This is a genomic window from Lentzea sp. NPDC042327 (assembly GCF_040647275.1).
Classification (GTDB): Bacteria; Actinomycetota; Actinomycetes; order Mycobacteriales; family Pseudonocardiaceae; genus Lentzea.
The window spans coordinates 170728-283805 of sequence record NZ_JBEZBX010000005.1 but is presented as its reverse complement, the minus strand read 5'-3'; the positions used below and the strand labels follow the sequence as shown (position 1 = coordinate 283805).

The window sequence follows — 113078 nt, the reverse complement described above, 5'->3', positions numbered from 1 at the left end:
CACGGCCGGCCTGGCCAGGAACCGCACCGGCAGCGACCGCAGCCCCCGGCTGCCCAGCGACACCCGCCAGCCCAGCGGTCGTGCGGTGTCCAGGGCGAGCCCCGTGCAGCGGCCCAGCAGCGCGCGGAACGCCACGTCGCCCTCCAGCCGGGCCATCGGCGCACCGAGGCAGAAGTGCATGCCGTGCCCGAACGCCAGGTGCTGCCGGTCCGCCCGCTCGATGTTGAGCTGGTCGGCCCGCGGGTAGCGCGTGGTGTCGCGGTCGGCGGAGGCCAGCGACAGCAGCACCACGTCACCGGCGGGGATTCGCACGCCGCCGATCGTCAGGTCCCCGCTCGCGAACCGCAGCAGGTGCGAGGCAGGGCCGTCGAACCGCAGGAACTCCTCGATCGCGCCCGGCAGCAGCGACGACGAGCGTTGCAGCAGCTCCAGCTGTTCCGGGTGGCGCAGCAACGCCAGCGCGCCGTTGCCGACGAGGTCGACCGCGGTCGTGTACCCCGCTACGAGCAGCAGGAACGCCAGCGAGGCGAGCTCGCGGTCGGACAGCGCGGCCTCGCCGCTCGCACGGGCCAGCCCGCCGATCAGGTCGTCGTCGCCGGAGGTCCGCTTGTGCGCCACCAGGTCGAGCAGGTAGCCCGAGGCCTCCTCGCGGGCGGAGGCGGCGTCACCGTCGGCGAGCCCGGTGACCACGTCCGCCCAGTACCGGAAGTTCTCCTGGTCCACCGCGGGCACGCCGAGCAGTTCCATCAGCAGCGTGATCGGCAGCGGCGCCGCGAAGTCCGCGACCAGGTCGCAGCGCCCGGCGTCGAGGAACCCCTCGACCAGCGTCGTCGCGAGCTGCTCGGCATGCGGGCGCAGCGCGGCGATGCGGCGCGGGGTCAGCTCGCTCGACACCGCGCGGCGCAGGCGGGTGTGGTCGGGGGCGTCGCTGTTCATCATGTGGTCCGACAGGTCGCCGAACCACCACGACGCGAAGTGCGGGTGCCCGCGCAGGGGCTCGGCGAGCGCGGAGCCGTGCGAGGACAGCAGCGGGTGGTCCAGTGCGGCCCGCACGTCGGGGTAGCGGGTCACGAGCCACATCGGCGCGCCGAAGTTCTCGACCCGGTGCACGGGACCCGCTTCGCGCAGGCTCGTCAGCACCGGGTACGGGTCGTCGGTGAAGCCCGGGCGCAGCGCATCCAGATTTACCGCCATGTCGAAGGACACGGCCGGACGAGCCCTTCGGTTCAACCGGACTGGCATTTTGGGCAGAAGTAGACGAACCTGCCGTCGAACTCGCCCGACCGGACCCTGGTGCGGCACCGCAGGCACGGTCTGCCGGTGCGTTCGAAGACGTAGTGCTGCACGCGCAGGTCGCCCGTCGTGGACTGCTCCGGCCGCCACTGGTTGGCCTGCAACAGCTTCCGCGACAGCGCGACCGCTCGGGCCGGGTCCACCGCGGACACCGGCGCCGTCGGGAGGATGCGCAGCAGGAAGCAGACCTCCGCGCGGTAGAGGTTGCCGACACCGGCCATCACGCGCTGGTCCAGCAACGCGATGCCGATGGCCCGGTCGGGGTCCGCGGTCAACCGCCGCACCGCCTCGGCGGCGTCGAAGCCGGGGGAGAGCAGATCGGGCCCGAGGTGGGAGATGAGCTCGTCCTCGCGTGCCGTCGGCAGGAGCTCCATGTCGTGCAACGCGAACCCGATGGCCTGCCGGTCGTCGACCTCCAGCACCGCCCGCGCCTGGTGCCCCGGCCGCTTCCAGCGCTCGCCCGGCCGGTACAGGTGCCACGCGCCGTCCATGCGGAAGTGGCTGCGCAGGCTGTTGCCGTCGGAGAACCGGGTGAACATGTGCTTGCCGTACGTGCGCACACCGAGCACGTCGAGCCCGGCCAGGTCCACCGCGGCCAGCCTCGGGTGCCGCAGCTCGCCGCGCACCAGCGTCTTCCCGGCGAGCGCATCGTTCATCCGATGGCCGGCCAGGAAGACGGTGTCGCCTTCAGGCATCCACTGCCTCTTGGATCTCGTCGTCGTCGAAGTCGTGGTGCACCGCGCGGCGGCGGCTGCGGGAGATGCGCTGAATCCGGGCCAGCAGCAGGTTGAACGCCAGCGCCACCTCACGTGCGCCCGGAGTACCCCACTCGTGGATCGGCATGCACGCGCCCTGCGCCTGCTGCACCGCGAGCCGGTCCGGCAGCGCCACCGGCATCACCAGCGGGCCGAAGATGTCGCGCAGCTCGTCGATGCGGAACTGGTGCTCGTGCGAGCGCGGCCGCACCCGGTTCACCACCACGCCCAGCGGCTGCAGGTCGGTGTTGTTCTTCTCACGTTCGTTCTGCACCGCCTCGAACGCGCGCTGCACGCCCGCCACGGCGAACATGGTGGGCTCGGTCACCAGCAGTGCGCGATCGGCCGCGACCAGCGCGGAACGGGTCAGCTGGCCCAGTGAGGGCGGGCAGTCGAGCAGCACGAGCTGGTAGGGGAACTCGTCGTACATGTCGCGCAACGTGCGCAGCGCGGTCTTGAGCCGGTGCAGGCGCGACTCGTTGGGGTCGGGGTGGTTGAGCAGCTCGGCGTCCTCCGACCCGGACAGGACGTCGATGCCGTCACCCCACCTGCTGGGGCGGATCGCCTGTTCCAGGTTCTCCTCCGACGGGTCCTTCAGGACGTCGTAGATGCTGGCCTTCGGATCCTCGGGCTCCAGCGTCGACGTGGCGTTGCACTGCGGATCGAGGTCGATCACCAGAGTGCGGACACCACGGCGGAGGGCGGCAGAGGCCAGGCCGAGCACCACCGTCGTCTTGCCGACGCCTCCCTTGAGGCTGAGCACGGACACCGTATGCACAGACCTACTCTAGGGTCTCCTACGCTGTGTGCCATGCGACCGGACGCCGTACACAGGGTGCTCGACGCCGAACTGACCGCCGCACGGGAGCGCAGGGGCGGCGAACCGCCCCGCGTCCTCGACGTCGGCGGCGGCAGCGGCGTGTGGGCCGTGCCCCTCGCCGCCGCGGGCTGTGCCGTCACGGTCGTGGAGCCCTCGCCGAACGCACTGGCCACCCTGCACACCCGTGCGCGTGAGGCCGGCGTGAAGATCAACGCGGTGCAGGGCGACACCGACGCGCTGGGCGTTCCCGCCGGTGAGGCTGACGTGGTGCTCGCGCACGGGGTGCTGGAGGTCGTGGACGACGCGTCCGCCGCGCTCACGGCGCTGGCCGCCGCGGTGACGCCGGGCGGCGCGGTGTCGGTGCTGGTGGCGAACCGGTTCGCGGCGATCCTGCACCGCGCGATCGCCGGGCGGATCGTCGACGCGCGCCGGTTGCTGGACGACGACGCCGGTCAGCTGGCGGGCACGCGCGACCCGCTGCAGCGCCGGTTCGACGTGGCGGGCCTCGAGAAGCTCGTCCTCGAAGCCGGGTTGTCGGTCGAGTTGCTGCAGGGCCACGGCGTGGTGTCCGACCTGGTGCCCGGCGTCGTGCTGGATGCGAATCCGGGTGCGGCCGACGCACTGGCGGAGCTCGAGCTGGCCGCCGCGCGGCGGTCTCCCCTGCGAGACGTGGCGGCCCGGCTGCACGTGCTCGCCCGCCGCACGCACTGAGCCTTTGCTTTCGGGACGAATGCAGTCCCGGGGAGTGGCCCCAAACGACTCTGCGGCGAAAGATGTAGTCTTCGCCAGTCGACGTAGGGACCCGCGCCATGGAGAGTTCCGACCTGCTGGCCTCGTTGGTCAACGAGGCCGTCGCGGGTGACCGGCCTGCCGTCGAGCGGCTGCTGGCCTCCGTCCGCCCGCTCGTGACCCGGTACTGCCGGGCGCGCGTCGGGCACGGCGAACGGGCGCAGACGTCGGCCGACGACGTGGCCCAGGAGGTCTGCCTGGCCGTGCTGACGGCGCTGCCGACCTACCGCGAGCAGGGCCGGCCGTTCCTGGCGTTCGTCTACGGCATCGCCGCCCACAAGGTCGCGGACGCCCACCGCGCCGCTGCCCGCAACCGCGCGGAGCCGGTCGCCGAGGTCCCGGACGGGCCGTCCACCGTGCCCGGCCCTGAGCAGCACGCGCTGCTCGGGTCGCTGTCGGTGCGGCTGGGCCAGCTGCTGGCGGCGCTGCCGGACAAGCAGCGCGAGATCCTGGTGCTGCGCGTGGTCGTGGGCCTGTCGGCCGAGGAGACGGCGGAGGCGGTCGGGTCGACGCCGGGTGCGGTGCGGGTGGCGCAGCACCGCGCGCTCGCGAAGCTGCGGTCGTCGGTGGGGGTCGAGGAGCTCATCTGACCGGGCGCTGCTCCTCTGCTGATCGCGGGGACGTGCTCATCGCGTTACGCGAGAGCCGTGGCGGACCGTCGTGGGCAAGGCACGGCATCGGGTGATTGCTCGTGACGAACTCACTGGAACGGCGGAACCGGAAGGTTCCGGTTGCCTTCAGTCGTTCCTCTCCGCGTTCCACGAGTCGTTGTTCATTGCTCCAAACGAGTGACGTTCAGAAGTTGCCCCTACTTTCCGCATAAGGAGTGACGATCCGCACGTCTCCTCTGCGGGACGAGGACGAGGGGACGCTCGGATGGAAAGTTCGGCATTACCCGCTGAGGTGGTCAGTGCAGCGGTGAACGGGGATCGCAGGGCCACTGACCTGCTGCTTCGCTACTTGCGACCGCTGGTGGTCAAGTACTGCCGCGCGCGCGTGGGCCGCTCGGCCACGACGGCGGACGACGTCGCGCAGGACGTGTGCCTGGCCGTGCTGACAGCGCTGCCGAACTACCGTGACCAAGGTCGCCCCTTCCTGGCCTTCGTCTACGGCATCGCGGCGCACAAGGTGGCCGACGCCCACCGCGCGCTCGCCCGCAACCGGGCGGAGCCCACGGCGGAGGTGCCGGACCAGGTCTCGCGCGGCGCCGGTCCCGAGGACTTCGCCCTCCAGGGCGAGCTGAACGGCGCGCTGGCGAAGCTGCTGCGCGTGCTGCCCGAGAAGCAACGCGAGATCCTCCTGCTGCGCGTGGTCGTGGGTCTGTCGGCCGAGGAGACGGCCGACGCGGTCGGGTCGACCCCCGGCGCCGTGCGCGTGGCGCAGCACCGTGCCCTGGGCCGGCTGCGCAGGGAGGTCGCCGAGGCCAGCGTCCTGATCTGATGGGGAGGCAGGAGACAGCCGACGAGCACGTCGCCGGCGCACTGGCCGGCGACCGCGGCGCCGTGGCGAAGCTGCTGGAGGCGATCCGCCCGATGATCGTCCGCTACTGCCGGTCCCGCGTCCGGGGCACCACGTCGGCCGACGACGTCGCCCAGGAGGTGTGCCTGGCCGTCCTGACCTCGCTGCCCTCGTACCGCGACCAGGGCCGCCCGTTCCTGGCGTTCGTCTACGGCATCGCCTCCCACAAGGTGGCCGACGCCCACCGCGCCGCCGCGCGCAACCGTTCCGAACCGACCTCCGACCTGCCCGAGTCGGCCGACCGGGCGGCGGGACCGGAGCAGCGTGCGGTGGACGGCGACCTGTCCCGGCGGATGGCGCGGCTGCTGGAGGTGCTGCCGGACAAGCAGCGCGAGATCGTGCGGCTGCGCGTCGTCGTGGGCTTGTCGGCCGAGGAGACGGCGGAGGCGGTCGGCTCGACGCCCGGTGCCGTGCGGGTGGCGCAGCACCGCGCCCTGGTCCGGCTGCGCAAGGAGGTCGACTCGCTCGGCGAGTGACCGGTATTTGCTTTCGGAACTAGTTGGGCCGATCGCGGGGGGTGCGTGCGGCCGAACGACATCTCCATTGGCAAAGGCACCAACCCGCCGCCGACGTAGGGACCCGAGTGCATGGGGCGAACCCCGGATGCAGCCGATGAGCGCGGACCGGGCAGACCGCTGCTCTCCGTGGCGGACGTCGTGCACCACTTCAGCTCCGCCGAGGCCGACCAGCTGCACATGGACCGCGTGTTCGTCCAGCACTTCCGCGAGACCGGGTGCGCCGACCCGCTGTGGTCGGCCTTCCTCGGCAAGGTCGTCGGGTACGGCTTCGAGATCGTCAGGAACCTCGTGAAGTCCGGGGCCATGTTCGCGCGGGTCGACCGGCGCAGGTGGTCCGTGGCGCGCCAGGAGGTGTTCTTCCACGAGGCGGAGGAGCTCGCCAGCGAGGCCGTGTGGGCCGGGTTCAACCTGTTCCGCGAGGAGGGCGTGCTCGGCGGCAAGTGGTCGGAGGAGCACGGACCGCTGAAGGAGTACTTCGTGAACGCGTGCGTGCTGGCCTTCCCCAACGTCTACCGCAGGTGGCGGACCAGCAACAACGCCTGGCACGAACGGCACCTGCTGGACGCGTGGGCGCGCCTGGAGCACGTCGCGGCCGGCGGGGACCTCGAAGACGCGGTCGTGACCCGCGAGGCGGTGGACGACGTGTTCGCCGAGCTCAGCGAGGACCGGCGCACGCTGCTGTTCCTGAAGGACCAGAACTACTCGCACGCCGAGATCGCCGAGTTCATGCGGATCACCCCGCGGGCGGTCGAGGGGAAGCTGCGGCGCGCGAAAGAGGCCGCCCGCGAGGCGTCGAAGGGAAATCGGTGACCGCCATGGAGTTCTCCACCGGCCTGCACCGGACGGTTCCAGAAGCCGCCGTGGCGAACACCTCGGTCGGCGACGCCACGTCCGGACAGCTGGCGAACCGGGCGCACGGCCCGCGGTTCGACGCGCTGCTCGAACGCGCGAAGGCGGTCGGGCCGGCCGAACCGGTCGAGGCGCCCTCGGCCTCCTACCTGGCCCGGAGGCCGGACACCGCGGACACCTACGTGACCAGGGCCGCCGCCGGTGACCGGGGAGCGGCGGAGAGGCTGCTCGCCACGCTGCGGCCGTTGATCGTGCGGTACTGCCGTGCGCGGGTCGGCGGGCAGGACCGGTCGTCCACCTCGGCGGACGACGTCGCGCAGGAGGTCTGCCTGGCCGTGCTCACCGCGCTGCCGGCCTACCGGGACCAGGGGCGGCCGTTCCTCGCGTTCGTCTACGGCATCGCGGCGCACAAGGTCGCCGACGCCCACCGCGCGGCGGCGCGGCTGCGGTCGGAACCCGTGGCCGAGCTGCCGGAGGCGACCGACCTCGGCGCCGGGCCCGAGCAACAGGCCCTGCAGGGCGAGCTGTCCGAACGCATGGGCGCACTCCTGCGGTTGCTGCCGGGCAAGCAGCGGGAGATCCTCGTGCTGCGCGTGGTGGTGGGGTTGTCGGCGGAGGAGACGGCGGAGGCGGTCGACTCGACGCCGGGTGCGGTGCGCGTCGCGCAGCACCGCGCCCTGAGCCGGTTGCGCAGGGAGATCGCGGCCCAGGAGGCGCTGCGCTCGGCCGCCCGTCAGTGACGCCAGCGCGTTTCGTGGCCGCGGTGCGGTCGGCGCTCGCCTCCACGACCGCCGTCGGGGTGAAGTCCGTTGCGGCGTACCGGATCGGGCTCGGGCTGTCGGCACAACGACCAGCGGACGCCGATGTCGTGCGGGGGTGCTCGGGGCGGTTGGCCGACCCGGTTGGTGATCGTGTTTCTGGTGTGGGAGGCGTTGGACGCGGGGCTGCCGTTGCAGTCCCACGTCAGACACGGCGATTCGGACGCGGATCTGTCCAAGGGCGACCGTTGTTGTTGACGCCGTTCCTGCGCGCAACGGCGTCACTTGGCGTGCCCGTGCTGTTGTTGCACAACTACCCGTAGCTCATCGCGTCGGAGAACGCTGCCCGCGTGTACCGGTTGTAGGATGTCGAACAAGGGTTCGAGAGGGGTTGTCATGGGTCGCAGTGCGAACCTGCCGCGCGGCCTGCGTGACCGCTTCCGTGCGCGCGACGGCGTGTGGCCTGATGACACGGGCTGCCGGATGTTGCACGTGGACATGGACGCCTTCTACGCGTCCGTCGAGATCCGCGAACGCCCCGAGCTCGCTTCCGTGCCCGTCGTCGTCGGTGGCGTCGGTGGGCGCGGTGTCGTGTGCTCGGCCAACTACCTCGCACGCGAGTTCGGCGTGCGGTCCGCGATGCCCACCGCGCACGCCCGCCGGCTCGCGCCGCACGCGGTGTACCTGCCGCCGCAGTTCGACCTCTACCAGGAGGTGTCGCGCGGGGTCATGGCGATCTTCCGCGACATCACGCCGCTGGTGGAGCCGCTGTCGTTGGACGAGGCGTTCCTCGACGTCGGCGGGGCGCTGCGGCGGATGGGCACCACGCCCGGCGGGATCGGCGAGCTGGTCCGGTCGCGGGTGTTCGAGGCGTACGGCGTGACGTGCTCGGTCGGGGTGGCGCCGACGAAGTTCCTGGCGAAGCTGTCGTCCGGCATGTGCAAGCCGGACGGGATGATGGTGATCCCGGCGGACTCGGTCCTGGAGTTCCTGCACCCGCTGCCGGTCGGCGCGCTGTGGGGCGTGGGGGAGAAGACCGCCGCGCGCCTGTCGCAACTCGGCCTGGAAACCGTCGGCGACGTCGCCGCGATACCGCTGGCGACGTTGCGGCGCAAGATCGGCGTGGCGCTGGCGGAGCACCTCTTCGCGTTGTCGCGGGGCGTGGACGACCGTGCCGTGGTGCCGGAGTCGCGGGAGAAGTCGATCGGCGCGGAGGAGACCTTCGAGGTCGACCACCTCGACCGCGGCGTGCTCCGCCGCGAGCTGCTGCGCCTGTCCGAGCGGACGGCGAGCTCGTTGCGCGCCAAGGGTTTGCACGGCCGGACAGTGTCCATCAAGGTCAGGTTCTCGGACTTCACGACGATCACCCGCTCGCGCACGCTGCCCACGTCGACGGACGTGACGCAGGAGATCTACCGCACCGCCGTGGAGCTGCTCACCACCCAGGTGCCGCCGGGCGCGGTCCGCCTCATCGGTGTCCGGATCGAGGGACTTGACAACTCCGACTCCGCCCACCAGCTGATCTTCGACGCCCCCGAGAACGGCTGGCGCGAAGCTGACCAGGCCGCTGACCAGGCCCGTTCCCGCTTCGGCTCACTCGCCGTCCGCCCGGCCTCCCTCCTCGGCAAGGGTCCACAGAGGACCGCCGAGTTCGGCCCGAAGCCCGAGTGATCGCGACCTGTCCACAACCCGCGAGTAACCCACAGCCCCCCGTTTCCCCGTGGCACACCCCCGGTCCCCCGGTGCAACCTGGACCCCATGCGCCACCCCGTAGACCTGGAATCGCTGCACATCCTGTTCCGCCACCGCATCGCGCCGGTGGCCGCCCTGGTCCACATCGGACTGACAGGCGCCGTCATCGACCAGCGGTGCCGGCACGGCACCCCCTGGCAGCGCCTCCTGCCCGGCGTCCTGTTGCTGGGCGCCGCGAAACCCACCCGTGAGCAGTGGCTGCAGGCCGCCCTGCTCTACGTCGGCGACCGCGGCATGGTCACCGGCTTCGACGCCCTGCACCTGCACGGCCTGAAGTCCGCCCCGGTCCCGTCCTCGGTCCACCTGCTGACCCCGCGCTGCTCCCGCGCAGTCAGCTTCGGCCCGCTGAACCTGATGCGCACCGACCACATCCCCACACCGGTGCTCCGCCGCGGCTTCCACACCGCCCCACTGCCCCGCGCCACGATCGACGCGGTCCGCTGCACCAAGTCCATCGCCGACACCCGAGCCATCCTCGACGAGGCCACCCACCTGGTGGGCCTGCACGCCCTGCGCACCGAACTCGCCTTCGCCCCGCGCAAGGGCACCGCCCTGGCCCGCAAACTCCTCGGCGACTCCCCGATCCGCCAACTCGAACACGCAGTCCTGTCCCGCCCCTCACCCACAGCCCCTCGCCGCCGCCCCCTCACCCCCGCTGTTCCACCCCCGGCAGCGCTGCCCGCCGCGCCCCGCTGCCCCGACCCGGCACCCTGGCCCCGCTCGGCTCCGTCCCGCGCACCGGCCACGATCCGCCGAATCCCTTGCCACACAGCCGAAGAACCACCCCGCCAGCTGACCTGACCACCGCTCCCGCGCACCGCCCACCCGCGACGCCACTCACCCACGCGCGTCGTCGCCCACCCGTGCACGTGTCGCCTACCTGCGCCGCCGTCGCACGCGCGCCGCCTACCCGCGCCGCCGCCCACCCACGCGCGCCGTCGCTCACCCGCAGCCGCCACCCGTGCGCGCGCCGCCCATCCACACCGCCGCCACCCGTGCGCGCCACCCGCCCGCTGAAAGGAGCCTGCGACGTCACCCTCGAACCGCGCGCCGCCGCACCCGGCATCCCGCGCATCGCCCACCGCCGCGCCCCGGACATCCGCGTGCCGCTGCCCCCGACATCCGCGCACGCCCCGGTTACTCGCACAGCCCGCTGCCAACCCGGCCTGCTGTCGCCGTGGTCGCAACGCCGACCCACCGCCGCAGCCCGCCACCACACAGCGGCTCGCTCCCGCCACCGCCGACCGCCACCGCCGACCGCCACCACGCCCACCTAGCCAGGCCCCATCCCCGCCCGGCCTCAACGCGCGGCGCGGTCCGAGACCACCTCCCGGCCACACCGCCTGAACGGCCCTACCGCCGCCCAGCTCTACCCTCGCCCAGCCCTACTCCCGCCCAGCCCTACTCCCGCCCGCCCTACCGTCCGTCCACCCCGCCTGAACGGCCCTACCGCCCACTCCGCCCAACCCGAGCCGCCCGCGAGGCCCCTTTCATGGCATCCCCGCGCAAACTCAGAAAGGAGAGCACCGGCATCTCGAAGTAGTTCCACGGCGCAGCATCCGCGTACCCGCCCAAAACCCGGAACTGCGCCACGGCCTCGTCGAACCGCCGCAGCCGCAACAGCGCGAGGATCGCGTACCCCCGGTCGTCCCGCACCGCGACCGTGTCGGCACCTTCGTCCGCCAGCCGCTCCAGCAGGACCTCCAGCGCCCGGCCGACCTCGGGCGTCTTCCACAGGGAGGGGTCGGTGTCCTCGGCCTCCAGCGCCGCCTGCAGCGGCAGTGCGGCGAAGCGCGGCGAGGTGTCCGCGGCGTCCAGGGCGAAGCCGAGGGCCATTTCGTTGGAGCCGCGCCACTTCGCGCACCAGTACTGCAGGGCCTGCTGGTGCCCGTCGTGGTGCAGGGGGTCGCGGGCGACGAGTTCGGACCACAGGGTGCGGAAGTCGTCGTGGCTCGCGCCGAGGCCGCGGGCCGTGGTGATGAGGGTGCTCCACGGGGTCGGGTCGTCGGGGAGGACGGCGGCTGCGGCGCGGGCGGCGTCGCGGGCCTCGGCGAGGGTGCGGTGGAAGCCCTCGAACTGGGCGTGGGTGGTGTCGGTGGCCCTGGCGCTGCCGCGGATGTCCCAGGCGAGGGACACCAGGGACAGGGCGTGGACGACGGACCGGTGGGGGTCGTTCGGGCGGGCGGTGTGCCAGGTGGTGAGCCAGGCGTCGTCCTTGGCGGCGAGGTCGGCGAGGGCCCAGGCGATGCGTTGGCGGCGGTCCCACGTGCCGTAGGAGGCGGCGGTGAGGTCGGCGGCGTTCTCCCAGTGGCCGGCGCGGACGTCGGCGCGCACGGCCTCCAGTGCGGGGTCCTCGACCGGTGGGTCGGCGGTGACGTCCGCGTCGGGGACGAGGCCGAAGCGTTCCGGGCGGGTCTTGGGCAGCAGGAAGGCGGCGACGAGCTCGGTGGGCAGTTCCTCCACCTCGACGCCGCGGCGTTTCGCCTCGCGCATCAGGCGGATGACGGAGAGGGCTTGCTTGGGCTTGAACAGCAGTGAGAACACCACGGGAGGGAGGGCTCCAGTCAGCGGGTGGGGCGGTAGTCGAGGGCGATGCCGGCGGAGGCGAGGGCGTGGCGCAGGGGCTGGGTGTCGGCCTGGTCGGCGACGGCCTCGTCGAGGTGGTCGGCCAGGTCGAAGTCGTCCGCCGCGGTGACGAAGGTGGTGCGGCCGAGCCAGTCGACCTGCCAGTGGGCCAGGCCCGCGTCGGAGAAGGCTAGGGCGAGCAGGGCGGAGAGCTCCGCGTGCACCTCGGTGCGGGCCATCGCGCGGCGGGCGCGGGGGCCGGCGGTGGGGCTGCCGGGGACCGACGAGTCGGGGCCGATCTCGGCGAGCAGACCGGCGTCCAGCGCGTCGAGGACGGTGGTGAGCGACGGGGGTCCGCCGGTGGCGGTGGCGGCCGCGGTCAGGAGGCGTTCGGTGCCGCGGACGACGCGGGCGCGGGCACCGATGTGGCCGAGGGTGGCCCAGTCGACGCGTTCCTTGGTGCCGGCGTCGTCGACCAGGGCGTCGAGGACGGAGGCGTCCAGCAGCGGCATCGGGTCGTCGAGCAGCTCCAGTGCCGGGCGGTCGCCCCAGGACTCGGGTTCTGCGTGCAGGGCGTCGATGGCGGCGATGCGGTCCGGCAGCGGCGGGTACGGGTCGTGCGGGCCGCGGTCGGGGTCGGTCGGGTGCTGGCGGAGCTCCTCCAGCTCGGCGTGCAGCTCGGGGGAGGTGCGCAGGTGGGCGAAGCCCTCGAAGAACGTCGTGGGCAGGTAGCCGTTGTCCCACGCGACGGTGAGGTGGCGGTTGGTGAAAAGGTCCCAGGCGGCGTCGATCACCGGCAGCTCGCGCAGTGCGCTGGACGCGGCGGAGGAACCGGCCAGGCGGGCGGCGTGGGCGTCGGCGGCGCGCTGGCGGGCGCGGGCGACGGGCTGGGAGAAGCGGAGGAACAGCGTGGCGTAGCCGCGGAACAGCTTGGTGGCCAGGCGCTTGAACCACCTGTCGGTGGCGAGCGCGGAACCGGCGCGCAGCACGGCGCCGCGGGCGGAGATGACGACTGCGGCCAGGCGGCTGTACTTCTGGGCGTAGTAGCCGAGCTCGGTGGCGAGCACGGCGAGGAGCTGCTTCTCGGTCAGCGTGGTGAGCAGCGGGGCACCGATGAAGAGCCGGCGGTGCCGCACGCTCAGGCCGAGGAAGCGGGTGTCCTCGGAGATGCCGGAGTTCACCACGGCGACGACGCGGAGCTCGTCGGGCGGGCGGGTGCCGAGGTCGGCGGACAGGCGCTGGACGAGCTCCCACAGCGCGGGTTGCTCGGCCGCGGTGACGGGGACGCCGGGCACCTCGTCGTGGCCGCGCCGTTCCAGTGAGACGAGGAGGTGCACCAGGGCGTAGGCGACGGGCAGTGCGAGGAACGCGAGCTGGACCGCGGCGACCGGGCGGTTGATCAACGCGTAGACCTCGACGAAGAGGATCGCGCAGACCAGCCCGATGGTCAGCACGTAGTAGTTGACGAGCAATGCGACTGCGCCGGCAGCACGCAACGAAGCACGCATGAGTAGAGCGACCTTCCCCCAGGAGCTGCCTGCGCGGGCAGCAGGAGTGAAGTGTGCAGCACGGGCGGGAGCGAACTCAACGCCGTATCACGGGGAGAGCGTGACCACGTGGTCACGCCGTCGCCGGTGACCGGGTGCCGGTGATCGTGCGGCCGGCGGCAGGCGCGCTGTCGGGGCGGGACAGCGCTTTCCGCGTTGGGCGAAGACGGCCTCGCTGCGCGCCAAGACAATGGACGCGGCGAGCGGCACGGGAGGTGACGATCATCCAGGCCTACCGCCCGGACGCGCTCCCTCCGGTCAGGGCCTGCGGTACTGCGCCGGTGATCCGGCCGTCGCCGGGTCCTCGTAGCTGCCCGCCATCCCGCGGTCGACGTGGAACGTCGTCAGCGTCGACACGGGTGACGCGGCGTCGCGGCGGTCGGCGATGACGCGCATGTGCGTGCTGAACCGCCGCGGGGTCACCTCGTACACGTCGTAGCCGTACCTGTTGCCCTCGAAGTACTTCAGGTGCGGGTTGGCCGCTCCCATCACCGGCCCGTTCACGGCGTTCCACTCCGGCGAGTACGCCCCGGAGGTCACCGAGTGCGCGGTGAACTCGGTGCCGATCACCGGCGAGGTCACGTCGTCGAAGTCGGGGCGGATGTCGTCGACGAACGCCGAGTGCCAGTCGCCGGTGAGCACCACCAGGTCCTCCATGCCGGTGGCCGCGACGTGGCCGAGGACCTCGCGCCGCTCCGCGCGGAAGCCGTCCCACTGGTCGGTGAAGTAGTAGCCGCCGCCGGTGCGCGCGAGCTGCGAGAGCATGATCGAGTTGATCCACACCTGCCACGCCTCGCGGGCGCCGGAGATGCCGTCGAGCAGCCACTGCTTCTGCTCGGCGCCCAGGATCGTGCCCGCGGGGAGGTTCTGCGCGGACCGGTACTGGCGCAGGTCGAGCACCGTCAGGTCGAGCAGGTCGCCCCACTGGCGGCGCCGGTGGATACGCGGCTCCAGTGCGCTGCCCGCGCGGATCGGCAGGTGTTCGTACCAGGCCTGGTAGGCGGCGGCACGGCGCTTCACGAACGGGGCCGCGCCCTCGGAGCCGCTGTAGTCGTTCGCAACTTCATGATCATCCCAGGTCAGGTAGAAGGGATGTGCGGCGTGGGCGTCGCGCAGGGACGGGTCGCCCTTGTAGAGCGCGTGGCGGCGGCGGTAGTCGGCCAGCGAGAGGACGGCGGGGCCCTCGTGGTCGCGGACGTGCTGACCGCCGACCTGGCCGTGCTCGTAGATGTAGTCGCCGAGGTGCACGACGAAGTCGACGTCCTCGCGGGCGATGCTGCGGTGGGCGGCGTAGAAGCCGTCGTGGAACGCCTGGCAGTTCGCGGTGGCGAAGCGGACGCGGGAGACGGGCCCGACCGGCGCGGTGCGGGTGCGGCCGACGCGGCTGCTCCTGCCGAGAGCGCGGAACCGGTAGTAGTGGGTCTGGCCGGGGCGGAGACCGTGCACGGGCACGTGCACGCTGTGCCCCAACAGGTTCGAGGCCGCCACGGTGCCGCTCGCGACGCGCCGGCGCAGCGCTGGGTCGGTGGCCACGGTCCACTCGACCTCGACGACCTCGGGCAGCGGCTGCTCGAACGCGAGCGGTTCGGGGGCGAGCCGCGTCCACAGGAGCACGCTGTCGGGCAACGGGTCGCCGGACCCGACGCCCAGGGTGAACGGGGCCGCGTCCCAGGAGGCGCCGAGCTGTTCGGCGGCCGCGCGGGCCTGGGCGGAGGAGAGGCCCTGCGCCAGCGGCCACGCCGTGCCGAGGGCGCCGGCGGCCGCGGCGGCGCGCAGGAGGTCACGCCTGTTCAACATCAGCGGGCTCCGATCGTGAACGAGATGTTGTCGGCGTAGCCGTCGTTGGACGTCCCGCCGCCGGAGCGGGTCAGCTGCAGCGTCACCACGGCGGTGCGGCTGCCGGGCGGGACGGTGCCGCTCGCGGTGCGCTCGAACAGACCGGTGCGGCCACCGCGTTCCTCCGCCGTGAGCGGGCCGAGCACCACGAGACCGCGCGGGGTGCCCGCGCCGTCGAGGAACTCCACCGACAGGCGGGCGCCGTCCTGCTGCGATGCGTAGCCGCCGAGCCACGCGGAGATCGAGAACTCCGACGGGCGGCCTGGCAGCGTCACCCTCTGTCGCAACGCGGACAACGGTGTCCCGCCGCCGCCGAAGAACGCCGCACCGCGCTGCGCGGGCCCGGGATCACCGGGTCCCGGATACCCCTGCCCGGTGTCGTAGCGCAGCACCACCGGCGTGCCCGCGAGGGTGTGCCAGCCGCTCAGGCCCTGCTCGGCGCCACCGTTGACGATGAGTTCGGTCATGGTTCCGATCCGACCAACCGGTCGTGGCGCCCGCGGAGCGCGTGGCCGAACGGGGTGTGAACGGCAGGCCACAAGGCCTCCTCCTGGCTCCGCGGCAAGCCTCACGAAGGCCTCACCACTGCCCCAGGAGGATGATGGTGACAGAACCGACCGTATGAGAGGGCCGACTGGGTAGTCGCCGGGGCGCGCGGATCGTATCCTGGAGGGTGACGTCCCCAGGGTGGGCCGTCCGCCGGGATCGGCGGCAACCGCGAACACCCGGCGCCCGCGACCGCTGTGCCGGAGGAGGAACGATGCCACTCTCCGAGCACGAGCAGCGACTGCTCGACCAGATCGAGCGCGCGCTCTACGCCGAAGACCCGAAGTTCGCATCCACCGTACGAGGCGCCAAGTTGCGGCGGCCGTCCAAGCGGCGTCGTGTACAGGGCATCGTGCTGTTCGTGGCCGGTGTTGCGGCCCTCATCGCCGGGGTGATTTTCTCGCAGCTCGCAGTCGCGGGCATTCCGGTCGTGAGCGTTTTCGGTTTCCTGCTCATGTTCTTCGGCGTGCTCATCACCCTGACGACGTTGCGTCGCGGTGACCAGGTCGCCGAAGGTGCGCAGGAAGAGGGCAAGCCGACGCGCAGCCGCAGCTCGTTCTCCGAACGGATGGAGGAGCGCTTCCGTCGTCGCTTCGACGAGGAGCAGTAAGCGCACACCCTTCAGACACCACTCGGGCCCGCCCCCACCAGGGGGACGGGCCCGATCCGTTGTGCGGGGGACTACGCCGGCACCGGCTCCTGGTCCGGGACGTCGGCCAGCGGCGCGGGCGAGGGCCGCAGCACCGACCGCGGGAACAGCTTCGCCCGCAGCGACAACGGCGCGTTCTGCCGCAACGACTGCCGCACGGCCGTGAGCGCCGCGGGCAGCGCCGGGTCCGCCGCCGGGTTCGGGCTGTACCAGGCCCGCTCGATCGCGCCGATCATCGTCCGCAGCCCGTCGCGGCCTGCCTCGTCCAGGTTGTGCTCCCGCGCGAGCCGGCGGGCCGCCGTCCTGACCGTCTCCGCCGACGGCACCGGGGCGCCTCGGTCGACCGACTCCGCCATCAGCTCGGCCCACGCCGCCGTCGCCGCGTCCGGCCCGAGGCGGCCGACCACCCGCAGCCGCGACCGCTGCCGCAGGTACCGCAGGGCGGCCGGTGTGCCCGCGGCCAGCAGCACGAGCACGACGGCGGCCAGCACGTACGACAGCCATGCCGCCGCGAACAGCAGTGTGACCGACCACAGCACCGCGGCCGCCACCGCCGCCCAGCGCCGCAGCCGGCGCCGGCGTTCACGGTGCTGCGGCATGACCGCGGCACCGTCGTCCTTCAGCAGCACGTTGCGCACCATCGAGACCGCGGTCGCCAGCACGAGGGCGGTGAACACCGCCCACGGCACCCAGTCCTTCGAGGTGTCCTGCTGCGTGGCGTCACCGGTGACACCGGCCTCCTCCTCGCCGTCGGCGGCGGTGGACGGGGCGGCCGAGCCCTGGCTGGGCTGCGCGGTCGTCGACGTCTGCGTGTTCGCCGTCGGCTCCTCCTCCGCACCCGGCGACTGTTCGCGCAGGTACGGGGGCACGACCGCGCGGCCGTCGGTCATCGGCGTCGGGTCGAACGTCATCCAGCCGTGGTTCGGGAAGAAGATCTCCACCCAGGCGTGGGCGTCGTCGGTGCTGATCGTGCGGTAGGCGTTGTCCGGCGACGGGACACCGGCGGTGAAGCCGATGGCCACGCGCGAGGCCAGGCCGACCGTGCGGGCCATGACGGCCATCGCGGAGGCGTACTGCTCGCAGTAGCCGCGCTTGCCCCGGAGCACGAAGTCGGTCAGCGCGTCCTTGGTGACGTCGCCCTGGGTCTTCAGGTCGTAGGTGAAACCGCTGGTCGGGCCGTTGAAGAACTCGGTGAGCGCGGCGGCCCTGTCGAAGTCGTTGGTCGCGTTCCCCGTGATCTGCTTCGCGAGGTCGATGATCTCCTGCTCGACCCCGTCGAACTTGTAGTACTCCGGGTCGACCAGGTTGCGCTGGCCGGACGCGATGCGCAGCTGGTTCTTCGTCGGCGTCGCGAGCACGGTCTCGAGCTCGTAGGGTTCCGGCTCCCGCTCGCGCTGGGTGAAGATCACGCCCTTGGCGGGGTCGAAGCGGTAGTCGTCGTCCGGGGTGTCGATCCGGCGGACCGCGCCGTAGGTCGGCAGCCAGAAGCTCGTCCAGCCTCGCGGTTCGATCCCGATCTTGGCCACCTTGCCGTCGCCGCGGTCGCCCGGCTGCAGCGGCAGCTCACCGCGCGCGGGCTGACCGCCGGGGTCGCTGCCGCGTTCCCAGCCCTTGTTCGGCACGTACCTGGCGAGCGTGGAGGCCCGCATGTACGTGCTCTCCGGCAGGCCGCGCACCTGGAACACCTCGGTGGTCTTGCCGCGGTTCAGCATGCCGCGCAGCGACGTCATCTCGTTCAGGCCGATGCCGCCGCGCCCGCCGGCACCGCTGCCGCTCAACGGCAGCCGCCCGACCGTGCCGACGATCGTCACGCCCGCGCCGACCACCAGCGCGATCACCATCGCGATGCTCGCCACCGTGGTCGCCGAACCGCCGGTGCCACCGGCCGACCCGGACCCGAGCCGCCCGCGCCACGCCTCGTGCCGGTGCTGGCCGTCCACCGCGAGCAGCATCGCGAACGCCGCCGCACCCAGCACGAACGTCCAGAACGGCAGCATCTCGTCGGCCAGCGACGCCGGCACCGCGAACACGCACAGCAGCACCAGGCCGGACGCCGCCGGGGCCGCCGCGGCGACCGCGAGCGTGTCCACCAGCACCGCGACCAGGCCGATCGCCAGCACCACGAGCGCCTGGATCGCCGGTGACGCGTGCACCGGCGGCACCCCGGTCTGCACCTGCGACACCGACTCCGCGAGGACGCCACCGAGCTCGCTCAGCGCGTCGGGACCCGGCAGGAACAGCAGCACGCCCGACCGCGTGTGCAGGGCCGTGAGCAGGCACAGCAGCACGAACACCTGGGCCAGCGCCACCAGCGGCGGGGGCAGCCGGGTGGCCCGCAGGAACGCACCGGTCACCGTGATCGCCAGGATCACCACGGCGATGCGGACCAGCCACAGGTCGCCCTCGATCACCCCGGACAACGCCGTCGACGCGCACAGCACCGCCAGCGCCGCGATCCACGGCGTCGCGGAGCTGAACCACTCCGCGGTCTCGCCGCGGGAAGACGTCGTCGTCGCCATAGCTCAGCCCACCTCCGAACGCACGGCCGGTCCGCGGTTGCTCGCGCTCGCGCACAGCTCCTGCCACACCTGCTGCATCGACGACGAGGGCCGCGCTATCGCCACGCCCCAGCCGGCTCCGGTCAGCAGCCGCCGGGCGTCCTCGGGGTCGGGTGCGGTCGCGTCCGACCCGCCCGCCCACGCGGTGACGTCCAGCAGCACCGCGAGGCTGCGCGTGCCCCGCGGCCGGTACCTGATCAGCTCCTCGACCGAGGACGGCGACACCCCGCCGAGCACGGCGATGACCTCCTGGCCGGCACCGGGGTCGATGCCGGCGGAGAGCTCCTTGCGGTGCGAGGCCTGCAACGCCGCCAGCGCGTCGAGCACCACGTGGTCGCTGTGCCCGCCGTCGGACGCTCCGCCCGCGAGCACCCGGCCGTCCTCGGAGACCAGGCGCACCTGGTGGCCGAAGTGGTGCAGGTGCAGGCAGATCGACGCCGCGAACGAGATCGACCACTCCAGCGACGCCGTCGGGCCGCTGCCGCGGTGCGCGTGGACGCGGTGGTCCAGCAGCACGGTCGTGCCGCCGCGCCACGGGCGTTCCTCGACCCGCACCATCAGCTCGTCGCGCCGGGCGGTCGAGCGCCAGTGCACCTTCCGCAGGTCGTCGCCCTGCCGGTAGGGCCGCACCACCGCGTCGTCCTCACCCTGGCCCGCGCGCAACCGCACCGAGCCGTCGTCGCCCGCGCCCATGCCGGACCCGCCGGGCAACCCGGCCAGGCGCACCACGCGCGGCACGACGACCAGGCGGGAGCGGCCGGCCAGCTCGCGGTCGAACTCGGCCAGCCCGAACGGGTCGGTGATCCGCGCCATCAGCGGGCCGACCTGCTGGATGCCGCGCATGACCGGCTTGAGCGGGTAGCGCAGCGACGTGGGCGTGTTGCGCGGCAGCCGCTCCACCAGGAACCGCGGCCGCGCGCCCAGCGCGTAGGGGACGGTGTCCTCCAGCATCAGCCCGCCGGTGGGCAGGCGGCCGGTGCTGTGCAGGTCGAGCTTGACCTCGGACGCGGCCCCGACCGGCACCCGGCTGGGCGCGAGGAACCGAGCCGCGTGCAGGCCGACCCGGGCCCGCGTGGCGAGCCAGGCGGCCAGCAGCGGCAGCGCGATCACGAACGCCGCGACGCGCAGCAGATCGCGTTCGTTGAGCACCACGGCGCACGCTCCGGCGGCGAACCCCGCGGCCAGCAAGCATCTTCCGCGGGTGGTCAGACCGGACAGTGCGGTGCGCATCGTTACCGTGGCGTCCCTGCGTTGTTGTTGATGCTGCGGACGAAGGCGGCGTTCGGGTCGAGTGCTGCGGTCGGCACCGGCACCCGCTGCAGCAGTGCCCTGACCAGCTCGGCCGGTGACCGGCGGGCGGCCTGGGCCTCCGCCGTCAGCACCAGCCGGTGCGCCAGCACGGGGATCGCCACGGCGTGGATGTCGTCGGGCACCACGAAGTCCCTGCCCGCGAGGGCCGCCTGCGACCGGGCCGCCCGCACCAGGTGCAGCGTGGCCCGCGGGGACGCGCCGAGCCGCAGCTCCGGCAGCCGGCGGGTGGCCGACACCAGGTCCACGGCGTAGCGCCGCACCTCGGGGGAGAGGTGCACCCGGCGCACGGCCTCGATCAGCCGCAGGATCTGCGCCGCGTCCGAGACGGGCCGCAGGTCGTCGAGCGGGTTGTGGCCCGCGTGCTCGTCGACCATGGCGAGCTCGGCCTGGGGATCGGGGTAGCCGACCGACACGCGCGCGGTGAACCGGTCGCGCTGCGCCTCCGGGAGGGCGTAGGTGCCCTCCATCTCGATCGGGTTCTGCGTCGCGATCACCATGAACGGCGACCCCAGCGGGTAGGTGTTCGCGTCGACCGTGACCTGGTGCTCCTCCATGCACTCCAGCAGCGCGGACTGCGTCTTGGGGGAGGCGCGGTTGATCTCGTCGCCGACGACGATGTTCGCGAAGATCGGTCCCGGCCGGAACTCGAAGTCGTTCTCCTGCCGGTTGTAGATCGACGAGCCGGTGATGTCGCTCGGCAGCAGGTCGGGCGTGAACTGCACGCGGCTCACGGTGCAGTCGATGGAACGGGCAAGCGCTTTCGCCAGCGAGGTCTTGCCGACCCCCGGCACGTCCTCGACCAGCAGGTGCCCCTCGGCGAGCAGCGTCACGAGGGCGAGCCGCACGACGTCGGGCTTGCCGACGAGCACCCGTTCGACGTTGGCGGCGATCCGCTGGACGGCGGCGTGCAGCTCACCCAGAACCTGTTCGACCGGCGCGTGACTGTTCGCGCTTGGGCTTCCCGGCGTCACTAAACCTCCAGCAGCCGTGTCCGGAACACGGACGTGTGAGCGTTTCACGCAGTGTGTCAAACCACGGCTAAGTGCCCCACACCTGCGGGCCGCTTCGGGTTCGCTCCACCAGTTTCCACCTTCCCCCACCACCGCGCCCCAACCCCGTGTTCCGGCCCGGATTTCTAGTCCGTTCGAGTGGCAAATCGGGGCTTGAACCTCACCCGCGCAGGTGGAGCCTGCGGAGATCCCCCACCATCCCCCCGCGTCTCCCCACCTCGTCTACCTGCGGAAACAGGTTGCTCGGTGGTGCGTGAGCACCTGTTTCAGCGTTGACTGTGGTGAAAAGTGGGGTACTGTGGCGGCCGGTGGGGCAGACGGGGGCTCCACCGCCGGTCCGTCGCCCGGCGAGGGAGGTGGCTGCCGATGTTCCTCGGCACTCACTACCCGCGCCTGGACGACAAGGGTCGGCTGACATTGCCTGCGAAGTTCCGGGACGAACTGGCGGGAGGTCTCATGGTCACCAAGGGCCAGGACCACTGCCTGTACGTGTTCCCCCGGGCGGAGTTCGAGCAGATGGCGAGGAAGGTCGCCGAGGCGCCGTTCACCAACGACGCCGTACGCGCCTACCAGCGTTATCTGTTCGCAGGTACGGACGAGCAGCGTCCGGACGGTCAGGGTCGGGTCCTGATCGCACCGGAACTGCGCCGGTACGCCGGGCTGACCAAGGAGTGCGTGGTCGTCGGCGCGTTCACCAGGTTGGAGATCTGGGACGCGGCGGCCTGGCAGACCTATCTCGACGAGCACGAGGACGGCTACGCCACGGCTCGCGAGGAGGTCATACCGGGCGTCTTCTGATGGCGGTCAGCCGAGCAACAGGCCGGATGTTCAACCGCGATTCGGGTGCCGTGAGGCCTCGGTCCGCTCGACAACCGACCCTGGCGCACCTTCCCCGGCGCCAGGTTCGACGGGCGGGCGGGGACCTGACGTCACCCGAACGCATTTCGGGGAGTAGAGGGACGATGGATCAGCCGCGGCACGTTCCGGTGCTGCTGGACCGCGTCCTGGAGCTGCTCGCTCCCGCGCTGAGCGGCAAGCCCGCCGTCCTGGTCGACACGACCCTCGGCATGGGCGGCCACTCGGACGCGCTGCTGAGCGCGCACCCCGGGCTCACCCTCATCGGTCTCGACCGCGACCCGCAGGCCATCGAGCTGGCCTCGGCCCGGCTCGCGCGCCACGGCGACCGCGTCCACCTCGTCAACGTCACCTACGACCACATCGACGAGGCCGTGCACGACCTGGGCTTCAAGCGGGTCGACGGCGTGCTGATGGACCTCGGCGTGTCCTCGTTGCAGCTCGACGAGTCCGAACGCGGGTTCGCCTACTCCAAGGACGCGCCGCTGGACATGCGGATGTCCAAGGGCACCGGCATGACGGCCGCGGACGTGCTCAACACGTACTCGCACGGCGACCTCGCGCGGATCCTCTCGACCTACGGCGAGGAGCGGTTCGCGGGCAAGATCGCCTCGGCGGTCCTGCGCGAGCGCGAGCGGGAGCCGTTCACGAACTCGGGCCGGCTGGTCGAGCTGCTCTACAACGTCGTCCCCGCCGCGTCCCGGCGCACCGGCGGCCACCCGGCGAAGCGCACGTTCCAGGCGCTGCGGATCGAGGTCAACGGCGAGCTGGAGTCGTTGCGGCTGGCCCTGCCCGCGGCGCTGGGCGTGCTCGCGGTGGGCGGGCGGATCGTCGTGGAGTCCTACCAGTCCCTCGAGGACCGGATGGTGAAGCACGCGTTCGCGGAGCTCGCGAGGTCGAAGACGCCGCCGGGGCTGCCGGTCGAGCTGCCCGGTCACGGGCCGGAGCTGAAACTGGTCACGAAGGGCGCGGAGGTCGCGTCCGAGCAGGAGATCGAGGACAACCCCCGTGCCGCACCCGTGCGGCTGCGGGCAGCGGAACGGATCGGAGAGGTGAGATGACGGCACCGGCACGGGTCGGTGGGCCGTCCCCACGCGACCGCTCCAAGGACAAGAAGACCGACACCGACAAGGCCCGGCGCCGGTCCGCCGCCGCCGACCGCGCCTACGCCCGCCGGGCGCAGCGCGCGCAGAACCTGCGCGGCGGGTCGTCGGCACCGCAGCAGAACGCGCGGCAGGTGTCGAAGGCCCCGTTCGTCGTGCTCGTGATGCTCGTGCTGGTCGCGGGCATCGCCGGGATCATGTACTTCTCCACGCAGGCCGCCGCCGACTCCTACCGGTTGCAGGAGGCACGCGCCGAGCAGGAGAAGCTGACGCTGCGGGTCGAGCAGCTGCGCCGCGAGGTGGCGTTGCTGGAGTCGCCGACCGACCTCGCGCGCCGCGCCACCGAGATGGGCCTGGTGGAGCCGTCGAACCCCGCGCGGCTGCGGCAGCTGGCGGACGGCACGGTCGAGGAGTTCGGCAAGCCGAGCGCGCCGACCAAGTCGACTTCGCCGCCCCCTCCCACGACCACCACGCCGCCTCCCGCCGGTGAGCAGCCGCCGCCAGCCGGCACCACGCCGCCCGCGGGTGACGGGGCCGCGAACCCCCCGACGCCACCGGCGGGTGGCTGATGCCGGGACCGCAGCAGAGGGGCCCGCGCCGGCCGTTGTCCGTGCGCGGTCCCGCTCCGAAGGCCCGCACCGGCGGCAACAGCAAGGTGCGCATCGCCGTCGGCCGCATCCTGCTGGTCGGCGCACTGGTCATCGCGGGCCTGAAGCTCGTGCAGGTGCAGGGGTTGCAGGCCGACGAGCTGTCGACGCAGGCCCGGTTGCAGCGCACGACGTACCTGAACATCCCCGCCGAACGCGGCGCGATCCTCGACCGCAACGGCAACCAGCTCGCGTTCTCCGTCGAGGTGCGCGCGCTCTACATCCTTCCCCAGCGCGCCAGGAAGAACTGGGACGCCGAGCGCGAGAAGGAGAAGGACAAGCAGAAGAAGCAGTTCGCGCAGACCTACGACGAGCACGCGCGTGACGTCGCGAAGTTCATCTCCTCGACGCTGGGCCCCGAGGTCAACGGCGAGAAGACCGACGAGGAGACGATCTACGAGCAGCTCGTGGCCGACATCAGCTACGAGGTGCTGGTCAGCGAGGCCGAGCCGACCAAGGCCGCGGCGATCGTCGCGAAGTACCCGGCCGAGATCGGCTCCGAGTACCGCGCCAAGCGGATCTACCCGAACGGCCAGGTCGCCTCCAACATCATCGGCGCGGCGAACTGGCGCCAGGACGAGAAGCCGCCGACCACCCAGGGCATCCTGGGCTTGGAGAACGCGGCCGACAACGTGCTGGCCGGCCGGATGGGCCGCAGGGTCGTCGACACGATGTCCGGTGACGACACCCTCGTCATCCCGAACACCGAGCGCGAGCTGACCAAGCCGCAGCCGGGCAAGTCGCTCGAGCTCACCATCGACGTCGACACGCAGTACGCGGTGCAGCGGATGGTCACCGACTACACGAAGAAGTCGGGCGCCCGCAGCGGTTCCGCCGTCGTGCTGGACTCCCGCAGCGGCGAGATCATCGCCATGGCCAACGACCAGACCTACGACCCGACGGACTTCGGCAAGGCCAGCGACGCGCAGAAGCGCAACCGCGCCGTGGCCGACACGTTCGAGCCCGGCTCGGTGAACAAGATCATCACTGCCGCGGCCGCCGTCGAGTACGGCCTGTTCAAGCCGGACGACGTGCTCCAGGTGCCGGGCTACCTCAAGGTCGCCGACCGCACGATCAGGGACGCGTGGAACCACGGCACCGTGCCGATGTCGTTCACCGGCGTCTTCGCGAAGTCCTCGAACGTCGGCACCCTGCTGGCCGCGCAGGAGGTCGGCCAGGAGCGCTACGCCGAGATGCTGGAGAAGTTCGGCCTCGGCAAGCGCACCCAGTCCGGTGTGCCCGGCGAGGAGTCCGGCATCGTGCCGCCGCTCAACCAGTGGTCCGGCTCGACGTTCGGCAACCTGCCGATCGGCCAGGGCCTGTCGATGAACCTGCTGCAGATGACCGCGATGTACCAGACCATCGCGAACGACGGCCTGCGCGTGCCGCCGCGGCTGGTCCGCGCCGAGATCTCCGGCGACGGCTCGCGTTCGGAGAAGCAGCGCCCGGAGGGCGTGCGCGTGGTGTCGCCGGAGACCGCCAAGACCGTGCGGAGCATGTTCCGCTCCGTCACGCAGTCGGACCCGCGCGACGCGAACCAGAACGGCACCGGCGCGAAGGCGGCGCTGCCCGGCTACCAGGTCGCGGGCAAGACCGGCACGGCCCAGCAGATCGACCCGAAGTGCAAGTGCTACTCGGACTCGCAGTACTGGATCACCTTCGCCGGCATCCTGCCCGCCGACAACCCGCGCTACGTCGTCGGCATCATGCTCGACGCGCCCACCGGCACCCCGTTCAGCTCCTCGGCCGCACCGCTGTTCCACGACATCGGCGCGTTCCTGACGCAGCGGTTCCAGGTGCCGCTGTCGAACGAGCAGACGCCGTACGTGCAGCTGCAGCTCTAACAGGGCTTGCGCAGCACGGTTCCGGTCGTCCCCGGCAACGCCGCGAAGCTGACCGACGCGTTCTTCTCGTCGATGTGCTTTTCCTTCAGCCGGACGGTGATCGGTGCACTGCCGGTCTTGTTCGCGTTGACGAGCACGGTGCCGCACGTGAAGTCGCGCTGGAACACGTTGGTGCTCACCGCGAAGTGGGCGCCGAGCGGCTTGCCCAGGTCCCAGTCGTACTCGGCGCGCCACGGCGAGGCGTTGTCGTAGCGGTCGGTCTCCGCGATCTCGGAGATCGCCGTGTGCCCGCCCTCGGCCAGCAGGTAGCTCGCGAAGGCGTAGCGGAACGGCTGCTCGGCACCGCTGTGGTGCGGCTGCACCCAGGTGATCTTGCCCTTGGCCTCGTTGGCGGTGATCTCGGCGAGCTGCCGGCTGAACCCCTGCGGGTACTCCGACAGCAGGTCCCCGTCCCCGAACGTCAGCCACCACTCGTCGAACCCGCCGTCGAGGTGCTCGACGTAGCTGTCCCACGCGCCGTCGTGCAGGCGGGCGTTGGACAGGTTGGCCACCGTCTTCAAGCCGGCGTCGACGAACTGCTGCCGGGTGTTGGCGAGCATCGAGCGGTAGGCCTCGCGCATGGCCTCGTCGGTGCGGTACTTCGCCGGGCACACACGCGCGTGGTAGGTGTCGCAGGCGAACAGCGCGTTGTCCATGAACACGCCGTCGAAGACGTTGCGCGACGCGCTGATCACGTTGTCGGCCCACGCCTTCTGGTAAGCGGTGTTACCGACGTCCATCTGCCAATGGCCGCCATATCCGTCGTACTCGAACCGCTGACCGTTCGGGTCCACGAGGAACCACGAGGGATCGGCCGCGCAGTAGCCGACACCGGTGGGCAGATCGGCGTCGTCCACCCCGTTCTCGCAGGCATGGCTGCGGGTCGAGGAGAGGTCCTTGTAGACGAACGTCTTGATCTCGGGGTTGGCTGCTTTGAGCTGCCTGGCGAGATCGCCCTCCCAGGCGTTCAGCACCACGTACGACCTGCGCTGCGCCTCGGTCCTGATCATTTCCGGCGTGGTCGGCGAACTGTTCATGTGCAGCCAGTACGACTCGGTCGTGCGGGTCGGTTCATCGGCCTGAGCTGCGGGGACGAGTGACAGCGCCACTGCGGAAACCATGATCGATATTTGTGGGAATCGCACGCTGAACTCCACCTCGCCTTGCTCTCCGGATTTGGAGTATTAGACGTGATGAAACGCGTCTTATTAAGGGGGTGTGAGCTCGGAGTTTTCACTGTGAAACAATGAATTTGGTCATTGTCGCGCCTGGGTGTGTTCTCGCTCACTTGCACAATCGAAGTGCGCCACCAAGAATGCGCGGCCCGCTCGATCGCCGAACGGACCGGCGGTCCCGTCCAGGTGGGGTTCGGGGTCAAACCACACGGGACGGTCCACACTGGACAGAGCTGTGCGCGGAAGGGAAACCCGTGGTCCCGAGCGCGGTGGAACGGCGACGTCAGCCGATTGCCAACGCGCCGACCGGCCACTCTCCGCACGCCGGTAGCCTCTTGCGCGTGCCTGCCAAGCTCGAGGGCAAGGTCGCGACCGCCCCGCCCCGCCCGAACCACATCCGACCTGCGTCCGCGGCTGCCCTGGCCGCGGTCGCCGACGTGCACCTGACGCGTCCCGCGCACGCCGACGTCCAGATCACCGGGGTGACTCTGCGTGCACAGCACGTGGTCCCCGGCGACCTCTACGCCGCGCTGCCCGGCGCCCACGCGCACGGTGCCGACTTCGCGGAGACCGCTCTCGCGAACGGTGCGGTCGCGGTGCTCACGGACGAGGCCGGTGCCGCTCGCGAGTCCCTCAAGGACGTGCCCGTGCTCATCCACCCGCGCCCGCGCGAGGTGGTCGGGCTGCTCGCCGCCCACGTCTACGGGCGGCCGTCGGCGAAGGTGCGGCTATGGGGGGTCACCGGCACGTCCGGCAAGACCACCACCACGTACATGATCGAGTCGGTGCTCAAGGCCGCGGGCCGCACCACCGGGCTGATCGGCACGGTCGGCACCCGCATCGGCGACGAGCAGCTCGGCAGCTCGCACACCACGCCGGAGGCGCCGGACCTGCAGGCGCTGTTCGCGGTGATGGCCGAGCGCGGTGTCACCGACGTGGCGATGGAGGTCTCCAGCCACGCGCTGCACATGGGCCGCGTCGCCGCCACCGAGTTCGAGGTCGGCGCGTTCACGAACCTCAGCCAGGACCACCTCGACTACCACGCCGACATGGAGGAGTACTTCCAGGTCAAGGCGCAGCTGTTCGACGGTCGCGCGCGCCGCGAGGTCGTCTGCGTCGACGGCGACTGGGGCCCCAGGCTGGTCAAGCCGGGCACCGTCACCGTCGCGACGACGAAGCCCGCCGACTGGACCGCGAGCGGTGTCGAGGTGAGCGCCACCGGCGAGCAAACCTTCACCGCGCACGGCCCGGACGGCGACGTCGAGGTCCACCTCCCGCTCGCGGGCAGCTTCAACGTCGCGAACGCCCTGCTGGCCATCGCCTGCCTGCACGCGGAGGGCGTCCCGGCCGAGGCGATCCGTGCCGGTCTCGCGGCCGTGCAGGTGCCCGGCCGCATGCAGCGGGTGGACGAGGGCCAGGACTTCACCGCCGTCGTCGACTACTCGCACAAGCCCGCCGCCGTCGCGCTCGCGCTGGACGCGGTGAGGGCCAAGACCGACGGCCGGGTGATCGTCGTGCTCGGCTGCGGCGGTGACCGCGACCGGGCCAAGCGGCCCCTCATGGGGGAGGCCGCGGCGGAACGCGCCGACGTGGTGATCATCACCGATGACAACCCCAGGAGCGAAGACGCGTCCTCCATTCGGGCCGCCGTGCTCGAAGGCGCCCTCGCCACCGCGAACCGGGGCGAGGTGCTGGAGATCGGCGACCGGGGGCTCGCGATCGGGAAGGCCGTCGAGCTGGCACTTCCCGGCGATGTCGTCGTCGTGGCGGGCAAAGGACATGAGACGGGACAAGAGATCGCCGGCGTGATCCACCCGTTCTCGGACGTGGAGACCCTGACCGCCGCGATCAGGAAGGCGCACCGTTGATCGCACTCACGCTCGCCGAGATCGCAGAGGTCGTCGGTGGACGGTTGCACGCAACCGATGGCAGCCCGGTCGTCACCGGCACCATCGAGTTCGACACCCGCAAGGTCACCGACGGCGGTCTGTTCCTGGCCCTGCCGGGAGAACGCGTGGACGGCCACGACTTCGCGGCGCAGGCCGTCGCGGCGGGCGCGGCCGGTGTGCTGGCCGGCCGCGAGGTCGACGCCCCCGCGGTCATCGCGCCGCCGGTGCCGACCAGGCACGCCAACGCCTACGTGCTCGCCGGCGACCAGAACGGCGAGGGCGCCGCGGTGCTGGAGGCGCTCGCGAAGCTCGCGCGCCACGTCACCGACCGGCTGGCGGACCTCACGATCATCGGCATCACCGGGTCGGCGGGCAAGACGTCCACGAAGGACCTCATCGCCCAGGTGCTGCGCCCCACCGGTGAGGTCATCGCGCCGCCGGAGTCGTTCAACAACGAGCTCGGCCACCCGTGGACCGCGCTGCGGGCGGGCGAGGACACGAAGTTCCTGGTGCTGGAGCTGTCCGCGCGCGGGGTCGGGCACATCGCGAACCTCTGCGGGGTCGCGCCGCCGAAGTTCGGTGCCGTGCTCAACGTCGGCACCGCGCACCTGTCCGAGTTCGGTTCCCGCGAGGGCATCGCGCAGGGCAAGGGCGAGCTGGTCGAGGCGCTGCCGGAGGACGGCGTCGCCATCCTCAACGCCGACGACCCGCTGGTCGCGGGCATGGCGAGCCGCACCAGGGCCAAGGTCGTCCTCGTCGGTGAGAGCCCCAACGCGGACGTGCGCGCGGTGGGCATCGAGCTCGACGAGCAGGCCCGTGCGAGCTTCACGCTGCGGACCGCGCGGGGCGAGGCGCACGTCAAGCTCGGCGTCAGCGGCGCGCACCAGGTCGGCAACGCGCTGGTCGCCGCCGCCATCGCGCTGGAGCTGGGCGCCACGCCCGCCGAGGTGGCCGAACGACTCGGTGCCGCGGAACGGGTGTCCGCGCACCGCATGGTGATCACCGAACGGGCCGACGGCGTGACCGTGGTCGACGACGCCTACAACGCGAACCCGGACTCGGTGCGGGCGGCGTTGAAGGCGCTCGCGACGATCGCCCGGTCCGCCACGCCCGCCCGCCGCAGCTGGGCCGTGCTCGGCCCGATGGCCGAGCTGGGCGACGACGCCGTGCGCGAGCACGACGAGATCGGCCGGCTCGTGGTGCGCCTGGACATCAGCAAGCTCGTCGTGATCGGCGACGCGGCCCGCGCGATGCACCAGGGCGCGCACCTGGAAGGATCTTGGGGAGAGGAATCCGTCCTGGTGCCGGACGCGGACGCGGCGATCGAGCTGCTGCGCGCGGAACTCCGGCCCGGTGACGTCGTGCTGGTCAAGGCATCCAACGCCTACCGCCTGTGGCGCATCGCCGAGGCCCTGCTGGAGGCAGGAACCAAGTGAAGAGCATCCTGATCGCGGCTGCGATCGCACTCGCGGTGTCGATCCTGCTGACGCCGTACCTGATCAAGATCTTCTCGCGCCAGGGCTTCGGCCAGGAGATCCGCGAGGACGGCCCGCAGCACCACAAGACCAAGCGCGGCACGCCGACCATGGGTGGTCTCGCCATCCTGGTCGCGATGTGGGCCGGGTACCTCGGCACGCACCTGGTGAACTCGATGTCGGCCTCGGCGTCCGGGCAGACCCCGACGGCGTCCGGCCTGCTCGTGCTGATGCTGACGACGTCGCTGGGGCTCGTCGGCTTCCTCGACGACTTCATCAAGATCCGCAAGGCCCGCAACCTGGGCCTGAACAAGACGGCGAAGCTGGTCGGCCAGTTCATCGCGACGATCACGTTCGCGATCCTCGTGCTGCAGTTCCCGAACAAGGAGGGCCTGACCCCCGCGTCGGTCAACCTGTCGTTCGTCCGCGACATCACCGTCGTCTCGTTCGGCACGATCGGGTTCATCGTCTTCTGCTACGGCATGGTCGCCGCCTGGTCGAACGCCGTGAACCTGACCGACGGCCTCGACGGCCTCGCCGGCGGCTCGTCGGCGATGGTGTTCGGCACGTACGTCGTGATCTCGTTCTGGCAGTTCCGCTACAACTGCACCAGCTACGCGGTGGTCGGCTGCTACGACGTGCGCGACCCGCTGGACCTCGCGGTGATCGCCGCGGCCGCGATGGCCGGCTGCATCGGCTTCCTGTGGTGGAACGCCGCCCCCGCCAAGATCTTCATGGGTGACACCGGCTCGCTCGCGCTCGGCGGCCTGGTCGCCGGTCTCGCGATCGCGACCCGCACCGAGCTGCTGATGATCGTCATCGGTGGTCTGTTCGTGGTCGAGGCGCTGTCGGTGGCGATGCAGGTCGCCGTCTTCCGCACGTCACGACGGCGGCTGTTCCGCATGGCACCGTTCCACCACCACTTCGAGCTGGCGGGCTGGGCGGAGACCACGGTCATCATCCGGTTCTGGTTGATGGCCGGCATCTGCTGCATGTTCGGTCTGGGCGTCTTCTACAGCGAGTGGCTGACGGGCGGGTTCTGATGACGAAGCTGGCCGGGTCGCGGGTGCTGGTCGCCGGTGCCGGGGTGACCGGCCGGTCCGCGGCGGAGGCGTTGCTCGCGGCGGGCGCCGAGGTCGTGGTGACGGACTCGTCCCCCGACCGGCTGGCGGCGCTGGAGTCGCTGCTGGAGGGCGTCGAGCTGGTGCCCGGCCTGACCGAACCCCCCGCGGGCACGTCGCTGGTGGTCACGAGCCCCGGCTGGCAGCCGTCGAGCCCGTTGCTCGCGGCGTCGTCGGCGGCGGGCGTCGAGGTGATCGGCGAGGTCGAGCTGGCCTGGCGGATGGCCGCCGAGCTCGCCGACCCGCCGGTGTGGCTCGCGGTGACCGGCACGAACGGCAAGACCACGACCGTCGGCATGCTGGAGTCGATCCTGCGCGCGGCCGGCGCGGACGCCGTGGCCTGCGGCAACGTCGGACTGCCGGTCGTGGACGCGCTGCTGGCCGGGCGCCGGGTGCTCGCCGTGGAGCTGTCGAGCTTCCAGCTGCACTGGGCGCCGTCGGTGCGCCCGCAGGCCGGTGCGCTGCTCAACCTCGCCGAGGACCACCTGGACTGGCACGGCGGCATGGAGGCCTACGCGCGGGCCAAGGCCGGGGTGCTGACCGGGGACGTCGCGATCGGCTGGCTCGACGACGAGCTCGTCGTCGACCTGCTGGAGGACGCCCCGGCGCGCGACAAGGTCGGGTTCACCCTGGAGGAGCCCGCGGAGGGCCAGCTCGGCGTGCGCGGCGGCTGGCTGGTGGACCGCGCGTTCGCCGACGACGAGCCGCTGGTCGAAGTGGCCAAGATCCGCCCGGCCGGCCCGCCCGGCATCGCGGACGCCCTGGCGGCGACGGCGCTGGCGCGCGCGTACGGCGTGCCGTCCGAAGCCGTGCGCGAGGGCCTGGAGTCGTTCGAACCGGCCGCCCACCGCGCCGTGCTGGTCGGCGAGGCCGACGGCATCCGCTACGTCAACGACTCGAAGGCGACGAACCCGCACGCGGCGGTGGCGTCGCTGCGCGCGTTCGACAGCGTCGTGTGGATCGCGGGCGGCCTGCTCAAGGGCGCGTCGGTCGAGGACGTGGTCCGCACCGAGGCCCACCGGCTGCACGGCGTGGTGCTGATCGGGCAGGACCGGCAGGTCCTCGCGGACGCACTGGCGCGACACGCGCCCGATGTCCCCGTTCGGGTCCTTGACGCGGGGGACGATGGGGCCATGACCGTCGCGGTACGTGCTGCCCGGGAACTGGCGGGGCCGGGTGACACCGTGCTGCTCGCCCCCGCAGCGGCCTCCATGGACATGTTCACCGACTACGCCCATCGCGGGCAGGCGTTCACCGCCGCGGTGCGGGAGCTCATCGGCCGATGAGCGTCGTCGCGGAGAAGACGGGGACCAAGCGCAAGGCGCGTCCCGCCAGGCGCGTCGCGTCGGTGCGCGGCGGTCTGACCGCGTGGCTGAGCCGTCCGCTGGCGGACTTCCACCTGCTGCTCGCGGTCTTCGGCATGCTGACCGTGCTCGGCCTGGTGATGGTGCTGTCGGCGTCCGCGCCGGGGCAGGTCGCCTCGGGCGTCTCCGCCTACAGCGTGTTCCAGAAGCAGCTGATCTACGTGTGCGTCGGCGCGGTGCTGTTCTGGGTGGTGCTGCGGTTCCCCCTGCGGAAGCTGCGGCACCTGTCGACGGCCGCGATGGGCATCGGCGTGCTGCTGCTGGCGCTGGTGCTGACGCCGCTCGGTGACGTGCGCGGTGGCGCCCGGTCGTGGTTCACCCTCGGGCCGGTGTCGTTCCAGCCGATCGAGGCGGTGAAGCTCGCGCTCGCGCTGTGGGGCGCGCACGTGCTCGTGACCAAGCGGGCGCTGCTCTCGCAGTACCGGCACCTGCTGGTGCCCGTCGTGCCCGTGGCGATGCTGGTGTTCGCGCTGGTCATGTTGCAGCCCGACCTCGGCGGCACGATCACGCTCGGCGTGGTGCTGGTCAGCCTGCTGTGGTTCGTGGGCGCGCCGATGCGGTTGTTCGGCGTGATCCTCGGCGGCGCGGTGGCCGGTGCCGTCGTGCTCGCGATCGGGGCGACCTACCGGCTCTCGCGCGTCACGTCGTTCCTCGACCCGAACGCGGACCCGCAGGGCGCCGGTCTGCAGGCCCGGCAGGCGATGTTCGCGCTGGCCGAGGGCGGCCTGTTCGGCAAGGGCCTCGCGCGGGGCAGCTCGCAGTGGCGGTACCTGCCCAACGTCGAGTCGGACTTCATCTTCGCGGTCATCGGCGAGGAGCTCGGGTTCGTCGGGTGCGCGCTGGTGCTGGCGCTGTTCGGCACGCTCGCGTGGATCGGTCTGCGGGTCGCCGCGCGCAACACCGACCCGTGGATCCGGATCGTGGCGGCGACGCTGACGGTGTGGCTGGTCGCGCAGGCCGCGATCAACATCGGCTACGTCGTGAAGCTGCTGCCCGTCACCGGTCTGACGCTGCCGATGATCTCCGCCGGCGGCACGTCGATCGTCACGACCATGGTGGTGTTCGGCATCCTCGCGAACTGCGCCCGGCACGAGCCGGAAGCGGTGTCTGCGCTGCGCTCGCTCGGCCCCGGCCGGGTCGGTGGCCTGCTGAAGCTGCCCGCACCCGAGGCCTACAAGCCGCCGCCCAAGCGCAAGCCGGTCCGCCCGTCGACGCCCCCGCGCGCACCCGGCCGCAACCGCACCGCACAACTCCCGGTGGTGGACGAACGTCGTGTGGCTGGACGCTCCGCTCCGCCCTCGGAGTACCGTCGCCGCGAAACGCGGCGGGTGAACCAGAGCCGTTCAGAGCAAGGCCGATCGACCCGCGGACGCGGGCGGTACAACTGATTTCGCAGCACACCAACACCGGAGGAACGTCTTGACCGGGCACCCTGCCCCCAGTGGTCCGTGCGTCGTGGTCGCGGGCGGTGGCACCGCGGGACACATCGAGCCGGCACTGGCGCTGGCCGACGCGGTCATGCGGCTGCGACCCGACGCGCGCGTCGTCGCGCTCGGCACCGAGCGCGGCCTGGAAAGCAAGATCGTGCCGGCCCGCGGCTACCCGCTGGAGCTGATCCCGCCGGTGCCGATGCCGCGCAAGCCCACGCTGGACCTGCTGAAGCTGCCGCTGAACGTGCGCGGCGCCGTGAAGCAGACCCGCGAGGTGCTGGAGCGGGTGGGCGCGGACGTCGTCGTCGGCTTCGGCGGCTACGTGGCGCTGCCCGCCTACCTCGCCGCGCGCGGCCGGGTGCCGATCGTGGTGCACGAGGCGAACGCGAAGGCCGGTCTCGCGAACAAGGTCGGCGCGAAGTTCGCCGAACACGTGGCGGCGGCGGTGCCGGACTCCGGCCTCGCGGACGCGGAGGTCATCGGCATCCCGCTGCGCCACTCGATCACGACGCTGAACCGCGCCGCGCTGCGCGCCGAGGCCCGCCGGTTCTTCGGCCTGGACCCGGACGCGCCGACGCTGCTGGTCTTCGGCGGTTCGCAGGGCGCGCGGTCGATCAACGAGGCCGTGGCACCCGTGGCCGCCGAGTTCGCCCGCGCGGGCGTCGGCGTGCTGCACGCCTACGGGCCGAAGAACACCGTTGCGGTGCAACAGGTCCCCGGCCGGCCCGCCTACGTGCCGGTGCCGTACCTGGAGCGCATGGACCTGGCCTACGCGGCCGCGGACGCCGTGCTGTGCCGGTCCGGTGCGATGACGGTCGCCGAGGTGTCCGCCGTGGGCCTGCCCGCGGTGTTCGTGCCGCTGCCGCACGGCAACGGCGAGCAGGCGCTCAACGCCGGACCGGTCGTGTCGGCCGGTGGCGGCCTGCTGGTGCCGGACGAGGAGCTGACCCCGCAGAAGGTGGCCTCCCTGGTCGTGCCGCTGGTGGCGGACCGGCAGCGGCTGGCGGCGATGTCCGCGGCGACGCTGGGCACCGGCCGGCGCGAGGCCGACGAGGTCCTGGCCCGCCGGGTCCTGGAGGTGATCAAGAAGTGAGTCTCGGACGCGTTCACCTCGTCGGCATCGGTGGTGCCGGCATGAGCGGCATCGCCCGCATCCTGCTGGCCCGCGGCGTGCAGGTGTCCGGTTCGGACGCCAAGGACTCGCGGACCGTGCTCGCCCTGCGCGCCCAGGGTGCGCGCATCGCCGTCGGGCACGACGCGGCGAACCTGGACCAGCTGGTCGGCGGCCCGACCGAGGTCGTGGTGTCGACCGCGATCAGGGAGACGAACCCGGAGTACGCGGCGGCCCGCGAGCGAGGCATCACGGTGCTGCGCCGCGCCGAGGCGCTGGCCGCGCTCATGGAGGACCAGCGGGTCGTGTGCGTGGCCGGCACGCACGGCAAGACGTCGACCACGTCGATGCTGACCGTCGCGCTGCAGCACTGCCGCGTCGACCCGTCGTTCGCCATCGGCGGCGACCTGAACGAGTCCGGTGCGAACGCGCACCACGGCACGGGCGGGGTGTTCGTCGCCGAGGCCGACGAGTCCGACGGCTCGTTCCTGTTCTTCTCGCCGTCCGTCGCGGTCGTGACGAACGTCGAGGCCGACCACCTGGACCACCACGGCACGGTCGAGGCGTACACCGCTGTGTTCGACTCGTTCCTGGACCGCATCACGCCCGGCGGCGTGCTGGTGTCCTGCGTGGACGACCCCGGCGCCGCGCGGCTGATCACCGAGGCCCGCGCGCGCGGCATCCGGGTGCGCGAGTACGGCCGCACGGCCACCGACGCGCGGATCGTCGACTACAAGCCCGCGGAGAGCGGTGGCCTGGCGTCGGTCGAGATCGGCGGCGTCGCGGTCGAGGTGCGGGTCGCCGTGCCGGGCGAGCACATGGCGCTGAACGCGGTCGCCGCGCTGCTGGCCGGGCTGGAGCTGGGCGCGGACCAGGCCGGTCTGCTCGAAGGCCTGGCGGCGTTCGGCGGCGTGCGGCGGCGGTTCGAGTTCAAGGGCCGTGCCGGTGGCGTGTCGGTCTACGACGACTACGCGCACCACCCGACCGAGGTCGACGCGCAGCTGCGTGCGGCACGTCCGGTCGCGGGAGCGGGCCGTGTCGTCGTGGTGTTCCAACCGCACCTGTACTCGCGCACGCGCACGTTCGCCACCGAGTTCGCCGCGGCGCTGTCGTTGGCCGACGAGGTCGTCGTGCTGGACGTGTACGGCGCGCGCGAGGAACCGGAACCCGGTGTCACCGGTGCGTTGATCGCGGACCAGGTCACCGCCTCCGTGCACTACGAGCCGTCGTTCGACCGCGTGCCGGCACTGGTGGCGTCGCTGGTCCGCGACGGCGACCTCGTCGTCACGATGGGGGCGGGCGACGTCACGATGCTCGGTCCCGAGATCGTCAGCGCGCTGTCATGAGCGCCCCGGTTCGCGGCAGGTCCCAGCGCGCTCGCCCCGCGAACCGGCGCGCGAGGAGTTCCGAGCACCGGGCGCGGCGCAGGATCATCCTGCGTCGCCGCCTGGTCGCTCTGGCAACGGTGCTGGGCCTCATCGGCCTGACCTACGGGGTGTTCTTCACGCCGTTGCTGGGCGTCCGCAACGTGGACGTGCACGGCGCCGTGGTGCTCACCGACGACGAGGTGCGCGCCGCGGCCGCCATCGAGTCCGGCGCCCCGTTGGTGCGCTTGGACCTGCAAGCCATCCGCGAGAGAGTCGCCGCAGTCCCGCGCATCGCCGCCATCGAGGTCGAACGGCAGCTGCCCGGCACGGTCCGGTTGCTCGTCACCGAACGCGTCCCGGTCGGGTCCGTGAAGCTGTCGGACGGCTACCACCTGGTCGACTCGACCGGCAAGGACTACGCGACCATGCCGGCCCCCGCGCCGGGCGTGCCCGACCTGGTCCTCGCCACCCCGTCGGCGGTCGACCCGGCCACGCGCGCCGCGGTCGGCGTCGTCAACGAGCTGCCGGCGGCGCTGCGCGCCGAGGTGCTGCAGGTGTCGGCCACGACCGGCGCCGACGTGAAGCTGGTGCTGTCCGGCGACCGCCTCGTGAAGTGGGGCGGGTCCGAGGACACGCCGCGGAAGGCGGCCGTGCTGCTGGTGCTGCTGACCCGCGAGGGGACGGCGTTCGACGTGACCTCACCGGACCTGGCCACCATCTCTTAGCCGCGACCACTGCTCGAACCGCGGTGGTTCAGCGGGGTCAGGGCCGCGGGTTGCGCGGGCGGGACGGCGTCGGGACGCGGCGCGGGCGGCGCTGGGTGCGCGGGTTCGGCCGGGAGCACACGGGGATCTCTCCTGGGGTCCGGGTCAGCCGGCCGGCTTCAGCAACCGCACGACCAGGCTGCCGAGCCTGCTCGTGACGAGCTCCAGCACGATCGCCTCGACGACGAGCGAACGCACGGACGCGGGTGCGGGTGCCAAGACGGACCTCCTGGGACGTGGACGACTACCGTGCTCATCGGCGTGGCCGGTGTGGCATTAGCCGTCCTGGTCGTTGTCACCCGAAGGAAGTACTCAAGGTCGCCCGCCACCGCGACGAAGTCCACACAGGACGATCAACAGCGGTCCCGGCGCGGTCGCCCCACCGGCGGCGTCGGCGGGACCGTCACCGCCTACCGGCGGCGGCGGGGGGGCGTCCCGCGGGAAGGCCGGAACCGCGAGAAGGTGGGGGAGACGATCTCCAGATCCGGGGCACGACTACGCTTGTGGTGCGCAGTGCTCAGCATCGTGCGGACTGCTTGACGGCACGACCGGGGAGTAGTAGCGCACAGTGTTGGGAATCTGCGGCGTGGCTGCTGGACCGACGCACCGCCGGTGCTTACCGTCCAGCAGGAACATATGGGGTTGACATAACTCTGAGTCTCGCCGAGAGGTTGAGAGTTCCAATCCGGGTGCATCACCACCCAGCACCACAGCACGGACCACGATCAGGAAGGCGGATCCGATGACGCCCCCGCACAACTACCTCGCGGTGATCAAGGTCGTCGGCATCGGTGGTGGCGGTGTCAACGCCGTCAACCGCATGATCGAGGTCGGGCTCAAGGGCGTCGAGTTCATCGCGGTGAACACCGACGCGCAGGCCTTGCTGATGTCCGATGCCGACGTCAAGCTCGACATCGGCCGCGAGTTGACCCGCGGCCTCGGCGCCGGGGCCAACCCCGAGGTCGGCCACAAGGCAGCGGAAGACCACCGCGAGGAGATCGAGGAGGTCCTCAAGGGGGCCGACATGGTCTTCGTCACCGCAGGTGAGGGCGGTGGCACCGGTACCGGTGGCGCTCCCGTGGTCGCCTCGATCGCCCGCAAGCTCGGCGCGCTGACCATCGGTGTCGTGACGCGCCCGTTCTCGTTCGAGGGCAAGCGGCGCGCCAAGCAGGCCGAGGACGGCATCCAGGCGCTGCGCAACGAGTGCGACACGCTCATCGTCATCCCGAACGACCGGTTGCTCCAGCTGGGCGACATCGGCGTCAGCCTGATGGACGCGTTCCGCTCGGCCGACGAGGTGCTCCTCTCCGGTGTCCAGGGCATCACCGACCTGATCACCACCCCCGGTCTGATCAACCTGGACTTCGCGGACGTCAAGTCCGTCATGTCCGGCGCCGGCTCGGCGTTGATGGGCATCGGCTCGGCGCGCGGTGAGGGCAGAGCGGTCCAGGCCGCGCAGAAGGCGATCAACTCGCCGCTGCTGGAGGCCTCGATGGAGGGCGCGCACGGCGTGCTGCTGTCCATCGCGGGTGGCTCCGACCTGGGCCTGTTCGAGATCAACGAGTCCGCGTCGCTGGTCCAGGAGGCCGCGCACCCGGACGCGAACATCATCTTCGGTACGGTCATCGACGACTCCCTCGGCGACGAGGTCAGGGTCACGGTGATCGCGGCCGGGTTCGACAGCGGCGGTCCCACGCACAAGAAGCTGGAGCCGACGGCGTTGTCCTCGCCGCAGCGCACCGCCACCGGTCCGATCGCCGCCGCCACGGCAGCGCCGACACCGGCACCGACCCCCGCTCCGCAGCCGGTCGTGCAGGCACCGCCGCCCGTGGTGCAGGCCCCGCCGCCGGTCCCGCAGCCGCAGCCGGAGGTGCGTCCCGCCCCGCCGGTGCAGCAGCCGCCCACGGCCGTGCCGCCGCAGCCCTCGCACGTGCAGGGCAACGGCTACGCGCCGTCCGTGCCGCGGCCGCTGACGCAGAACGGCTCGCTGCCCTCGCGGCCGGTCCCGGTCACCGACGACCCGGACGACGAGGTGGACGTGCCGCCGTTCATGCGGCGCTGACCAGGGCGCAGACCCCGGAGGACCCCCGAGCACCCGTGCTCGGGGGTCCTCCGTCGTTCGAGAACTAGGCTGTGGGCGTGCGTATTCGTCGTGTTGTCACCACACGTGCCGGTGGTGTGTCCAAAGCCCCGTACGACTCGTTCAACCTCGGTGACCACGTCGGGGACGACGCCGGTGCGGTCGAGGCGAACCGGGCCCGGCTCGCCGAGGGCGTCGGGCTCACCCCGGACCGCCTGGTCTGGATGGAACAGGTGCACGGCCGCACCGTCGCGGTGGTCGACGGGCCGCGGGCCGAACCGCTGGAGGCCACCGACGCGGTCGTGACGAAAGAGCCCGGTCTCGGGCTCGCCGTGCTGACGGCGGACTGCGTGCCGGTGCTGCTCGGCGACCAGGAGGCCGGTGTCGTCGGCGCCGTGCACGCCGGGAGGGTCGGTGCGAGGGTCGGTGTCGTGGTCGAGGCGCTCAAGGCGATGATGGCGCAGGGCGCCGAGCTCGACCGGATCGAGGTGCTGCTCGGGCCGAGCGTGTGCGGCGAGTGCTACGAGGTGCCCGCGGAGATGCAGCGGGACGTCGAGAAGCACCTTCCCGGCAGCGCGTCGAAGTCGCGCAAGGGCACGCCGGCCCTGGACCTGAGGGCCGGGCTGTGGAACCAGCTCGCGAGCGCGGGGGTGGCGCGGATCGGGGGCGACCCGCGCTGCACCTTCGAGGAGAAGGACCTGTTCAGCCACCGCAGGGAGAACCCGACCGGCCGGCTCGCCTCCGTCGTCTGGATCGAACCGTGAACCGGCGCGACGAGCTGGCGGCGAACCTCGCGGACGTGCGCGACCGCATCGGGAAGGCGTGCGCGGCGGCCAGGCGCGACCCGAGCGAGGTGATGTTGCTCGCGGTGACGAAAACCTGGCCCGCGAGCGACGTGGAGCACCTCTACGAGCTCGGTCTGCGCCACTTCGCCGAGAACCGCGACCAGGAGGCCGCCGCGAAGGCCGGTCAGCTGGCACACCTCACCGACGCCCGGTGGCACATGGTCGGGCGGTTGCAGCGGAACAAGGCGCGGTCCGTCGTCGGGTGGGCCCACCAGGTCGACTCGGTCGACTCGGTCCGGCTGGCCGAGGCGCTGGCGAAGGCGGCGCACGCGGCGGGCCGCACGCTGGACGTGTTGCTGCAGGTCAGCCTGGACGGTGACACGTCACGCGGTGGGGTGGCCGTGGCCGATGTTGCGGAAGTGGCTAACGTGATCACTCGTTCGGGTGATCTTATTCTTCGAGGGGCGATGACCGTCGCCCCTCTGACGATGAGGCCGGCGCAGGCGTTTGAAGCGTTGGCTTCGGTGGTATCAGGCCTACGTGATGATCATCCCAGTGCTGTCGTGCTGTCAGCGGGGATGAGCGGCGACCTGGAAGATGCCATCTCGCACGGATCTACCTGTGTGCGTGTCGGAACGGCGTTGCTCGGCAGCCGGCGACTAACCTCGCCCTAGGGTGTCGGGAACCTCGGGACCGTCCGCGCCGTCCCTAAAGTGGGGCACCGCCGAGGAGGGGCTGGAATGAGCGCTTTGCACAAGCTGAAGGCCTACTTCGGGATGGTCCCCGCCGAGTACGCAGACGACCCCGGCTACGAGGACGACCGCGGTCGCTACGGCGACTACCGGTCCGAGTACGCGGCCGAGGCCGACGACTACGACTACCCGCGACGCGGCCGCGCGTTCACGGCGGGCCGGTCGGAGCTCCAGGGCTCCGGGTACCGGGCCGACCTCGACGAGTCGGACGACTACGAGCCGGAGTCGCGGCGCGGGGTGAGCAGCCCCCTGGGCACGCGGCGCTGGAGCGCTGACGCACCGGTGCACGGTGCGCTGGCGGTCGACCCGCAGCGCGAGCCCGTGAGCAGGCTGCGCCCGGTCGCCGAGCCGGCCGCGGGCAACCCGCTGGCGCGCATCACGACGCTGCACCCGCGCAGCTACAGCGAGGCGCGCACGATCGGGGAGCACTACCGCGACGGCACGCCGGTGATCCTGAACCTGACCGACATGGACGACGCGGACGCCAAGCGCCTCGTCGACTTCTCGGCCGGGCTCGCGTTCGCTCTGCGCGGGTCCATGGACAAGATCACCAGCAGGGTGTTCCTTCTCTCACCGCCCAACGTCGACGTGACGGCGGAGGACCGGAGGAAGCTGGCGGAGGGCGGGTTCGGGAACCGCGGTTAGAGTTGACCCCGTGGACCCGATCCGTCTCGTCATCTACTACCTCCTCTTCGCGTTCTCCCTGTTCCTGACCGCGCGCGTCGTGGTCGAGCTGGTGCGGACGTTCGCGAGGGAGTGGCGTCCTGCGGGCGGCGTCGCCGTGACGCTGGAGACCGTTTACACCGTGACCGATCCTCCGGTCCGAACGCTGCGTCGGGTGATCCCGACAGTGCGGATCGGAGGCGTCGGACTGGACCTATCGATTATTGTGCTGTGGCTGCTCGTTATCATTTTGATGCAAGTTGCAGATCCCAGGTGACGGGGAACCGTGGGATGACCGCAGCCCAGGAGTGCGAGAGGTGATCCGATGCCGTTGACCCCCGCTGATGTGCACAACGTTGCATTCAGCAAGCCGCCGATTGGCAAGCGGGGCTACAACGAGGACGAGGTGGACGCGTTCCTCGACCTGGTTGAGGGCGAGCTGGCCCGCTTGATCGAGGAGAACAACGACCTCCGTCAGCAGGTGGAGCAGCTCGACCAGCAGCTCGAGACCGCGCGTGCCGACCTCGACGACGCGCGTGCGAAGGCTTCTGCCGGCCCCGTGACGAGCCGTATGCCGGTCGAGGAGCCGCCGCGCCGCTTGGCGCCGGTCCCGCCGCCCTCGGTGATGGAGCAGACGTCGCCCGGTGGTGGCGGAGACCACCACGTGCAGGCCGCGAAGGTCCTGGGTCTCGCCCAGGAGATGGCGGACCGGCTGACCGGCGAGGCCAAGGCCGAGGCGGACGGCATGCTGTCCGAGGCGCGCACGAAGTCGGAGCAGTTGCTGTCCGACGCCCGCGTGAAGGCCGACACGATGGTCAACGAGGCGCGCACGCGTGCCGAGACCATGCTGAACGACGCGCGCACGCGCAGCGAGACGCTCGAGCGGCAGGCCCGTGAGAAGGCCACCGCGCTCGACCGCGACGCGCAGCGCAAGCACGCAGAGGTGATGGGCAACATCACCCAGGAGAAGAACACGCTCGAGAAGCAGATCGACAAGCTGCAGACGTTCGAGCGCGAGTACCGCACGCGGCTGAAGACGATGCTCGAGTCGTCCTTGCGCGACCTCCAGGACCGCGGCCCCGCCGCTCCGTCCGAGGGGCGCTCCCAGGGCTACTCCTTCGGCGCACGCGCCGAAGCGGGCTGAACTACTGTTCGCTAGGTGCTCTTCGTAGTTCTGCTTCTGGTGCTGGCCGCCCTCGGGCTGCTCGTGCCCGCGCTGACCACGTCCGACACGATCTGGGCGTGGGCCTCCGTGGGAGCGAGTGCGCTCGCCGCCCTGGTCCTCGCATGGGACTGGTGGCGACGACGTCCGGGGGACCCCGCGGCCGCAGCCCAGAGTGTAGATCAACATGCTGTACCTGATGATCATCAGGTGGTCTCGCCGGCGCCTGCCGACACGCCGCCTGCTGACGAGGAACCACCGGAAGAGGACACCGACGCGGCGGACCTGCTCGTCGTGGCCGACCTGGTGGACGAGGTGCGGGTGCTGGACGAGCGGCCCCGGTACCACCTGAGCTCGTGTTCCTGGCTCGCCGGGAGGCCCACGCTGGGCCTCCCGGTGCAGGAGGCACGTCAGCTCGGTTTCACGCCCTGCGGGGTGTGTGCGCCCGACGGCGCGCTGGTGCGCCGGAGCCGGTCCGCGTGATTCCCGCCTGCCGAGGCCGTGCGGGGGTCCAGAATGCGGTGTGCCTTTCAGAACACTGGTCCACGCCGCAGCCGTAGCCGTCCTCGTGCTGCTCGGCGGCACGTCCACCGCGGTCGCGGGTCCTGAGCTGGACGGGTGCGTGCCGGCCGACCTGCGCGGTGGCGCTGTCGCGTTCCGGGCCGCCGACGACCTGGAGCTGACCGGGCTGGTGCTCGGCGGCGGGCCGAAGGGCGTGCTGCTCGTGCCAGGGGTGACCGACGGGTTCTGCGACTGGCTGCCGCTCGCGCGCCACTTTGAGGACGACGGCTACCAGGTGCTCCTGCTCCAGGCGCGCACCGAGGTGCTCGACCTCGGCAAGTCCTTCCGGTTCGACCACGACGTGGTCGCCGCCGCCCAGGAGCTGGAACGGCGCGGGGTGACCTCGCTCATGGCGGGCGCCGGGACCACCGGTGCGACCGCCCTCGCCGCGGTCGCGGCCGACGTGCCCCGGCTGCACGGCATGTTCCTGCTCTCCCCGCTCGAACGCGTGGCGATGGGCGGCAACGTGCTCGACGCCGCCGCGGGCCTGGAGGCGTTCGACGGGCCCGTCTTCCTCGCCGCGGCGGAGGACGACGGTGTGGGCCTCGGTGGCGGGCGCGAGGTGACCGCCACCGGCGTCGTGGCGCGGCTCGGGAACGCGGCCCTGTTCAGCACCGTCAAGACCGTGCCCGGCTCTGCCCAGGGCGCCCGGCTGGCCGACGGGCCGGTGCGGGCGGACCTGCTGGCGTTCGTGCGGGAGACCGTGCCGCCGCCGGGCTTCCCGCTCTGGCTGCCGGTGGTCGCGGTCGCACTGGTCCTGCTGCTGGTCCCCGCGGTCATGCTCGTCCGGGGCCGCCGGGCCGTCCGCCGGCTGCCCGACCTCGGCGGCGCGAGGATCGTGGAGCTCGGGCCGCGCCCGTAGGGGCGGAGTCGCCGCTCAGCGGTCCAGGAACAGCAGGGTGATCAGCAGGCCGAGCAGCACCAGGTCCAGCACCACGCCGGTCGGCTTCGAGTCGTACCGCAGCCGGGTGACCGTCGCGCCGACCATCAGCAGGCCCAGACCGACCGTCGCCGCGTGCGCGACCCACGCCCAGGTGAACGAGCCGACGACGAGACCGGCCGCGCCCGCCCACTCCAGCGCGCCGATGGTCCGCCACAGGCCGCCGCTCATCCGGAAGTGGTCGCGGACCTCGATCGACTTCCGCGCACCCACGAGCTTGCCGGCGCCGGTCGCGACGAACAGGACGGCCAGCACGATGGACAGCGCGGTGGTCAACGTCATCGCGCGAGCATACGGTTTGCGCCCACCCGTTACGCTGTAACCACAGGCACCGATCCGGCCATCACCGGGGAGCCTCCGGAAGAACGGGTTCGGCGAACCTCAGTAGAACCGGACGGGACCGGCCCGTGACAGCCGAAGAACGAGCGGCTCACCCGCGTGGTGGGCAAGCGGGGTGGTACCGCGGCTCGCCGAGCCACATCGGCGTGTCGTCCTCGCGTGTCACATCTGACCGCGAGGAGCAGTGGAGATGGCCTACCCCAGGGCCGGAGCGAACGAGGTCCCGGCGCAGCCGTCCTTTCCGAACCTCGAGCAGGACGTGCTCGGGTACTGGAAGGACGACGAGACCTTCCAGGCGAGCATCGACCGCAACCCGGTGGGCGACGACGGCGCGAACGAGTTCGTCTTCTACGACGGCCCGCCCTTCGCCAACGGCCTGCCGCACTACGGCCACCTGCTGACCGGTTACGTCAAGGACGTCGTGCCGCGCTACATGACCATGCGCGGCAAGCACGTCGAGCGCCGGTTCGGCTGGGACACGCACGGCATGCCCGCCGAGTACGAGGCGGAGAAGCAGCTCGGCATCACGCACAAGAACGAGATCGACGCCCTGGGCATCGAGAAGTTCAACGAGGCCTGCCGCACGTCGGTGCTGCAGTACGCCGACCAGTGGCGCGACTACGTGACGCGGCAGGCGCGCTGGGTCGACTTCGACAACGACTACAAGACGCTCGACCTCGACTACATGGAAAGCGTCATGTGGGCGTTCAAGGCCTTGTGGGACAAGGGCTTGATCTACGAGGGCTTCCGCGTGCTGTGGTACTGCTGGCGCTGCGAGACGCCGCTGTCCAACACCGAGACCAAGATGGACGACGCCTACCGCGACCGGCAGGACCCGGCCGTCACGGTGGCGCTGCGCCTGGAGTCCGGCGAGAAGGCCCTGGTCTGGACGACCACGCCGTGGACGCTGCCGAGCAACCTCGCCGCCGCCGTGCACCCGGACGTCGACTACGTGACCGTGGTCGGCTCGGACGGCGACAGGTACCTGCTGGCCGAGGCCCGCGTCGCCGCCTACGCGCGGGAGCTGGGCGAGGAGCCCGAGGTCGTCGCCAGGTACAAGGGTGCGGACCTGGTCGGCAAGAGGTACCTGCCGCCGTTCGACTTCTTCGTCGGCCGCGAGAACGCCCACCAGGTGCTGACCGCCGACTACGTGACCACCGACGACGGCACCGGCATCGTCCACATCGCACCGGCGTTCGGTGAGGACGACAAGGTCGTGACGGACGCGGCGGGCATCGAGGTCGTCGTGCCGGTCGGCTCCGACGGCACGTTCACCGCCGAGGTGCCGCCGTACGCGGGCGTGCACGTGTTCGAGGCGAACAAGCAGATCATCCGCGACCTCAAGGACGCCGGTCTGCTGCTGCGGCACGAGACCTACGACCACCCGTACCCGCACTGCTGGCGGTGCAACAACCCGCTGATCCAGCGCGCGCTGTCGGCGTGGTTCGTCGCGGTCACGCAGTTCAAGGACCGGATGGTCGAGCTCAACCAGCAGATCAACTGGGTGCCCGGCCACATCAAGGACGGCCAGTTCGGCAAGTGGCTGGAGAACGCGCGCGACTGGAACATCTCGCGCAACCGCTACTGGGGCTCGCCGCTGCCCGTGTGGGTGTCGGACAACCCCGAGTTCCCGCGCACCGACGTGTACGGGTCGCTGGACGAGCTGGAGCGCGACTTCGGCGTGCGCCCGGCCGACCTGCACCGCCCGCACATCGACGAGCTCGTGCGCCCGAACCCGGACGACCCGTCCGGCCGGTCGACGATGCGCCGCGTGCCGGACGTGCTCGACTGCTGGTTCGAGTCGGGCTCGATGTCGTTCGCGCAGGTGCACTACCCGTTCGAGAACGCCGAGTGGTTCGAGAACCACTACCCCGGCGACTTCATCGTCGAGTACAACGGGCAGACGCGCGGCTGGTTCTACACGCTGCACGTGCTCGCGACGGCGCTGTTCGACCGGCCGGCGTTCCGCGACTGCGTGGCGCACGGCATCGTGCTCGGTGACGACGGCCAGAAGATGTCCAAGTCGCTGAAGAACTACCCGGACGTCAACGAGGTCTTCGACCGCGACGGCTCCGACGCCATGCGGTGGTTCCTGATGGCCTCGCCGATCCTGCGCGGCGGCGACCTGGTGGTGACCGAGCGCGGCATCCGCGACGCGGTGCGCCAGGCCGTGCTGCCGCTGTGGAACTCCTGGTACTTCCTCGCGTTGTACGCCAACGCCGAGGGCGTCGAGGGCACCTGGCGGGTCGACTCGAAGCACGTGCTGGACCGGTACGCGCTGGCGAAGACGCACGACCTCGTGCGCGACGTCACCGCGGCGATGGACGTCTACGACATCTCCGGTGCCTGCCAGCTGGTCCGCGAGTACCTGGAGGTGCTCACGAACTGGTACGTGCGGCGTTCGCGCGGCCGTTTCTGGTCCGGCGACCAAGACGCGGTCGACACGCTGCACACGGTGCTGGAGGTCGTCACGCGCGTCGCGGCGCCGTTGCTGCCGTACACGGCCGAGGTCGTGTGGCGGGGGCTGACCGGTGGCCGTTCCGTGCACCTGGCGGACTTCCCGGCCGTGACCGACCTGCCCGCGGACGACGCGCTCGTGGCGGCGATGGACGAGGTGCGCGCGGTCTGCTCCACGGCGTTGTCGCTGCGCAAGGCGAACAAGCTGCGCGTGCGGCTTCCGTTGGCGCGCTTGACGGTTGCTTCTTCTTCGGCGGCGGCGCTGGAGGACTTCGCGGAGATCGTGCGCGACGAGGTGAACGTCAAGGAGGTGTCGCTGACCCCCGACGTCGACGCGTACGGCCAGTTCCAGCTGGTCGTCAACGCGCGCGCGGCCGGTCCGCGGCTCGGCCCTAACGTGCAGAAGGTGATCAAGGCCGTCAAGGCCGGCGACTGGTCCCTCGTGGACGGTCAGGTCGTGGCCGCCGGGATCGAGCTGTTCGAGGGCGAGTACGAACAGCGCCTGGTGGCAACGGATCCGGCCGCCACGGCGGCACTGCCCGGTGGCGGCGGCGTCGTCGTGCTGGACACGGCGGTGACCCCGGAGCTGGAGGCCGAGGGTGTCGCGCGTGACCTCGTGCGGGTGGTGCAGCAGGCGCGCAAGGACGCCGCGCTGGACGTGTCCGACCGGATCACGCTGACGCTGGAGCTGCCCGAGGAGGTCCGCGCGGCCGTGGAGCGGCACCTGGAGTTCGTGAAGTCGGAGACGCTGACCGCGGACGTGGTGTTCGGGGCCGGTGTCTCGGAGGGCACGGTCGGCGACGGTGCCAAGGTGAAGGTGGCCGTGGCACGCGCCTGATGACGTGAGACGGGGCCGTTTCCGGGGATGTCGACCGGAAACGGCCCCGTCCCGTGTGCACGGCGGAAAACGATCGCGGGCACCGATGACGGCGCCACCTACCAGGTCGAGGACTTCGACGACGACGGGCGGGTCGTCGCCACCCGGTACGGCGCGCGGGACGAGCCGGTGCTCGGGCAGGTCTGGGACGCCGCCGGTGAACGCAGCACCCTCCAGCCGCCGGCCGGTCACCGCTACACGGTGGTGCGCTCGGCGCGGGCCGGATACGTCGTCGGCTTCGCCGCCGAGGACGGGTGGGGCGACCCGGTCGGTGTGGTGTGGGACGTGCGACGTGGTGGGGCTGACGTCCGGGGCTCCGCGGCGGTGCGGCGGGTGGTGCGGGTGAGCCGGTGCCCGCGGGCATCTACGAGAAGTTCGCGGACACGGGTGCGTTGTACGGGCGCGCATACCGGGACGGCAGCTTCGTGCCCGTTGAGGCGCACTGCCTCTGAGCCGTGACCCGCCCGGCCTCACACCCGCACTGCGCGACGCTTCGTCAGCATCCCGAGGCCCTGTCGCAGCAGCCGCACCCAGGGCGACCACCGGGCTGGGCGGGCCGGTTCGCGGCCGGCTGCGCGTTCGCAGGCGTCGAGGAGGTCCTCCAGGCAGGCGTCGTGCAGCCACCGCACCACCAGCGCCCAGCGCAGGCGGGTGAGCGGGGCGAACTCGCCGACCAGTTCGTGGGTCAGGACGGTGCCCGCGGCCGAGAACGTGTGGGTGCCCTCGCCGCTCGAGAACGCGAAGGTGATCGACGAACCGGGGATGAGCTCCGTGCAGTGGTAGCGGATCGGGCCGTGGCCGCCGTCGGCGCCGACGCCGAGCGGGCGGTCGAACTCCTGCCTGCCCCAGGCGGGTGGCCAGAGCTCCTGGATGCGTTCGACGAACGGACCGGCCGGCACGCCGAGGTCCCGCGAGTGGACGTTCCTGATCATGGTGATCCCCCTCCATGCGGTGGCGTATGTTCCTGGAACGTACGGTAGCGTATGGAACCGTGGTGCGGAGGACTCGTGACGACTGGACTGAGAAAGCGCTGAGAGCGTTGGCGGAAGGCGGGCTGGGTGCCGTCGCCATCGAGCCGCTCGCTGCCAGGGAGGGCGCCACCAAGGGCAGCGTCTACCACCACTTCAAGAGCCGGAAGGAGTTGCTCAGGGCCACCGTCGAGCGGTGGGAGCGCGAGCACACCGAGAAGGTCATCGAGCTGGTCGAGGCGGAGCTGACGCCGGAGGCCAGGCTCAGGACGTTGTTCGCGACGGTGCTCGACCGCACCCACAAGGGGTCGGTGGAGATGGCGTTGCAGGCCGGCGCCGACGACGAGGTGATCGCGCCGGTGCTGCGGCGGGTCACCGAGAAGCGGATCGCCTACCTCGCGGTGCTGTTCGAGCAGCTCGGGTTCGCGCCGGAGCAGGCGAGGAAGCGGGCGTTGATCGCGTTCAGCCTCTACCTCGGGCAGGCGCAGATGTGGGTGACGTCGCCGGAGCTGGTCGAGCCGGTGGTCGACGAGGCGGTGGAGGTCCTGCTCCGGCGCGGCTAGGGCAGCCCCACGAGGTGCACCGACATGGCCGCCATCGCACCGGCCGCGGCCGTCAGGGCCGGGAACACCGTCCAGGCGTCGGTCCGGGTGCGCGGTGGTGGCCCGCCCGCGACGACGAGGGGGAGCCAGCGGGTGCGCAGGGGCAGGTAGAGGGCGAAGAGCACGGTGTCGGCCAGCAGCACGACCAGCAGCACCAGCGCGATCGGGTACAGGACCGCGGGGTTGCCGCGGCCGGGCTGGACGCCGTCGACCGGGGTCCACAGCAGTGACACCGCCACGCCGGTCCACAGCGCGAAGAGCAGCCAGGCCGACCAGTAACCGCGGCGGAAGGCGGTCGCGGTGCACCGCCGCGTCACCACCCCGCGGTTCAGGGCGGTGTGGCGCCAGACCAGCAGCGCAGCCAGGGCGCACAGCACGGCCGACTGCCAGGCCGACGGGTGGAAGGCCAGGTACACCACCGCGAAAGCCGCGGCGAACGCGGGCAGGGTGCGGCCGTACTGCAGGAACGCGCGGACCTCCGGCGGCGCGAGGAACCGGTTGGGGACGAGCGGGGTCGGTGCCATGCCGTCCTCGACGGCGGCCGCGGCCGGTGAGCGCAACGACGACAGCAGGAACAGCAGGGTGTCGGAGCGGCGTTCGCGGAAGTCGAGCCACTGGTGGCGGCGCAGGTCCTTGTCGTCGGCGGGCAACGCGAGCGGGTCCAGCAGCACGCCGATCGCGTCGGGCCCGAGCGAGCGGATCGCCTCGGCCGCCTCCTCCCACGGGACCTGCGCGCTGACCAGCACCAGGGTCCAGCGGGGCGAGGAGGACGTGGTCAGGCCCGCGCGCAGGCAGGCCGCCCTGATCTCGTCGGCGACCGGCTCGTCGGCGGGCGCGAGGCACCGCACCCCGACGGACGGCCCGTCCCGCGACTCGGACGGGACGCCGCGCTGCGCCAGGAACTGGGTGAGGACCAGCCAGGGGTTGCGGCCCTTCCGGTCCGCGGGAAGTGCCTCGTGGTAGGCGGGCCAGCCCGCCAGGAGCTCGCGGTGCTCGGCGCGGGTCATGGGCGGCAGGCGGGTGCGGCGGGTGCCCGAGCCGGTCGGCAGCCACAGCCGCAGGACACGGGAGCGGAGCACCAGGGCCGTGCCCGCCAGACCGCACAGCACCACCACGACCAGCAGCACGGTGATCGTCTCCAGCGCACCGGCCACCTCCGGCGGGATGGCGTACAGCTCGTAACGCAGCGACCGGTCGAGGAACACGTGGTCGGGCAGCCCCGGCAACGGCACGGTCCCCACGACCACCTGCGCCACGTAGCCCAGCGCCAGCGCCGATCCGGCGGCGGAGGTGAACGCGAACAGCAACGCGCTGAACCGGCTGCGCCGCCGCGGCAGACCGGCGCCCGCGAGGACCACCCCGGTCAGCGCCGCGAACACCATCGCCGTCAGGCCCATGAACAGGAACAGCATCGTCAGCCAGTACTTCTGCCGCAACGCGAGCAACGCGCTCTGCCGGGTCCACCCGGTGCCGCCGAACGGGTCGAACGTGAGCCCGGTGATCCGCACGTCCGTCACCGCCAGCAGCACGAACGCCCACCCGAGGACGGCGGTCGTCACCACCAGCAGCAGGAACACCGCGAGCACCGGCACCGGCATCCGCGGCCACCCCCACCGGCTCGGAAGTGGCGCGCTGCCACCGGGTTCCGCCCGTCCGGACGCGATGGCGGCCGCGAGCCCGGCGGTCCGGTCCCAGAACCGGGTGCGCAGGTCGTGCACCGGCAGACCGGCGAGCTCCTGCGGCAGCACGGCGGCCTCGACCACGCCGAGGTGCACGGGAATGCCGCGCTCCAGCGCGCGCGTCCACTCGTGGCGCACGTACGCGGAGGCGAGCGCGGCCGGCGACACCAGCAACAGCAGCGCGTCGGCCTGCTCCAGGCCCTCGTCCAGTGCCGCGGCCCAGTCCGTGCCCGGCCGCAGCCGCTGCACGTCGAGCCACGGGTCGAGGCCGGCCCGCGCCCCCAGCACGGCCGCCGCCTCCTCGGCGAAGTGGAACTCCCGCCGTGAGTAGCTGATGAAAACCCGTTGCGCCCCCACCCCGGTCACCGGCCCATGATCGCGGTCGGGCGCCGCCGCGAACAGGGGCAAACGCAGCAGGGGTGCGACGGAACCGGGCCACAACGCCGCACGGCCGCACCGGGGCAGGACCCGGTGCGGCCGTGCGGGTGTTCAGAACGCGATCAGGCCGCCGTCGCCCACAGGGTGTAGGCGATCACGTCCGCGTTGCGGTCCAACGCGGTCGCGTTGACGTTGGCCGAGGTGTCGCAGGACCGGTGGTAGCACCGGTCGAACGCGACACCGGAGGAGCCGCCCCACTTCTGCGCCTGGGCCGAGGTCTTGATGCCCTCGGCGCCGGTGAACGTGCCACCGACCGGGATGCCGGCGCGGGCGAACGCGGCGTGGTCGGACCGGCCGCCGACGCTGGTCAGCTCGGTCTGGACGCCGATCGAGGAGAACCCGGCCTGCAGCCGCTGCTGCAGCGCGAGGGAGCCGGAGGGCTGGCCGGACGCGCTGTAGACGAAGTAGCCGGGGTTCGGCGAGCCGGTCATGTCGAAGTTCAGGTAGGTCTTGATCTTCGAACGCTCGGTCGTCGACAGCGAGTTCACGTAGTACGTGGAACCGACCAGGCCGAGCTCCTCCGCGCCCCACCAGGCGAAGCGCAGGTGCTTGGTGGGAGCGAACCCGGTGGCCTTCACCTGGAGGGCGACCTCCAGGATCGAGGCGGAACCGGTGCCGTTGTCGTTGATGCCGGGACCGGCGCTGACGCTGTCGAGGTGACCGCCGAGCATCACGACGTTGTTCGCGTCGCCGCCGGGGTAGTCCGCGATCAGGTTGTAGCCGGTGGCGCCGTTGCTGGTGAACGACTGGACGCGGGTGGTGAAGCCGGCCGCGTCCAGCTTGCCCTTCACCCAGTTCACCGAGGCCAGGTAACCGGGCCTGCCGTGGGCGCGGTTGCCGCCGTTGGCGGTGGCGATCGACTGGAGCTGGTTCAGGTGCGCCTGGACGTTCGCGACGCTGATGTCGGGTGCTGCCAGGACCGCCGGAGCGGCCGCTTGCGCCGGCGCGGTTCCGGCCACCGTCAGGGCGGCCGCCAGCGCGATCAGGATCTTCATGGTTCAACTCCGTGCAGGGTAGGGATTGAGCCACTGATCAACATGCTCTGCCGTGCATGAGCCGCGCTAGGGGCGAAGGTCGGTTTCGCGTCGGATTAGTTCAACTCGGTGGTGATCAACCAGAATGGTCCGGGTGGGTGATGTCACGGTTGTCCTGGGCGTCGGTGCCGCGGTCCTGCTGATCTCCGTGATCGCGGTCCGGGTGTCGATCCGCCTCGGGCTGCCCTCACTCCTGCTGTACCTGGGCATCGGCGTGCTCCTGGGCGAGTCGGTGCTCGGCATCGACTTCGAAGACGCCGGCCTCACCCAGTCCCTCGGGATCGCGGCGCTGGTGCTGATCCTGACCGAGGGCGGGCTGACGACCCGGTGGCACGCGGTCAAGACCTCGCTCTGGCTGGGCGTCGCACTGTCCACAGTGGCCGTTGCGGTGAGCGTCGCCATCACCGGAACCGCGCTGCACCACCTGCTGGGCCTCGACTGGCGGATGGCGCTGCTCTGGGGTGCGGTGCTGTCGTCCACGGACGCGGCGGCCGTGTTCAGCGTCCTGCGGTCGCTGGGGGTGGGGGCACGGCTCACCGGCGCGCTCGAACTGGAGTCCGGCCTCAACGACGCGCCCGTCTACATCGCGGTCGTGCTGCTCGCCTCGTCCGACCAGATCTCGTGGACGGCACCGCTGCTGGTGCTCTACGAGCTGGGAGCGGGCGCGCTGATCGGCGTCGCGCTCGGCTGGCTGGGCGGCACGGGACTGCGGCACGCGGCCCTGCCCGCCACCGGCCTCTACCCGCTCGCCACCGTCGCCGTCTGCGTGATCGCCTACACCGCGGGCGACCTGGCGCACGCGTCCGGTTTCCTCGCCACCTACGTCGCCGCGCTGGTCCTGGGCAACGCCCGGCTGCCGCACCGCGCCGACACCCTGTCGTTCGCCGAGGGGCTCGGCTGGCTGGCCCAGATCGGCCTGTTCGTCCTGCTCGGCCTCTACGCCTCGCCGTCCCGGCTGCTCGACGTGCTGGTGCCCGCGCTGATCGCGGGCGTGGTGCTCACGTTCGTGGCGCGCCCGCTGTCGGTGGTGCTGTCGTTGCTGCCGTTCAAGGTGCCGTGGCGGGAACAGGCGTTCCTCTCCTGGTCGGGGCTGCGCGGCGCGGTGCCGATCGTGTTCGCGCTGATCCCGCTCATCCAGGGCGTCGAGGGTGCGCGCGAGCTGGTCGACGCGGTGTTCCTGCTGGTCATCGTCCTCACGGTGGTGCAGGGCACGACGCTGCCGTTCCTCGCGCGGCGGCTCGGGCTGGTCAACGCGAGCGAGCCGCAGGAGGTCCAGGTCGACTCCTCGCCGCTGGACGAGCTCGGCGCCGAGCTGCTGCAGGTGCACATCCAGCGCGGGTCGAAGCTGCACGGCGTCTACATGACCGAGCTGCGCATGCCCACCGGCGCCACGGTGAGCCTCGTGGTGCGCTCGGGCAAGAGCTTCACGCCACTTCCGACGACCCGGCTGCAGACCGGCGACCAGTTGCTCATCGTGACCACAGAAGAGGCGCGCGACGCCACCGAACGGCGGGTTCGCGCCGTGGACCGGGCCGGTCGTTACGCGCGGTGGAAGGGCGAGACCGGCGAATAGTCGGTCCCCGACGCTTCTCACGATGTGATCAGGTGTCGACGGATCGTGACGCGCCCGCTAACGTCGTCGGCAGGTCATGAGAGCCAGCGTCAAGCCCAAGCTTGCTGGCCGGCAACCCTCCAACCGCGGTGGGGTGCCCTTGGTGAGGACCTGGTCCGGCGCGCAGGGCGCCGGTCAAGCGCGGGCCTCCGAGAAGGCCCCCCGGCCCAGGAGGCAGCTCGATGACGCTCGCGATCACCCCGGACACCACCACCAAGGTTCCCGCCGTCGTCGGTTCCGACCTGCGCGTCCCGCTGGTGACCGGAGAGCGCGTCACCTACGCCAACCTCGACCACGCCGCCTCCGCCCCCTGCCTGCGGGAGGTGCGCGACGCCGTCGACGAGCTGCTGCCCTGGTACGCGAGCGTGCACCGCGGCGCCGGCTTCGCCTCCCAGGTGTCGACCCGCGTCTACGAGCAGGCGCGTGACCGCGTCCGGCGGTTCGTGGGTGCGCGTTCCACCGATGCCGTCGTCTTCACCCGCAACACCACTGACGCGCTGAACCTGCTGGCCCGCAGCGTGCCCAAGGGCACCGCGGTCGTGCTGTTCGACAGCGAGCACCACGCCGCGCTGCTGCCGTGGCGCGGGCCGAACGTGCAGCGCATCTCCACTCCTTCCTCGTCCGGCGCGGCACTCGTCGCGCTGGACCGGGCGTTGGCCGCCGCCCCGGTCGGTCCTCGGCTCGTGATCGTCACCGGGGCGTCCAACGTCACGGGGGAGCTGTGGCCGGTCGCCGAGCTCGCGAAGGTCGCCCGCAGGCACGGCGCCCGCATCGCGCTCGACGCCGCGCAGCTCGCCCCGCACCGCCCGATCGACGCCCGTGAGCTGGGCGTGGACTACCTGGCGTTCTCCGGCCACAAGATCTACGCGCCGTTCGGCGCCGGTGTGCTCGTCGGCCGGTCCGACTGGTTGCAGCAGGCCCAGCCCTACCTGGTGGGCGGCGGCGCCACGGCGAAGGTGACCGACCACGGCGACCGGCTCGGCGTCGCGTGGTCCGCGGTGCCGGAGCGGCACGAGGCGGGCAGCCCGAACGTCATCGGCGTGCACGCGCTGGCCGCGGCCTGCGAGATCCTGTCGCGGCACTGGGAGCAGACGATCGCGCACGAGCAGGAGCTGCTGCGGCGGCTGCGGGACGGCCTGCGCGCCATCCCCGGCCTGCGCGAGCTCTCGATCCTCACCGACGTCGACCGCGTGGGCGTCGTGAGCTTCACGGTCCCCGGCTTCGACGCGGGCTTCCTCGCGGCGGCGCTGTCGGCCGAGTACGGCGTCGGCGTGCGTGACGGCGCGTTCTGCGCCCATGTGGTCGTGGGACGTCTGGTGAAGAAGGCCGGTTCGCACGAAGACCGCGCCGTGCGCGCGTCGATCGGTCTCGGGACGACGGCCGAGCACGTGGACCGTTTGGTGGCCGCGCTGCGCACTCTCGTCACCGAAGGTCCGAAGTGGACCTACGCGCAGCGCGACGGCCGCTGGGTGGCTGAGGACGACAGCCGAACCCTGCCGCCGTTCCTCGCGTAGTCCAGGTAGTGGACAATGACCTGGTGAGTGACGAGTCCAAGGCCCCGGCGAAGGCCGCTGACGAGACTGCCGAGGAGCAGCCCAGCGCGCCGGAACCGGTCGCGGAACCGCAGGTCGCGCCTGTGGTGACCGCCGAGGCCGAGGACCGGCGCGAGACCGAGCAGCCCGAGCGGGCGCTGACGGTCTCCGAGCCGGACGCCGAACCCGAGTTCTCGATCACCGGCTCGCTGCCGGAGCCGCGGACCACCTACCTCGCGGTGCTGGCCGCCGGTGTGCTGGCGCTGGACGTCCTCACGAAAGTCCTCTCCGTGGCGTTCCTGGAGCGGTCAGAGCCGATCCAGCTGTTCGGCGGGCTGCTGCACCTGACGTTCGTCCGCAATCCCGGTGCCGCCTTCGGGCTGGCCGAGGGGTGGACGTGGATCCTCGCGCTGATCGCGTTCGGGGTCGTCGGGTTCATCACCTGGATCGCGCGCGACCTGCGCTCGACGCCCTGGGCGGTCGGTCTCGGGCTGGTGCTCGGCGGCGCCGTCGGCAACCTCGCCGACCGGCTGTTCCGCGCGCCCGGCCCGATGCGCGGCCACGTGGTGGACTTCCTGTCGTTGTTCGACCCGTTCGGCCAGGTGTGGCCGGTGTTCAACGTCGCCGACATGGCGATCGTCTGCGGTGGCGCGACGATCATCGTCTTGGCGCTGCTGCAGCACGACTACGACGGGACGGTTCACAAGGAGAAGATCGACGCGTGAGCGGATACCGAACGCTGCCCATTCCCGACGGTCTGGACGGCATGCGCGTCGACGCGGGCCTCGCGAAGCTGCTGGGCCTGTCCCGCACCGCGGTGGCCGCCATCGCCGACGCCGACGACGTGCTGATCGACGGCCGGGTCGTGGGCAAGTCCGACCGGCTCACGGCCGGCGCGATGCTGGAGATCACCCTGCCGGCCCCGCCGCAGCCGGTGACCGTGCAGGCCATCCCGGTCGAGGGCCTGGTCGTGATCCACGAGGACGACGACATCATCGTCGTGGACAAGCCCGTCGGCGTGGCCGTGCACCCCTCGCCGGGCTGGACCGGCCCGACCGTCGTGGGCGGTCTCGCCGCCGCCGGTCACCGGGTCGCGACCTCGGGTGCCGCGGAGCGCCAGGGCGTCGTGCACCGCCTCGACGTCGGTACCACCGGCGTGATGGTCGTCGCGAAGTCCGAGTCGGCGTACTCGGCGCTCAAGCACGCGTTCAAGGAGCGGACCGTCGACAAGGTCTACCACGCGATCGTCCAGGGCCACCCGGACCCGATCAAGGGCACCATCGACGCGCCGATCGACCGGCACCCCAAGCACGACTACAAGTTCGCCGTGATGAACTCCGGCAAGCCGTCGATCACCCACTACGAAGTGATCGAGGCGTTCCGCGCGGCGTCGTTCGTCGAGGTGCACCTGGAGACCGGCCGCACGCACCAGATCCGCGTGCACTTCTCGGCGCTGCACCACCCGTGCGTGGGCGACCTGACCTACGGCGCGGACCCCACGCTGGCCAAGCGGCTCGGCGTGGCGCGGCAGTGGCTGCACGCGCGCCAGCTCGGGTTCCACCACCCCGGCACGGGCGAGTGGGTCACCTACACCTCCGAGTACCCGGCGGACCTCGCCGCGTCCCTGGAGCAGCTGCGCGAGGAAGGCTGAGCGCAGGCCGATTGCGTCTGGGTAAATCACCGGTTGACGACGTTTCATTTGATGTTGATCGGTGCCGCTCATAGCGTTCTCGGCATGAACCTCACCGTCCTCGCCGCCTCCGGCCGCACCGGCCTCGCCCTCACCCGGCAGGCCCTGGCCCGCGGCCACGCGGTCACGGCGATCGCCCGCGATCCCGGCAAGATCGCGCTCGACCACCCGGACCTGCGCAAGGTCGCGGGTGACGTGGCCGACCCGGCGAGCCTCGCCGTCGCCGGGGGCACCGTCGTCCTCTCCGGCCTCGGCACGGACCGGCCCGGTGTCCTGCTCGACGGTGCGAAGGCCGTCGTCGCCGCCGGACCGGAACGGGTCATCTGGCTCGGCGCGTACGGCACCGGCCCGTCGCGCGCGGCCGCCGGTGACGGTGCCCGTGTGCTGGAGAAGTTCCTCGGCGACCGGATCGCCGACAAGGTGGCGGCCGACGAGACCGTCCTCGCCGCCGGTGGCACGGTCTTCCACGCCGGTGTGCTCTCCGACGGGCCGCTCAGCCCCGAGCGGCGCACGGTCGGGCTGGACGCCGCGCCGCCGTTCGACCTCACCGCTCAGGTCAGCCGCGAGACCGTGGCCGCGGCGATGCTCGACGAGGCCGAGTCGCCGCGGTTCCCCGGTGCCGTCGCGCTACCGCTGGACCACCTCGGCGAATGATGCCCGCACCTGCTCGCGCAACCACGCGTGGGCGAGGTCGGAGTCGTAGCGCTGGTGCCAGTTGCAGTTCACCGGTGCCGGCGGCGACTCGACCGGCAACGGCAGGGTGACGAGCCCGAACGCCTCGATCAGCGGGCGGCACAGGATCGCCGTGGTGGTGACCAGCGCGTGGCTCGCGACCGCGATCTGCAGTGCGGAGTGGACGGTCGCCACCGTCGCGATCACCCTGCGCTGCAAGCCTTCCGCTGCCAACAGGTCGTCGATCGGCGCGGTGAGCCGGCCGCGGCGGGACACCACGACGTGCGGGTGTGCCGCGTACGCCGGGAGGTCGAGCCCGCCCGCGCACGGGTGGTCCGGGCGCAGCGCGACGGCCAGCGGGTCGTGGCCGAGCGTCTCCGACCGGAACTCCGGCAACGCCGGTGCGCCGCCGCCGAGCTCCAGGTCGACCCGGCCGTGCCGCAGGTCGTCGGTGTCACCGGAGTGCTCGGCGAGCACCCGCAACCGCACACCGGGTGCCCGTTCCGCGACCCAGGCGACCAGCACCGGCACCAGTGACGAGGCCAGCGCGTCGTGGCACCGCACGGTGAACGTGCGGTCCAGCTCGGCCAGGTCGAGCACACGGCTCGGTGCCAGCACGGCGTTGGCCTGGCGCACCAGCCGGTGCACCTCGTCGGCGATCCCGAGCGCGTACGGCGTCGGCGTCATCGAATGACCGGTGCGCACCAGGATGTCGTCGCCGGTCACCTTCCTGATCCGCCCCAGCGTGCGGCTGACCGCGGGCGACGACAGGTGCAGCCGTTCGGCCGCGCCCATCACGCTGCCCTCCTCGAGCAGGGCGTCGAGCACGGTCAGCAGGTTCAGATCCGCTTGCATGAACAGACATCGTATGGAGGAACCGTGAACGCGGAACTCGTCGCGGCCGTTCGCCGCGCAGGAGCCCGGATGCTCAAGCGCTACTCGCCGGAGTCGCGCGCCGCGGACCTCGACGCGGTCGTCGCCGGCGTGCGCGCCAACGACGCGGCCGTCGTCGACCTGCTGCGCCCCGAGCTCGCCGCGATCCGGCCGCGGGCGCGCTGGCTCGACGACGAACACGGCTCCGGCCCGCTGGAGCCGGGCGAGTGGTGGCTCGTCGACCCGGTGGGCGGCAACATGAACGCCGTCCACGGCATGACCGACTGGAACATCGGCGTGAGCCTCGTCCGCGACGGCCGACCGGTGCTGGCCGCTGTGCACTTCCCGTTGTTCGACGAGATGTTCACCGCGGCCGAGGGCGAGGGCGCGTTCCTCAACGGGGTGCGGCTGCGGGTGTCCGCGAAGACCTCGCTGGACGGTGCGCTGGCCGGGACCGGGCAGGCCCAGCCGGGGCAGGGACCGGAGATGGCGGACCGGGTCGGCGCCTCCTGCAGCGCGATGGCGAAGGAGGCCCTGTACGTGCGGATCTCCGTGCCGGTGACCCACCAGCTCGCCCAGGTCGCCGCCGGGCGGATGGACCTGCACTGGCAGTACGACAACGTGCGCGCGCACGCCGCCGGTGTGCTGCTCGTGCAAGAGGCGGGCGGTGTCGTCACCGACCTCGACGGCACGCCGTGGAAGCTGACGACCCGCGAATACCTGGCTGCCGCACCGGGCGTGCACGCGGCGGCGTTGACGGTGCTGTCCTGAGCAGGTCACCAATCCCCGCTCGCTCCGTCCAAGCCGCCTCAGCCCCTGGCTCCAACGGCGTCTGCAAGTACCGCCAACTCAACATCAACAGGCACTTTTCTACTACCAACAACGCGCGAGGCGCCTGCGAGGGGTCAGTCCTCGACGGTCCACACGAGGGTGTTGACGTCGACCTCGGGGCGCACGCTCCACCGCACCTGGGTGAGGTCCGTCGTGTCCGGCAGCACGAACACCGTGTGACCGCCTGCGGTCTCACCCGGCTGCACGCCGAGCTTGTGCGCGGGCCGCGAGGACAGCGACACCGGCGCCTTCGTGACGGTCTCGCCGGTCCTGGTCACGAGGACCAGGTACATGTCCGGCAACGAGGTGAACGGGACCTGCGAGGCGTTGGTGACCTCGGTGTGCACGACCACGGCCCGCTCACCCTCGGCCAGCTTGTAGCCGGCGGCGGTGAACAGGAAGTCGGCCGGGTCGACGACCTCGACGAGCTGGATGGACAGACGGGCGCCCTCCAGGCTGTCCGCCTCCAGCGTCGTGCCGACCTTGCCGGTGCGCGACATCGGCCGGGGCTGCGGCTGGTCGGCGCGGACCCAGCCCGCGGACTGCGGCGGACCCCACGGGTTCGGCGGCGGCTGCTGCTGCACGGGGAAGGGCTGGGACTGCGGGCCGGGCTGGGGCTGCGGCGGCGCGACCGGGTGCGGGCCGCTCACGTGGTGGGGTCCGCTCTGGTGCACGGCGTAGGCGCCGGACGGGGGCGGGCCCTGGTAGTTGCCGTAGGCGGCGGCGTTCGCCAGCGCGCGCCGGATGCCGTTCGGGTCGCACTCCACACCGACGAGCAGCGGCAGACCGCTGCCGGACAGGGTGATCAGGCGCATGGCGGCCTCGCGCGGGTCCATGCCCAGGCGCTGGGCGATCTCGTGCACGGCGGCACGGCCCGAGTCGGCGAGCATGGCCAGCAAACGGGCGTCAACGGGATCAGGGGCCACCACGAAAAGAACGCTACCCCCCGCTCCTGATCTTCGCGTCACCGCCCGGCCCCAGCGCGATCACGGTCACGCCGGTCCTCCGGGGGTGGCGTCACAGCGCGTACCGGATCGCGTGGGAAAGAGTGGCGAGCCAGGAGTTAACGGGGTTAACTGGGTGGGGTGACAACACTCACCAAGCTGCCCGACGACTACGTCCAGAACCCGCACGAGGCGCACGACCTGCTGCGCGCAGAGGCACCCGTGCACGAGGTCCACCTGCCCCGTGGGCTGAAGGTCTGGCTCGTGACCCGTCACGAAGAAGCGAAGATCGCCCTCACCGACCCGCGGATCAGCAAGGACATCACGGTCGGGCGGTCCGTCTTCGACAAGCACACCCCGCCGGACGCGCGGCGCGGCGAGTTCGAGTCCTCGCTCTCGGTCCACATGCTCAACATGGACCCGCCGGACCACACCCGGTTGCGCAAGCTCGTCACCAAGGCGTTCACCGCACGCCGCATCGAGCTGCTGCGGCCCCGCGTCAACGAGATCGCGGCCGAGCTCATCGCGCGGATGAACGACGGCGACGAGGTGGACCTGCTGGAGGAGTTCGCGTTCCCGCTGCCGATCACGGTGATCTGCGAGCTGCTCGGCATTCCGATCGACAACCGCGAGGAGTTCCGCGGGTGGTCGAACACGCTGCTGTCGTTCGGCACGCCCGAGCAGATCCAGCACGCCGCCGGCGCGATGGCGCAGTTCCTGTTCCAGCACGTCGAGAAGGTCCGCGCCGCCGAACCGGACGACACGTTCTTCTCGGCGCTGGTGCACGCCGACGACTCCGGTGACCGGCTCAACACCGAAGAGCTCGTGTCGATGGCGTTCCTGCTGCTCGTGGCCGGCCACGAGACGACGGTCAACCTCATCGGCAACGCCGTGCTGGCACTGCTGAAGAACCCCGACCAGCTGCAGGTCCTGAAGGACCGGCCGGAGCTGATCCCCGCCAGCGCCGAGGAGTTCCTGCGGCTGGAGGGCCCGGTCAACATCGCGACCTTCCGCTACACCACCGAGCCGATCGAGCTGGGCGGCGTGCAGATCCCAGCCGACGAGCTCGTCATGGTGTCGCTGATCGCCGCCAACCGGGACCCGGCCAAGTACGAGAACCCCGACCGGCTCGACGTGACCCGCTCCGCGCAGGGGCACGTGGCGTTCGGCCACGGCCTGCACTTCTGCCTGGGCGCGCCGCTGGCCCGGCTGGAGTTCGACGTGGCGCTCACCCAGCTGCTGGCCCGGTTCCCTGACCTGTCGCTGGCGGCGGAGCCGGAGACCCTGGCGTGGCGGGACAGCACGCTGATCCGCGGCCTGCTCACCCTGCCGGTCAAGCTCGCCTAATGTCACGCGGGTGGACGACCTGCTGAAGCTCGACCAGGCGCACGTCTGGCACCCGTACGGCCCGATGCCGGGCACCCAGGAGCCGCTGCTCGTCGAGTCCGCGGAGGGTGTCCGGCTCACGCTCGCCGACGGCCGCGAGCTGGTCGACGGCATGTCGTCGTGGTGGGCCGCGATCCACGGCTACCGGCACCCGGTCCTGGACGCGGCCGTCACCGACCAGCTGGGGCGGATGAGCCACGTGATGTTCGGCGGGCTCACGCACGAGCCCGCCGTCCGGCTCTGCGCGAAGCTCGTCGAGATCACGCCCGCGGACCTGGAGCACGTGTTCCTGTGCGACTCCGGTTCGGTGGCGGTCGAGGTCGCCGTGAAGATGTGCCTGCAGTACTGGCGTTCGCGCAACCGGCCGGAGAAGCGGCGGCTGCTCACGTGGCGCGGCGGGTACCACGGCGACACGTTCACCCCCATGTCCGTGTGCGACCCCGAGGGCGGGATGCACTCGCTGTGGCGCGGCGTCCTGCCGGCGCAGGTGTTCGCCGACGCGCCACCGGCGGAGCTGGACACCGCGTACGTGCAGCACCTCGCGGACGTGGTCGAGCAGCACGCGGACGAGCTGGCCGCGATCATCGTCGAGCCGGTCGTGCAGGGCGCCGGCGGGATGCGCTTCCACGACCCGCGCTACCTGCACGTCCTGCGCGAGCTCGCGTACACCCACGACGTGCTGTTGGTGTTCGACGAGATCGCCACCGGGTTCGGGCGCACCGGCGAGCTGTTCGCCGCCGACCACGCGAACGTCAGCCCGGACGTGATGTGCGTAGGCAAGTCGCTGACCGGCGGGTACCTGTCGATGGCCGCCGCGCTGTGCACGCCGCGGGTCGCGGACGGGATCAGCCGGGGCGAGGTGCCGGTGCTCGCGCACGGGCCGACGTTCATGGGCAACCCGCTCGCCTCGGCGGTGTCACTGGCCTCGATCGACCTGCTGCTGTCGCAGAACTGGAAGCGTGAGGTCGCACGCATCTCGGCCGGGTTGTCAGCCGGACTGGAGCCTGCGCACGCGTTGCCGGGTGTGAAGGACGTGCGCGTGCTGGGAGCCATCGGTGTCGTGCAGCTGCACGAGCCCGTGGACATGGCACGGGCCACGAAGGCCGCGGTGGACGCCGGGGTGTGGCTGCGGCCGTTCCGCGACCTCGTCTACACGATGCCGCCGTTCATCAGCACGGACGACGACATCGCGCAGATCGCTCACGGGGTGATCGCGGCGGCCAGCTGAGTGTCGGACGGCTCGACCAGGAACTCGCCGTTCGGCAGCACCACGACGGGGATGTTCTTGCGGCCGGAGATCTCGACGGCCCTGTCCCGCGCCTCGTCGTCGTGCTCCACGTCGACGTAGGTGAAAGCCACGTTGTTGCGGGTCAGCCACGACTTGGCCCTGCGGCAGTCGCCACACCACTCGGCGCCGTACATCACGATCGGTTCATCAGCCATGCCGTCACCGTAGGTGAAGTTCTAAGGTGAGTGCCTGTGAGCGTGCTGGTGATCACCGGAACCGGGACAGAGGTCGGCAAGACCGCCGTCACCGCGGGCATCGCGGCGCTGGCCAGGGCAGAGGGCAGACGGGTCGCGGTGCTCAAGCCCGCGCAGACCGGTCTGCTGCCCGGCGAGCCGGGCGACGTGGCCGAGGTGGCGCGGCTGGCAGGCGACGTCACGACGCGTGAGCTGGCGAGATACCCCGACCCGCTGGCGCCGGCCACCGCCGCCAGACGCGCGGGCATGGCCACCGTGCACCCCAAGGACGTCGCCGCGGCCGTGACGGAGCTCGACGCCGACCACGACCTGGTGCTCGTCGAAGGAGCCGGCGGGCTGCTCGTGCGGTTCGACGAGGGCGGTTCGACCCTGGCCGACATCGCATGGGCGGTGAACGCACCGGTGCTCGTCGTCGCCCAAGCGGGGCTCGGCACGCTCAACACGACCGCGCTGACCGCCGAGGCGTTGCAGCGGCGCGGCCTGGAGGCCATCGGCGTCGTCGTGGGCAGCTGGCCGCCGCACCCCGACCTCGCGTCCCTCACGAACCTCGCGGACCTGCCGGAAGCGGCCGGTGCCCCGTTGCTCGGCGCGCTCCCGCAGGGGGTGACGAAGCTCGGCGCCCCGGACTTCCTGGCGGTGGCCAGGAGGTCGTTCTCGCCCTGGTTCGGCGGTGCGTTCGACCCGGACACGTTCGCCGCTCAGTTCGCGGTCCAGTGACCTACGTCGCTGCACGATGAAGGATTCAGTGCGGCATAGTGCACGCCAGGCCACAGGAGGAGGAGAGACAGTGACCGCAGCCCCGGAACGGATCGACGTGCTCGACGAGGCTCGTGAGCAGGTGCTCGAACGAGGAGTCGGCCTGTCCGAGGCACAGGTCCTGCGGGTGCTCGAGCTCCCCGACGACCGCGTCCCCGAGCTGCTCGCGCTGGCCCACGAGGTCCGCGAGCGCTGGTGCGGTCCCGAGGTCGAGGTCGAGGGCATCGTCTCGCTCAAGACCGGCGGCTGCCCGGAGGACTGCCACTTCTGCTCGCAGTCCGGCCAGTTCCCCTCACCGGTGCGCTCGGCGTGGCTCGACATCCCCGGCCTGGTCCGCGCGGCGCGGCAGACCCGCGACACCGGCGCGACCGAGTTCTGCATCGTCGCGGCCGTGCGCGGCCCGGACAAGCGGCTGCTCTCGCAGGTCCGCGACGGCATCAAGGCCATCCGCGCCGACGGCAACGACATCCAGATCGCCTGCTCGCTCGGCATGCTCACGCAGGAGCAGGTCGACGAGCTCGTGGCGATGGGCGTGCACCGCTACAACCACAACCTGGAGACGGCCCGCTCGCACTTCCCGGAGGTCGTGACCACGCACTCCTGGGAGGAGCGCTGGGACACGCTGAAGATGATCCGCGCCGCCGGCATGGAGGTCTGCTGCGGCGGCATCATCGGCATGGGGGAGACGCTCGCGCAGCGCGCCGAGTTCGCGGTGCAGCTCGCGGAGCTGGAACCGGACGAGGTGCCGCTCAACTTCCTCATCCCCAACCCCGGCACGCCGTACGAGAACTACCCGGTCGTCGAGGGCGCCGAGGCGCTGCGCACGGTCGGCGCGTTCCGGCTGGCGCTGCCGCGCACGATCCTGCGGTTCGCCGGCGGTCGTGAGCTGACGTTCGGCGACCTGGGTGCGAAGCAGGGCATGCTCGGCGGCATCAACGCGATCATCGTCGGCAACTACCTGACGAACCTCGGTCGCCCGGCGCAGCAGGACCTCGACATGCTCGAAGAGCTGTCGATGCCCATCAAGGCGCTGAGCCAGACCCTGTGATGGTCACGACCGTGTACTGCTCGTTCTGCGGCAAAGAGGAAGCTGACGGCGACCACGCGTTCTGCCGTCAGCGACTGTCCCTGATCGACCCGCCGCGCTACTGCGCCGAGTGCGCCCGCCGGATGGTCGTCCAGGTGACCCCGGACGGCTGGACGGCGCGCTGCAGCCGTCACGGCGAGACGACGTCGGCTCGGTAGTAACCTTCCGCGACATGGACGACATCGCAGCGCCGGTGCGCATCGAACCCGTGCCGGAGCCGCCGTACGTCTACCACTACGTCCGGCCGCGGCCGAAGGTCGTCGTGAAGCGCGACCTGCTGCCGGGGCTGTCGGTGCTGCTGACGACGTCCGTCTTCGGCATGGTGGCCGCGTTCCTGTGGGCGTGGCTCGCCCCGCCGCAGACGAAGGTCGCCTCCCCGCAGGAGGGTGTCGGCTTCCAGCCGTTCGGGGTGGAGAGCTACCACCGGCTGGACGCGCTGATGGTGTTCGTCGTCATCGGTCTCGGCGCGGGCACCGTCACCGGCATCGCGGTCTGGATGCTGCGCCAGCGCCGCGGACCGGTCGTGATGTTCGCGATGACGCTGGGTTCGCTGGGCGCGGCGGCGCTGATGCAGTGGCAGGGCACCAAGACCGTGGAGGGCATGTACCCGCAGCCGGCCACCGCCCAGCCCTACGACGTCGTGCAGTTCGCGCCGCAGTTGGAGACGTGGTGGGGAGTTCTCGCGTGGCCGTTGGCGGCGGCGCTGACCTACGGCTGCTGCGCGGCCTGGAACGGCCTGGACGACCTGGGGCGGCGCCTCGGCTGAGGCGCCACCCTCCCCGGCTGCCTACCCGACGCGGTAGGCGAAGTCCGGCATGTCGGTCACGAACATCTGCCCCGGCGCGTGCGTGATCGCGAACGGCGGCCGCGACCGCATCAGCACCGCCTGCGGGGTCACGCCGCACGCCCAGAACACCGGCACGTCACCGGGTTCCGGCTCCACCGCGTCGCCGAAGTCGGGCGCGTGCACGTCCTCGATGCCGAGCATGCGCGGGTCGCCGGTGCCCACCGGGGCCCCGTGCACCGACGGCATCAGCGCGGTGACCTTGTGCGCGATGTCCACAAGGGACTCCGGTACCCACCGCATCGACACGACCATCGGCCCGTGCAGCCGTCCGGCCGGCCGGCACTGGAGGTCCGTGACGAACATGGCGACGTTGCGGCCCTGCTCGACGTGCCGCAGCGGCACGCCCGCGCTCTTCAGCGCCGTCTCGAACGTGAAGCTGCAGCCGATCAGGAACGTCACCAGGTCGGCGCGCCAGTGCCCGGTCGCGTTCTCCGGTTCCGCCACCAGCTCGCCGTGCTCCCAGACCCGGTAGCGCGGCACGTGGGTCCGCACGTCCGCGTCCGGCTTGAGCGAGCTGACCGTCTCGCCCGCGTCGAGGACGTCGAGCACGGGGCACGGCTTGGGGTTGCGGTGGGTGAAGAGGAGGAAGTCGTAGGCCCAGTCCCTGGGAACGGCGATCAGGTTGGCCTGCGCGAGTCCCGGTGCCTTGCCCGCCGTCGTCATCCCAGCTCCTCGTTCACCGTCTCGGGCAACCAGATGAGCGCCACGACCGCGATCCCGTAGGCGGCCGCTCCGAACAGCATCGCACCGCCGATGCCCAGCCGGTCGGCCATGAACCCGACGAGACCGGGGAACACCGCGCCGAACGCGCGCCCGAAGTTGTAGGTGAAGCCCTGGCCGGTGCCGCGCAGCCGCGTGGGGTAGAGCTCGGACAGGTAGCTGCCGAACCCGCTGAAGATCGCGCTCATGCAGAACCCGAGCGGGAAGCCCAGGAACATGACCAACGTGTTGGCACCGTTGGGGATCTGCGTGTAGGCCACGATCAGCAGCGCGCTGGCGACCGCGAAGAGCACGAAGGTTTTCTTGCGCCCCAGGCGGTCCGTGAGGTAGCCGCCGCACACGTACCCGATCCACGCGCCGGTGATGAGGAACGCGAGGTACCCGCCGGTGCCGATGACCGTGAGCCCGCGCCCGGTCTGCAGGAACGCCGGCAGCCACGTGGCGAGCGTGTAGTAACCGCCCTGCACACCGGTCGCGAGCAGCGCGGCGAACAGCGTGGTCTTGAGGATCGGCCCCCGGAAGATCTGCGGGAACGTACCGCGCGGCCGGGGCTGCGCCGCGACCTCGGGGGCGTCGTCGACGTTGCGCCGCACGTAGAAGACGAGGACCGCGGGCAGCGCGCCGGTCCAGAACATGACCCGCCACGACCAGCTCGGGTCCGCGAGCGAGCTGACCAGCGTGTTCACGACGACCGCGAGCCCCCAGCCGACCGCCCACGCGCTCTGGACGAACGCCACCGTGCGGCCGCGGTACTTCGGCTTGCAGTACTCGGCCACGAGGATCGCCCCGGCCGCCCACTCACCGCCGAACCCGAGGCCCTGCAACGCCCGGAACACCAGCAACGTCTCGTAGTTCGTCGCGAAGCCGCACAGCACGGTGAAGAACGCGTACGCCACCACCGTGATGACCAGCGTCTTCGCTCGCCCGAACCGGTCGGCCATCACCCCGGCCACCGCGCCGCCGACGGCGCTCATCAGCAACGTGCTGGTGCCCAGCAACCCGGCCTCGGCCTTGGTGAGGCCGAAGTAGCCGGTGATCGCGACCAGGCTCAGCGGCAGGACCCAGTAGTCGTAGGAGTCCAGCCCGTACCCGCCGAACGCACCGATGAAGGCGCGCTTGCCCTTCGCGCCGAGACTGCGGAACCAGGCAGCGCGCCCTGTCTCCTCGGTCGTGGTCGTGCTCATGGGACACCTCGCAGCGTGGTGGAGGAGTGGTGGGGTGTGATGTGGCCCTCACTGTAAGGATTGTTCAACAATCCCACAAGACCACAATCCAACGATCCCTCCGGCGCTCCCACCCTGCTTCTCCGGCATCTGCAAGTACCACCAACTCTTGATCAAACCGTCGCTGAGCACCTCCAACTGGTTCGGCGCGCGCCGAACCAGTTGGAGGTAGTTACGAGCCTGTTGATGTCGGGTTGGTGGTACTTGCAGATGCCGGGCGGTCAGTTCGGGTTCGGCACGTGGCCGAACTCGGTCAACGGCACCGGAACCGCCTTCAGCGCGCTGAAGATCCCGGTCTCCCGGTGCAGCATCCGGCGCACCAGCCGCAGCCGCCGCGCCGGCGACGTCTCCTCCAGCAGCCGCTGGCGGTCGTCGACCGGCAGCAGGCAGTCGGCGGCGAGCAGGTACGACAACGCGCCCAGCTCCACGTCCGCGGCCGGGGCCGACCAGTCCTCGCGGTGCCAGGCGGCGCCGCAGTAGCGCTCGTGGGCGGCGCGGGCCCCGCGTTCCAGGATCGGCACGACCTCCAGCGCCGCCTCGGGCACCGGGACGTCGTCGAGGTACTCGACGCTGCCGAGCAGGTACGGGGCGGTGGTGGTGTCGACGTCGAGCAGGCGGAAGCGGCGCACCCCGCGCGTGACGATGTCGAAGCGGCCCTCCGGCAGCGGGCGGGCGTCGAGCAGGTCCGCCGAGCAGCCGATGTCCTGCAGGGAGCGGACGTTGTCGGCGCCGACCTCCCAGCCCTCCTTGATGCAGACCACGCCGAAGGTGCGGCCGAACAGGGTGCCGGTCATCAGGTCCACGACGAGCTGGCGGTAGCGCGGCTCGAAGATGTGCAACGGCAAAGACGCACCGGGCAACAGCACGGTGCCCAGGGGGAACAGGGGGAGCGTCTCGGCCACGCGTGCAACGTTACGGGGTGCCACCCCCGCCTGCTGGACGGCCGGATCCCGGCGGTCTCAGCACGGCGAACGGATCGGTGACTTTGATTCCCCTTGCGCTGAACCGGAACAGTGCGGCGGGGCGGCCGCCGGACGGTCCGGGCGGTGCGGTGCCGCCGGTCGGTTCGAGCAGCAGGCGGCGCGACAGCACGCGCTGCAGGTTCGTTGCGGAGACCCGGTAACCGAGTGCCGCGGAGTAGTGGTCGCGCAGCAGGGAGATGGTGAACTCCGGTGGCGCCAGCGCGAAGCCGAGGTTCGTGTACGACAGCTTCGAGGCGAGCCGGTGGCGGGCCCGGTGCACGATCGCGGAGTGGTCGAACGCCATGAGCGGCAGCGATTCCACGCAGTGCCACGCCGTGTCCGCCGGCACCTCCGGGTCGACGTCGGAGGGGACCAGGCCGAGGAACGCCGTCGCCACCACGCGGGGACCGGGAACGCGGCCGGGGGCGCTGAAGACGGCCAGTTGCTCCACGTGAGACAACTGTCGCGCGTCGACCTTCTCCGCGAGCTGGCGGCGGATCGACGACTCCACGTCCTCGTCCACCCGCAGGCCGCCACCCGGCAGCGACCAGCGGTGAGCGTGCGGCTCCCGCGCGCGTTCCCACAGCATGACCTGGAGTGACGCACCTCTCACCCGCAGCACGGCTGCCAGAACTTCGTGCCCCACACCTGCCACCCGGCTGATACTATCGGCCACGTTTTCGACCAATAGGCGAAAACCCCGGACCGAGGAGGCAGTGATGGTCGCTACCGCAACCGTGGAGCGAACCGCTTCGGGTGTGTACGGCGGAGTCGAGCCGAACGCCGCGTGGCGGGACGAGGTGCTGCGGCTCGCCGAGGAGCGGGACGCCGTCATCCTGGCGCACAACTACCAGCTGCCCGAGATCCAGGACATCGCCCACCACACCGGCGACTCGCTCGCGTTGTCCCGCATCGCCGCGCAGTCCGACGCGCAGACCATCATCTTCTGCGGCGTGCACTTCATGGCCGAGACCGCGAAGATCCTGTCGCCGGAGAAGACCGTGCTGATCCCGGACGAGCGCGCGGGCTGCTCGCTCGCCGACTCGATCACCGGTGCGCAGCTGCGCGAGTGGAAGGCGCAGCACCCCGGTGCCGTCGTGGTGTCCTATGTGAACACCACCGCCGAGGTGAAGGCGGAGACGGACATCTGCTGCACGTCGTCGAACGCCGTCGACGTGGTGCGCTCGATCCCCGCCGACCGCGAGGTGCTGTTCTGCCCGGACCAGTTCCTGGGCGCGCACGTCAAGCGCGAGACCGGTCGCGACAACCTGCACGTCTGGGCGGGCGAGTGCCACGTGCACGCCGGCATCAACGGCCCGGAGCTGGCCGAGCGCGCCGCCGCCAACCCGGACGCGGACCTGTTCATCCACCCGGAGTGCGGCTGCGCGACCAGTGCGCTGTACCTGAGCGGCGAGGGCATCGTCCCGGCGGAGAAGGTCAAGATCCTCTCGACCGGCGACATGATCACCGCCGCGCGCTCGACCAGCGCCCGCAAGGTGCTGGTCGCCACCGAGGTCGGCATGCTGCACCAGCTGCGCAAGGCCGCCCCGGAGATCGACTTCCGCGCCGTCAACGACCGCGCGTCCTGCACCTACATGAAGATGATTACCCCGGCCGCGCTGCTGCGGTGCGTGCGCGACGGCCTGGACGAGGTGCACGTGGACCTGGAGACCGCCCAGCGGGCCCAGGGCGCCGTGCAGCGCATGATCGAGATCGGCCAGCCCGGCGGCGGTGAGTGATGACCGCGCGCTGGGAGGCGCGGGCCGACCTGATCGTGGTCGGCACGGGCGTGGCGGGCCTGACCGCCGCGCTGCGGGCGCGTGAGCTGGGACTGCGCGTCCTGGTCGTCACCAAGGCGGCCGGCGACGACGGCAACACCCGGTGGGCGCAGGGCGGTGTCGCGGTCGTGCTGGAGGACCAGCACGACCCCGGTGACTCGGTCACCCGGCACATCGGCGACACGCTGACGGCCGGTGCCGGTCTGTGCGACGACGCCGCCGTGGCCGCGATCATCACGGACGGACCCGCGGCCGTGGCCCGGTTGCGGGAGCGCGGCGCGCTGTTCGACGCGCGGCCCGACGGTCTGCTCGAACGCACCCGCGAAGGCGGCCACAGTGCGTTCCGGGTCGTGCACGCCGGTGGCGACGCGACCGGTGCCGAGGTCGAACGCGCGTTGCTGAAGGCCACTGTGGACGGACGGGTTCCGTTGCTGGAGAACCACGTCGCCGTCGACGCGGTGAAGACGCCGCTCGGCGCGGTCGGCGGTCTGCTGGTGCTCGACGGCAACGGCGTGCCCGGTGTGCTGACCGCGCCCGCCGTGCTGCTCGCGACCGGTGGCCTCGGGCAGATGTACCAGGCGACCTCGAACCCTTCCGTGGCCACGGGCGACGGCCTCGCGCTGGCGCTGCGGGCCGGTGCGCTGGCCGCGGACGTGGAGTTCATCCAGTTCCACCCGACCGTGCTGTACACGGGCCGGGGCGCGCGTGGCCGGTGCCCGCTCGTCACCGAGGCCGTGCGCGGCGAGGGTGCCGTGCTGGTCGACGCGACGGGCGCGCGCGTGATGAAGGGCGTGCACCCGCTCGAAGACCTCGCCCCGCGCGACGTCGTGGCGGCGGCGATCACCCGGCACATGGCCGGTGGGCCCGGTGGCGTCGACGACCACGTGTTCCTGGACGCGACCTCGTTGCACGACATGGCTTCGCGCTTCCCGACCGTGCACGCGGCCTGCACCTCGGTGGGCATCGACCCGGCCGTGGACCCGATCCCCGTCGCCCCTGCGGCTCACTTCGCCTGCGGCGGCGTGGTCTCCACGGTCGACGGCCGCACCGGCGTGACCGGTCTGTACGCGGTCGGCGAGGTCGCCCGCACCGGTCTGCACGGCGCGAACCGGCTGGCGTCCAACAGCCTGCTCGAAGGCCTGGTGTGCGGCACCCGTGCCGCCGAGGCCGTGGCGTCGGACCTGGCCCTGAAGCTGATCGCCCCGGCACGCGCGGCCGAGCCCTCGCTGCCGACCGCTCCCGTGGCGGACCGCGACCTGCTGCAGCGCGTCATGTCGCGCTACGCCGCGATCGGCCGTGACGCGGAAGGCCTGGCCGTCGTCGGCTCGGCGCTCGACGTGTCCACCGTGGACAAGCAGCTGGAGTCGCGCGAGCTCGTCGAGGACGCGGCGCTGACCACGGCCGCCCGCGCGTTGATCGCGGCGGCCCAGGAACGCACCGAGTCGCGCGGCTGCCACGTGCGCACGGACTTCACCGAGCGGTCCGACGTGTGGCGGCGCAGCCAGCTCGTCCGGCTCACCCCGAGCGGCCAGCCCGTGCTGGCCGACCCCGTCCTGACCCACCCCGTGCTGGCGGAGGTTGTCGCATGACCACCGAGTTCGACTGGGACGACGCGAACCGGGTCATCCAGCTCGCGCTGGAGGAGGACCTCCGCTACGGCCTGGACGCCACGACGCTCGCGACCGTGCCGGAGAAGGCCGTCGCGACCGCGGAGATCACCCCGCGCGCGGCCGGCGTGCTGTGCGGCGTTCCCGTTGCGCGGGCGGCGTTCCAGCGCTACCTGCCCGAGGTCGAGGTGCTCTCCGAGGCCACCGACGGCGACAAGGCGGTGCCCGGCGAGCCCGCGCTGGTGCTGACCGGCCCGGCCCGCGGCCTGCTCACCGTGGAACGCACCGCGCTGAACCTGGTCTGCCACCTCTCCGGCATCGCGACGCAGACCGCGCGCTGGGTGGCGGCGGTCGAGGGCACCGGTGCCGCCATCCGCGACAGCCGCAAGACGTTGCCGGGCCTGCGGTTGCTGCAGAAGTACGCGGTCCGCTGCGGCGGCGGCGTGAACCACCGCATGGGCCTCGGCGACGCGGTCCTCATCAAGGACAACCACGTCGCCGCGGCCGGTTCGGTCGGCGCCGCCATCCGCGCGGCCCGCGAACACGCCCCCGACCTGCTGATGGAGGTGGAGGTCGACAGCCTCGCGCAGCTCGACGAGGCCATCGCCGAGGGCGCGGAACTGGTGCTGCTCGACAACTTCACCCCCGAGCAGTGCGCGCAGGCCGTGGCCCGCAGGCCCGCCGGGGTGAAGCTGGAGGCGTCCGGCGGCCTCACCCTCGACGTGGCCCGCCGCTACGCCGAGACCGGCGTCGACTACCTCGCCGTCGGCGGCCTCACGCACTCGTCCCCGTCACTCGACCTCGGCCTGGACCTGCGCTGACGGCCGGTACCGCCGCACGCCCACGTGCTGGACGCCGGGAAAGTTCTGCACCCGGCGCCAGTCCGCGGTCGGCGAGCCGACCCCGTTCCCCCTGGCGGAGAGGGCGTCGAGGTGGTCCTCGGCGCTGACCCACTCCGCGTAGTTGACGACCCGCTTGCCGTCCGCGCGGATGTGGAAGGCGGCGGAGATCCCGCCGGGGTGCGGGTCCGGGTCGCTGGCGAGGGCGGTGAACACCGAGTCGACCCACGCCCGTGCGGTGGCCTCGTCCTCGGTGTCGACGGTGACGAGCACGACGCAGCCGACCTCCCTGGTGGGGTCGTTCGGTCCGCCGGAGCGGTAGAGCGCGTAACCGTCGAGGTGGGTGCGGCCGCGGACGAACGCGGGCAGTTCGGGGAGGGTCATGTCCCTGATCCTGGGAGCTCGACCTAACCCGAGGTCAAGCGATCGGCCGGACGAACCGCCGGGGTTCGGCTCACCCCAGCCGCCGGTTGGCCAGCACGGGCAGGACCTCCCGCGCCTGCGCGACCGCCGCCACGTCCAGGTCGACCACCGCCACCTCCGGCCGGTCGGACAGCTGCGCCACGACGTTGCCGAACGGGTCCGCCACCGTCGAGTACCCGATGCCGGTCGGTGCGGACGAGCCCAGGTCGCCGGGGTAGGCCTGGCCGCACGCCACGACGAACGACGTGCAGTCCAACGCGCGCGCTCGCACCAGAAGCTCCCACTGCTCCTTCTTGCCGGGGCCGGCGCCCCACGACGCGCCCAGCAGCACCGCTGACGCGCCCTTGTCCGCCAGCGCGGTGAACAACGCGGGGAAGCGGACGTCGTAGCAGGTCGCCACGCCCAGGGTCACCCCGTCGAGCTCGAACGTCACCACGTCCGAGCCGGGCGCGACCGTGCGCGACTCCTGGAAGCCGAAGGCGTCGAACAGGTGGATCTTGTCGTAGCCCAGGTGCACGTCCGCGCCGGTCACCAGCGTGGTGTTGGCCACGCGGTCACCGGAGGGCGTGAACATGCCCGCCACCACCACGACGCCGTGCTCCACGGCGATCTCCCGCACCGCCGAGGCCCACGGGCCGTCCAGCGGTTCCGCGACCGGGCCCAGCGGCACGCCGAAGCGGCACATCGTCGCCTCGGGCAGCAGGACCACCCGCGCGCCGTCGGCCCTGCGCACCGCGTCGCGGACGAGCTCCAGGTTGGACCGGGGGTCGGTGGTGGAGCTGAGCTGACTCACGGCGATGCGCATGAGGACCACTGTAGGGTCGCGGACTGTGTCGCGTTACCCACTGCTCCTCGTCGTGCTGCTGGCCGTCGCGGGCTGCACCGAGACCGCCGCGCCCAACCCGGACGGTGGTGGCGTCGGCACGTCGATCGTGCTCGCCGACCGCGACGAACCGACGACGCTGAACCCGCTGCTCGGCTACGGCGCGCAGGGCGTGTCGAAGATCTACGACGGGCTGGTCGAGCACCGCCAGGACGGGTCGCTCGCCCCGCAGCTGGCCGCCGACCTGCCGCAGCCGGCGCCGGACGGCCTGAGCTGGACGGTGAAGCTGCGCGGGGACGTGAAGTTCACCGACGGCAGCACGTTCGGCGCCGAGGACGTCGTCGCCACCTACACCGCCGCGTTGCAGAGCCAGGTCAAGGACCGGTTCGCCACGCTGAAGAGCGTCGACCAGCTCGACCCGTCCACGGTGCGGTTCCAGCTGAACCAGCAGCACGCCGCGTTCCCGCACCTGCTCGTGCTCGGCGTCCTGCCGAGCGAGCAGGCGAACCCGAGCGGGCAGCCGGTCGGCACCGGCCCGTACAAGGTCGTCGACTGGAAGAAGGGCGACCGGCTGCTGCTGACGGCCAACGAGGACTACTTCGGCGGCGCGCCCAAGGTGAAGAAGCTGACCGTCGTGTTCGTCACCGACGACAACCAGCGCGCCCGCCGCATGCAGGACGGCGAGTTCGACGGCACCGTGCTGCCGCCCAAGCTCGCCGCCACCTTCCCCAACCGGTCCGGCCTCCAGGTCCGCTACCACCGCAGCGCCGACTACCGGGCCGTCGCGCTGCCCGCCGCGCACCCCGTCACCGGCAACGCCGCCATCCGCCTCGCGCTGAACTACGCGGTCAACCGGCAGGGCATGATCGACAGCCTCCTCGACGGCAAGGGCACCGTGGGCTTCACGCCGGTGCCGGACGCGCTGGCCGAGGACTTCGACCCGACGGTGAAGTTCCGCTACGACAAGGCGGAGGCCGCGCGCCAGCTCGACGCCGGCGGCTGGCTGCCGGGACCGGACGGCATCCGGGTCCGCGAGGGCGTCGCCGCCCGCTTCACCCTGATGTACCCGCTGGGCGACGACTTGCGCGCCGACCTCGCCACCGCGTTCGCCGCCGACGCGAAGGCCGTGGGCGTGGACGTGCAGCTCGCCGGCCTGTCGTGGGAGGCGATCCGCCCGCGCGTCGGCCAGGACGCGCTGCTGTCCGGCGAGGGCTCGCCGTTCGACCCCGACCTGATGCTGCACGGACTGCGCGGCCAGGGCAGCCCGGCCGCGGACGTGGCGCTGGAGAACGGCCGCAAGCTGGTCGACCCGGCCCAGCGCGCCGTGGCCTACAAGCTCTTTCAGCAGGCCTACGCGGCCGTGCCGACGATGGCGGTGCTGGTGTTCCCCGAGCACGCCTACGTGCTGCGCGACTCGTGGACCGGCTACCAGCCCGTCGTCGACCCGAACTCCTACGGAGCCCTGTCCTGGGGTCCCTGGTGGAACCTGGAGCGCTGGGAACCTAGGTGAGCCGGGCGTTGATCTCGCGGACGGCCCGCTCCGGGTCGTCCGCCCAGAACTCGACCCGCTCCACCTGCTTCGCCCCGGTCTTGCCGAGGTCGACCAGCTGCGGCCCGCGGAACGGCACCGACACGTTCGTCCTGGTCAGCGAATGGATGACGACGGCGTCACCGACCACCTCGACGGTGCGCTGACCCTTGTGGCCGCGCTCGGCGACCTCCGCGGTCGCCAGGTCCTCCGTCGGGATGCGCCAGTCGAAGAACCCCAGCTGCCGCAGCCGCAGCTCGTCGTCCGTCACCGCGTGCGGCTGCTTGTGCAGCACGTAGAGCGCGCCCACGCACACCACCACGTTCAGCCCGCCGACCAGCAGCAGCACGACCTGCAGCCACCACACGTCGAGTGCGAACGCGACGAGCGCCATGCCGACCGCCGTGATGATCAGGAACCGCCAGTACCGCGGCCGCATGCGCTTGCCGTAGGGGATCTCCACCATGGACCGGAGCCTATTTCCGCAGCGCACGCACCGCGGCCCCGGGGTTGCCCGCCCGTGGCAGAGTAGGGCCGTGAGCGACCTGATCTTCCTGGACAGCGCCGGTTCCTCGATCCCGCCCGCCGAGGTGGTCGACGAGGTGGTCGGCCACCTGCGCCGCGAGACCGAGATCGGCGGCTACCGGGCCGCCGCGGAACGCGCCGACGACCTCGAGGCGGGCTACGGGGTGCTGGCCGAGCTCTTCGGCGTGCGGCCGTCGGAGGTCGCGTTCACCGACAGCGCCACCCGCTCGTGGCTCACCGCGTTCGACGCCGTCCCGCTGGCCGCCGGCGACCGCGTGCTGGTCACCGAGGTCGAGTACGGCGGCAACGCGGTGCCGATGCTGCGCCGCGCGGAGGAGACGGGCGCGACGATCGAGGTCGTGCCGTCGGACCGGCACGGGCAGGTCGACGTCGACGCGCTCGACCTCGACGACCGGGTCAAGCTGATCTCGCTGGTGCACGTGCCCACCAACGGCGGCCTGGTCAACCCGGTGAACGAGGTCACGGCGAAGGCCCGCGAGGTCGGCGCGCTGGTCCTGCTCGACGCCTGCCAGTCGACCGGCCAGCTCGACCTGCGCGGCCTCGACTACGACCTGCTCGTCTGCACCGGCCGCAAGTGGCTGCGCGGGCCGCGGGGCACGGGCGCGCTGGTGGTGAAGGACGACGTGCGGCCCAGGCTGCGCCCCCGGCTGTTCGACCACAGCGGCGCCGAGTGGGCGGCCGCCGACCGCTACGAGCCGCGTGACGACGCCCGGTGGTTCGAGCTGTGGGAGTACAACGTCGCTGACCGGCTCGGGCTCATCGCCGCCGCGAAGTACGCGCTGGCCAAGGGCCTCGACGTCATCGAGGCCGAGGTCACCGCCCGTGCCAAGCGCTTGCGCGAGGGGCTGGCGCGCATCCCCGGCATCACCGTCCACGACCTGGGCGAACGGCACTCGGGCATCGTCACGTTCACGTCCGAGCGGGTCCCGCCGACGGAGCTCAAGGACCGGCTGTGGGACCGGGAGGTCGCCGTCACGGTGTCGCAGGCCGCGGCCACCCGGATCGACATGACCCGCCGCGGCCTGGACGAAGTAGTGCGGGCCTCCCCGCACTACTTCGTCACCGACCAGGAGGTCGATCAGGCGCTGGAACGGGTCAGCACGTCTGCCCGATGACCCGCTTCACGCAGTCCGAGTAGCTCAGCAGCAGGTCGACGGCGCGGTCGTTGCGCGCGGTCTGCGTCGCGATGGCCGTGTCGCGCGGGTAGAAGCCGTTGAGGCCGCTGCCGCTCGCCGGGTACATCTCGAAGGTGTAGGCCCAGATCTTGTGCTGGCCCCACATCCAGTCGTCGCTGCTGCCGTCGGTGATGTACAGGTCGCTCGCCTGCTCCGGCGTGTAGCCGTTGGTGGCGGCCATCTGCCTGCCCAGCGTCTGGAACGCGCGCGCCTCGTCCGCGTTCAGGCCCGTGTCGGTGTCCGAGCGGGTGTAGCCGTACGGCCACAGCACGAGCTCCGAGTACGAGTGGAAGTCGATGAACGTCTTGATCTGCTGGGCGCCACCGACCACGCGCGAGTTCACGAAGTTGCGGATGACCGAGGTCTCCGGCGCCGAGAACGCCGCGGTGCCGCGGTAGGTGTCCGACGTGCTGCTGCCGCTGGAACCACCGCAGCAGCCCCACTTGTAACCCCAGTTGCGGTTGAGGTCGGTGCCGTTGCCCTGGCGGTTCTTGCGCCAGCCGCGGAACGAGCCGGTCTCGATGTCGTACTCGGCGCCGTCCGGGTTCATCATCGGGACGAGCCAGACCTCGCGGTTGTCGACCAGGTCCTTCACCGCGGGGGTGGCGTAGTTGTCGGTGAAGCGCTTGATGATCTGCAGGCACTGCTCGACGGTCAGGTGCTCGCGGGCGTGCTGACCGCAGACGAACAGCACCTCCGGCTCGTTCTCGTCGGTCGCGACGTTGTCGCTGACCTTCAGCGCGTAGATGTCGCGGTTCTGGTAGCTCTTGCCGATGCTGCGCAGGCTCGCCAGCGTCGGGTGGTCGCGCACCGTCTGCTGCAGCTCCGCGGTCATCTCCGCGTAGTTGTGGTAACCGGCGTAACCCGACGGGAAGTCCTGCGCGCCGACCTGGCCGGGGACCGGGTCCGTGAAGTCGACCTTGCCGAGCTTCTTCAGCTCCTGCTCGAAGTCACCGACGTACTTCAGGGGCAGCCCGGTCGCCTGCAGGGCGCGGTACTGGGCCTTGTCGGCGACGACCTGGACGGTGGTGAGCTTCGTCGCGCCGAGCACGTCGACACCGATCTGGGCGACCTGCGTGCGTTCTGCGGACGTGTTCGCCTCGACCTCCAGCAGGTAGCGGCCGGAGTCGGCGGTGCTGGGCACCGCCATGCCCGCTACCAGCACGGGCAGGCACACGGCGAGCACTGCGGCGATCTTGCCGCGGCGCTTGTTGGACATCTTTCCTCCATCATCAGCAGGGGTTTGCGACGGAGTGGTGCTCGACCGAGCGTGGCGGCCCCGTCACGGGCTGAGGTAGCGCCGATAGCGGGCTGACCGTTGACAGATTTCGGCAGGAACTAGGCTGTGGGGCATGCTGAACCGCATCGACCTGCGAGGTCGCACCACGACCCCCGCTCAGTTGCGCGCCATCGTGCCGCGCGCCGAGGTGGACGTGGACGCGGTGCTGCATCACGTGCGGCCGATGGTGGACGCGGTCGCCGCCCGCGGCGTCGAGGCGGCGCTGGAGTACACGGAGAAGTTCGACGGCGTTCGCCCGGCGTCCGTCCGCGTTCCCGCCTCCGAGCTCCCGGCCGCTCTGTCCTCACTGGACCCCGCCGTGCGCGCGGCACTGGAAGAGGTCATCGCACGCACCCGGCGCGTGCACGCCGACCAGCAGCGCGTCGGCACGACGACCCAGGTGGTCCCCGGCGGCACCGTCACGGAGAAGTGGGTGCCGGTCGCGCGCGTCGGCCTCTACGCGCCCGGCGGCCTCGCCGTCTACCCGTCGACGGTCGTCATGAACGTCGTGCCCGCCCAGATCGCCGGCGTCGAGTCGCTGGTCGTGGCCTCACCGCCGCAGGCGGAGTTCGGTGGCCTGCCGCACCCGACGATCCTGGCCGCCGCCGCGTTGCTCGGCGTCGACGAGGTGTGGGCCGTGGGCGGCGCCCAGGCCATGGCCCTGCTGGCGCACGGCGGCGTGGACACCGACGGCGCCGAGCTGGCGCCGGTCGACGTCATCACCGGACCCGGCAACATCTACACGACGGCGGCGAAGCGGTTGCTGCGCGGCCTGATCGGCATCGACTCCGAGGCCGGGCCCACGGAGATCGCGATCCTCGCCGACTCCTCCGCCGACCCGGTGCACGTGGCCGCCGACCTGATCAGCCAGGCCGAGCACGACCCGCTCGCCGCCTCGGTGCTGGTCACCGACTCCGACGAGCTCGCCGACGCGGTGGACGCCGAGCTGGAGCGCCAGGTCGGCGCCACCAAGCACGTCGACCGGATCCGCACGGCGCTGTCCGGCCCGCAGTCCGGCATCGTGCTCGTGTCCTCGGTGGACGAGGGCGTGCGCGTGGTCGACGCCTACGCCGCGGAGCACCTGGAGGTCCAGACGCGCGACGCCCGCGCCGTGGCGGACCGGGTCCGCTCGGCGGGCGCGATCTTCGTCGGTCCGTACGCGCCGGTGTCGCTGGGCGACTACTGCGCCGGCTCGAACCACGTGCTGCCCACCGGTGGCTGCGCGCGGCACTCGTCGGGGCTCTCCGTGCAGACGTTCCTGCGCGGCATCCACGTGGTCGACTACTCCGAGGAAGCCCTGCGCGAGGTGGCGGACAAGGTCGTCGCGCTGGCCAACGCGGAGGACCTGCCCGCGCACGGTCAGGCCGTGACGGCGAGGTTCCCCCGATGAAGCCGGTGGTCGGCGCGCGGGTCGAGCTCTCCGACCTGCCGCTGCGCGAGGACCTGCGCGGCCGCACGCCGTACGGCGCACCGCAGCTCGACGTGCCGTACCGCCTCAACACCAACGAGAACCCGTACGCGCCGACGGACGCGCTGGCCGCCGACGTCGTCGCGGCGGTCGCGGAGATCGCCGGGGAGCTGCACCGCTACCCGGACCGCGACGCGATGGCGTTGCGCGAGGACCTGGCCGCCTACCTGACGGAGGCGACCTCGGTCACCCTCACGTCGGAGAACGTCTGGGCCGCCAACGGGTCCAACGAGATCCTCCAGCAGGTGCTGCAGGCGTTCGGCGGGCCCGGCCGGGTGGCGCTCGGGTTCGAGCCGTCGTACTCGATGCACCCGATCATCGCCGCCGGCACCCGCACCGAGTGGTCGCCGACGCCGCGCCGCCCCGACTTCTCGCTGGACGTGGAGAAAGCGGCGGCGATCATCGCCGAGACCCGCCCGGACGTCGTCTTCGTGACGTCGCCGAACAACCCGACCGGCCAGTCGATCCCGCTGGAGGACCTGCGGCTGCTGATCGCGTCCACCACCGGCGTGATCGTCGTCGACGAGGCGTACGCGGAGTTCTCGCCGCAGCGCAGCGCGATCGAGCTGCTCGACGAGTACGGCGCGCAGCTGATCGTCTCGCGGACCATGTCGAAGGCCTTCGCGTTCGCCGGCGGCCGGCTCGGCTACCTGGCCGCGGCGCCGGCCGTGGTCGACGCGTTGCAGCTGGTGCGCCTGCCCTACCACCTCTCGCAGCTCACGCAGGCGGCCGCGCGGGCCTCCCTGCGGCACGCCGCGGAGACGCTGGGTTCGGTGGCGCTGCTGGCCGCCGAACGCGACCGCGTGATGGCCGAGCTGAGCGCCCTGGGTTTCCAGGTCGTGCCCTCGGACGCGAACTTCGTGCTGTTCGGCTGGTTCGAGGACGCGCGGTCGACGTGGAGGTCCTACCTGGACCACGGCGTGCTGATCAGGGACGTCGGAATCGCGGGTCACCTGCGGGTGACCATCGGAACGCCCGAGGAGAACGACGCTTTCCTCGCGGCCAGCAAGGAGGTCAGCCGGTGAGTCGCGTGGGCAAGGTGGAGCGCACGACCAGGGAGTCGTCGGTCCTCGTGGAGATCGACCTGGACGGCACCGGCCAGGTGGAGATCAGCACCGGCGTGCCGTTCTACGACCACATGCTCACCGCGTTCGGTGTGCACGGCTGCTTCGACCTGGTCGTGCGCGCCACGGGCGACACGCACATCGACGCGCACCACTCGGTCGAGGACATCGCGATCGTGCTCGGCCAGGCGCTGCGGGAGGCGTTGGGGGACAAGAAGGGCATCCGCCGCTTCGGCGACTGCTGGATCCCCATGGACGAGACTCTCGCGCACGCGGCGGTCGACGTCTCCGGCCGCCCGTACACCGTGCACCGCGGCGAGCCGGAGCAGTTCAACAGCTTCGTCATCGGCGGCAACTACCCGTTCGTGCTGAACCGGCACGTGTTCGAGTCGCTGGCGTTCCACGCGCAGATCGCCCTGCACGTGCGCGTGGAGTACGGCCGCGACCCGCACCACATCGCCGAGGCCGAGTACAAGGCGATCGCGCGTGCCCTGCGCGCGGCCGTGGAGCCCGACCCGCGCGTCGGCGGCGTTCCGTCGACCAAGGGCGTGCTCTGATGCCCAAGGAGGTCGTCGTCATCGGCCTGCTGGCGTTGGCGGGCTTCCTGGGTGGCGGGGTGTACTCGACGTGGAAGACCGCGAGGGGCGCGGCGGTCGTCCTGCTGGTGCTGGCGGTGATCGCCGTCGGCGGCGCGGTGCTCTGGCTGATCTAGGTCCGGACCACCAGAATCAGGCGAGTGAGCGAGCCGCCCGAATACGACGCGTTCTTCTCGTGCAGCCGGGCGTTGGACGGCACGCTCGCCCCTGAGCTGCGCCGCGGCGTGGAGCGGTTCGCGAAGCCCTGGTACCGGCGGCGGGCGGTGCGGGCGTTCCTCGACGACGCCCCGCCGCCGGACACCCCCGGCCGCTGGGCGTCGATCGAGTCGGCGCTGGGCCGGTCCCGCTGGCTGGTGCTCCTCGCGTCACCGGAGGCGGCGGCCTCGCCGCGGGTCGCCCGCGAGGTCGGGTGGTGGCTGGAACACCGGTCGGCACACCGGGTCCTGGTGGTGCTGACGGCGGGGGAGTACTCGGCGTCGGTGCCGGCGGCGCTGCGGACCGCGCTGGGCCAGGAACCGCGCTGGGTCGACCTGCGGTGGCTGCGCTCGGCCGATCAGGTCGACCCGTCGAACCCGCGGCTGCGGGCGGCCGTCGCCGGCATCGCGAGCACCGTGCGGGGCGTGCCCGAGGACGACCTCGTCGGCGAGCACGTCCGCGAGCGCCGCCGGACCGTTCGGCTGGCGCGCGGTGCCGTGACGGCACTGGTGCTGCTGACCGCCGCCGTGCTGGTGGCGGCGTTCCTCGCGGTGGGACAACGGGACTCCGCGCGCGACCAGGCCAGGACGGCGACCGCCCGCGGCCTGGCGTCGGCGGCCGTCGCCTCGGTGCGCACGGACCTGTCGCTCGCGCAGGCCCTGGCGGCCGAGGCGTACCGGGTCGAGCCGAACGAGCAGACGCGCGCCGCGTTGTTCCAGGCGCTGACCGCGAGCCCGCAGCTGGACCGGTACGTGCCCGTCGGCGGGGTGGTGTCGTCGCTCGCGGCCTCGGCGGACGGGAAGGTCGTGGTCGCGGGAACCGAGGACGGTCGCGTGGTGCGGCTGCCGCTGACCGGCGGGCGCACCGAGGAACGCGTGTCGTCGAACCCGGTGAGCACGGTCGCCGTGAGCGCCGACGGCGGCGTGGTCGTGGCGGCCTCGTCGGGTTCCGCGCTGCGCTGGGACCGTTCCGGCGCGCACCGGACCGACCTGCCCGGCCACCCGGCCGTGCTGACCGCGGTGTCACCGTCCGGCCGGTTCTCCGCCGTCTACACCGCACCGGCCGCGGACGGTGCCACCACCGGCACCCGGACCGTCCACGACGGACAGACCGGCCAGGTGGTCACCCGCGCGGAGACCGCGTCGCCGGTGACGTTCCTGCGCCTGCCCGACGACGGCACGCTGCTGGAGGTCTCCTACGACAGCTGGGTCCGCCGCTCGCCCGCGACCCTGGACGTCACCTCGGCCACACCGGCGGGTCCCGCACCCGCCTTCGGTGTCCGGGCCGGCCTCTCGCCGAACGGCGACCACTACGGCTACTCGTGGGAGGGCGAGACCGCGCTGTGGACCACCACGGCCGCGTTCACCCCGGCCCCGCTGTCCCGCGTCCCCACCGGCCGCGCCAGCCCGTCGTTCGTCGCGGTCAGCCCGGACGGCGCACGCACCGCCGTCGCCGACACCGGCACGATCCACGTCTACGAGATGACCGGCCCCGACCCCGGCGAACGCGTGCGGCTGGAGGGCAACACCGCCACGCCGTTCGTGGAGTTCCTGGGCGACGGCGACCACCTGGTGTCCGCCACCCGCGACCAGCTGGTGCTGTGGGACCTGACCCGCAACACCCGCATCAGCCGGCCGGAGCCGACAGCGGTGCCCCTGGTGTGCACGGCGTGCCCGCCCCCGTTCGTGGCGTCGGCGAACGGCCGGACCGCCGTGGCCTCCGGCGAGGAGCTGGCGGTCGACTCCCGCGCACTCGGCGCGGAACAGCCGAACCTGTTCGGCCCGCCCGTCTGGAACGGCGACCACCTGTTCCTGGTGACCACCCCCGACGGCATCGGCGAGACGTGGGAGGTGCGCGACGGCATGCGCCGCCTCGCGCAGTGGAAGGGCACGGTCACAGCGGACCACGTGCTGGCCATGGCCGTCTCCGCCGACGAACGCCGCGTCGTGACCGTGAACGAGCTCGGCGACGTGCAGGTCCTCGAAGGCCCCGACCTCGCCGTTGCGCGAACGACCACCCTGAACCGCGAACTCTCCCAAGACGGCTGGCCGCCCGCGGGCCACCTGGCGGCGGTGAGCCCCGACACCGCTTTCGCCGCCGTCGCGACCCCGGACTCCGTCACGGTGGTCGACGTGTCCACCGGCACCCAGCACCCGTTGCCCGGCGGCAAGGCCCGAGCGGTGACCTTCACCCGCGACACCCTGCTCGTCCAGCGCGCCGACCGCATCGAGGCCTGGAACCCCGCCGGCACCTCGCTGCGGCACACGTTCCGCACCGACCCGGGCTACCTGCCGGGCCTCTCGGCGAACTCCACCTTCGTCACCCAACTCCGCCGCGACCGCGTGCTCGTCCTCTCCTGGCTCGCGACCGGCGACCTGGTCGGCGAGGTGCGCCTGGCCGAACAGGCGGGCAGGTACGGCCGCATCGGCACGGCGTTCGACGGCGACACGCGCCTGCTGACGGCGATCTCCGAAACCGACCTGCGCACGTGGGACCTGTCGGCCGAGAACTGGGTGCGCGCTGCCTGCGCCTCTGCGGGGCGGGCGGTGACGGAGGAGGAGTGGCAGCGGTTCGCCGGGAGTCCGCCGGGGGAGCTGACCTGCGGGTGAGGGGGTTCAGCGGCCGGTTCTGGGGTTGTTTCGCTTGTCGGTGCGGTCGAGGTAGGCCGCCGGGACGTGCTGGGTGAGCCACACGCCGTTCGCGCTGACCCGGAACTCGTGCCCGTCCGCGTGCATCCCCTTGGCATCCACGACCAGGACCAACGGCCGCCCCCTGCGCGCCCCGACCCGGCGAGCGGTCTCCCGGTCGGGCGACAGGTGCACGTCGTGCCGCGCCATCGGCCGCAACCCGTCGCGCATGATGTCGTCCAGGTACTGCTCGACGGTGCCGTGGAACAACTCGTCCGGCGGCGTGGCTGGTGCGAGCGCGAGGTCGACCTCGACGCTGTGCCCCTGGTTCGCCCGAATCCGGTCGCCGTCGATGGTGAAGCGCTGCTTGTCGTTCCTGCGGACGACCTCTTCGAGCTCTTCGCGGCTGACCTTGAGCGCGGCGAGGAGGTCTGCGGTCGCGACCCAGCCCTGGGCGTCGAGGGTGAGGCCGAGGCGTTCCGGCTGGTGTCTCAGGGCCTTCGACATCCGCTTGGAGAGGCGGATCATCCTTTCGTCTTCCATGGCCCTCAGGAAAGCACGGCGGTCGAGCGGGTTTTCGGTGCTCGGCCCGCGGTGTCGAGGCGTGCGCGTCACTCGGACGGGTGAAGGTTGTCCGGATCTGCGTCCTGGGTCGTCTGATGGGGTGGTGAGTTCGAATTCGTGTCCGGAACTCATGATCGAGTTCGCCCCGGGATGAGGAGGCGCGGGGGCCGGCAGAGGTTCGTGGAGAGGAGTCAGCGTCTGGAGGGGTGAGCGCCGGGAGGGGGAGTCGGGAGGGACGAGCGTCGGGGAGGAACGCCGTCAGGGCGGGAACTGGTCTGCGGACGTCGGGCAAGGCGCGCGACCGGGGTGCTCACGCGACCTGCCCGCTGCACATCGCCCGCGCCAACACACCGCGTCCACGGCACCGCCGCGCGTCCACGGCACCGCCACGTCCCCGCAACGCGCCAACGCGCCTACGTCACCGCGGCGTGCCACCGCACCCCCGCACCGCCGCCCACCGCCGCGCCGCGGCCCACCGCCGCGCCGCGGCCCACCCCCGCACCGCCGTCCACCGCCGCGCCGCGCGCCCGCGCCACCGCGGAGCCCACTACGCCGACCCGCCCTCCAGCACCGGCTTCAACCGCGGCGCCCCGGGCCCGAGCTCCGCCTGCTCGTCGTCGATGTTCTGCAACGCACAACTGCGCAACGACAAACACCCACACCCGATGCACCCCGTCAGCCGGTCCCGCAGCCGGAACAACGCGTCGATGCGCGCGTCGAGCTCGGCCTTCCACGAGCGGGACAGCCGTTCCCAGTCGGACTTGGTCGGGGTGCGGTTGTCGGGGAGCTGGGCGAGGGCGTCGCGGACGGCTTCGAGGGTGAGGCCGACGCGTTGCGCGGTGCGGATGAAGGCGAGGCGGCGCAGGACGGAGCGGGGGTAGCGGCGTTGGTTGCCGGCGGTGCGCACGGAGCCGATGAGGCCGCGGTCCTCGTAGAAGCGCAGGGCGGTGTGGGGGACGCCGCTGCGTTCGGCGACCTGGCCGATGGTCAGCATTTCGGGCAGCTTGCTCACCTGATCATCGTAGCCGCTTGACCTCCAGCATGGTGGAGGTTGAAGAGTTGGTGGCATGCAACGGATACCGGAGCTCTTCGCGAGGATGACCGGGGACGAGAAGCACGAGTGGGCCGCCGCCTCCACGATCGACGTGCTGTGGGTCCTCTACGACCGGGTGCTGAACGTGTCGCCGGCGACGGTCGACGACCCGGGGCGGGATCGGTTCCTGCTGTCCAAGGGGCACGGGCCGATGGCCTACTACGCCGTGCTCGCGGAGAAGGGGTTCATCGACGAGTCCGCTTTGGACGGCTGGACGTCGTGGGACAGCCCGCTCGGGCAGCACCCGGACCGCGTGCTCGTCAACGGGGTGGAGATCAGCAGCGGGTCGCTCGGGCACGGGTTGCCGATCGCGGTCGGGACGGCCATCGGGCAGCGGGTCGCCGGGAGTGCGGGGCGGACGTTCGTGCTGGTCGGGGACGGGGAGCTGGACGAGGGCAGCAACCACGAGGCCATCGCGGTCGCGGCGCGGCGCGGGGTCGGCAACCTCACCGCGATCGTGATCGACAACGAGAGCGCGTGGTACGGCTGGCCGGGTGGGGTCCAGGAGCGGTTCGCGGTCGAGGGGTGGGCGGCGACCACCGTCGACGGGCGGGACCACGAGGCGATCTTCGCGGCGTTGACCGCGCGGTACGACCGGCCGAACGTCGTCGTCGCCAGGACGGGGAAGAGCTCATGACCATGCGCGAGGCGTTCATCAAGACGGTCAACCAGGCGCTGCACACCGATCCGAGGGTGGCTGTCGTGACCGCTGTCATCTCGGCGGTCAACTTTCCACAAGACCACGAACGAGTAGTAGACGTCGGCATTCGCGAACAGGCGATGGTCGGTGTTGCGGGCGGGCTTGCGCTCACGGGACTGCGTCCTGTCGTGCACAGCTACGCGCCGTTTCTGGTCGAGCGGCCGTACGAGCAGATCAAACTCGATATCGGTCATCAGGACGTCGGTGCGGTGTTCGTGAGTATCGGTGCTTCGTACGACGACCCGGTGTGGGGGCGTACGCATCAATCGCCGGGAGATGTCGCATTGTTCGACACGCTTCCGGGATGGGAAGTGCACGTGCCCGGTCATCCGGAAGAGGTCACTCCTCTGCTTGAGGAAGCTCTCAAAAAAGACAACCGCGTCTACCTGAGGCTTTCGCTGCGCGAGAACGCGCAGGCGTATCCGGTGGGTGAGGGGTTCACCGCGTTGCGTCACGGAAAACGCGGAGTGGTGCTTGCCGTGGGACCGATGCTCGACCGTGTGCTCAAGGCCGTCGAAGCCGAGAACGCCGACGTCACGGTGCTGTACGCGGCAACGGTCCGGCCGTTCGACTCGGACGGTCTGCGGAAAGCGGTCGAGGACACCGACCACGCCGACGTGCTCGTCGTCGAGCCGTATCTCGAAGGAACTTCATCCCACCTGGTTTCCGAAACCCTGCAACAAATCCCGCACCGCGTTCGTTCTACGGGTGTCAAACGACACGCAGAGCTCCGCAACTACGGCACGGCCGAGGACCACGACGCTGCGCACGACCTCGACGTGGTGGGGCTGGGGAGCACTGTGCGGAGTTTCTTCAGGGGGTGAAGGAACATGTTCGCGGTCATGGGGGATGACTGGACCGGCGCGCCTTCCCGCGCCGTTTAGGGGAGAAGGGCGCACGACCGGGCGAGGTGCCCGGTCGTGCGCACCTCCACGAGTGGGACGTCCCTGGCATGTCGGCAGGGTCTCGCGCGGCGGAGGGGGAATGATGTGCGCGTGAGAATGCTGATCTGGACCCCGTTGAACACCGCCGAGCTGCAGAAGGACATGCACGGCGCCAACGTCGGTCCCGCGGCGCTCGTCCCCGTGCAGTCGGGGACGGTGCTGCTGCCCTCCCTCGACATCAGGCTCGCCGAGGCCGTGCTCATGGCGGCACGGGTGCGCAAGGTCGCAGGACGCGCCGCCCTGTTCGTGTGGAACGAGAACGCCGCCGCCTGCTACCCGCTCGTCAAGGCCTCACCCGCCGGGCGGGCCTGGTTCTGGGGCGCCCGCGACGACGTGGTGGAGCTGCTCGCGGCGGCCAAGCGGTCCGGCCGGGTCGGGCGGGCCGTCGAGCGGTCGTTCAGCGGCCTGCTGGAGCAGCAGCGCGGCGAGAAGGGGCTGGCCGCGGCCACCGAGCGGTTCACGGCGCTGCAGACCGGCGTCACGACCGGTGAGGTGCGGGCGGCGCTGGGCGAGCACGACCACGGTGCCGAGGCGGTGCCGCGGTTCCTGCGGGCGTGCGGGCTGCCGGACGTGGCGCAGGTCGCCGAGCTCGCCGAGGAGGGCCGCGCGGACGCCTGGCTGTCCCCGCTCGCCCCGCCGCGCACGGCGGGCTGGCCCAAGGCGCTCATCCCGCCGATCTGGCTGGTGCTGCTGGTCGCGCTGCTCGCGTTCGGCCTGCCCGTGTGGGTGTTCCTGCTCGCCTGGGTGGCCAGCGTCGTGGCGGTCTACGCCGCCGTGGCCGCGGCCGGGAAGCACCTGGTCCAGCGCAAGCCGGTCAACGCCGTGCTGCCGGTAATCCCCGTCACGCAGGGCGCCGCACCCACCGACTGACGCGGACCGACTAACCTGGACGGCGTGGCACGCGTCGTCGTTCTTGACTATGGCTCCGGCAACCTGCGCTCCGCCGAGCGCGCGCTCCAGCGGGTCGGCGCCCAGGTCGAGGTGACCTCGGACGCCGCCGCGGCGCGCAACGCCGACGGGCTCGTCGTGCCCGGCGTGGGCGCGTACGCGGCGTGCATGCAGGGGCTCAACTCGGTGCGGGGCGCGCGGATCATCGGCGAACGGCTCGCCGGTGGCCGGCCGGTGCTGGGCATCTGCGTGGGCATGCAGATCCTGTTCGAGCGCGGCATCGAGCACGGCGTGCTGACGGAGGGTTGTGGCGAGTGGCCCGGCACCGTCGAGCGGCTCGACGCGCCGATCGTGCCGCACATGGGCTGGAACACGGTCAGGGCACCGGAGGGCTCACGGCTCTTCGCCGGGCTTGACGACGACACGCGGTTCTACTTCGTCCACTCCTACGGCGTGCGCAAGTGGGAGCTGGAGCCGGCCGAACACCTCCGGCCGCCGCTCGTGACGTGGGCCGACCACGCGGGCGACGACTTCGTGGCCGCGGTCGAGAACGGGCCGCTGTGGGCGACCCAGTTCCACCCGGAGAAGTCCGGTGACGCCGGGGCGCACCTGCTGCAGAACTGGCTCAAGACCCTGTCGTGACCGCGGCCCGCCGGTGTGTCCGGTGAGGACACCGGTCCGGTTCCCGCTCGCCACGGCCGTCACGGAGCGCGTGCGGGGGGAGGCTAGGCTGAGCGCGTGACGTTCACACTCCTCCCCGCTGTCGACGTGGCCGACGGTCGTGCCGTTCGCCTCGTGCAGGGCGAAGCCGGTACCGAGACGAACTACGGCGAGCCGCTGGACGCCGCCCTGCAGTGGCAGCGCGACGGCGCGGAGTGGGTCCACCTGGTCGACCTGGACGCCGCCTTCGGGCGCGGCTCGAACCGCGAGCTGGTGGCGCGGGTCGTCGGCGAGCTGGACGTGCGGGTCGAGCTGTCGGGCGGCATCCGCGACGACGCGTCGCTGGAGGCCGCGCTGGCCACCGGCTGTGCCCGCGTGAACCTCGGCACCGCCGCACTGGAGGACCCGCAGTGGTGCGCGAAGGCCATCGCCCGGTACGGCGAGAAGATCGCCGTGGGCCTCGACGTGCGCATCACCGAGGAGGGCCACCGGGTCAAGGGCCGCGGCTGGACCTCCGACGGCGGTGACCTGTGGGAGGTGCTGGACCGCCTCGACCGCGACGGCTGCGCGCGGTACGTGGTCACGGACGTGTCGAAGGACGGCACGCTCACCGGCCCCAACGTCGCCCTGCTGGCCGAGGTCTGCGCCCGCACCGACGCGCCGGTCGTCGCCTCCGGTGGGGTGTCCAGTGTGGACGACCTGGTGGCGCTCGCGAAGCTCTCCCGCGACGGCGTGGAGGGCGCGATCGTCGGCAAGGCGCTCTACGCGGGCGCCTTCACGCTCCCGGAAGCGCTTGCTGCGGTGCGTTGACCACGCTCTCGACGTGACGGGCCGCGGCCTCGTGCGTGACACCGGTGGTGTTGAGCACATCGGCCGCGGTCCCTCCTTCTTCGAGCAGCACGCCGAGCAGGATGTGCTCGGTGCCGATGAACATGTGGCCCAGCCGCAGCGCTTCCCGCACCGCGAGCTCCAGCGACTTCTTGCAGTGCGTCGAGTAGGGCTGCTTCTCCGGGCGCTGCTTCGGTTCCTTCTCCAGCCGGTGCAGCACGGCGATGCGGGTGCTGCCGTCACCGGACTCCAGCTTCGCGATCGTCTTCGCCGCGAGCCCGCCGGACTCGTCGAGCAGGCCCAGCAGCAGGTGCTCGGTGCCGATCCGCTCGCTGAACCGCGCATGGTGCCGGGCCAGCGCGATGACCCGCCGCGACCGCTGCGTGTAGCGGTCCATCGACGGCTTGGTCAGCTCGGGCGACTCCTTCGGCACGAACCGCTTCTGCGCGGCCTGCTTCGTCACGCCCATGCTCTCGCCGATCTCCGCCCAGCTGGCCCCGCCGCGGCGGGCCTCGTCGACGAAGTGGCCGACCAGGTGGTCGCCGAGCTCGGTGAGCTGCCCGCTGCGCTCAACCGCCTTCGCGAGGCGGGTGAGCACGTCGTCGGCTTCCTCGCCGATCGTGGCGATGAGGTCGGTCAGCTGGATCACGCCGTCAACTCTAGGTTGACGATCTTGATCACGTCAACCGCCGGTTGACGGTTGCCGGGCAGGCAAGTGGTCAGGCGGGGGTGATCTCGATGCCGACCGTGCCGGTGCGGCCGCGGCGCAGCCTGCTGCCGAACACCGTCAGCCAGCCGGGAATCCCGTACTTCTTCGTGATCCCGGCCCTGACCCGGTCGCTCGCGGCGTCGTCGAGGATCCGCGCCCGCGCCGGGATCGAGGCGCCCTTCGGGTTGCCCCGGACGTCGCAGGCGCCGATCTCCACGGCACCGCTGCGCCGGATCCGCTTGACCTTGCCGGTGTCCCTGGCGGTCCAGGCGTAGACGACCGCGCCCTCGCCGGGCACCACCCACACCGGTGTCGGCACCGCGGTGCCGTTCTTGCGGAACGTCGTCAGCAGCAGGTACTTGCCCTCGCCGAGCTCGGTGATCATGGTGTCCCAGCGTAGTCCCGAAAGGGCTGCTTGTAGGCTTTCGGGCATGTCGGTCGCGGTCCGTGTCATCCCCTGTCTCGACGTCGACCGGGGCCGGGTGGTGAAGGGCGTCAACTTCACGAACCTCGTCGACGCGGGCGACCCCGTCGAGCTCGCCAGGGCGTACGACGCCGAGGGCGCGGACGAGCTGACGTTCCTCGACGTGACCGCCAGCAGCGGCGACCGCGAGACGACCTACGACGTGGTGCGCCGCACGGCCGAGCAGGTGTTCATCCCCCTGACCGTCGGCGGCGGCGTGCGCAGCCCGGACGACGTCGACAGGCTGCTGCGGGCCGGCGCGGACAAGGTCAGCCTGAACACGGCGGCGATCGCGCGGCCCGAGCTGCTCAGGGAGTGCTCCCAGCGGTACGGCGCGCAGTGCGTCGTGCTGTCGGTCGACGCGCGGCGCGTGCCCGGCGGCACCGGCTTCGAGGTCACCACGCACGGCGGCCGCACCGGCACCGGCATCGACGCGGTGCGGTGGGCCGCGCAGGGCCAGGAGCTGGGCGTCGGCGAGATCCTGCTGAACTCGATGGACGCCGACGGCACCAAGGCCGGGTTCGACCTGGAGCTGATCGAGCTGGTGCGCCGCGAGGTCGACGTGCCGCTCATCGCGAGCGGCGGCGCCGGCGCGGTCGACCACTTCGCGCCCGCGGTCGCGGCCGGCGCGGACGCGGTGCTGGCGGCGAGCGTGTTCCACTTCGGACAGCTGCGCATCGGCGAGGTGAAGGACGGCCTGCGCCACGCGGGCGTGGTCGTGCGATGACCACCCGCCGCAGGTCGCCGGAGGTGCTGGTGTCCTCGGCGGTCGCGTTCGGCGGCGCGCTGGTGTTCTTCGCCGTCGGCCTGGTGCTGTGGCGGACCAGCGGTGACGCGGACGTGCTGAAGCTGCCGTCGTTCCTCGCCCTCGTCGAGCTGCCCGTCGCCGCCTGCCTGCTGCTGGGCCTGCGGTTCGCGCACTACCCGGCGATGGTCTTGTTCGTGCTCGTCGCCCTGCTGCACCTGGTGATCGTCCTGGCCGACGGCCCGGTGTGGGCCCGCGTCGCGTCCGGCGTGCTGTCCGCCGTGCACATCTACGGAGTGGTCCTGCTCAACACCGGACCCGCTCGTCGACAACTGGGAGGACCCCGGTGAGCAGCCCGCTCGACCCCGCCGTCTCGGCCAAGCTGAAGCGCACGGCCGACGGCCTCGTCTGCGCGGTCGCCCAGCAGCGCGGCACCGGTGAGGTGCTGATGGTGGCGTGGATGGACGACGAGGCGCTGCACCGCACCCTCACCACCCGCCGCGCGACCTACTACTCGCGCAGCCGCCGGCAGCTGTGGGTCAAGGGCGAGACCTCCGGGCACACCCAGTACGTGCACGAGGTGCGGCTCGACTGCGACGGCGACGCGCTGCTGCTCGTGGTCGACCAGGTCGGCGCGGCCTGCCACACCGGCGACCGCACCTGCTTCGACGCCACGGTGCTGCTCGCGGACGCGTGAGGCCGAGGGCGGCCGGTCAGTCCAGGTCGCCCGTCAGGTACCGCTGCATGTTCGGCGCGATCGCCTTCACCACGGTCTCCACCTCCGCCGAGGCCAGCGGCTCGAACCGCACCACGTACCGCACGATCCCCAGCCCCACCATCTGCGTGGCGGCCAGGGTCGCGCGCAGTTCGCGGTCCTCCGCCCCGATCTCGGTCAGCAGCTTCGTGAAGATCGCGCTGATGAAGAACGACCGCAGGGCGTTCGCGACCTCCTGGTGGCTGGTGACGCTGCGGATCAGCGCCGCGAAGGTGCCGCCGCCGGTCGCGTCCCAGACGGTCGCGAAGGTGCGGATGATGCGTTCGCCCGCCTCCTCCACCGGGCCGTCGAGCAGGCGCTTGAGGATCTCGGCCGGGTCGAAGGGCAGCTGCAGCACGGACTGGGCGAAGAGGCCCTCCTTGCCGCCGAACCAGTGGTTGACCATGGCCGCGTCCACGCCGGCGCGGGCGGCGATCGCGCGGACCGTGGCACCGTCGTAGCCCTTCTCGACGAAGGTCTCGCGGGCCGCGGCCAGCAGGGCGGCCCGCGTGTCCTCGCCCGCGGCGCGGCGGCCCCGCCGTTTCTGGTTCACTTGGTCCACGGGAGTCATGGTTCAACAGTTGTTGAATTTATGCAACAATTGCCGTCATGGTGAGCGTCATCGGGGCTGTGGCCGCCGCTGGTCTGGGGGCCGTGAGCCCCACGCGTGAGGAGTTCCGCGAGCTGGCCGTGAACCGCCGGGTCATCCCGGTGGTGCGCAGGCTGCTGGCCGACGCGGAGACGCCGGTCGGGCTGTACCGCAAGCTCGGGGCGGACCGGCCGGGCACGTTCCTCCTGGAGTCCGCGGAGAACGGGCGGTCGTGGTCGCGCTGGTCGTTCATCGGCGTGCGGTCCACGGCGGCGCTGACGGCGACCGGTGGTGAGGCGTTCTGGACCGGCACGCGGCCGGTCGGGCTGCCCGACGGCGGCGACCCGCTGCTCGCGTTGCGCGAGACCATCGAGGTGCTGCGCACCGACCCGTTGCCCGGCATGCCCCCGCTGACCGGCGGCATGGTCGGCTACATCGGCTACGACGCGGTGCGCAGGCTGGAGCGGCTGCCGTCCATCGCGGAGGACGATCTGAAGCTGCCCGAGCTGGTCATGCTGCTCGCCACGGACCTCGCGGCGCTCGACCACCACGAGGGCACGGTCACGCTCATCGCGAACGCGATCAACTGGGACAACTCGCCGGAGAACGTCGACGCCGCCTACGACGACGCGGTGCGGCGGCTGGACGACATGACCGAGGCGCTGCACATGCCCGCGCCGCCGACCACCGCGGTGTTCTCCCGCCCCAAGCCGGAGTTCCGCCGCCGCCGTTCGCAGGCGGAGCACTTCGCGGCCGTCGAGAAGGCCAAGGAGGCCATCCGGGCCGGCGAGGCGTTCCAGGTCGTGGTGTCGCAGCGGTTCGAGATCGACACGGACGCCGACGCGCTCGACATCTACCGCGTCCTGCGCACGACGAACCCCAGCCCGTACATGTACCTGCTGCGCCTGGACGGCTTCGACATCGTGGGCTGCAGCCCCGAGTCGCTGGTCACGGTGCGCGACGGCAAGGCGACCACTCACCCGATCGCGGGCACCCGCTGGCGCAGCGAGGACCCGGAGGAGGACGCCCTGCTGGAGAAGGACCTCCTCGCCGACCACAAGGAGCGCGCCGAGCACCTGATGCTCGTCGACCTCGGCCGCAACGACCTGGGCCGGGTCTGCAAGCCGGGCTCGGTGCACGTGGTCGACTTCTTCAAGGTCGAGCGCTACAGCCACGTCATGCACATCGTGTCGACCGTGACCGGTGAGCTCGCCGAGGGCAAGACGGCCTACGACGCGGTCGCCGCCTGCTTCCCGGCCGGCACGCTGTCCGGTGCGCCCAAGCCGCGTGCGATGGAGCTCATCGAGGAGCTGGAACCCACCCGCCGCGGCCTCTACGGCGGCGTGGTCGGCTACTTCGACTTCGCCGGCGACGCGGACACCGCCATCGCCATCCGGACCGCGCTGCTGCGCGACGGCGTGGCGTACGTGCAGGCGGGCGGCGGCATCGTGGCGGACTCGGACCCGCTGGCCGAGGACAACGAGACGCTGAACAAGGCGGGTGCGGTGCTGGCCGCGATCGCCACCGCGCAGACGCTGAAGCCCGCCGTTGAGGGGTAACCGTCCACTGTGGATCGCCGCGCTCCTGCTGGTGGGCGCGGCGGGTGCCTTCTGGGGTGCTGACCTGGTGCCGGTCGCGCTGCTGAGCCTCGCCGCCGTGGCCGCGGCCGTGGCGGTCAGCGGGGTGGCCCGGCGCGTGCTCGGGGCGCTGCTGGTCGCCGTGGGCGTCGCGGCGGCGTTCGGCGGGCACTGGCTCGCCATCGCCGGCGGTGTGCTCGTGGTGGCCTCCGGCGCGGTCCAGGTGGTCTTCGGCGCGCGCATGCCGAAGATCGGGGTGGGCGGGCAGAAGACCCGCGCCGCGGACCCGGAGAAGGACATGTGGCGCGCGCTGGAACGCGGCGACGACCCCACCGACGGACCGGCGGACGGGTCGACTGACGGTAGGGGGCCGGTCCGGGGTGACACCGACGAGTGAAGATCAACGATCGGCATTCGCGCATGTGACGGGCGAACGACCACGGCTAGCTGCGTGGACGCGGAACCCCCGGTGGTCGGTGCGTTACTCCGGCGGGGTTAGCATCCCCGTAGCGGGAAGGGGTTCAAGACTGTGACGGTTCTCGAGTCGATCCTCGAAGGTGTGCGTGAGGATCTCGCCGCTCGTGAGGCTCAGTTGTCCTTCGACGTCGTCAAGGAGCGCGCGGCCAAGGCCGCTCCTCCGCTCGATGTGATGTCGGTGCTGCGCGGTCCGAACGTGGGGGTCATCGCCGAGGTCAAGCGCAAGAGCCCGTCGAAGGGCGCGCTGGCCGAGATCCCCGAGCCGGCGGAGCTCGCGGCCGCGTACGAGGCCGGGGGCGCCTCGGTGATCAGCGTGCTGACCGAGCAGCGGCGCTTCGGCGGGTCGCTCGCCGACTTCGACGCGGTGCGCAGAACGGTGAAGATCCCCATGCTGCGCAAGGACTTCATCGTGTCGCCGTACCAGGTGCACGAGGCCAGGATGCACGGCGCGGACCTGGTGCTGCTGATCGTGGCCGCCCTGGAGCAGAACGCGCTGGTGTCGCTGCTGGACCGGGTCGAGTCGCTCGGCATGACGGCGCTCGTCGAGGTGCACACGGCCGAGGAGGCCGACCGCGCGCTGGAGGCGGGGTCGTCGGTCATCGGCGTCAACGCGCGCAACCTCCACACGCTGGAGGTCGACAAGGACGTTTTCGGCCGGATCGCTCCCGGACTACCCTTCGAGACGGTCAAGATCGCCGAGTCCGGTGTGACCGGGCCCGGTGACCTGATGTCCTACGCCGGAGCGGGCGCCGACGCGGTGCTCGTCGGTGAGAGCCTGGTGACCAGCGGCGACCCCAAGGCCGCCGTGAACAAGCTCGTGACCGCCGGTTCGCACCCGGCGTGCCCGAGGCCGAGCCGGTAAGAGGCGCGGTCGACAACAGCGCTGGAGGAGCCACCCGATGGGCCAGTTCACGCCCACGCCGCACGACCCCGACAACCGCGGCCACTTCGGCCCGTGGGGCGGCCGGTTCGTCCCGGAGGCCCTGATCGCGGCGGTGGACGAGCTGGCCGCCGAGTACGACAAGGCGCGCATCGACCCGGAGTTCGTGAACGAGTTCCAGCGCCTGCTGCGCGACTTCGCGGGCCGCCCGTCGCTGCTGACCGAGGCCCCGAAGTTCGCCGAGCACGCCGGCACGCGGGTGTTCCTCAAGCGCGAGGACCTCAACCACACCGGCTCCCACAAGATCAACAACGTGCTCGGTCAGGCGCTGCTCACCAAGCGCATGGGCAAGAAGCGCGTGATCGCCGAGACCGGCGCGGGCCAGCACGGCGTGGCGACGGCGACGGCGTGCGCGCTGCTCGGCCTCGACTGCGTCGTCTACATGGGCGAGGTCGACACCGAGCGCCAAGCGCTCAACGTCGCGCGCATGCGGCTGCTCGGCGCCGAGGTCATCCCGGTGAAGTCCGGCTCCCGCACCCTGAAGGACGCGATCAACGAGGCGTTGCGCGACTGGGTCACCAACGTCGACGAGACGCACTACCTGCTCGGCACCGCCGCGGGCCCGCACCCGTTCCCGCTGCTCGTGCGCGACTTCCACCGGGTCATCGGCATCGAGGCCCGCGAGCAGATCCTCGAGAAGGCGGGCCGGCTGCCCGACGCCGTCGTCGCCTGCGTCGGTGGCGGCTCGAACGCGATCGGCATCTTCCACGGCTTCATCGACGACGCGGACGTGCGCCTGGTCGGCGTCGAGCCCGGCGGCTCCGGCCTGGACAGCGGCAGCCACGGCGCGACGCTCACGGCCGGCACGCCCGGTTCGCTGCACGGCGCGATGTCGTACGTGATGCAGGACGACGACGGCCAGATCACCGAGGCCCACTCGATCTCCGCCGGTCTCGACTACCCCGGCGTGGGCCCTGAGCACTCGCACCTGAAGGACATCGGCCGCGCCGAGTACTTCCCGGTGACCGACGCCGAGGCCATGGAGGCCTTCGCGCTGCTCTCGCGCACCGAGGGCATCATCCCGGCGATCGAGTCGTCGCACGCGCTCGCCGGCGCGCTGAAGCTCGGCCAGGAGCTCGGCCAGGACGGGCTGCTCGTCGTGAACCTCTCCGGTCGCGGCGACAAGGACATGGACACGGCCGTGGAGTACTTCGGCCTCGCTGACGGGGGACGGGCCTGATGTCGTTGTCCGAGGTTTTCGCCACCGCACGCGCCGAGTCGCGGGCGGCGCTGATCGGGTACCTGCCCGCGGGCTTCCCGACCGTCGACGGTTCGAAGGACCTGCTGAAGGCCATGGTCGAGGCCGGCTGCGACCTCGTCGAGGTCGGCCTGCCGTTCTCCGACCCGGTCATGGACGGCCCGACCATCCAGGCCGCCGCCGAGCAGGCACGGCGTGCGGGCTTCCGGGTGAAGGACCTGTTCGACGTGGTCGACGCGGTGGCGCAGGCCGGTGGCCGCGCGGTCGTGATGACGTACTGGAACCCGGTGCTGCGCTACGGCGTGGACGCGTTCGCCCGCGACCTCGCCGCGGCCGGCGGGCTCGGCATCATCACCCCGGACCTGGTGCCGGACGAGGCCGATGACTGGATGGCCGCCTCCCAGGCGCACGGGCTGGACCGGACGTTCCTGGTCGCGCCGTCGTCGACCGAGGAGCGCATCGCGATGACCGCGAAGGCGTCCTCCGGCTTCCTGTACGCCACGGCGGTCATGGGCGTCACCGGCGCCCGCGACGTGGTGTCGTCGGATGCTCCCGAACTGGTCGCGCGGGTGCGTGAGCACACCTCGCTCCCGATCGGGGTCGGGCTGGGCGTGCGCAACGGCGCGCAGGCCGCCGAGATCGCCGGGTTCGCGGACGGCGTGATCGTCGGGTCGGCGTTCGTGTCCGCGGTCGCCGAAGGCGATGGCGCGGTGCGCGCACTGGCGGCGGACCTCGCGAAGGGCGTGCGGTCGGCCGCGGCCACCGTCTGACGGTCCCTTGGAGTGAATCCAAGGGGCTCTGGTTCGAACGCCTGATCGAATGAAATCGGCCCGTTCGAGGTCGAAAACGCCGAAAACCGCTGGTCGAGCTGCGATCGTGGTCGTATGCACAAGCCAGCTCCCGTTCCGGCGTGCCACACTGGTGTGCGCCGGGCGGTTTTCGGAGGTGATGCGCGGTGGCGGCTCCAGCCGAAGCCAAGTCTGACTACATACTCAGCCACGTGGGCCCGTGGTCGCTCGACGACGTCCTCGCCCTGCCGGAGGACCACCGGCAGCGCATCGAACTCGTCGACGGGACGCTCCTCATGAGCCCCCTCGGGTCCTTCCGGCACCAGGACCTGGTGTTCGGCGTCGCAGCCACACTGCGGTCCGCCTGCCCGAAGGACTTCAAGGCGACGATCGAGATCAACGTCGCGCTGTCCGACGGCCGATTGCTGATCCCGGACTTCACCGTGGTCGAACGGTGCGATGCCGGTGTGACGTTCCCGGTCGAGAAGGTGCTGCTCGTCGGCGAGGTGCTGTCCAAGAGCACGCGGGTGACCGATCTGGTCGTCAAACGGCAGCTGTACGCAGAGGGCGGCGTGCCTTACTACCTGGTCGTCGACCCGGTGCCGGATGCTCCGGTGTCCACGCTGTACATGCGGGGTGAGAAGCCCGAGTACTTCGAGATCGCGCGCAGCGTGAACGGCGTGCTCACGCTCGACCGCCACCCGTTCCCCGTCACGATCGACCTGAACGACTAGCCGTACAGCCACTCCAGCCGGCCGTGCAGGTCAGCCGCGCTCCACGCCGCGAACATCGCGTCACGGGCCGCGGCCGCCTCCCCGGCCGGGTGGTAGACCTCCCGCCCCATCGACCGTGAGGCGTGGTGCACGCGCGCCGTCCGCTCGGAACGCAGGGCGACGTACCGCGCGAAGGAGCCGTCCACGTCACGCGGGTCGAACACCGACGAGAGGCACACGGCGTCCTCCAGCGCCTGGCAGGCGCCCTGCGCGGCGTACTGCAGCACCGGGTGGGCGGCGTCGCCGAGCAGCACGACCCGGCCGTCCCGCCAGTTCGCGACCGGCTCGCGGTCGCACAGCACCCAGGCCCGCCACTCGTCGGCCAGCGCCATGACCCGCGCCGCGTCCGGGCACAGCGGTGTGAAGTGCTCCAGGACGTCGGCGTGCTCGACGGGCACGCCGGACAACGGGTCGCGGGCGCCGTTGTCGGTGGTGGCGACGAGGTTCACGAGCCGGCCACCGGCGATGACGTACCAGACGACGTGGAAACGGGGACCCGCCCACAGCGTGACCACGTTCTCCTTCAGCTCCGCGGGCACGGCGTCCGCCGGGATGACCGCGCGGAACGTGGTGTGGCCGGACACCACCGGGTCGCCGTCGCCGACCAGCTGGCGGCGGACCGCAGAACGCAGGCCGTCGGCGCCGACCAGAGCCGTGCCGCGGACGCGCGCGCCGGAGCGCAGCACCGCCGTGACCCCGGAGCCGTCCTGCTCGTAGGACGTGACGGCGCTGTCCGGGCGCAGGTCCACGAGGTCGCGGCAGGCGGCGAGCAACGGCGCCAGCACGTCGTCGCGGTGTACGACCGCGTACGTGCCGAACCGGGCCCGGAAGCCCTCGTCGACCGGCAGCGACGCCACCACCCGGCCGGAGACGCCGCAGCGCAGCCGCAGCTCGTCGACGTGCACGGCCCGTGACCGCACCGCGGGACCGACGCCCAGCGCGTCGAGCGCGCGGAAGCCGTTGGGACCGATCTGGACGCCCGCGCCGATCTCGGTGAACTCGGCCGCCGCCTCCAGCACCGCCACGCGGTGCCCGGCGCGGGCGAGACCGAGCGCTGTCGCGAGGCCGCCGATGCCGCCGCCGACCACCAGGACCGTCATGTCAGGCCTTCCTCACCGGGGACGGTCAAGATAACGATCGAGCGTCCCCACAGGAGGCTCACGGGGCCACCGGTACGGTGGGCGGCGTGTTGAACGGGTTGAACTCCGTCGTGCTGGCCACGATCCCGAGCCCCGACCGCGGTGTCTGGTACCTCGGTCCGCTCCCCCTCAGGGCCTACGCGCTGTGCATCATCGCGGGCATCGTCATCGCCATCTGGTGGGGCGAGCGCCGCTGGGTCGCGCGCGGGGGCGTCAAGGGCGAGGTCACCGACATCGCCGTGTGGGCGGTGCCGTTCGGTCTCGTGGGTGGTCGGCTCTACCACGTCATCACCGACAACCAGAAGTACTTCGGGCCGGGCAGGAACCCGCTCGCGGCGCTGGAGATCTGGAACGGCGGCCTCGGCATCTGGGGCGCGATCGCCCTCGGTGCGGTGGGTGCCTGGATCGGTTGCCGGCGCAAGGGCATCCCGCTGCCCGCGATGGCCGACGCGCTGGCGCCCGGCATCGTCGTGGCGCAGGCCGTCGGACGCCTCGGCAACTACTTCAACCAGGAGCTCTTCGGCGCCGACACGACGCTGCCGTGGGGCCTGGAGATCTACCGCCGGGTCACGCCGGACGGCCGTGAGGACATGCTCGCGGGCGTCGCCGTCGACCACACGCCCATCCAGGTCGTGCACCCGACGTTCCTCTACGAGCTGCTGTGGAACCTCGGTGTCGCCCTGCTGCTGGTGTGGGCCGACCGCCGGTTCCGCCTGGGCCACGGCCGGGTGTTCGCGCTGTACGTCGCGGGCTACACCGCGGGCCGGTTCTGGATCGAGCTCATGCGCACCGACGAGGCGACGCTGGTGTTCGGCCAGCGCGTGAACGTGTGGGTGTCGGCGCTGGTGTTCCTGGGCGCGGTCGCCTACTTCGTGATCGCGAAGTCGCGTGGGCCGCGGGAGGACGTCGCGGCACTGCGCGGCACCGGCGAGCCGAAGACCGAGGACGGCGGCACCGAGGACGGCGGCACCGAGACCGCGGAACCCGCCGAGACCGAGACCGCGGCCGTGGCGGCCGACAAGGACAAGACCGGCTCCCAGGCGGAGTCCGTCAAACCGGAGTGACCGAGTGCGCGTGCTCGTCGTCGAGGATGACGACCGGGTGGCCAGGGGCCTGCTGACCGCGTTGCGGCACGCGGGCTACGAGGTGCACCGGGTGGCCACGGCCGCCGACGCCCTCAAAGCCGCGCCCGCGGACGTGGTGCTGCTCGACCTCGGCCTGCCCGACGGCGACGGCCTGGACGTGCTGCGCGAGCTGCGGCACCGGCCGGGCACCGCGGTGATCACCGTGACCGCGCGCGGTGAGGAACGCGAACGCGTCCTGGGCCTGCGCGCGGGTGCCGACGACTACGTGGTGAAGCCGTTCGGCACCTCGGAGCTGCTCGCCCGCATCGAGGCGGTGCTGCGCCGCACCCGCACCCACCGGGCGGAGCCGGAGGCCGAGGGCCCGGTGCGGGTGGGCGCGCTGAGCATCTCCGTGCCCACCCGCGTCGCCACCCTCGACGGCACGCCGCTGTCGCTCACCCGCAAGGAGTTCGACCTGCTCGCGCTGCTCGCGACCAGGGCCGGTGAGGTGGTCAGCCGCGACTTCATCGTCGACCAGGTGTGGCAGGCGCACTGGGAGGCGCCCTCGCGCACGCTGGACACGCACATCGCGGCGTTGCGCGGCAAGCTCGGCACCGACGTGAAGATCGAAACCGTGAGGGGCGTCGGCTACCGCCTGGCCACCTAGCTTCTCCGGCAGGTGCGGGGCGAGCAGGGTTACCGGGGGTGACTTCGGGAACACGGCACTGCGGGGTGTCGTCGCGGTACCGGATGATGAACGCCGTGAGGTGCCCGATGCGAACCAGTGACGGCGGCTGATGCTGCGCAGACTCCTCGTCATCACCGTCCCGCTGCTCGTCGCCCTCGTCGCCGCGCTCGGCATCCCGCTCGCCTCCGCCGTGGTGCAGCGCGAGACCCAGACGACCTACCTCGACCGCCTCGGGGACGCCAGCCGGTTCGCCTCGCTCGCGGAGAGCGCGTTGCAGTCGGACCGCACGGAGCTGCTGCGCGACGAGTTCGACCGGTACGACGACGTCTACGGCATCACGGTGGCGCTGGTCAGCGCCGACCGCAGCGTGCTCATCACCTCCCGCAACGGCTTCGACCCGCACGACGACCTGGTCGAGGGCGGGCTCAGCGCGGCGCTGTCCGGGTACTCGCCGCCGGCCGGGTACTCGGGCTGGCCGTGGCGGACCGACCCGATGGTCGTGGTCGAGCCGGTCGGGCGGGACAGCGAGGTGGTGGCGGCGGTCGTCACGATCTCGCCGACCGCCGCGCTGCGCGGCGAGGTGCTGCGGCAGTGGGGGCTGATGGGGCTGGCCGGGCTCGCGCCGATGCTCGCGGTGGTCGCGGCGGCGTGGCCGATGTCGCGGTGGGTGCTGCGGCCGGTGCGCCGGCTCGACGAGGCCACGGCAGCGGTCGCGCAGGGCAACCTGGAGGTGCGCGCGGACGAGGTCGGCGGACCGCCGGAGCTGCGCAGGCTCGCCCGCAGCTTCAACACCATGGTCGACGTCGTCGGCAGGGCCCTGACCAGGCAGAAGGCGTTCGTGGCCGACGCGTCGCACCAGCTGCGCAACCCGCTGGCCAGCCTGCGGCTCGCCGTCGACAACCTGGAGCCGCACGTCGGCGGCGAACACGGGCGGGAGGCGCACCAGATCGCCGTGGACGAGGCGGAGGAGATGGGCCGGGTGCTCGACACGCTGCTCGCCGCGACCCGCCTCGACAGCGCCCGCGACACCGAACCCGTCGAGATCGACCAGCTCCTCGCCACGCACCGGGCCGGCTGGCAGGCGCTCGCCCACCGGGCCGGGGTCGAGCTGAAGGTCACCGTGCCACCGGGGCTCACCATGCAGGAACCGCCCGGCGGCCTGGGCAGCGTGCTCGACGAGCTGGTCAGCAACGCCATCCGCCTCGCCAACGCCACCGAGGTCGTGGTCACCGGCGCGAAGGGTGAACTGCACGTGGTCGACAACGGCGACGGGCTCACCGCCGACGAACGCGAGCACGCGCTCCAGCGGTTCTGGCGCGCGACCAAGCACCAGAACGTGCCCGGCACCGGCATGGGCCTCGCGATCTGCGCCGAGCTGATCGAGTCCGCGGGCGGTGCGCTCACGCTGCACGACGCCGGTCCCGGCCTCGACGTGAAGATCAGCCTCAGCGCTTGACCGAGCGGAACCACCGCATGGCGCCCTCGTGCAACGGCACCTCACCGGTCGCGATGCCGGTGCGCACGTTGATCCGCGACGCCTCGGGGTGCCCCTCCACGATCCGCGCGGTCTCGGTGAACACCGTCCGCGTCACGACCTCCACCACGTCCGCGCTCAGCGACTCGTGCGCGAGCAGCAGGTTCGGCACCGCGAACGTGTGGCAGGCCGGGATCGGGTTGTACACCGACTGGGGGATCGTCGCCGGGATGTACGGGCCGCGGAACTCCCGGTGGAGCCGCACCGCCTCGTCCTGGAGGTTGATCAGCCGCACCTGGTCCTTGATGTTGTAGACCGCGTCGGTCGGGATGCCGGTCAGCGCGAGCAGCGCGTCCAGCGAGCCGTCGGCGAGTCGGCGCGAGGCCACCGCGTGCGCCATGCGTTCGTCCACAGCGGACGCACCGCCGAGGTACTGCAAGAGCCGCCGTCCGGTGAACTCCGTGCCGGAACCCACGGGCCCCAAAGAGATCCGCTTGCCCGCGAGGTCCGCGAGCCGTTCGATGGACGACTCCTTGCGCACCGCGATCTGCATGAAGCTGTCGTAGAGCCGCCCGACCGCGCGCACGCTCTCCGGCGGCTCGATCGCGTCCAAAGAGGACAGCGCCAGGTCGGCCTTCCCCTCGGCGAGCAGCCGCAGGTTCTCCACCGACGCGCCGGTCGGCTGCGCGACCACCTCGGTGCCGGGCAGCTGCTCGGCCAGCACCCGTGCGAGCGCCGCCCCGATCTCGCGGAACACCGCCCCGTCCGGGCCGGTGGCCAGCACGAGCCGCGCGGGTGCCTCGACCTTCCGCGGGGTGCACCCCGTGAGAGCGAGGGCACCCCCTAGCAGAAGTGTGCGACGGCTGAGCGACACCACCGAAGACTAACCGTTACGTCAGGTCTGTCTGAAGTTTCCGGGCACCGCCTTGTCGCTGTGCGTGGCGCGGCTCACCCTCCTACCCAACGCGAAGTGTTCGAGGAGGAACAGTGGCGACCACCACCACAGGCCGCAAACCGATCTACAGGCACCTCTACTTCTGGGTGCTGGTCTCCATCGTGCTGGGCGCCGCGGTCGGGTTCCTGTTCCCGAAGCAGGCGTCCGAGATGAAGTGGCTCGCCGACCTGTTCGTGAACCTGGTCAAGGTGGTGATCGCCCCGACCATCTTCGCCACGATCATCGTCGGCATCGCCGGCCTCGGGAACCTCGCCAAGGCGGGCGGTCTCGCACTCCGCACGATCCTGTACTTCACCGCGATGACGACCGTGGCGCTCGCCATCGGCCTGCTCGTCGTGAACATCGTGCAGCCGGGTCACCACGGCGGCGACATCCAGCTGAACGCGAGTGCCGCCGACAAGACGCTGAAGGACGCCTCCAGCGCGGAGACCGGTGTCACCGGCTTCATCCTGAGCCTCGTGCCGAAGTCGTTCGTCAGCGCGTTCACCGACGGGCAGCTGATCCAGGTGCTCGTGGTCGCGATCCTCGTGGCCATCGCGGTCGCCGGCATGGGCGAGCGCGGCGCCAAGGTCGTGTCCGCTATGGAGACGCTCTCCAAGGTGATGTTCGGCATCATCAAGATCGTCATGTACGTCGCGCCGATCGGTGCGTTCGGAGGCATCGCCTACACCGTCGGCAAGTTCGGCGGCAGCGTGCTCGGCAAGCTGCTGTGGCTGATGGGCTCCTTCTACGCCACCTGCCTGCTGTTCGTCGTCGTGGTGCTCGGCATCGTCGCGAAGGTCGCGGGCTTCAGCCTCTTCAAGTTCCTGCGCTACATCAAGGACGAGATCCTGATCGTGCTCGGCACGTCGTCCTCGGAGTCGGTGCTGCCGCGCATGATGGTCAAGCTGGAGGCGGCGGGCGCGCAGAAGTCGGTCGTGGGCCTCACCATCCCGACCGGGTACTCGTTCAACCTCGACGGCACCTGCATCTACCTGACCATGGGCGCCATCTTCATCGCCCAGGCCACCGGTCACGACGTGTCGATCGGCGTGCAGATCGGCCTGCTGCTGTTCATGCTGATCGCGTCCAAGGGCGCGGCGGGCGTCACCGGCGCCGGCCTGGTCACCCTGGCCGCCTCGCTGCAGGCGTTCGAGGCGCACAGCGCCATCCCGGCCGTCGGCATCGCGCTCATCGTCGGCATCGACCGGTTCATGTCCGAGGCCCGCGCCATCACCAACGTCATCGGCAACGGCGTCGGCTCGCTCGTGGTCGCCGCCTGGCAGAAGTCCCTCGACAGGGACCGCCTGACCGAGGTGCTGAACAACCCCGGCAGCGTCGACGTCGACGACCTGCTCGCGAAGCAGTCCGGCGAGGACGAGACCGCGAAGGTGGCGGTCCCGGCCCACTGAGGCGTCCGTGGCCGGGGGCGACCCCCTCTCGCTCCCGGCCACGTGACCTGACGGCGGCCAAGCCCTGCGAAGACCGAGGTCCCGGTCCTCCCGCACGCGACGCGGAGGACCGGGACCTCGGTTTTTTGACCGGAAACGAACGACATCCCGGCGGAGCGGGCGGTGCGGTGTGAGCGTCCGCTAACTGGGACGGCAGGCGTCTGACCAGGAAGAAGGAGGGGTTACCCGGCTGATCTTGTGGCAACACGCGAATGTTGTGCAGCTCTCATCGCGCTGGCCGAAGTTGAACGTTCGGTTACGCTAACTCAGCCGTAACGGGCCTCGACGTTCGCTGCAATGTCGCTCAGCGCTGGGAAATCGTTACGCTTCCATGACCTGGATCACCCATTGGATGGTGTCCCCGGGTTTCGCGGCTGTTAAAGTCGCGTCAACACGCGGGCCATCGTCGTCCCGTGCTCCCACCTGTTGGTTCGAGGTCTGAGCACGAGGACTTTAGTTCTTTACGCGAGGACGACGAAGGAGGTCTGCGCAGTGATCTTCTCCGCCATCCCCGGCCCCCAGGGTCTCTACGACCCCGCTGATGAACGCGACGCCTGTGGTGTCGCGATGGTGGCCGACATCCAGGGCAGGCGTTCCCACGGCATCGTGAGCGACGCGCTCACCGCCCTGGCCAACCTGGAACACCGTGGCGCAGCCGGAGCAGAGCCCACCTCGGGCGACGGCGCCGGCATCCTGCTCCAGCTGCCGGACGAGTTCCTGCGCGCTGTCGTCGACTTCGACCTGCCGCAGCGCGGCGGGTACGCGGCGGGAATCGCTTTCCTGCCGTTCGAGGCCGAGGACCGCGAGGCCGCGCGGGAGCAGATCGAGCGCATCGCCGTCGAGGAGAACCTCGAGGTGCTCGGCTGGCGCGACGTCCCGGTCGACGCCGAGAAGGCGAACGTGGGCCCGACGGCGCTGTCCGTGGCACCGCACTTCGCCCAGCTCTTCGTGAAGGGCACGCGCGACGAGACCGGCGTCGCCCTGGACCGCCTGACCTTCTGCCTGCGCAAGCGCGTGGAGCACGAGGGCAGCGTGTACTTCCCGTCGCTGTCGGCGCGCACGATCGTCTACAAGGGAATGCTGACGACCGAGCAGCTGCCGGCGTTCTTCCCCGACCTGCACGACGAGCGGCTGCGGTCGGCGATCGCGCTGGTGCACAGCCGGTTCTCCACCAACACCTTCCCGTCGTGGCCGCTGGCGCACCCGTTCCGGTTCGTCGCCCACAACGGTGAGATCAACACCGTGCGCGGCAACCGCAACCGCATGCGCGCCCGCGAGGCACTGCTGGAGAGCGACCTCATCCCCGGCGACCTCGCGCGGCTGTTCCCCATCTGCGATCCGGACGGCTCGGACTCCGCGTCGTTCGACGAGGTGCTGGAGCTGCTGCACCTCGGCGGCCGCAGCCTGCCGCACGCGGTGCTGATGATGATCCCGGAGGCGTGGGAGAACCACGCCACGATGGACCCGAAGCGCCGCGCGTTCTACCAGTTCCACGCCTCGCTGATGGAGCCGTGGGACGGCCCGGCGTGCGTCACGTTCACCGACGGCGAGGTCGTCGGCGCGGTGCTCGACCGCAACGGCCTGCGCCCCGCCCGCTGGTGGCAGACCGCCGACGGCCGCGTCGTGCTGGCCTCCGAGTCCGGTGTGCTGGACGTGCCGTCCGACCAGGTCGTCGCCAAGGGCCGGCTGCAGCCGGGCCGGATGTTCCTCGTGGACACCGCCCAGGGCCGCATCGTCGACGACGAGGAGTTCAAGTCGGGCCTCGCCTCCGAGCAGCCCTACGACGAGTGGCTGCACGCGGGCCTGCTCGACCTCGCCGACCTCGCCGCCCGCGAGCACGTGGTGCAGAGCCACGAGTCGGTCGTGCGCCGCCAGCTCACCTTCGGCTACACCGAGGAGGAGCTGCGCATCCTGCTCACGCCCATGTCGGTCATGGGCCAGGAGCCGCTCGGCTCCATGGGCACGGACACCCCGGTCGCCGCGCTGTCGCAGCGCTCCCGGCTGCTCTACGACTACTTCGTGCAGAACTTCGCCCAGGTCACGAACCCGCCGCTGGACGCGATCCGCGAGGAGATCGTCACCTCGGTCAAGCGCGTGATGGGCCCCGAGCAGAACCTGCTCGACCCCGGTCCCGTCTCCTGCCGGCACGTCACCCTCGACTACCCGGTGATCGACAACGACGAGCTCGCCAAGCTCATCCACATCAACGACGACGGCGACCTGCCCGGCTTCGCGTGCACCGTCCTGTCCGGACTGTACGAGGTGGACGGTGGCGGCGACGCGCTGGCCGCGGCGGTCGAGCGGGTGCGCCGCGAGGCGTCCGAGGCCATCGCGAACGGCGCCCGCACGCTGGTGCTGAGCGACCGCGACTCCGACCACCGGATGGCGCCGATCCCGTCGCTGCTGCTGGTCTCCGCGGTGCACCACCACCTGGTGCGCACCAAGGAACGCCTGCGCGTCGCGCTCGTCGTCGAGTCCGGCGACTGCCGCGAGGTCCACCACGTCGCCGCCCTGCTGAGCTACGGCGCCGCCGCGGTCAACCCGTACCTCGCGTTCGAGACGATCGAGGACCTGATCAGCCAGGGCGCCATCACCGGCGTCCCGGCGCACAAGGCGATCCGCAACTACGTCAAGGCGCTCGTCAAGGGCGTCCTGAAGATCATGTCGAAGATGGGCATCTCGACGGTCGGCGCCTACACCGCCGCGCAGATCTTCGAGGCCGTCGGCCTGTCGAACGACCTGCTCGACGAGTACTTCACCGGCACGCAGTCCAAGCTCGGCGGTGCCGGCATGGACGTGCTCGCCGAGGAGGTGGCGCTGCGCCACCGGCGCGCGTACCCGGACAACCCGACCGACCGCGCGCACCGCCGCCTCGAGGTGGGCGGTGACTACCAGTACCGCCGCGAGGGCGAGCTGCACCTGTTCACGCCGGAGACGGTGTTCCTGCTGCAACACGCCACGAAGACGCGCAAGGAGGACGTCTTCCGCCAGTACACGGCGGAGGTCGAGCGCATCTCCCGGCAGGGCGGCACGCTGCGCGGCCTGTTCAAGTTCCGCACCGAGGGCCGCACGCCGATCCCGATCGACGAGGTCGAGCCGGTCAGCGCGATCGTCAAGCGCTTCAACACCGGCGCCATGTCCTACGGCTCGATCTCGGCCGAGGCGCACGAGACGCTGGCCATCGCGATGAACCGCCTCGGCGGCCGGTCGAACAGCGGCGAGGGCGGCGAGGACCGCGAGCGCCTGTACGACCCGGAACGCCGTTCCGCGGTCAAGCAGGTCGCGAGTGGACGGTTCGGCGTCACGAGCGAGTACCTCGTGAACGCCACGGACATCCAGATCAAGATGGCGCAGGGCGCGAAGCCCGGCGAGGGCGGCCAGCTGCCCGGCTTCAAGGTCTACCCGTGGGTGGCGCGCACCCGGCACTCCACGCCCGGCGTGGGCCTGATCTCGCCGCCGCCGCACCACGACATCTACTCGATCGAGGACCTGGCGCAGCTCATCCACGACCTCAAGAACGCCAACGAGCAGGCCCGCGTCCACGTGAAGCTGGTCTCCTCCATCGGCGTCGGCACGGTCGCGGCGGGCGTGGCCAAGGCGCACGCGGACGTCGTGCTCATCTCGGGCTACGACGGCGGCACCGGTGCCTCGCCGATGAACTCGCTCAAGCACGCGGGCACGCCGTGGGAGATCGGCCTCGCCGAGACCCAGCAGACGTTGCTGCTCAACGGGTTGCGCGACCGCATCACCGTCCAGGTCGACGGCGCGATGCGCACCGGCCGCGACGTCGTGGTCGCCGCGCTGCTCGGTGCCGAGGAGTTCGGCTTCGCCACGGCACCGCTGATCGTCGCGGGCTGCGTGATGATGCGCGTCTGCCACCTGGACACCTGCCCGGTCGGCGTCGCCACGCAGAACCCCGACCTGCGCGCCCGCTACACCGGCCAGGCCGACCACGTCGTGAACTTCTTCGAGTTCATCGCGCAGGAGGTCAGGGAGCTGCTGGCGGAGCTGGGCTTCCGCACGATCGACGAGGCCGTCGGCCACGCCGAGCTGCTCGACAAGGACGAGGCGATCGAGCACTGGAAGATCGAGGGCCTGAACCTCGACCCGGTCTTCGAGGTGCCCGAGACGCCGTACCCCACGGCCAAGCGCCGCGTCCGCGACCAGGACCACGGCCTCGACCGGGCCCTGGACCGCACGCTCATCCAGCTCGCGGAGGCGGCTCTGGAGGACGCGCACCAGGTGAAGCTGGAGCTGCCGGTCCGCAACGTCAACCGCACCGTCGGCACGTTGCTGGGCGCCGAGGTCACCCGCCGCTACGGCGGCGAGGGCCTGGAGGACGACACGATCCACGTGAAGCTCACGGGTTCGGCCGGCCAGTCGCTCGGCGCGTTCCTGCCGCGCGGCATCACGCTGGAGATGGTCGGCGACGCCAACGACTACGTCGGCAAGGGCCTGTCCGGCGGCCGGATCGTCGTCCGCCCGCACGACGACGCGCCGTTCCGCGCGGAGCTGCAGGTGATCGCGGGCAACGTGATCGGCTACGGCGCCACGTCGGGTGAGATCTTCCTGCGCGGCCGGGTCGGCGAACGCTTCTGCGTCCGCAACTCCGGTGCCACGCTGGTGGCCGAGGGCGTGGGCGACCACGCGTTCGAGTACATGACCGGAGGCCGTGCCGTCGTGCTCGGCCCGACCGGTCGCAACGTCGCGGCCGGCATGTCCGGCGGCATCGCGTACGTGTTGGACCTGGACCCGTTGTCGGTGAACCAGGAGATGGTGCAACTGCAGCGCCTCAGCGCCGAGGACCTGCGTTGGCTCAAGGACGTCGTCACCAGGCACCACGAGCTGACCGGCTCCGCCGTCGCGGCCTCGCTGCTCGGTGACTGGACCCGTCGAGCCGGTGCGTTCACGAAGGTCATGCCCGGCGACTACCAGCGCGTTCTCGAGGCCATGCGCCTCGCCCGCGCCGAGGGCCGGGACGTTGACGCGGCTGTCATGGAGGCGTCTCGTGGCTGATCCACAGGGTTTTCTCAAGCACTCCCGCTCCGACGCGCCCAAGCGCCCGAAGCCGGAACGGTTGCAGGACTGGAACGAGGTCTACCTCCAGGAGGCCCCGGAGGAGCGCAACGCCGCCGTGCGCACGCAGGCGACGCGGTGCATGGACTGCGGCATCCCGTTCTGCCACAGCGGAACCGCCGGTTGCCCGCTCGGGAACCTGATCCCGGAGTGGAACGACCTGGTGCGCCGCGGCGACTGGGAGCTCGCCTCCGACCGGCTGCACGCCACCAACAACTTCCCGGAGTTCACCGGGCGGCTGTGCCCGGCACCGTGTGAGGCCGCCTGCGTGCTGGCGATCTCCCACGATGCCGGTGGTGCCGTGGCGATCAAGCGGGTCGAGGAGACCATCGCGGACATGTCGTGGGAGAACGGCTACGTGCAGCCGTCCACGGCCGCGGTGTCCTCCGGCAAGCGCGTCGCGGTCGTCGGGTCCGGTCCCGCCGGTCTCGCCGCCGCCCAGCAGCTGACCCGCGCGGGTCACGAGGTCGTCGTCTACGAACGCGACGACCGCCTCGGCGGCCTGCTGCGCTACGGCATCCCCGAGTTCAAGATGGAGAAGAAGGTCCTCGACCGCAGGCTGTCCCAGCTGCGCAAGGAGGGCACCAGGTTCGTCACCGGCTGCGAGGTCGGCGTCGACATCACCGTCGAGCAGCTGCGCTCGGACTTCGACGCCGTCGTGCTCGCCGTCGGCGCGCTGCGCGGCCGTGACGACAAGTCCACGCCCGGCCGCGACCTCGACGGCATCCACCTCGCGATGGACCACCTGGTCCCCGCGAACCGGGCCTGCGAGGGCGACGGGCCGAGCGGGATCTCGGCCGAGGGCAAGCACGTCATCGTCATCGGCGGTGGCGACACCGGCGCAGACTGCTACGGCACCGCGACCCGCCAGGGCGCGCTGTCCGTGACGCAGCTCGACCAGTACCCGATGCCGCCGTCGGTCCGCGACGACGACCGTTCGCCGTGGCCGGTGTGGCCGCACGTCCTGCGCACGTACCCCGCGCACGAGGAGGCCGGCGAACGCCGCTTCACCGTGGCGGTCCGCCGCTTCGTCGGCGACGAAGCCGGCCACGTGCGGTTCATCGAGCTGCAGCAGGTGCGCGTCGAGCGGGACTCCTCCGGCCGCCGCCAGGTCGTGCCGGTGTCCGACGAGGTCGAGCTGCTGCCCGCGGACATGGTGCTGCTCGCCATCGGCTTCGAGGGTGTCGAGCACATGAAGGTCCTCGACGACTTCGGCATCCCGCTGTCGTCGCGCGGCACCATCTCGTGCGGCTCCGACTGGCAGACGACCGCCCCCGGCGTCTTCGTCTGCGGCGACGCCCACCGCGGCGCCTCGCTGGTGGTCTGGGCGATCGCCGAGGGCCGGTCCGTGGCGCACGCCGTGGACAGGTTCCTCACCGGCTCGTCCAACCTGCCCTCGCCC

At 71.6% G+C, this 113078-nt stretch carries 108 protein-coding genes and 1 riboswitch (2 of these 109 only partly in view); of the genes, 74 read left to right on the top strand and 34 right to left on the bottom strand.

Going from position 1 to position 113078, the window contains the following annotated elements:
- The 3 genes in view from AB0A63_RS15135 to AB0A63_RS15125 are tightly spaced (at most 32 nt apart) and all read right to left on the bottom strand, a layout consistent with a single transcriptional unit that may run on beyond the window.
- Positions 1 to 1194 carry the 5' portion of a cytochrome P450 gene (locus tag AB0A63_RS15135; protein ID WP_360390587.1) on the bottom strand. Its footprint begins 45 nt before the window's first position, so the window shows 1194 of its 1239 coding nt (coding positions 1-1194); the start codon lies at positions 1192 to 1194; its stop codon lies beyond the left edge, outside the window.
- Positions 1195 to 1226: 32 nt separating this feature from the next.
- A complete protein-coding gene (locus AB0A63_RS15130; protein ID WP_360390585.1) occupies positions 1227 to 1988 on the bottom strand; it encodes a DNA-formamidopyrimidine glycosylase family protein in 762 nt (253 codons plus the stop codon).
- Positions 1981 to 2826 carry a ParA family protein gene (locus AB0A63_RS15125; RefSeq protein ID WP_360390583.1) on the bottom strand — a complete coding sequence of 282 codons (846 nt, stop codon included), beginning with the start codon at positions 2824 to 2826 and terminating at the stop codon, positions 1981 to 1983. Before AB0A63_RS15125 ends, AB0A63_RS15130 begins: the two co-directional genes overlap by 8 nt.
- Before the next feature lie 33 nt (positions 2827 to 2859).
- Between AB0A63_RS15125 and AB0A63_RS15120 the strand changes: the two genes are divergently transcribed.
- From AB0A63_RS15120 to AB0A63_RS15085, 8 genes are all read left to right on the top strand, one after another.
- Positions 2860 to 3579 carry a class I SAM-dependent methyltransferase gene (locus tag AB0A63_RS15120; protein WP_360390581.1) on the top strand — a complete coding sequence of 240 codons (720 nt, stop codon included), beginning with the start codon at positions 2860 to 2862 and terminating at the stop codon, positions 3577 to 3579.
- Between the two features lie 98 nt (positions 3580 to 3677).
- On the top strand, positions 3678 to 4247 hold the full coding sequence (locus AB0A63_RS15115; RefSeq protein ID WP_360390578.1) for a sigma-70 family RNA polymerase sigma factor: 570 nt from the start codon (positions 3678 to 3680) through the stop codon (positions 4245 to 4247).
- 286 nt (positions 4248 to 4533) lie between these two features.
- Positions 4534 to 5097: a sigma-70 family RNA polymerase sigma factor gene (locus AB0A63_RS15110; protein ID WP_360390576.1), complete on the top strand. Its 564-nt coding sequence runs from the start codon at positions 4534 to 4536 to the stop codon at positions 5095 to 5097.
- Positions 5097 to 5651: a sigma-70 family RNA polymerase sigma factor gene (locus AB0A63_RS15105; RefSeq protein ID WP_360390574.1), complete on the top strand. Its 555-nt coding sequence runs from the start codon at positions 5097 to 5099 to the stop codon at positions 5649 to 5651. The genes AB0A63_RS15110 and AB0A63_RS15105 overlap by 1 nt, the downstream gene beginning before the upstream one ends.
- Before the next feature lie 111 nt (positions 5652 to 5762).
- Positions 5763 to 6503 carry a sigma factor-like helix-turn-helix DNA-binding protein gene (locus AB0A63_RS15100; protein WP_360390571.1) on the top strand — a complete coding sequence of 247 codons (741 nt, stop codon included), beginning with the start codon at positions 5763 to 5765 and terminating at the stop codon, positions 6501 to 6503.
- A 221-nt stretch (positions 6504 to 6724) separates the two neighbouring features.
- Entirely contained in the window at positions 6725 to 7282 is a 558-nt protein-coding gene (gene shbA / locus AB0A63_RS15095) for an RNA polymerase sigma factor ShbA (RefSeq protein WP_360391471.1), read from the top strand.
- 414 nt (positions 7283 to 7696) lie between these two features.
- Entirely contained in the window at positions 7697 to 8971 is a 1275-nt protein-coding gene (locus AB0A63_RS15090) for a DNA polymerase IV (protein WP_360390568.1), read from the top strand.
- Between the two features lie 87 nt (positions 8972 to 9058).
- Positions 9059 to 9853 carry a hypothetical protein gene (locus AB0A63_RS15085; RefSeq protein ID WP_360390565.1) on the top strand — a complete coding sequence of 265 codons (795 nt, stop codon included), beginning with the start codon at positions 9059 to 9061 and terminating at the stop codon, positions 9851 to 9853.
- Positions 9854 to 10498: 645 nt separating this feature from the next.
- Here AB0A63_RS15085 and AB0A63_RS15080 read toward each other — a convergent pair.
- From AB0A63_RS15080 to AB0A63_RS15065, 4 genes are all read right to left on the bottom strand, one after another.
- Positions 10499 to 11596: a DUF4034 domain-containing protein gene (locus tag AB0A63_RS15080; RefSeq protein WP_360390563.1), complete on the bottom strand. Its 1098-nt coding sequence runs from the start codon at positions 11594 to 11596 to the stop codon at positions 10499 to 10501.
- A 20-nt stretch (positions 11597 to 11616) separates the two neighbouring features.
- A complete protein-coding gene (locus AB0A63_RS15075) occupies positions 11617 to 13125 on the bottom strand; it encodes a M48 family metallopeptidase (RefSeq protein WP_360390560.1) in 1509 nt (502 codons plus the stop codon).
- Positions 13126 to 13422: 297 nt separating this feature from the next.
- Entirely contained in the window at positions 13423 to 14961 is a 1539-nt protein-coding gene (locus tag AB0A63_RS15070) for an alkaline phosphatase D family protein (protein WP_360390557.1), read from the bottom strand.
- Positions 14961 to 15467, bottom strand: coding sequence for a hypothetical protein (locus tag AB0A63_RS15065; protein ID WP_360390554.1), 507 nt, complete (start codon positions 15465 to 15467; stop codon positions 14961 to 14963). The genes AB0A63_RS15070 and AB0A63_RS15065 overlap by 1 nt, the downstream gene beginning before the upstream one ends.
- A gap of 293 nt (positions 15468 to 15760) precedes the next feature.
- Between AB0A63_RS15065 and AB0A63_RS15060 the strand changes: the two genes are divergently transcribed.
- Positions 15761 to 16156 carry a DUF3040 domain-containing protein gene (locus AB0A63_RS15060; protein WP_360390551.1) on the top strand — a complete coding sequence of 132 codons (396 nt, stop codon included), beginning with the start codon at positions 15761 to 15763 and terminating at the stop codon, positions 16154 to 16156.
- Between the two features lie 71 nt (positions 16157 to 16227).
- Here AB0A63_RS15060 and AB0A63_RS15055 read toward each other — a convergent pair whose 3' ends face one another.
- From AB0A63_RS15055 to AB0A63_RS15045, 3 genes are read right to left on the bottom strand one after another with little or no spacing between them, the layout of a single operon-like run.
- Positions 16228 to 18714 carry a DUF3488 and transglutaminase-like domain-containing protein gene (locus AB0A63_RS15055; RefSeq protein WP_360390548.1) on the bottom strand — a complete coding sequence of 829 codons (2487 nt, stop codon included), beginning with the start codon at positions 18712 to 18714 and terminating at the stop codon, positions 16228 to 16230.
- A 3-nt stretch (positions 18715 to 18717) separates the two neighbouring features.
- Positions 18718 to 19983 (bottom strand): DUF58 domain-containing protein, encoded by a 1266-nt coding sequence (locus AB0A63_RS15050; RefSeq protein ID WP_360390545.1) that lies wholly within the window; start codon positions 19981 to 19983, stop codon positions 18718 to 18720.
- 2 nt (positions 19984 to 19985) lie between these two features.
- Entirely contained in the window at positions 19986 to 20984 is a 999-nt protein-coding gene (locus AB0A63_RS15045; RefSeq protein ID WP_360391468.1) for a MoxR family ATPase, read from the bottom strand.
- Between the two features lie 456 nt (positions 20985 to 21440).
- Here AB0A63_RS15045 and mraZ point away from each other — a divergent pair, with 456 nt between their 5' ends.
- From mraZ to AB0A63_RS15025, 4 genes are all read left to right on the top strand, one after another.
- Positions 21441 to 21872, top strand: coding sequence for a division/cell wall cluster transcriptional repressor MraZ (gene mraZ, locus AB0A63_RS15040; RefSeq protein WP_053733094.1), 432 nt, complete (start codon positions 21441 to 21443; stop codon positions 21870 to 21872).
- Positions 21873 to 22036: 164 nt separating this feature from the next.
- Positions 22037 to 22990, top strand: coding sequence for a 16S rRNA (cytosine(1402)-N(4))-methyltransferase RsmH (gene rsmH / locus AB0A63_RS15035; protein WP_360390542.1), 954 nt, complete (start codon positions 22037 to 22039; stop codon positions 22988 to 22990).
- Entirely contained in the window at positions 22987 to 23601 is a 615-nt protein-coding gene (locus AB0A63_RS15030; protein WP_360390540.1) for a hypothetical protein, read from the top strand. The genes rsmH and AB0A63_RS15030 overlap by 4 nt, the downstream gene beginning before the upstream one ends.
- Complete coding sequence (locus AB0A63_RS15025; RefSeq protein WP_360390537.1) at positions 23601 to 25523, top strand: penicillin-binding protein 2; 1923 nt, start codon at positions 23601 to 23603, stop codon at positions 25521 to 25523. Before AB0A63_RS15030 ends, AB0A63_RS15025 begins: the two co-directional genes overlap by 1 nt.
- On the opposite strand, the gene AB0A63_RS15020 is transcribed toward AB0A63_RS15025, so the two are convergent.
- Positions 25520 to 26683, bottom strand: coding sequence for a putative glycoside hydrolase (locus AB0A63_RS15020; RefSeq protein ID WP_360390534.1), 1164 nt, complete (start codon positions 26681 to 26683; stop codon positions 25520 to 25522). The genes AB0A63_RS15025 and AB0A63_RS15020 overlap by 4 nt on opposite strands.
- A 395-nt stretch (positions 26684 to 27078) precedes the next feature.
- On the opposite strand from AB0A63_RS15020, the gene AB0A63_RS15015 reads away from it, so the two are divergent.
- From AB0A63_RS15015 to AB0A63_RS14940, 16 genes are all read left to right on the top strand, one after another.
- On the top strand, positions 27079 to 28605 hold the full coding sequence (locus AB0A63_RS15015) for a UDP-N-acetylmuramoyl-L-alanyl-D-glutamate--2,6-diaminopimelate ligase (RefSeq protein ID WP_360390531.1): 1527 nt from the start codon (positions 27079 to 27081) through the stop codon (positions 28603 to 28605).
- Positions 28602 to 30062: a UDP-N-acetylmuramoyl-tripeptide--D-alanyl-D-alanine ligase gene (murF, locus tag AB0A63_RS15010; protein ID WP_360390528.1), complete on the top strand. Its 1461-nt coding sequence runs from the start codon at positions 28602 to 28604 to the stop codon at positions 30060 to 30062. Before AB0A63_RS15015 ends, murF begins: the two co-directional genes overlap by 4 nt.
- Complete coding sequence (gene mraY, locus AB0A63_RS15005) at positions 30059 to 31144, top strand: phospho-N-acetylmuramoyl-pentapeptide-transferase (RefSeq protein WP_065916843.1); 1086 nt, start codon at positions 30059 to 30061, stop codon at positions 31142 to 31144. Before murF ends, mraY begins: the two co-directional genes overlap by 4 nt.
- On the top strand, positions 31144 to 32508 hold the full coding sequence (gene murD, locus AB0A63_RS15000; protein ID WP_360390525.1) for a UDP-N-acetylmuramoyl-L-alanine--D-glutamate ligase: 1365 nt from the start codon (positions 31144 to 31146) through the stop codon (positions 32506 to 32508). The genes mraY and murD overlap by 1 nt, the downstream gene beginning before the upstream one ends.
- Positions 32505 to 33974 (top strand): putative lipid II flippase FtsW, encoded by a 1470-nt coding sequence (ftsW, locus tag AB0A63_RS14995; RefSeq protein ID WP_360390522.1) that lies wholly within the window; start codon positions 32505 to 32507, stop codon positions 33972 to 33974. The genes murD and ftsW overlap by 4 nt, the downstream gene beginning before the upstream one ends.
- A gap of 31 nt (positions 33975 to 34005) precedes the next feature.
- Positions 34006 to 35109 (top strand): undecaprenyldiphospho-muramoylpentapeptide beta-N-acetylglucosaminyltransferase, encoded by a 1104-nt coding sequence (gene murG, locus AB0A63_RS14990; RefSeq protein WP_360390519.1) that lies wholly within the window; start codon positions 34006 to 34008, stop codon positions 35107 to 35109.
- A complete protein-coding gene (murC, locus tag AB0A63_RS14985) occupies positions 35106 to 36473 on the top strand; it encodes a UDP-N-acetylmuramate--L-alanine ligase (RefSeq protein WP_360390517.1) in 1368 nt (455 codons plus the stop codon). Before murG ends, murC begins: the two co-directional genes overlap by 4 nt.
- Positions 36470 to 37219 (top strand): FtsQ-type POTRA domain-containing protein, encoded by a 750-nt coding sequence (locus AB0A63_RS14980; RefSeq protein ID WP_360390514.1) that lies wholly within the window; start codon positions 36470 to 36472, stop codon positions 37217 to 37219. Before murC ends, AB0A63_RS14980 begins: the two co-directional genes overlap by 4 nt.
- A 781-nt stretch (positions 37220 to 38000) precedes the next feature.
- Positions 38001 to 39320 (top strand): cell division protein FtsZ, encoded by a 1320-nt coding sequence (ftsZ, locus tag AB0A63_RS14975; RefSeq protein WP_360390512.1) that lies wholly within the window; start codon positions 38001 to 38003, stop codon positions 39318 to 39320.
- Between the two features lie 77 nt (positions 39321 to 39397).
- On the top strand, positions 39398 to 40102 hold the full coding sequence (pgeF, locus tag AB0A63_RS14970) for a peptidoglycan editing factor PgeF (RefSeq protein ID WP_360390510.1): 705 nt from the start codon (positions 39398 to 39400) through the stop codon (positions 40100 to 40102).
- Positions 40099 to 40797 (top strand): YggS family pyridoxal phosphate-dependent enzyme, encoded by a 699-nt coding sequence (locus AB0A63_RS14965; protein WP_360390507.1) that lies wholly within the window; start codon positions 40099 to 40101, stop codon positions 40795 to 40797. The genes pgeF and AB0A63_RS14965 overlap by 4 nt, the downstream gene beginning before the upstream one ends.
- Positions 40798 to 40863: 66 nt before the next feature.
- The gene (locus AB0A63_RS14960) at positions 40864 to 41520 is read left to right on the top strand and encodes a cell division protein SepF (protein WP_360390504.1); all 657 of its coding nucleotides are present in this window, start codon (positions 40864 to 40866) and stop codon (positions 41518 to 41520) included.
- 10 nt (positions 41521 to 41530) lie between these two features.
- On the top strand, positions 41531 to 41815 hold the full coding sequence (locus tag AB0A63_RS14955; RefSeq protein ID WP_360390501.1) for a YggT family protein: 285 nt from the start codon (positions 41531 to 41533) through the stop codon (positions 41813 to 41815).
- Positions 41816 to 41863: 48 nt separating this feature from the next.
- Positions 41864 to 42682: a DivIVA domain-containing protein gene (locus AB0A63_RS14950; RefSeq protein ID WP_360390498.1), complete on the top strand. Its 819-nt coding sequence runs from the start codon at positions 41864 to 41866 to the stop codon at positions 42680 to 42682.
- Positions 42683 to 42697: 15 nt separating this feature from the next.
- A complete protein-coding gene (locus tag AB0A63_RS14945) occupies positions 42698 to 43183 on the top strand; it encodes a hypothetical protein (protein ID WP_360390496.1) in 486 nt (161 codons plus the stop codon).
- A gap of 40 nt (positions 43184 to 43223) precedes the next feature.
- On the top strand, positions 43224 to 44123 hold the full coding sequence (locus tag AB0A63_RS14940; RefSeq protein ID WP_360390493.1) for a hypothetical protein: 900 nt from the start codon (positions 43224 to 43226) through the stop codon (positions 44121 to 44123).
- A gap of 15 nt (positions 44124 to 44138) precedes the next feature.
- On the opposite strand, the gene AB0A63_RS14935 is transcribed toward AB0A63_RS14940, so the two are convergent.
- The gene (locus tag AB0A63_RS14935; RefSeq protein WP_360390490.1) at positions 44139 to 44483 is read right to left on the bottom strand and encodes a DoxX family protein; all 345 of its coding nucleotides are present in this window, start codon (positions 44481 to 44483) and stop codon (positions 44139 to 44141) included.
- A 247-nt stretch (positions 44484 to 44730) separates the two neighbouring features.
- Between AB0A63_RS14935 and ileS the strand changes: the two genes are divergently transcribed.
- Positions 44731 to 47835 (top strand): isoleucine--tRNA ligase, encoded by a 3105-nt coding sequence (gene ileS, locus AB0A63_RS14930; protein ID WP_360390487.1) that lies wholly within the window; start codon positions 44731 to 44733, stop codon positions 47833 to 47835.
- Between the two features lie 27 nt (positions 47836 to 47862).
- Positions 47863 to 48333, top strand: a complete 471-nt coding sequence (locus AB0A63_RS14925; protein WP_360390484.1) for a hypothetical protein — start codon at positions 47863 to 47865, stop codon at positions 48331 to 48333.
- 11 nt (positions 48334 to 48344) lie between these two features.
- On the opposite strand, the gene AB0A63_RS14920 is transcribed toward AB0A63_RS14925, so the two are convergent.
- The gene (locus tag AB0A63_RS14920; RefSeq protein WP_360390481.1) at positions 48345 to 48806 is read right to left on the bottom strand and encodes an SRPBCC family protein; all 462 of its coding nucleotides are present in this window, start codon (positions 48804 to 48806) and stop codon (positions 48345 to 48347) included.
- 59 nt (positions 48807 to 48865) lie between these two features.
- Between AB0A63_RS14920 and AB0A63_RS14915 the strand changes: the two genes are divergently transcribed.
- Positions 48866 to 49405 (top strand): TetR/AcrR family transcriptional regulator, encoded by a 540-nt coding sequence (locus AB0A63_RS14915; RefSeq protein WP_360390479.1) that lies wholly within the window; start codon positions 48866 to 48868, stop codon positions 49403 to 49405.
- On the opposite strand, the gene AB0A63_RS14910 is transcribed toward AB0A63_RS14915, so the two are convergent.
- Together AB0A63_RS14910 and AB0A63_RS14905 are read right to left on the bottom strand one after the other, a co-directional pair.
- A complete protein-coding gene (locus AB0A63_RS14910; protein ID WP_360390477.1) occupies positions 49402 to 51489 on the bottom strand; it encodes a toll/interleukin-1 receptor domain-containing protein in 2088 nt (695 codons plus the stop codon). The two genes, AB0A63_RS14915 and AB0A63_RS14910, sit on opposite strands and share 4 nt — an antisense overlap.
- A 134-nt stretch (positions 51490 to 51623) precedes the next feature.
- On the bottom strand, positions 51624 to 52556 hold the full coding sequence (locus AB0A63_RS14905) for a M28 family metallopeptidase (protein ID WP_360390475.1): 933 nt from the start codon (positions 52554 to 52556) through the stop codon (positions 51624 to 51626).
- 133 nt (positions 52557 to 52689) lie between these two features.
- On the opposite strand from AB0A63_RS14905, the gene AB0A63_RS14900 reads away from it, so the two are divergent.
- The 5 genes from AB0A63_RS14900 (at position 52690) to AB0A63_RS14880 (ending at position 58083) form a co-directional block, all read left to right on the top strand.
- Positions 52690 to 54168: a potassium/proton antiporter gene (locus AB0A63_RS14900; protein ID WP_360390472.1), complete on the top strand. Its 1479-nt coding sequence runs from the start codon at positions 52690 to 52692 to the stop codon at positions 54166 to 54168.
- A gap of 72 nt (positions 54169 to 54240) precedes the next feature.
- Positions 54241 to 54355, top strand: a riboswitch (SAM riboswitch).
- Positions 54356 to 54389: 34 nt separating this feature from the next.
- Positions 54390 to 55721: an aminotransferase class V-fold PLP-dependent enzyme gene (locus tag AB0A63_RS14895; RefSeq protein WP_360390469.1), complete on the top strand. Its 1332-nt coding sequence runs from the start codon at positions 54390 to 54392 to the stop codon at positions 55719 to 55721.
- Positions 55722 to 55744: 23 nt separating this feature from the next.
- A complete protein-coding gene (gene lspA, locus AB0A63_RS14890) occupies positions 55745 to 56464 on the top strand; it encodes a signal peptidase II (protein ID WP_360390466.1) in 720 nt (239 codons plus the stop codon).
- Between the two features lie 41 nt (positions 56465 to 56505).
- Positions 56506 to 57390, top strand: coding sequence for an RluA family pseudouridine synthase (locus AB0A63_RS14885; RefSeq protein WP_360391465.1), 885 nt, complete (start codon positions 56506 to 56508; stop codon positions 57388 to 57390).
- An 84-nt stretch (positions 57391 to 57474) separates the two neighbouring features.
- Positions 57475 to 58083: an NAD(P)H-binding protein gene (locus AB0A63_RS14880; protein ID WP_360390463.1), complete on the top strand. Its 609-nt coding sequence runs from the start codon at positions 57475 to 57477 to the stop codon at positions 58081 to 58083.
- On the opposite strand, the gene AB0A63_RS14875 is transcribed toward AB0A63_RS14880, so the two are convergent.
- Positions 58057 to 58956: a LysR family transcriptional regulator gene (locus AB0A63_RS14875; protein WP_360390460.1), complete on the bottom strand. Its 900-nt coding sequence runs from the start codon at positions 58954 to 58956 to the stop codon at positions 58057 to 58059. The two genes, AB0A63_RS14880 and AB0A63_RS14875, sit on opposite strands and share 27 nt — an antisense overlap.
- A gap of 24 nt (positions 58957 to 58980) precedes the next feature.
- Between AB0A63_RS14875 and AB0A63_RS14870 the strand changes: the two genes are divergently transcribed.
- Positions 58981 to 59745, top strand: a complete 765-nt coding sequence (locus tag AB0A63_RS14870; protein ID WP_360390458.1) for an inositol monophosphatase — start codon at positions 58981 to 58983, stop codon at positions 59743 to 59745.
- A gap of 134 nt (positions 59746 to 59879) precedes the next feature.
- Here AB0A63_RS14870 and AB0A63_RS14865 read toward each other — a convergent pair whose 3' ends face one another.
- On the bottom strand, positions 59880 to 60734 hold the full coding sequence (locus tag AB0A63_RS14865) for an AsnC family protein (RefSeq protein WP_360390455.1): 855 nt from the start codon (positions 60732 to 60734) through the stop codon (positions 59880 to 59882).
- Positions 60735 to 60890: 156 nt separating this feature from the next.
- On the opposite strand from AB0A63_RS14865, the gene AB0A63_RS14860 reads away from it, so the two are divergent.
- A complete protein-coding gene (locus AB0A63_RS14860) occupies positions 60891 to 62096 on the top strand; it encodes a cytochrome P450 (protein WP_360390453.1) in 1206 nt (401 codons plus the stop codon).
- Positions 62097 to 62160: 64 nt separating this feature from the next.
- Positions 62161 to 63363 (top strand): adenosylmethionine--8-amino-7-oxononanoate transaminase, encoded by a 1203-nt coding sequence (locus AB0A63_RS14855; RefSeq protein ID WP_360391462.1) that lies wholly within the window; start codon positions 62161 to 62163, stop codon positions 63361 to 63363.
- Here AB0A63_RS14855 and AB0A63_RS14850 read toward each other — a convergent pair.
- The gene (locus AB0A63_RS14850) at positions 63336 to 63578 is read right to left on the bottom strand and encodes a glutaredoxin family protein (RefSeq protein ID WP_360390450.1); all 243 of its coding nucleotides are present in this window, start codon (positions 63576 to 63578) and stop codon (positions 63336 to 63338) included. The two genes, AB0A63_RS14855 and AB0A63_RS14850, sit on opposite strands and share 28 nt — an antisense overlap.
- Before the next feature lie 36 nt (positions 63579 to 63614).
- Between AB0A63_RS14850 and bioD the strand changes: the two genes are divergently transcribed.
- The 4 genes from bioD (at position 63615) to AB0A63_RS14830 (ending at position 66226) form a co-directional block, all read left to right on the top strand.
- A complete protein-coding gene (bioD, locus tag AB0A63_RS14845; RefSeq protein WP_360390448.1) occupies positions 63615 to 64334 on the top strand; it encodes a dethiobiotin synthase in 720 nt (239 codons plus the stop codon).
- Between the two features lie 70 nt (positions 64335 to 64404).
- Positions 64405 to 65421: a biotin synthase BioB gene (gene bioB / locus AB0A63_RS14840; RefSeq protein ID WP_360390446.1), complete on the top strand. Its 1017-nt coding sequence runs from the start codon at positions 64405 to 64407 to the stop codon at positions 65419 to 65421.
- Positions 65421 to 65618: a hypothetical protein gene (locus AB0A63_RS14835; protein WP_360390444.1), complete on the top strand. Its 198-nt coding sequence runs from the start codon at positions 65421 to 65423 to the stop codon at positions 65616 to 65618. Before bioB ends, AB0A63_RS14835 begins: the two co-directional genes overlap by 1 nt.
- A 14-nt stretch (positions 65619 to 65632) precedes the next feature.
- Positions 65633 to 66226, top strand: coding sequence for a DUF2567 domain-containing protein (locus tag AB0A63_RS14830; protein ID WP_360390441.1), 594 nt, complete (start codon positions 65633 to 65635; stop codon positions 66224 to 66226).
- Positions 66227 to 66247: 21 nt separating this feature from the next.
- Here the strand turns inward: AB0A63_RS14830 and AB0A63_RS14825 are convergent, their stop codons facing one another.
- The 4 genes from AB0A63_RS14825 to AB0A63_RS14810 form a co-directional block, all read right to left on the bottom strand.
- Positions 66248 to 66970: a putative hydro-lyase gene (locus tag AB0A63_RS14825; protein ID WP_360390439.1), complete on the bottom strand. Its 723-nt coding sequence runs from the start codon at positions 66968 to 66970 to the stop codon at positions 66248 to 66250.
- Entirely contained in the window at positions 66967 to 68211 is a 1245-nt protein-coding gene (locus AB0A63_RS14820; protein ID WP_360390436.1) for an MFS transporter, read from the bottom strand. Before AB0A63_RS14820 ends, AB0A63_RS14825 begins: the two co-directional genes overlap by 4 nt.
- A gap of 260 nt (positions 68212 to 68471) precedes the next feature.
- Positions 68472 to 69152 carry an LON peptidase substrate-binding domain-containing protein gene (locus tag AB0A63_RS14815; RefSeq protein WP_360390433.1) on the bottom strand — a complete coding sequence of 227 codons (681 nt, stop codon included), beginning with the start codon at positions 69150 to 69152 and terminating at the stop codon, positions 68472 to 68474.
- A 10-nt stretch (positions 69153 to 69162) separates the two neighbouring features.
- Positions 69163 to 69831, bottom strand: coding sequence for an NUDIX domain-containing protein (locus tag AB0A63_RS14810; protein WP_360391460.1), 669 nt, complete (start codon positions 69829 to 69831; stop codon positions 69163 to 69165).
- A gap of 100 nt (positions 69832 to 69931) precedes the next feature.
- On the opposite strand from AB0A63_RS14810, the gene nadA reads away from it, so the two are divergent.
- The 3 genes from nadA to nadC are packed head-to-tail and all read left to right on the top strand — an operon-like array spanning position 69932 to position 73418.
- Entirely contained in the window at positions 69932 to 70951 is a 1020-nt protein-coding gene (gene nadA / locus AB0A63_RS14805) for a quinolinate synthase NadA (protein ID WP_360390430.1), read from the top strand.
- A complete protein-coding gene (locus AB0A63_RS14800; protein WP_360390427.1) occupies positions 70951 to 72579 on the top strand; it encodes an L-aspartate oxidase in 1629 nt (542 codons plus the stop codon). The genes nadA and AB0A63_RS14800 overlap by 1 nt, the downstream gene beginning before the upstream one ends.
- Complete coding sequence (nadC, locus tag AB0A63_RS14795; RefSeq protein WP_360390424.1) at positions 72576 to 73418, top strand: carboxylating nicotinate-nucleotide diphosphorylase; 843 nt, start codon at positions 72576 to 72578, stop codon at positions 73416 to 73418. Before AB0A63_RS14800 ends, nadC begins: the two co-directional genes overlap by 4 nt.
- Here the strand turns inward: nadC and AB0A63_RS14790 are convergent.
- Positions 73389 to 73820, bottom strand: coding sequence for a hypothetical protein (locus AB0A63_RS14790; RefSeq protein ID WP_360390421.1), 432 nt, complete (start codon positions 73818 to 73820; stop codon positions 73389 to 73391). The two genes, nadC and AB0A63_RS14790, sit on opposite strands and share 30 nt — an antisense overlap.
- Before the next feature lie 70 nt (positions 73821 to 73890).
- Positions 73891 to 74664 (bottom strand): carbon-nitrogen hydrolase family protein, encoded by a 774-nt coding sequence (locus tag AB0A63_RS14785; RefSeq protein WP_360390418.1) that lies wholly within the window; start codon positions 74662 to 74664, stop codon positions 73891 to 73893.
- Positions 74665 to 74689: 25 nt separating this feature from the next.
- Between AB0A63_RS14785 and AB0A63_RS14780 the strand changes: the two genes are divergently transcribed.
- A complete protein-coding gene (locus AB0A63_RS14780; protein ID WP_360390416.1) occupies positions 74690 to 76192 on the top strand; it encodes an ABC transporter substrate-binding protein in 1503 nt (500 codons plus the stop codon).
- Here AB0A63_RS14780 and AB0A63_RS14775 read toward each other — a convergent pair.
- The gene (locus tag AB0A63_RS14775; RefSeq protein ID WP_360390413.1) at positions 76185 to 76676 is read right to left on the bottom strand and encodes a hypothetical protein; all 492 of its coding nucleotides are present in this window, start codon (positions 76674 to 76676) and stop codon (positions 76185 to 76187) included. The two genes, AB0A63_RS14780 and AB0A63_RS14775, sit on opposite strands and share 8 nt — an antisense overlap.
- Positions 76677 to 76746: 70 nt before the next feature.
- Here AB0A63_RS14775 and AB0A63_RS14770 point away from each other — a divergent pair, with 70 nt between their 5' ends.
- The gene (locus AB0A63_RS14770) at positions 76747 to 77871 is read left to right on the top strand and encodes an aminotransferase class V-fold PLP-dependent enzyme (protein ID WP_360390410.1); all 1125 of its coding nucleotides are present in this window, start codon (positions 76747 to 76749) and stop codon (positions 77869 to 77871) included.
- Here AB0A63_RS14770 and AB0A63_RS14765 read toward each other — a convergent pair.
- Entirely contained in the window at positions 77852 to 79150 is a 1299-nt protein-coding gene (locus AB0A63_RS14765) for a M14 family metallopeptidase (RefSeq protein WP_360390408.1), read from the bottom strand. The two genes, AB0A63_RS14770 and AB0A63_RS14765, sit on opposite strands and share 20 nt — an antisense overlap.
- Before the next feature lie 133 nt (positions 79151 to 79283).
- Between AB0A63_RS14765 and hisD the strand changes: the two genes are divergently transcribed.
- From hisD to AB0A63_RS14740, 5 genes are read left to right on the top strand one after another with little or no spacing between them, the layout of a single operon-like run.
- Positions 79284 to 80600, top strand: a complete 1317-nt coding sequence (hisD, locus tag AB0A63_RS14760) for a histidinol dehydrogenase (RefSeq protein WP_360390405.1) — start codon at positions 79284 to 79286, stop codon at positions 80598 to 80600.
- The gene (locus tag AB0A63_RS14755; protein WP_360390403.1) at positions 80597 to 81703 is read left to right on the top strand and encodes a histidinol-phosphate transaminase; all 1107 of its coding nucleotides are present in this window, start codon (positions 80597 to 80599) and stop codon (positions 81701 to 81703) included. The genes hisD and AB0A63_RS14755 overlap by 4 nt, the downstream gene beginning before the upstream one ends.
- Positions 81700 to 82299 carry an imidazoleglycerol-phosphate dehydratase HisB gene (gene hisB / locus AB0A63_RS14750; protein WP_360390400.1) on the top strand — a complete coding sequence of 200 codons (600 nt, stop codon included), beginning with the start codon at positions 81700 to 81702 and terminating at the stop codon, positions 82297 to 82299. Before AB0A63_RS14755 ends, hisB begins: the two co-directional genes overlap by 4 nt.
- Positions 82299 to 82454: a hypothetical protein gene (locus AB0A63_RS14745; RefSeq protein ID WP_360390397.1), complete on the top strand. Its 156-nt coding sequence runs from the start codon at positions 82299 to 82301 to the stop codon at positions 82452 to 82454. Before hisB ends, AB0A63_RS14745 begins: the two co-directional genes overlap by 1 nt.
- Positions 82455 to 82478: 24 nt before the next feature.
- Positions 82479 to 85142: a hypothetical protein gene (locus tag AB0A63_RS14740; protein ID WP_360390395.1), complete on the top strand. Its 2664-nt coding sequence runs from the start codon at positions 82479 to 82481 to the stop codon at positions 85140 to 85142.
- A 6-nt stretch (positions 85143 to 85148) separates the two neighbouring features.
- On the opposite strand, the gene AB0A63_RS14735 is transcribed toward AB0A63_RS14740, so the two are convergent.
- The 3 genes from AB0A63_RS14735 to soxR all read right to left on the bottom strand — a co-directional run bounded on the left by AB0A63_RS14735 (position 85149) and on the right by soxR (position 86736).
- Positions 85149 to 85703 (bottom strand): RNA 2'-phosphotransferase, encoded by a 555-nt coding sequence (locus AB0A63_RS14735; protein WP_360390393.1) that lies wholly within the window; start codon positions 85701 to 85703, stop codon positions 85149 to 85151.
- Positions 85704 to 86137: 434 nt separating this feature from the next.
- Positions 86138 to 86272: a hypothetical protein gene (locus AB0A63_RS14730; RefSeq protein WP_360390390.1), complete on the bottom strand. Its 135-nt coding sequence runs from the start codon at positions 86270 to 86272 to the stop codon at positions 86138 to 86140.
- The gene (soxR, locus tag AB0A63_RS14725; protein ID WP_360390388.1) at positions 86272 to 86736 is read right to left on the bottom strand and encodes a redox-sensitive transcriptional activator SoxR; all 465 of its coding nucleotides are present in this window, start codon (positions 86734 to 86736) and stop codon (positions 86272 to 86274) included. Before soxR ends, AB0A63_RS14730 begins: the two co-directional genes overlap by 1 nt.
- A 55-nt stretch (positions 86737 to 86791) precedes the next feature.
- Between soxR and AB0A63_RS14720 the strand changes: the two genes are divergently transcribed.
- The 5 genes from AB0A63_RS14720 to priA all read left to right on the top strand — a co-directional run bounded on the left by AB0A63_RS14720 (position 86792) and on the right by priA (position 90819).
- Entirely contained in the window at positions 86792 to 87454 is a 663-nt protein-coding gene (locus AB0A63_RS14720; protein WP_360390385.1) for a thiamine pyrophosphate-dependent enzyme, read from the top strand.
- Positions 87451 to 88341 (top strand): transketolase C-terminal domain-containing protein, encoded by an 891-nt coding sequence (locus AB0A63_RS14715; protein WP_360390382.1) that lies wholly within the window; start codon positions 87451 to 87453, stop codon positions 88339 to 88341. Before AB0A63_RS14720 ends, AB0A63_RS14715 begins: the two co-directional genes overlap by 4 nt.
- 171 nt (positions 88342 to 88512) lie before the next feature.
- Entirely contained in the window at positions 88513 to 89331 is an 819-nt protein-coding gene (locus AB0A63_RS14710; RefSeq protein WP_360390379.1) for a hypothetical protein, read from the top strand.
- Between the two features lie 24 nt (positions 89332 to 89355).
- On the top strand, positions 89356 to 89991 hold the full coding sequence (hisH, locus tag AB0A63_RS14705; protein ID WP_360390377.1) for an imidazole glycerol phosphate synthase subunit HisH: 636 nt from the start codon (positions 89356 to 89358) through the stop codon (positions 89989 to 89991).
- A gap of 96 nt (positions 89992 to 90087) precedes the next feature.
- Positions 90088 to 90819, top strand: a complete 732-nt coding sequence (gene priA / locus AB0A63_RS14700; protein ID WP_360390374.1) for a bifunctional 1-(5-phosphoribosyl)-5-((5-phosphoribosylamino)methylideneamino)imidazole-4-carboxamide isomerase/phosphoribosylanthranilate isomerase PriA — start codon at positions 90088 to 90090, stop codon at positions 90817 to 90819.
- On the opposite strand, the gene AB0A63_RS14695 is transcribed toward priA, so the two are convergent.
- Together AB0A63_RS14695 and AB0A63_RS14690 are read right to left on the bottom strand one after the other, a co-directional pair.
- Positions 90785 to 91486, bottom strand: coding sequence for a Clp protease N-terminal domain-containing protein (locus tag AB0A63_RS14695; protein ID WP_360390372.1), 702 nt, complete (start codon positions 91484 to 91486; stop codon positions 90785 to 90787). The genes priA and AB0A63_RS14695 overlap by 35 nt on opposite strands.
- 70 nt (positions 91487 to 91556) lie before the next feature.
- Complete coding sequence (locus AB0A63_RS14690) at positions 91557 to 91931, bottom strand: PPOX class F420-dependent oxidoreductase (protein WP_360390369.1); 375 nt, start codon at positions 91929 to 91931, stop codon at positions 91557 to 91559.
- A gap of 46 nt (positions 91932 to 91977) precedes the next feature.
- On the opposite strand from AB0A63_RS14690, the gene hisF reads away from it, so the two are divergent.
- The 3 genes from hisF to hisI are packed head-to-tail and all read left to right on the top strand — an operon-like array spanning position 91978 to position 93451.
- A complete protein-coding gene (gene hisF / locus AB0A63_RS14685) occupies positions 91978 to 92736 on the top strand; it encodes an imidazole glycerol phosphate synthase subunit HisF (protein ID WP_360390367.1) in 759 nt (252 codons plus the stop codon).
- Positions 92733 to 93104, top strand: a complete 372-nt coding sequence (locus AB0A63_RS14680) for a hypothetical protein (RefSeq protein ID WP_360390364.1) — start codon at positions 92733 to 92735, stop codon at positions 93102 to 93104. Before hisF ends, AB0A63_RS14680 begins: the two co-directional genes overlap by 4 nt.
- A complete protein-coding gene (hisI, locus tag AB0A63_RS14675; RefSeq protein ID WP_360390361.1) occupies positions 93101 to 93451 on the top strand; it encodes a phosphoribosyl-AMP cyclohydrolase in 351 nt (116 codons plus the stop codon). Before AB0A63_RS14680 ends, hisI begins: the two co-directional genes overlap by 4 nt.
- 16 nt (positions 93452 to 93467) lie before the next feature.
- Here the strand turns inward: hisI and AB0A63_RS14670 are convergent, their stop codons facing one another.
- Complete coding sequence (locus AB0A63_RS14670; RefSeq protein WP_360390358.1) at positions 93468 to 94070, bottom strand: TetR family transcriptional regulator; 603 nt, start codon at positions 94068 to 94070, stop codon at positions 93468 to 93470.
- Between the two features lie 47 nt (positions 94071 to 94117).
- Here AB0A63_RS14670 and AB0A63_RS14665 point away from each other — a divergent pair, with 47 nt between their 5' ends.
- From AB0A63_RS14665 to AB0A63_RS14640, 6 genes are all read left to right on the top strand, one after another.
- Positions 94118 to 95656 (top strand): anthranilate synthase component I, encoded by a 1539-nt coding sequence (locus AB0A63_RS14665; RefSeq protein WP_360390356.1) that lies wholly within the window; start codon positions 94118 to 94120, stop codon positions 95654 to 95656.
- Positions 95646 to 96071 (top strand): Trp biosynthesis-associated membrane protein, encoded by a 426-nt coding sequence (locus AB0A63_RS14660; RefSeq protein WP_360390353.1) that lies wholly within the window; start codon positions 95646 to 95648, stop codon positions 96069 to 96071. Before AB0A63_RS14665 ends, AB0A63_RS14660 begins: the two co-directional genes overlap by 11 nt.
- Positions 96072 to 96203: 132 nt before the next feature.
- On the top strand, positions 96204 to 97013 hold the full coding sequence (trpC, locus tag AB0A63_RS14655) for an indole-3-glycerol phosphate synthase TrpC (RefSeq protein ID WP_360390350.1): 810 nt from the start codon (positions 96204 to 96206) through the stop codon (positions 97011 to 97013).
- A gap of 37 nt (positions 97014 to 97050) precedes the next feature.
- On the top strand, positions 97051 to 98271 hold the full coding sequence (gene trpB, locus AB0A63_RS14650) for a tryptophan synthase subunit beta (RefSeq protein ID WP_360390347.1): 1221 nt from the start codon (positions 97051 to 97053) through the stop codon (positions 98269 to 98271).
- Positions 98268 to 99059 carry a tryptophan synthase subunit alpha gene (gene trpA / locus AB0A63_RS14645; protein WP_360391457.1) on the top strand — a complete coding sequence of 264 codons (792 nt, stop codon included), beginning with the start codon at positions 98268 to 98270 and terminating at the stop codon, positions 99057 to 99059. The genes trpB and trpA overlap by 4 nt, the downstream gene beginning before the upstream one ends.
- A gap of 230 nt (positions 99060 to 99289) precedes the next feature.
- On the top strand, positions 99290 to 99811 hold the full coding sequence (locus AB0A63_RS14640; RefSeq protein ID WP_360390344.1) for a Uma2 family endonuclease: 522 nt from the start codon (positions 99290 to 99292) through the stop codon (positions 99809 to 99811).
- On the opposite strand, the gene AB0A63_RS14635 is transcribed toward AB0A63_RS14640, so the two are convergent.
- Positions 99808 to 100950 (bottom strand): FAD-dependent monooxygenase, encoded by a 1143-nt coding sequence (locus AB0A63_RS14635; protein ID WP_360390341.1) that lies wholly within the window; start codon positions 100948 to 100950, stop codon positions 99808 to 99810. The two genes, AB0A63_RS14640 and AB0A63_RS14635, sit on opposite strands and share 4 nt — an antisense overlap.
- Positions 100951 to 101039: 89 nt before the next feature.
- Here AB0A63_RS14635 and lgt point away from each other — a divergent pair, with 89 nt between their 5' ends.
- The 3 genes from lgt to AB0A63_RS14620 all read left to right on the top strand — a co-directional run bounded on the left by lgt (position 101040) and on the right by AB0A63_RS14620 (position 104197).
- On the top strand, positions 101040 to 102053 hold the full coding sequence (gene lgt, locus AB0A63_RS14630; protein WP_360391455.1) for a prolipoprotein diacylglyceryl transferase: 1014 nt from the start codon (positions 101040 to 101042) through the stop codon (positions 102051 to 102053).
- Between the two features lie 4 nt (positions 102054 to 102057).
- The gene (locus AB0A63_RS14625) at positions 102058 to 102720 is read left to right on the top strand and encodes a response regulator transcription factor (RefSeq protein WP_360390339.1); all 663 of its coding nucleotides are present in this window, start codon (positions 102058 to 102060) and stop codon (positions 102718 to 102720) included.
- 130 nt (positions 102721 to 102850) lie between these two features.
- Positions 102851 to 104197, top strand: coding sequence for a HAMP domain-containing sensor histidine kinase (locus AB0A63_RS14620; RefSeq protein WP_360390336.1), 1347 nt, complete (start codon positions 102851 to 102853; stop codon positions 104195 to 104197).
- On the opposite strand, the gene AB0A63_RS14615 is transcribed toward AB0A63_RS14620, so the two are convergent.
- Complete coding sequence (locus AB0A63_RS14615; protein ID WP_360390333.1) at positions 104187 to 105089, bottom strand: TAXI family TRAP transporter solute-binding subunit; 903 nt, start codon at positions 105087 to 105089, stop codon at positions 104187 to 104189. The two genes, AB0A63_RS14620 and AB0A63_RS14615, sit on opposite strands and share 11 nt — an antisense overlap.
- A gap of 113 nt (positions 105090 to 105202) precedes the next feature.
- On the opposite strand from AB0A63_RS14615, the gene dctA reads away from it, so the two are divergent.
- From dctA to AB0A63_RS14600, 3 genes are all read left to right on the top strand, one after another.
- Entirely contained in the window at positions 105203 to 106561 is a 1359-nt protein-coding gene (gene dctA / locus AB0A63_RS14610; RefSeq protein WP_360390330.1) for a C4-dicarboxylate transporter DctA, read from the top strand.
- Between the two features lie 531 nt (positions 106562 to 107092).
- A complete protein-coding gene (gltB, locus tag AB0A63_RS14605; protein ID WP_360390327.1) occupies positions 107093 to 111616 on the top strand; it encodes a glutamate synthase large subunit in 4524 nt (1507 codons plus the stop codon).
- Positions 111609 to 113078 carry the 5' portion of a glutamate synthase subunit beta gene (locus tag AB0A63_RS14600; RefSeq protein WP_360390324.1) on the top strand. 36 nt of this gene lie beyond the right edge of the window, so only the first 1470 of its 1506 coding nucleotides appear in the window; its start codon is at positions 111609 to 111611; the stop codon falls past the right edge of the window. The genes gltB and AB0A63_RS14600 overlap by 8 nt, the downstream gene beginning before the upstream one ends.

Coding starts and splice junctions, on each gene's coding strand:
- AB0A63_RS15130 (WP_360390585.1), bottom strand. CDS start 1,988: ATGCCTGAAGGCGACACCGTCTTCCTGGCCGGCCATCGGATGAACGAT.
- AB0A63_RS15120 (WP_360390581.1), top strand. CDS start 2,860: ATGCGACCGGACGCCGTACACAGGGTGCTCGACGCCGAACTGACCGCC.
- AB0A63_RS15115 (WP_360390578.1), top strand. CDS start 3,678: ATGGAGAGTTCCGACCTGCTGGCCTCGTTGGTCAACGAGGCCGTCGCG.
- AB0A63_RS15110 (WP_360390576.1), top strand. CDS start 4,534: ATGGAAAGTTCGGCATTACCCGCTGAGGTGGTCAGTGCAGCGGTGAAC.
- AB0A63_RS15105 (WP_360390574.1), top strand. CDS start 5,097: ATGGGGAGGCAGGAGACAGCCGACGAGCACGTCGCCGGCGCACTGGCC.
- AB0A63_RS15100 (WP_360390571.1), top strand. CDS start 5,763: ATGGGGCGAACCCCGGATGCAGCCGATGAGCGCGGACCGGGCAGACCG.
- AB0A63_RS15090 (WP_360390568.1), top strand. CDS start 7,697: ATGGGTCGCAGTGCGAACCTGCCGCGCGGCCTGCGTGACCGCTTCCGT.
- AB0A63_RS15085 (WP_360390565.1), top strand. CDS start 9,059: ATGCGCCACCCCGTAGACCTGGAATCGCTGCACATCCTGTTCCGCCAC.
- AB0A63_RS15075 (WP_360390560.1), bottom strand. CDS start 13,125: ATGCGTGCTTCGTTGCGTGCTGCCGGCGCAGTCGCATTGCTCGTCAAC.
- AB0A63_RS15070 (WP_360390557.1), bottom strand. CDS start 14,961: ATGTTGAACAGGCGTGACCTCCTGCGCGCCGCCGCGGCCGCCGGCGCC.
- AB0A63_RS15065 (WP_360390554.1), bottom strand. CDS start 15,467: ATGACCGAACTCATCGTCAACGGTGGCGCCGAGCAGGGCCTGAGCGGC.
- AB0A63_RS15060 (WP_360390551.1), top strand. CDS start 15,761: ATGCCACTCTCCGAGCACGAGCAGCGACTGCTCGACCAGATCGAGCGC.
- AB0A63_RS15055 (WP_360390548.1), bottom strand. CDS start 18,714: ATGGCGACGACGACGTCTTCCCGCGGCGAGACCGCGGAGTGGTTCAGC.
- AB0A63_RS15050 (WP_360390545.1), bottom strand. CDS start 19,983: ATGCGCACCGCACTGTCCGGTCTGACCACCCGCGGAAGATGCTTGCTG.
- mraZ (WP_053733094.1), top strand. CDS start 21,441: ATGTTCCTCGGCACTCACTACCCGCGCCTGGACGACAAGGGTCGGCTG.
- rsmH (WP_360390542.1), top strand. CDS start 22,037: ATGGATCAGCCGCGGCACGTTCCGGTGCTGCTGGACCGCGTCCTGGAG.
- AB0A63_RS15030 (WP_360390540.1), top strand. CDS start 22,987: ATGACGGCACCGGCACGGGTCGGTGGGCCGTCCCCACGCGACCGCTCC.
- AB0A63_RS15025 (WP_360390537.1), top strand. CDS start 23,601: ATGCCGGGACCGCAGCAGAGGGGCCCGCGCCGGCCGTTGTCCGTGCGC.
- AB0A63_RS15020 (WP_360390534.1), bottom strand. CDS start 26,683: ATGGTTTCCGCAGTGGCGCTGTCACTCGTCCCCGCAGCTCAGGCCGAT.
- murD (WP_360390525.1), top strand. CDS start 31,144: ATGACGAAGCTGGCCGGGTCGCGGGTGCTGGTCGCCGGTGCCGGGGTG.
- ftsW (WP_360390522.1), top strand. CDS start 32,505: ATGAGCGTCGTCGCGGAGAAGACGGGGACCAAGCGCAAGGCGCGTCCC.
- AB0A63_RS14980 (WP_360390514.1), top strand. CDS start 36,470: ATGAGCGCCCCGGTTCGCGGCAGGTCCCAGCGCGCTCGCCCCGCGAAC.
- ftsZ (WP_360390512.1), top strand. CDS start 38,001: ATGACGCCCCCGCACAACTACCTCGCGGTGATCAAGGTCGTCGGCATC.
- AB0A63_RS14960 (WP_360390504.1), top strand. CDS start 40,864: ATGAGCGCTTTGCACAAGCTGAAGGCCTACTTCGGGATGGTCCCCGCC.
- AB0A63_RS14950 (WP_360390498.1), top strand. CDS start 41,864: ATGCCGTTGACCCCCGCTGATGTGCACAACGTTGCATTCAGCAAGCCG.
- AB0A63_RS14935 (WP_360390490.1), bottom strand. CDS start 44,483: ATGACGTTGACCACCGCGCTGTCCATCGTGCTGGCCGTCCTGTTCGTC.
- ileS (WP_360390487.1), top strand. CDS start 44,731: ATGGCCTACCCCAGGGCCGGAGCGAACGAGGTCCCGGCGCAGCCGTCC.
- AB0A63_RS14925 (WP_360390484.1), top strand. CDS start 47,863: ATGTCGACCGGAAACGGCCCCGTCCCGTGTGCACGGCGGAAAACGATC.
- AB0A63_RS14920 (WP_360390481.1), bottom strand. CDS start 48,806: ATGATCAGGAACGTCCACTCGCGGGACCTCGGCGTGCCGGCCGGTCCG.
- AB0A63_RS14905 (WP_360390475.1), bottom strand. CDS start 52,556: ATGAAGATCCTGATCGCGCTGGCGGCCGCCCTGACGGTGGCCGGAACC.
- AB0A63_RS14895 (WP_360390469.1), top strand. CDS start 54,390: ATGACGCTCGCGATCACCCCGGACACCACCACCAAGGTTCCCGCCGTC.
- AB0A63_RS14885 (WP_360391465.1), top strand. CDS start 56,506: ATGCGCGTCGACGCGGGCCTCGCGAAGCTGCTGGGCCTGTCCCGCACC.
- AB0A63_RS14880 (WP_360390463.1), top strand. CDS start 57,475: ATGAACCTCACCGTCCTCGCCGCCTCCGGCCGCACCGGCCTCGCCCTC.
- AB0A63_RS14875 (WP_360390460.1), bottom strand. CDS start 58,956: ATGCAAGCGGATCTGAACCTGCTGACCGTGCTCGACGCCCTGCTCGAG.
- AB0A63_RS14855 (WP_360391462.1), top strand. CDS start 62,161: ATGCCGGGCACCCAGGAGCCGCTGCTCGTCGAGTCCGCGGAGGGTGTC.
- AB0A63_RS14850 (WP_360390450.1), bottom strand. CDS start 63,578: ATGGCTGATGAACCGATCGTGATGTACGGCGCCGAGTGGTGTGGCGAC.
- AB0A63_RS14835 (WP_360390444.1), top strand. CDS start 65,421: ATGGTCACGACCGTGTACTGCTCGTTCTGCGGCAAAGAGGAAGCTGAC.
- AB0A63_RS14830 (WP_360390441.1), top strand. CDS start 65,633: ATGGACGACATCGCAGCGCCGGTGCGCATCGAACCCGTGCCGGAGCCG.
- AB0A63_RS14825 (WP_360390439.1), bottom strand. CDS start 66,970: ATGACGACGGCGGGCAAGGCACCGGGACTCGCGCAGGCCAACCTGATC.
- AB0A63_RS14820 (WP_360390436.1), bottom strand. CDS start 68,211: ATGAGCACGACCACGACCGAGGAGACAGGGCGCGCTGCCTGGTTCCGC.
- nadA (WP_360390430.1), top strand. CDS start 69,932: ATGGTCGCTACCGCAACCGTGGAGCGAACCGCTTCGGGTGTGTACGGC.
- AB0A63_RS14800 (WP_360390427.1), top strand. CDS start 70,951: ATGACCGCGCGCTGGGAGGCGCGGGCCGACCTGATCGTGGTCGGCACG.
- nadC (WP_360390424.1), top strand. CDS start 72,576: ATGACCACCGAGTTCGACTGGGACGACGCGAACCGGGTCATCCAGCTC.
- AB0A63_RS14790 (WP_360390421.1), bottom strand. CDS start 73,820: ATGACCCTCCCCGAACTGCCCGCGTTCGTCCGCGGCCGCACCCACCTC.
- AB0A63_RS14785 (WP_360390418.1), bottom strand. CDS start 74,664: ATGCGCATCGCCGTGAGTCAGCTCAGCTCCACCACCGACCCCCGGTCC.
- AB0A63_RS14775 (WP_360390413.1), bottom strand. CDS start 76,676: ATGGTGGAGATCCCCTACGGCAAGCGCATGCGGCCGCGGTACTGGCGG.
- AB0A63_RS14765 (WP_360390408.1), bottom strand. CDS start 79,150: ATGTCCAACAAGCGCCGCGGCAAGATCGCCGCAGTGCTCGCCGTGTGC.
- hisD (WP_360390405.1), top strand. CDS start 79,284: ATGCTGAACCGCATCGACCTGCGAGGTCGCACCACGACCCCCGCTCAG.
- AB0A63_RS14755 (WP_360390403.1), top strand. CDS start 80,597: ATGAAGCCGGTGGTCGGCGCGCGGGTCGAGCTCTCCGACCTGCCGCTG.
- AB0A63_RS14745 (WP_360390397.1), top strand. CDS start 82,299: ATGCCCAAGGAGGTCGTCGTCATCGGCCTGCTGGCGTTGGCGGGCTTC.
- AB0A63_RS14735 (WP_360390393.1), bottom strand. CDS start 85,703: ATGGAAGACGAAAGGATGATCCGCCTCTCCAAGCGGATGTCGAAGGCC.
- AB0A63_RS14720 (WP_360390385.1), top strand. CDS start 86,792: ATGCAACGGATACCGGAGCTCTTCGCGAGGATGACCGGGGACGAGAAG.
- AB0A63_RS14715 (WP_360390382.1), top strand. CDS start 87,451: ATGACCATGCGCGAGGCGTTCATCAAGACGGTCAACCAGGCGCTGCAC.
- AB0A63_RS14690 (WP_360390369.1), bottom strand. CDS start 91,931: ATGATCACCGAGCTCGGCGAGGGCAAGTACCTGCTGCTGACGACGTTC.
- hisF (WP_360390367.1), top strand. CDS start 91,978: ATGTCGGTCGCGGTCCGTGTCATCCCCTGTCTCGACGTCGACCGGGGC.
- AB0A63_RS14680 (WP_360390364.1), top strand. CDS start 92,733: ATGACCACCCGCCGCAGGTCGCCGGAGGTGCTGGTGTCCTCGGCGGTC.
- AB0A63_RS14665 (WP_360390356.1), top strand. CDS start 94,118: ATGGTGAGCGTCATCGGGGCTGTGGCCGCCGCTGGTCTGGGGGCCGTG.
- trpB (WP_360390347.1), top strand. CDS start 97,051: ATGGGCCAGTTCACGCCCACGCCGCACGACCCCGACAACCGCGGCCAC.
- AB0A63_RS14635 (WP_360390341.1), bottom strand. CDS start 100,950: ATGACGGTCCTGGTGGTCGGCGGCGGCATCGGCGGCCTCGCGACAGCG.
- AB0A63_RS14620 (WP_360390336.1), top strand. CDS start 102,851: ATGCTGCGCAGACTCCTCGTCATCACCGTCCCGCTGCTCGTCGCCCTC.